The following is a 115343-nucleotide window of genomic DNA, read 5'->3' on the forward strand; positions in this document are numbered from 1 at the left end:
CCAATCCTTGCAGCCATGACTGGGCGCTGATACCCGCGGCTTCCAGTTGTGATCGCCACGAATCCGGCTCAGCAGAAGCCATGTCATTAATAGCGTGATCCCCCGCCACCAGCATCAATGGCATCAAATGCACTTTGCGCACGCCCTGTTGTTGTAATCGAGTAATGATATGGCTGATTTCCGGATAGCTTTCGACCGCCCCGACCAGTGCTGGGAAGTTCAGTGACGTCATTAGATGGTCAAGGCAGGCATAAGCCGAGAAAGCATAATGGCTGGCACCGTGCCCCATAAATACCACGCGCTCATCAGCGGCCAGCGACGGCATTTGTGCTTGCAGCGCCACCAGCAATTGCTGGTAATCAGCAAAACTACTCAGCAGCGGAGTGCCCAACACCAAGTGGTGGAAGCAGTCACTGAAAGCACGAACTTCAGTGGCCACTTTCTCGTATTCATCGCCATTAATCACATGCAGAGATTGAATCGCCACATCCTGGTAGCCCTGCTCAGCCAAGAGTTTTAGCGCCTCTCGCGGATTATTAATCAACAAGCCATCGCGTTTACGCAGCTTGCGGATGATCATTTCCGAGGTAAAAGCGCGGAAAACATCACGGTCGCTGTAGGCGGCTGCCAGTTGCTGCTCACAAGCAGCAATATTCTTTTGCCGAGTCTGTTCGTAACTGGTGCCGAAACTGATCACCAACAGTGCTTTTTTCATTTTATTGTCCTCGTTGTTGCTGCCAGTGCATCAGATGCTGGGTAAATTCATCCAATGAAGTCACTTGCTGCCCAATACTGCCCAATAGTGCTGTGGCCGGGCGGCGCACCACAATGCAGGGAATATTCAGTGCCAAACAGGGGGCTACTTTTTCCTGATAACCCCCTTGCGCGCCAGACTCTTTGGTGATGACGATATCCGGCTGGCAAAACTCATACAGCGCCTGATTAAACTGCGCGCTGAATGGCCCGCGCAGCGCGATAATCTGGTCTACGCCCAGTCCTAGAGCCTCGCATTGGCGCAATACTTCGGCGGTAGGCAGCACTCGCACCAACAGAGTTTTAGCTATCAGCCCCTGTTGATACTCAGCCAACTGTTTGCTGCCGGTGGTGAGTAATACTCGTGGCCCCAAGCCCTGTGCCACCGCGCAAGCCGCCGCGACGCTGTCTACCTTGTGCAACAGTGGGTGATTGAGAACCTCAATTTCACTCGGGCGCAGATAGCGGGTCAGTGGCACATCCGCTTGCCCACAGGCCACGACCACATTGTCACTGAGCAGTTCGGCATAAGGGTGCGAAGCATCAATCACCCACTGCACTTGTCGATTGATAAGAAAATCGACCATTGTCGCCGCATCCATCCGTCCGACAACTACCTCGCCCTGAATATCACCCGCCAGTTGCTGACCTGCATCACTGGCGACCGACAGGCTGTAGCGCTCACCCGCCGCATCCAGCAACTGGCAAATTAGCCGCGCATCGCTGGTGCCACCGAAAATATGAATGGGTGAATAACCGGAAGTCATCATAGATAGCTCTTCATCGTGAATAAGCCGTCATAATGAGTAGCCCCGCGGGGTGATCATCAGCCCATCGCGGCAGTACGTTGCCTGATTGCCGACAATCACCAGACTGGTCATGTCAACCGGTTCATAATCCATCTCACCTAAGGTGGTGAGCCATTTTTCCTGCTTCTTGCGCCCAGCGGCTTTCACCACCCCGACCGGCGTGGTGGCCTTTTTCCATGGCTGCATTAACTCGAACGCGCGCGCCAGATGCCCTTCACGACCACGACTGCGCGGGTTATAGAAGCAGATAACAAAGTCGGCTTGTGCCGCTGCGATAATCCGTTTCTCAATGACTGCCCAAGGCGTCATCAAATCACTTAGACTGATATGACAAAAGTCATGCATCAGTGGCGCGCCAAGCAAAGAGGCGGCGGCAATGCTGGCGGTGATCCCGGCGACCAGCCGCACTTCCAGCTCTAACTTTTGTTGCGTGACTAACTCCAACACCAATCCGGCCATGCCATAAATGCCCGCATCACCACTGCTGATCAGCGCCACGTTATGCCCGGCCAGCGCCAGATCAATCGCGGTTTGGCAGCGCTCAATCTCTTTGCACATGCCGGTTTTGATCACCTGCTTATCCCCAGTCAGGGGCTTTACCAGATGGGTATAGGTCTTATAACCGACGATAATTTCGGCCTCGCGGATTGCCGCAATGGCTTCCTGTGTCATCATCGATTCACTGCCCGGCCCAATGCCAATCACGGTTAACATTAATGCGATACTCCCAGAGTGATGGTGACGCCCTGCTGGCGCAGAGTATTGCCAACCAATTTACCGTCGCTCATCAGCCAGGCGACCGGTTGTGAAACGCTGCCGACACCCACCGTTTGGCGGACAAAATCAGAAGCAGGGAAACGTTGCTCGTGGCGGCTCAATTCGCCGACACTGAACAGTTCGAATGGCACCCGCCAGCATTGAGCCAACTGATGCAGCGCGGGTTCGTCTTTTTTGATGGTGACACTGCCGATAGCCCGTAGCGCCATGAGGTCAAAGTGATTTTCGGCCATTTGCTGTTGCAGCAATTCAACCAGTGTTTGCAGTGAAGTCGCCCGACGGCAACCAATGCCTGCAACCACGCGGCGCGGCACCAATTTATACACGGGCAATGGCAGCGACGGCAGGGTATCGCGCAGTGTGACGCACACCAGCGCATCCAGCTGTGGTAAGGCATCCAATGAATCTACCGGCACAAAACCGCGGGTATCGCAGCGCTCGCGTTCCGCCGCCAATGGCGTATCCCACCACAAGCCGACTTTTTGCTGGCTGACCAACATTTGATTGACCACTTTGACCGCGTGGCGGAAATCCTGCATTTCAGCATCTAATTGGGTGGCTAAGGTGTCCAGCGCAGCCATCTCATTAACATCAGTCGCCGTGGTGATAACCGGGTCCGCGCCCAAGATGCCCGCCAGATAACGGGTCAGCGTGTTGGCTCCCCCCACATGGCCCGACAACAAACTGATGACATGCTGCCCGCGTTCATCAATCACAACCACCGCAGGGTCCGTCATCTTGTCATTGACCAAGGGGGCGATAACCCGCACAGTCAAGCCGATAGCGCCCACCACCACCAACGCCGAATACTGTTTAAAAGCCTCGCGCAGGGTGTCGCCAAAACTGCCATTGAATGGCAAGAATCCCGCTTCCATCAGTTTGTCACTGGTAAAACAGGTCAGTGGCAGATGGGTTTGCAAACGCCGCGCGAGCCGAACCCCTCCGGGGGTCAGGCAAAAAACAGCTATCGACTCAGGCTTGACGATACTCATGGCTAAACCCCGCGTCATAAAGTTTGGAATAGTGGTATTCATCACCGAGGAAAGCCCCCACCAAAATCAGGGCAGTTTTATGAATACTCGCCGCCCGAACCAACTCGGCAATATCCGCCAAAGTGCCGCGTACGGTGCGGCTTTCGGCCCAAGTTGCTTTGTACACGACGGCCACCGGAGTTGTAGCCGGATAGCCCCCTGCGATAAGGCGCTCAGCCACCCGGTCCATCTCTTGGACTGATAAGAAAATGGCCATCGAGGTTTGGTGAGCAGCAAAAGATTCCAACTGTTCCAGTGGCGGCATCGGCGTGCGCCCCTCAATCCGGGTGATAATCAAGCTCTGCGCCACTTCCGGCACGGTGTACTCCACCCCTAACTGGGCCGCCGCGCCAAGAAAAGCACTGACCCCCGGTACCGACACAAAACCAATGCCGTGCTCACCTAAAACCTCCCCCTGTTCACGAATCGAGCCATACAAAGAGAGGTCGCCGGTTTGTAGCCGCACCACCAACTTGCCAGCGCGCACGCCATCAACCATCAGTTGAATAATTTGTTCCAAATTCAAGCTCGCGCTGTCGTGGCACTGCGCCTGTGGCGAGCAATACTCCAGCAACTCGGTGTTAATCAGTGATCCGGCATAGATGACAACTTGCGCCTGTTGCAGCAAGCGGTAGCCTTTGAGCGTAATCAGCTCTTTGTCACCCGGCCCAGCCCCGACAAACCAGACTTTTTGTGTATCCCATACAGATGTACCGGCGGGTGTAACAGTATTAGGATGCCCAGACATTGCGCGCCTCCTTGTGGCAGGAAATAAGATAAGTAGGATTATTCGGTTTAAAATAGTGTCCGCTGCCCAAAGGGGTCAGGGAGGAGAGCTGCAATTGAACGCAGTCCAACTGGCTGATGGCACAGGTCTGCCCGTGAGTCAGTGTTTCTAAATGGCTTAGTGCTTCATTCAGGTTATTGAGCAAAATAAAGGTCAGTACCAAGCGGCCACCGGGGTTTAGCGTCATCAGCGCCCAGTCGATAAGTTCAGTCAAATGCCCCCCGCTGCCGCCGATAAAAATGGCGTCGGCTTTATCCGTCAGTGGCAGTGGCGCGATGCCCGCGATAATCGCCACGTTGTTGCATCCCAACCGCTGGCGGTTTTCAGTAATCAGCTCTAGGGCTGCCGGGTTGCGCTCAATGGCTGTCACCCTAAGATGAGGAAATCGCAATGCGGCCTCTAGCGCCACACTGCCCGTGCCCGCGCCCACATCAATCAGATGACCGGCTCCTGGCAACTCCAGCCGTTCCAATGCCAATACGCGCACGGCTTCTTTGGTCATCGGGACTTTTTGCCCGCGTAAGAACAGATCATCTTTCATTGAGGATCACCACCACATTCATGTCATAGCGGGCCGCTACCTGCTCGGCGGGCAGGCGGTGAATTCGTTCGTTAGGTTGCGAGAGGTTTTCGCCAATAATTAAGGTGCGAGACAGGCCGCGCTGCTGCAGCGCATCGGCAATGGCGCGCGGGCCGATAATACCGTCAGTGACCATGGCCACTTTGTCGTGCTGGAAAATCCAGTCAAAATCGGGCTCGCGCCCATGGCTGCTGGTGAGGAAAAGGTCGTTCATATCCAGCGCTACTTTGGCGCACAGATATTGAATCGCGCTGATGCCGGGGACGATATGCAACTCGTCGGCACTGAAGTTCGCGGCCAGCAATTTACCAATACCAAACAGCAGAGGGTCACCGGAGGCCAGCACCACAATGCCACGGTTTTTGTTGCTATCCAGCCACTCTAATAACCCCAACAGATCCGCATCCAGCAGGCGAGACTCTTTGATTTTGCTACCCAATGTCGCCAGATGGCGTTTACCGCCCACCAGCACATCAGCCTGTTCAATGGCCCGCAATGCATTGGGCGTGAGATATTCGCTATCACCGGGGCCAATGCCTACAACAGTAATCATCGTAGCGCCTCCACAATCTCTGCCAGTGGGCGGCTGCTACCCAGTACTTGATTATCAAAAGAGAATAGAACAGCGTCACATTGTGGGGGATTCACGGAGAAGCGCATCATCTCGGCAACACGTTCGCAGATGCGCTCGGCAATGCGAGAATAGACCCCTTCCCATCCCTGTTCGGCAATCAGTTCCATTGCCGCCTCGGTGGTATCACACTGATTTACCGCCAGTAATAGTGCGTGCGGTGCGCCCATCAGTGCCAGATGAGCCACTAAGGTTTCCATGCGCCCATCGGCAATGTGGCTGTGGGTGTGGAAGATGCCAGCAGCAACTTTGACTAGCTTGCCGGGGTGCCCAACCAACAGTACGTGGCGGAACCCTAGTCGCACGGTTTCTTGCAGCATATAACCGACGAAGTTACTCATGGTCACCACCCGCTGGCTATCGAGGCCCAGATGGTCACGAACAAAGCGCTCGCCATGATTACCCGGCACCAGAATGACGCGGTCTTCACCGGCCGCGCGCTTCATCTCTAGCTCCAGCGCCAGAGAACGTTTCCAGCTCTCTTCCGACATCGGCGTGACAATGCCGGTGGTGCCAATAATGGAGATTCCTCCCAGAATGCCCAGCCGCCCGTTATAGGTTTTTTTCGCCCGCTCTTCCCCTTCCGGCGCAAAAATCTCGACCTCTGCCCCGCGTAGCGGGCCGATGACTTCGCGCACCGCGGCTTCAATGGTCTGGCGAGGCGTACGATTAATGGCGCAACTGCCCACCGGTAAACCAATACCCTTGCGAGTGACAGTTCCCACCCCTTCGCCGCCACGTAAGCTAATGTCGGTCTGCTCAGTGAGGGTTACCCGGGCGAAAATTAACATGCCGTGGGTGGCATCAATATCATCACCGCCATCTTTGCGAATCGCCGCAGTGGCTTGTTGGCCCTCAATCAGCGGTTGTTCGACATTCAGGCACAAGGTGACACCGGAGGGCGTGACAATCGAAATCTGGTCAATCACTTGCTGGCGCAATACCATCAGCGCCGCGACTTTAGCCGCCGCAGTGGCACAGGAGCCGGTGGTATAGCCTTTACGGTATTGCTTACCGTTATGCCAAATGCTGTCTAATTGCTGGTTTTGCAATGCGGCGTCATCACTCACCGGCTCGGCATGGAGTAGACTGTCACTCATAACGTCCCCCTTAATTGATAAAGGATGGCGTTAATAATCGCAGCGGCCACATTGCTGCCGCCTTTGCGGCCCAGTGCTGCAATACAGGGCAAATCACTTTCTACCAGCGCATCCTTGGACTCCGCCGCCCCGACAAAACCGACCGGTACCCCAATGACGGCAACCGGCGCGGCTTGCCGCTCCAGTAAACGGAATAACGCCGTGGGCGCATTGCCGAACACAAACAGTTTCTCCCCCGGCTCCGCCAGCGCGATATCCACTGCCGCCATCGAGCGGGTAATGCCCAGCTTTGGCGCACTGTCCACCACTCGCGGATCACTGATATAGCAGCGGCATTCACAGCCCATCTGCTGTAACAGTGCTTTATTGATACCGGACATGGCCATGGTGGTGTCGGTGTACAAGGTGCAACCCCGGCTGATCGCCTTAGCAATACGGCTCAATACCTCCGGTGAAAAATGCAGAATATCCAGCCAGTCAAAATCGGCGGTGGTGTGAATAACCCGCTTGATCACCGCTTCATGCATCTCACTGACAAACACATAATCGGGCCGTTCATGGGCAATAATGTTGCTAATGATGGCAAAACTGTTCTGCTCGATTTTTTGCGGATTCTTTATATAGTTCATCGGGTTATCCTAGTTAAATGCCAACCAGCAGCAGATGGATCAGGGCAAACAGTAAAAGGGCTAATAATGACGCCATCATCATCAAATGAATGCTGCGCGGAATATCACTGAGCGCCACTTCGCGTCGTTCCTCACCCATCCAAGGCTTTTCCACTCGTTCGCCAAAATAATCATTCGGGCCGCCAAGACGCACACCCAGCGCACCGGCAACCGTGGCTTCTGACCAGGCACAGTTCGGGCTGGAATGTTGGTAACGGTCACGCCAGCCAATGCGCAGCGCCTGTCGATAATCGGCTTGAATCAGCCAAGCGGCGGCACTCAGCAGTAACCAACTCAGACGGGCAGGAAGCCAATTAGCCAGATCGTCCATGCGCGCCGAAACATAGCCGATAGCGCGGTATTTCGGGGTTTTGTAACCCACCATCGAGTCCAGGGTATTAACCGCTTTGTAGGCCATCGCCAGCGGCGCACCGCCAAGCATCAGGAAGAACAGCGGCGCAATCACACCATCGACACTGTTTTCAGCCACCGTTTCCACCACGGCGCGGGTAATTTGCGGTTTTTCCAATTGCGAAGTATCACGCCCAACAATCCATGACAGCTTTTCGCGACTTTGTGCCAATGAACCCTGCTGGAGTGCAGCAAAAACCGCCAGTGCCGCGTCACTCAAGCAGCGCCCGGCCAGCAAGGTGTAAATCATCCACACTTGCGCCAGCCAGCCGAGCCAAGGATTAATCTCGCTCATCAACCATAAGAATCCCCAGCAGGTCAGCCAGGTTATTCCCACCACCACCAACCACAGCACCGCCCCCCCCCATTTCAGCGCACGTTCGCTGCGACAAACGGCACGAATAGCCCGTTGCAGCACGGTGATTAAGTTGCCAATCCAGCGCACCGGGTGCGGCCAGTGCGGCGGGTCGCCGAGCCAGCTATCAAGCAGAAAAGCCACAAACCATGCCGCAAGAGTCATAACAGGCTCCGGGCCGCGCTCAGCCAGCCATTTAATAGACCGGGGCGTTGGGCAAAATGAATATGCAGATAGCTGGCTTGCGTCCGTTGCACTTGGTAGCCACTACTCCAGCGCTGAATAACCTCGCCATCGCGCCACTTACTGCTGTCAAATAGCTGTGTCAACGGGCTGGTAAAATCGGAATAATGAAACTCATGACCGCGCAGAACTTCACCTTGCGCCGCTAATAAAGTGTCACGGCGAGCCTCGGCCTGACAGTAACCAAAGCGGGTCAGGCGTTTTCCCATTCGGCTTTCACCAGCCAAAATCCCTACCATTGGGTGACGTTGCCCATCTTCATCGGTTAAGCCCTCCCCTAGATACATCAAACCGCCGCATTCGCCATACAGTGGGATTTGCTGGCTGTGGGCCTGTTGTAATGCTTGATGCATCGCGGTATTGGCTGCCAACTTTGCTGCGTGAATTTCTGGATAGCCGCCCCCCAGATAAATCATCTGGCAAGCGGGTAACTGGCGGTCATGTAAGGGGCTAAAACGTTGAATGCGCACCCCGGCCTGCTCCAGCAGATCAAGGTTATCGGGGTAATAGAAATTGAAGGCTTCATCTTCAGCCAGCGCCAGTGTCAGGCCATCAGCCAGGGCTTGAGGAGGTAACTCTGGCGCGGTTCCTGGCGGGAGTTCAGTGCACGACGTTAATGTCAGTAATCGGTCCAGATCGATAAACTCTTCAACCTGTTGTGCCAGCCGCTGCCAGCGTGGGGCACTATCCGGCTGTTTGGCAATTGGCCCGCCGCGCTCTTGCGCCGGGATCAGCCCTAAATGACGTGAGGGCAATGCCACATCGTCCATCACCGGTAAACGGCCCAAAACAGGAATGCCACAATAGTGCTCAATGGCATAACGGAGTAGCTGGTAGTGATTATCTGAATTGACGCGGTTAACAATGACTCCCGCAATGCGTAGATGAGGGTCAAATTGGCAAAAACCCATGACTGTCGCGGCCACTGAGGTGGATACCGCCTTGCCGTCCACCAGCAAGATTACCGGGCAACCAAGCTGTTTAGCCATGGCGGCGCTGCTGCAATAATTGGGATCAGTACCGTAACCGTCGTAGAGCCCCATGACGCCTTCGATCACTGCCACATCGGCATGGCGCACATGTTGGTTATACAGCCCATTGAGGGTGGCGGGGGGCAGCATGAAAGCATCGAGGTTACGCGACGTCACACCACTGACTGCGGTATGCCAGCCGGTATCCAAATAATCCGGCCCGATTTTGAACGGTTGCACTGACAATCCACGCGCTATCAGCGCCCGCAATATACCCAACGTTACGGTGGTTTTACCGCACCCGCTGCCAGTTCCTGCGATGATAAATGCTTGTTTGCCTGACCGTTGCATAAAAAATCCCGCCATTTCAAGCGGGATATGCAGTGTCAAAAAGGTGCAATTGTGCAGCGTCACCGCTGCGCGCATCTGATGACAACCCGCTTCCCACCGAAGGAGTTGAAAATCTTTTACTGATTTGGCTGGTCTTCTGGCTTAGCGTCATCCTCTCCCGCACCTTCCCAATCCGGTGGATCAGTGGTTTTAGCGGGTTCGTCAGCATCACAGCAGCGGGGGCTGCGGGGGATTGTCACCCCCTTCCCAGTTATGCTTTAGTGCATAACATGCCTTTGTTCTTGAGGCTGCATGGTGTTAACTGCAACTCCAATGACTTTTGGCATAACCAACTCAGTAACTACTTTATGTTAGATTCTGTTATTTTATTTCTACTTCGCGATAGAATTTATCTCTTTATTTACACAGTTGTAACGTCAACTGACTTATTAAATTTGATTAAGATTAATATACTCTTTTCCACAAATAAAAAATGGTTAATTTCATTTTTTTATTGCTATTTTTTTGGTCGCTTATAACAAAAAATTGCCATCAGCTCAAAAAAAGCATGAAGTAACAGTCTATTAGACTAATTTTTTCATTTAATGCCATAACAAAAAATTGTCATTAATTACTTTAAAAAATAATTACCCGTTTAATTTTTAAATAAGAAAACATGAATTAAAAACATGATAAATTGATATTAAATCAATAACTGTCATTCCATTTCATTACGTTCAGAAGAAAGTGAACGAAATACCTGCGGCGTCACATTATAGGCCTGACGGAATACTTTGCAGAAATAACTGGTTTGTGAAAAGCCCAGATTCTTGGCAATGCTGGCAATGCTCCAATCGCTGTGTTGCAACATTTCTCTCGCATTGACCATCCGCTGTTGATTCACCCAAGCATTAAAACCTATGCCCTGATATTTTTTAAATAATTTGCTGAAGTAGTAAGGGCTGAGATAGACCTTGGCGGCAACCTCTTCAAGCCGCAACTCTTCTGATAGATGCGTATCGATATAGCGCAGTGCTTTCTTCATTTTACTGTCATGGGGATGGACCGGCCGTATTCTGCCAGGCTCTTTACTGCCCATATTGTCATTAATCACCACAAAATTGAGGTGTTTTTTCAAGCAGTTCTCAACGATCAACTTCAGTAAATCCGCCGAAGCGATCACTCGCGAGAAATCCATAATGGGCACATTGTGGAATTCATCTAACAGTGCCGGGTTCTGTTTCCAATTATTATCGATACTAAGAATATCAATAAGATAAACATCTGAATGCAACCGCACCTGACCGCATAAAACAAAACCAACCAAGTGACCGGCAATAACCAGTGGAATAGAAAAATCCGTTAACCCGGCATGGCAGCGATAGATACAAGGTTCATTAGATTTGGAAGCTTCAAGGCCACCGCAACGATCACTCATTCGACAACGAAGGTGGTTAACCGGATCCTGGCGCATCAATTGGCAAAACGGAGTGAAATTAAATAAGTCAGAAATCTCTTCGCCGTGAATATTCACCACCACCACTGCCAGCCCAGTTGCTTGAGCAAAATCCTGCGCGATTTTATTTATGAGCTCTGAGTTTAGAGAACTGGCAGAAATCATGATAAAACCTCTCAGTTAATTTTAATTTATTGTTATTAAGTTTCGTTTGTTGCTATAAATCATCCCTGCAATGATAAATGTGTTACTACATTGTTATATTTCAATTCCCATTAACAAGATGAAAACCTAATATCCCTGTGGCGGTCTATCTCCGGTAAATTGGAGAGAAATAACTATCAACCTTACCAGAGTCATAATCAACAGGGGACTATAATCAGTGCATTAACCAGAACAGATCACGAAATTTCCTCACCTTAATACCTGTTTGCAGTCCCAAGATGAGGAAGTCATCATTAATTTTCAGGACTATTTCACTGTTTCTTCATCATCTAACTTACAGGTATTGCAAGCCAGATTTTTACCAATAAAGACGCGATAAACTGCTGCCCCCAAGCATGCACCAATAATAGGTGCCACGATAGGAATGATGAAATAAGGAATATCACGCCCGCCAGTCATTGATATTTTCCCCCAGCCCGCAAAGAAGGTAAATATTTTAGGACCGAAGTCACGCGCTGGGTTCATGGCAAACCCGGTTAATGGGCCGGTAGAGGCACCGATTACCGCCACCAGAATACCAATCAAGAGTGGGCCTAATGCCCCACGCGGCACACCATTGCCGTCATCGGTCAGCGCCATAATCAGCCCCATTAGAATCGAGGTAATGATAATTTCAACAAAGGCGGCCTGCCAAACACTGATAGCCGGTGATGGGAAGGTACTGAAAATACTCGCCAGTTGTAGGCTTTCTAAACTACCGCGCACCATCTGATGGGCAGTTTCAAAGTCAGTGAATAAGTTGTGATACAGCATATAAGACAGTGCTGCACCGCCAAAAGCACCCGCAACTTGTGCAATGCTGTAAGGAATTACTTTACGGCCAGGGAAACAGGCAAACAGCCATAGAGCAATGGTGATAGCTGGGTTGAGATGGGCACCGGAAATACCGGCAGTGAGGTAGACGGCCAGTGAAATCCCAAGCCCCCATACGATACAGATTTCCCACAGACCAAAACTGGCGCCAGCGACTTTCATTGCAGCCAGACAACTAATACCAAAAAATAAAAACAGCCCGGTACCGAGGAATTCCGCAATACACTGAGCTTTGAGCGAGTCGTTCATAGGGTTACCCTGCTTGTGATTAATTAAGTTATATGACGTTCTGTATCGAATGCACGGCCCATGACCTACTCACTATAAAGAGACGAAAAATGAAAGTGTTGTCGTAATCTGCCATTAATTAAACAAAAACTAGACTACCAATAACAAATTATTGCTATTTTACTGTCAAAAAAACCACTCAACGTCTTGAGAATAAACAATTCAGTGGATAATTAAATAATATGATTTTCTTGCCATTTATTCTTTCTATTATTGTTATCAAGCTCGCAGTTTCTCATTTAATGTGAGCCACACCTCCTTTATATTAATGCGCGCAAATATCAAAGATAATATTCAATGTCACTACTTAAATTGTAATTCTGAAGATGCCATAACCAATTATTACTACAAATAGATTACGAAATAGACTTATAAAATAATACGTTAACATACTCCATGGCAATATTTTGTTATTTCATCACCAACCATTCTCGCCAGTAAATTCATTACAGCCATTCTTTTTCATTGCTTGTTTGTATATTCAATCCCAGCACGAACCTGACAACGTTATTTCTGAACATGACAATTCAAGCCACAACAAGGCTCCTGATATTCCGTCGAGGTATTTATGCAACAAGAAGCACTAGGAATGGTGGAAACCAAAGGGCTGACCGCTGCCATTGAGGCTGCTGACACCATGGTGAAATCGGCCAATGTGACGTTGGTGGGCTACGAAAAAATTGGCTCTGGTCTGGTCACCGTCATCGTACGTGGTGACGTGGGGGCAGTTAAAGCTGCCACTGATGCTGGCGCCATTGCCGCCGCTAACGTGGGCGAAGTGAAATCCACCCATGTTATTCCGCGCCCACATACCGATGTCGAGGCTTTTTTACCTAAAGGAAGTCGCTAATGAGCAGCAATGATCTGGTCGACCAAATCATGGCGCAGGTGATAGCGAAAGTCAGCGAATCGGCTTCGACATCTTCTTCACCCTCATTTGATAAACCATCATTCAATAAACAACCATCCTATAAACAACGAGATACGGCTATGGCTGAGAAAACTTGCAGTTTAACGGAATTTGTTGGTACCGCGATCGGTGACACGGTCGGACTGGTAATCGCCAACGTTGACAGCGCATTGCTCGATGCAATGAAGCTGGAAAAACGCTATCGCTCCATTGGCATTTTAGGCGCACGTACCGGTGCTGGCCCACACATTATGGCGGCGGATGAAGCAGTAAAAGCCACCAATACCGAAGTGGTCAGCATTGAATTACCGCGCGATACCAAAGGCGGCGCGGGTCATGGCTCGCTGATTATTTTCGGTGGTGACGATGTTTCAGACGTAAAACGCGCCGTCGAAGTCGCCCTGAAAGAGCTAGACCGGACGTTCGGTGACGTTTACGGCAATGAAGCTGGCCACATCGAATTGCAGTACAGCGCCCGTGCCAGCCATGCACTGGAAAAAGCATTCGGCGCGCCACTGGGCCGCTCTTGCGGAGTGATTGTCGGCGCACCGGCGTCCATTGGTGTTTTGATGGCCGATACCGCCGTTAAATCCGCCAATGTTGACGTGGTGGCTTACAGCTCCCCGGCCCAAGGCACTAGTTTCAGTAACGAAGTGATCCTGGTTATCTCCGGTGATTCTGGCGCAGTTCGTCAGGCAGTGATTTCTGCCCGTGAGATCGGCAAAACGGTATTAGCGACCTTGGGTTCTGAACCGAAAAACGACCGCCCTTCTTATATCTGACGCCACAGTGAGGCTGTTTCATGAAATCGAAAAGATTTGAAGCGTTGGCGAAACGCCCGGTTAATCAGGACGGCTTTGTCAAAGAGTGGATCGAGGAAGGCTTTATTGCCATGGAAAGCCCGAATGATCCGAAACCTTCCATCAAGATTGTTAATGGTGTGGTGACCGAACTGGACGGCAAACCACAAAGCAGTTTCGACCTGATCGACCACTTTATCGCCCGCTACGGTATCAATCTGGAGCACGCGGAAGAAGTGATGAAGATGGATTCCATCAAGCTGGCCAATATGCTGTGTGACCCAAATGTGTCGCGCCGCACCATTGTGCCACTGACGACCGCCATGACACCGGCCAAGATCGTCGAGGTGGTATCCCACATGAACGTGGTGGAAATGATGATGTCGATGCAGAAAATGCGCGCTCGTCGTACCCCATCGCAACAAGCCCACGTCACCAACGTGAAAGATAATCCGGTGCAGATTGCCGCTGACGCCGCCGAAGGTGCATTCCGTGGCTTCGATGAGCAAGAAACCACTGTGGCTGTGGCCCGTTACGCGCCGTTCAACGCCATCGCGCTGTTGGTAGGTTCGCAAGTGGGTCGCCCGGGTGTACTGACCCAATGTTCTCTGGAAGAAGCTACCGAGCTGAAACTGGGGATGTTAGGCCACACCTGTTACGCTGAAACCATTTCGGTTTATGGCACTGAACCAGTATTCACCGACGGTGATGACACGCCATGGTCAAAAGGTTTCCTTGCCTCTTCCTATGCATCACGCGGCTTGAAAATGCGCTTTACCTCGGGTTCCGGCTCTGAAGTACAAATGGGTTATGCCGAAGGTAAATCCATGCTGTATCTGGAAGCGCGCTGCATTTACATCACCAAAGCCGCCGGGGTTCAGGGGCTGCAAAACGGTTCCGTCAGCTGCGTCGGTGTGCCATCGGCGGTGCCATCTGGCATTCGCGCTATTTTGGCAGAAAACCTGATCTGTTCGGCGCTGGATTTGGAGTGTGCGTCCAGTAACGACCAGACCTTTACCCACTCAGATATGCGCCGTACTGCTCGCCTGCTGATGCAGTTCCTGCCCGGTACTGACTTTATCTCCTCTGGTTACTCTGCGGTGCCGAACTACGACAACATGTTTGCCGGCTCCAACGAAGATGCCGAAGACTTTGACGATTACAACGTGATGCAACGCGACCTGAAAGTCGATGGTGGCCTGCGTCCGGTATTGGAAGCTGACGTGGTGGCCATTCGTAATAAAGCCGCGCGCGCGCTGCAAGCCGTGTTCGCCGGTATGGGCCTGCCACCGATCACTGACGAAGAAGTCATTGCGGCGACTTATGCCCACGGCTCGAAAGATATGCCGGAACGTAACATCGTCGAAGACATCAAGTTCGCTCAGGAAATCATCAGCAAAAATCGCACCGGTTTGGAAGTGGTTAAGGCCTTGGCGCAAGGCGGTTTCGAAGATGTGGCGCAAGACATGCTCAACATCCAGAAAGCCAAGATTGCCGGTGACTATCTGCATACCTCGGCGATCATCAAAGGCGACAACCAAGTGCTGTCGGCAGTGAATGACGTCAATGACTACGCAGGGCCAGCTACCGGTTACCGGCTGGAAGGTGCACGTTGGGAAGAGATCAAAAATATTCCAAACGCGCTTGATCCGAATGAGCTTGGCTAAGGGGTTCACGAGATGGTGGATATTAACGAAAAACTGTTACGCCAAATTATTGAGGGCGTATTACAGGAAATGCAGGGAGACCAGAATACCGTCTCCTTTAAGCAAGAGACTCAACCCGTAGCGGCGGTAAGCACTGGAGCAGCAGGGGATTTTCTCACTGAAGTAGGTGAAGCCCGCCCCGGTAGCCAACAGGACGAAGTGATTATTGCGGTTGGGCCAGCATTTGGTCTGTCACAAACCGCCAATATCGTCGGGATACCGCATAAAAACATTCTGCGCGAACTGATTGCCGGTATTGAAGAGGAAGGGATTAAGGCGCGCGTTATCCGCTGCTTTAAATCCTCCGACGTGGCCTTTGTTGCCGTCGAAGGCAATCGCCTGAGTGGTTCCGGGATTTCTATCGGCATTCAGTCAAAAGGCACCACGGTTATTCATCAGCAAGGTCTGCCGCCACTCTCCAATCTGGAGTTGTTCCCGCAAGCACCGTTGTTGACGTTGGAAACCTACCGGCTGATTGGCAAAAACGCCGCGCGTTACGCCAAGCGGGAGTCACCACAACCGGTTCCAACTCTGAATGACCAAATGGCCCGGCCAAAATATCAGGCTAAATCAGCGATTCTGCACATTAAAGAAACCAAATATGTGGTGACTGGCAAGAATCCTCAGGAACTCCGGGTAGCGCTTTAACAAAGGAAAACACAATGAATTCCGAAGCTATTGAATCCATGGTTCGCGATGTGTTGAGCAAGATGAACAGCTTGCAAGGCCAGTCGCCTGCTGCTTGCCCAGCACCGGCAGCCAGTTCGCGCAGCGATGCCAAAGTCTCTGACTATCCGCTGGCGAATAAGCACCCAGACTGGGTTAAAACCGCCACCAATAAAACTCTGGATGACTTGACGCTGGCTAACGTGTTGAACGGCAGTGTGACCTCACAGGATTTACGTATTACACCGGAAATCCTGCGTATTCAGGCCTCTATCGCCAAAGATGCCGGTCGCCCACTGTTGGCAATGAACTTCGAACGTGCGGCCGAGCTGACTGCGGTGCCAGATGACAAGGTGTTGGATATCTATAACGCCCTGCGCCCATTCCGCTCCAGCAAAGAAGAGTTGAATGCCATCGCCGATGATCTGGAAAAAACATACCAAGCCACTATTTGCGCCGCTTTTGTGCGCGAAGCTGCCGTTTTGTATGTCCAGCGCAAGAAACTGAAAGGCGACGATTAATTCAGCAATAGCAAACGAAGGGAGATATGTCATTGGGGTCGTAGCGGCGTAAGTCGCCGGAGCGCTCCTAGCCATATAGGCCCTTCGCTCACCTCGGCGCAAGCAGAGGGTTATGTGGGCAAATAAGCTGTCAGCAATTTAAGGGAAGGAATATGGGGCGGTATATAGTCGGTGTGGATATCGGTAATTCATCAACAGAAGTGGCATTGGCACAATGCGCAACTGACGGTCAGTTACAGTTTGTTGCCAGCACTCTGACGGAGACCACCGGTGTCAAGGGGACGCAGCGCAATCTATTCGGCATCAATAAGGCGCTGAATATGTTGGTGGAAAAGGCCGGTATCACCCTCAGTGATATCAGTCTGATTCGCATCAATGAGGCAACCCCGGTAATTGGTGATGTGGCGATGGAAACCATCACTGAAACCATAATCACTGAATCCACCATGATCGGCCACAACCCGAAAACCCCCGGAGGGCTGGGGCTGGGTGTCGGGCTGACCATCACTATTGATGAGCTGGTAACTCGTGATCCCGCCCAACCTTACATTCTGGTGGTGCCCTCAACTGTCGATTTTGCTGATGTCGCCGCCGTGGTCAACGCCGCTAACGGTGCCGGATACCGCATTACCGCGATTATCTTGCAACGCGATGATGGCGTACTGGTTAGCAACCGCCTAAACCACCCGCTGCCGATTGTAGATGAGGTGCTGCATATCGACCGCATCCCCATGGGCATGTTGGCGGCGGTTGAAGTTGCCATGCCGGGTCAGGTGATTGAAAACCTCTCTAACCCTTATGGCATTGCCACGGTATTTGAACTCAGTGCCGAAGAAACCAAAAACATTGTTCCAGTCGCGCGCGCCTTGATTGGCACTCGTTCAGCGGTGGTCGTCAAAACACCTGAAGGGGATGTCAAAGCGCGCGCCATACCGGCCGGTCATCTGGAGTTGTTTGCCGAGGGTCGCACTGTCCGTGTGGATGTTGCCAGCGGCAGTGAAGCCATTATGACCGCAGTGAACAGCTTTCGGCATCTGGACAATGTCAGCGGTGAACCCGGCACCAATATCGGCGGCATGCTCGAGCACGTGCGCCATACCATGGCAGAACTGACCAACAAACCAGCCAATGAAATCTTTATTCAAGACTTGCTGGCGGTCGACACCGCCGTGCCAGTCAATGTCATTGGCGGTCTGGCGGGCGAGTTCTCGCTCGAGCAGGCGGTAGGTATCGCCTCCATGGTGAAATCTGATCGTCTGCAAATGGCGCATATTGCCAGTGAAATCGAGAAGACCCTGAATATTGATGTACAGGTCGGGGGGGCGGAAGCCGAAGCGGCGATACTCGGCGCGCTGACCACACCAGGGACGCGACGGCCACTTGCCATCCTCGATTTGGGCGCGGGTTCTACCGACGCCTCCATCATCAATGCCCAAGGTCAAATAGTGGCGACTCATCTGGCAGGAGCCGGAGACATGGTCACGATGATCATTGCCTCTGAACTGGATCTTCAAGACCGCTATCTGGCCGAAGACATCAAGAAATATCCATTGGCAAAAGTGGAAAGTCTGTTCCACCTGCGCCACGAAGATGGCAGCGTACAGTTCTTCCCACAACCGCTGCCGCCCGAGGTCTTTGCCCGGCTGGTGGTCGTCAAACCGGAAGGTCTGGTGCCACTGCCGGGGGATTACGCACTGGAGAAAGTGCGCAATATCCGCCGCTCGGCGAAAGAGCGGGTGTTTGTCACCAATGCGCTACGCGCCCTGCGTCAAGTCAGCCCAACCGGCAATATCCGCGATATTCCCTTCGTGGTGCTGGTCGGCGGCTCGTCGCTGGACTTCGAAATCCCGCAATTGGTGACCGATGCCCTCTCCCACTACAAGCTGGTGGCCGGGCGCGGCAATATTCGCGCCAGTGAAGGCCCGCGCAATGCGGTGGCAACCGGGCTGATTCTGGCCTATCAGCGGGAGAGTTACTGATGAACTTCACCAATGATGCTCCCGCCATCGTAATCAGCCGAACCTCACAAACACCAGAGGCCATCTGGCACCAGGTGTTACTGGGCATAGAGGAAGAAGGCATTCCCTGGCAATGGCAGCAAGACGATGATACCGATGCCATACAGCGCGCCTGGCAGGCGGCCACCCGCTCTCCACTGTTGGTGGGGTTGGCATGTTCGGCCGACGAAGTAGTGGTGCATTACCGTAATTTACCGCCCGCTAGCCCGCTGTTCCGGCAGGCGTGGGCACAAGACGAAGACCAACTACGGCGACTCGGCAACAACGCCGCCCGGTTGGTTAAAGGTTTACCGTTTAAGTTTTCCACACTCAAATAGCAGGGCGTTATCAGTGCAGGCAGTTTGGATTCCGCCAGCGCACAGCCGCCGGAGCGTACAAACAGTACGTGAGGATGGCGAGCACTGCCGGGGTTCAAAATGGCAAACAAGATAGCCCTAACTTTATAACAAGGAACTCAAATCTATGAACAACGCACTCGGACTCGTTGAAACCAAAGGCCTGGTCGCGGCTATCGAAGCAGCTGACGCCATGGTCAAGTCTGCCAACGTACAACTGGTGGGATACGAAAAAATCGGCTCTGGCTTAGTCACTGTCATGGTTCGCGGCGATGTCGGCGCAGTAAAAGCAGCTGTTGATGCCGGTTCTGCGGCAGCCAGCGCGGTGGGTGAAGTTAAATCCTGCCATGTGATCCCGCGCCCGCATAGCGATGTAGAAGCCATTTTACCGACCTCTGCCTAAGGGTAAGAAGAGGAGCACAGCGTGAAAACGTCACTGGGTTTACTTGAAGTTAGCGGTCTAGCGCTGGCGATCGGCGCGGCGGATGCCATGGCAAAAGCGGCATCCGTCAAGCTGATCGGGATAGAAAAAACCAACGGCTCCGGCTGGATGTTAATCCGCCTGACCGGTGATGTGGCCTCGGTTCAGGCGGCAATCAGTACCGGTGCCGCCTTTGCCGAACAGCATCATGGTTTGGTCTCACGCGCAGTGCTGGCCCGTCCGGCAACAGCGCTGATGACCTATTGGCTGGCTCCTACTGTTGCGGTGGCTGCTGTTGAGGTAGCCGCTGCCGAGGTAACGGCTGTCGAACCGGCAGTAGAAACCCGCTCAGTTGCTGAAGAGACAGAAGAAGCCGATACCCAGCAACCTGCTGATATCGCCAGCGATGATGCGCCCGAACAGGCCATTAGTGCTGCCGAACCCGCAGTTAGCGCCGATGAAAGTGAGGCCCAGCCAGCTCCGCGCGTGAGCTGTAATCTCTGCCTCGATCCGGCTTGCCGACGCCATAAAGGTGAGCCTCGCTTTCGCTGTATCCACTTGGGTAAACGAGGAAAAGTCTGATGGAAAAAGCGTTACTGGAACCCGTTGTCAGTAAGATCCTCGACGAAATGCGTCTTCGTCCGATCCCGCTTGGGGTTTCCAATCGACACCTGCATCTCTCGGTGCAGGACTACCAGCAATTGTTCCCAGACCAACCGCTGGTAGAGAAAAAAACGCTGCTGCAACCCGGCCAATTTGCCGCCGAACAGACGGTAACCTTGGTCGGGCCAAAGGGCAGCCTAAAAAATGTTCGGATTCTTGGCCCGTTACGTAGCCGCAGCCAGGTGGAAATTTCCCGTACCGATGCCCGCACCTTGGGGATTAATGCTCCCCTGCGCATGTCTGGCAATCTGGACAGCACCCCGGCAATCCGGCTGGTCAGCCCGTACGCTGAGCTGGAACTGCCCCATGGGGTGATTGTGGCACTGCGCCACATTCATATGTCACCGCTGGATGCCCTTATTTACCGGGTAAAACACGGCGACCGGGTGCAGGTAGCCATTCAGGGCAGTGGTCGTCGCTTAATTATGGACGATGTCGCTATTCGCGTTTCACCCCAAATGAGACTGGAAATGCACATCGATACCGACGAGGCCAATGCCGCAGGTGCCGACGACCCGGCCGCCTTTGCCACTTTGTTGACGCCACCACGGACAACGCAACCATGAATCTGACTCAGGCGCAAACCGAGCAACTGGTCAGCCAGATTGTCACGCGGTTGGCTGAGCGCGAGCGCCGGGTTCACGCCCTGTTGCTGCCTCAACTGCGCGCCGGGCTTGATCCAGCGGTATTCGTGCAACATGCCAATCTGCACCTGATGCTACCGGATTTGGCATTTATCTGCCGCTTGGCGCAATCCGATACCCACTGTCCGGCGGTAGCCGCACTGAACGAAGCCTGGTCATGGGGGATGAAAGTCCATATCAGCCTGCACCACCAGTTACTGCCCGCACTGCCCGCCGCTGCGCTGCGCCCGTTGCCGCTGACATTCAGTGACAGCCGTGGCATAGCCGTGCGGTTCTATGCCGGTAAGGTACTGAGTTATCGCGATATTGCCACACTCGGCCCCGGCTGGTTGCTTATTGACCACCACACACTGGTGACACCGCTGGCGCAAGACCAGTTGTCAGCCGGTCACATTCAACTGTTAAGGCAGGAGTAAATCATGCAACTGGCCAGAGTGGTAGGTTCCGTGGTCTCAACGCAAAAATCACCCACCTTGATTGGGAAAAAACTGCTGTTGGTGCGCCGTGTTGCCGGTGATGGCTCGCTGCCACCGGATAGCAAGACGCCGGATGAAGTGGCGGTCGATTCGGTGGGTGCCGGTCAGGGAGAGTTGGTGCTGTTATCAGGAGGGTCCAGCGCCCGGCGGGTGTTTGCCGAACCGAATGATGCCATCGATCTGGCGATCGTCGCCATTGTCGATGAGTGTTCTTACTGATTGAGCAGGTGACTTTATGAGCATCTATACCAAAACAGGTGACGCGGGGACTACGGCCCTGTTCACCGGCCAACGGGTGAAAAAAAGCCACCCACGGGTAGAAACCTACGGCACCCTGGATGAACTGAATGCCGCACTGAGTTTGTGTGCCCGTGTAGCACAAGGTGAGGAAAACCTTCTGTTACTCGATGCCGTACAGCATCAGCTGTTTTATTTCAGTGCCGAACTGGCCAGTGAAGGTATCGAGACTCCGCCAGTTGGCCGCAAAAGTATTCACGAACAAGACATTCATGCACTAGAACACGCCGTTGACCGCTGCATGGCGCAGTTACCCCCGGTGCACGGTTTTATCCTGCCCGGAAATACCGAAGCCGGTAGCCGTTTGCATTTTGCCCGCACTTTGGCGCGGCGCTGCGAGCGGCGGCTGATTGAACTGGCAGAGCAAGTGCCCGTGCGCCCGGTGCTATTGCAATACCTGAATCGGTTATCCGATTGCCTGTATGCACTGGCTCGCGATGAAGACCAGCGCCAGCAGTTACAACAAACCGCTCAAACCGTGGTAGCCCGTTATCTGGCGGCCACTGAGGCATCAGCCATGCAAACACCCCCTACTGCGGCGGCGCAAACCACACCACCCACTACTGCCGGACTCGGATTTTCTGATGTCCATCAGTTGGTTAAGTTGGCTGTCGATGCCGCCATGAAATTACAGATTGCGGTGGTCGTGGCACTGGCCGACCGCCACGGCAATATGATTATGACCTACCGTATGCCCGACACCCTACTGGTGAGCAGTGAGCTGGCCCCGAAAAAAGCCTGGACCGCGGTGGCGATGAAAACGGCCACACACCAACTCAGCAACGCTATTCAGCCGGGGGCCGACCTGTTCCAACTGGAAGCCAGCACTGGCGGCAAAGTAGTGAGTTTTGGTGGCGGCTACCCGCTGTGGCGCAATGGCCAACTGGTAGGCGGTTTAGGGATTAGCGGCGGTAGCGTCGAACAAGATATGCACATAGCAGAAGCGGCCATATCGGCTTTACATCTGAGGAATGAATAATGAACATTAATAACCTTGAGTCTCTCATTCGCACTATCCTCACCGAGCAACTGACGCCCGCAACTGCGTCTGCCTCCAGCGCTATTTTTGCCAGCGTGGATGAAGCAGTGAATGCCGCCCATAGCGCATTTTTGCGCTATCAGCAGAGCCCGATGAAAACCCGCAGCGCCATTATCAGCGCTATTCGTGAGCAACTCAAACCGCAGCTAGCCTCTTTATCTGAACGCGGTGCCAGCGAAACCGGCATGGGGAATAAAGAAGATAAATTCCTGAAAAATAAAGCGGCATTGGAAAACACCCCCGGCATTGAAGATTTGTCCACCACCGCCCTGACCGGGGATGGCGGCATGGTGTTATTTGAATTCTCGCCATTTGGCGTGATTGGTTCCGTCGCCCCCAGCACCAATCCGACGGAAACCATTATCAACAACAGTATCAGCATGTTGGCTGCCGGTAATGCCGTCTATTTCAGTCCGCACCCCGGTGCCAAAGCAGTATCGCTGGATTTAATTGCCCAAATTGAAGAGATCGCTTTCCACAGTTGTGGCATCCGCAACCTGGTGGTGACGGTGAAAGACCCCAGTTTTGAAGCTACGCAACAGATGATGGCGCACGACAAAATTGCCTTACTCGCCATTACTGGCGGGCCAGCCATTGTGGCCATGGGCATGAAAAGCGGCAAGAAAGTGATTGGGGCTGGAGCCGGTAACCCGCCTTGTCTGGTGGACGAAACAGCCGAATTAGTGAAGGCAGCACAGGATATCGTGGCCGGTGCATCCTTCGACAATAACCTGCCCTGCATTGCAGAGAAAAGCCTAATAGTAGTGGAGAGTGTCGCCGACCGCCTATTGCAACAAATGCAGGCTTTCGATGCTTTGCTTATCAGTGATCCACAAGATGTCGACAGCCTGCGCAAAGCCTGTCTGACCCCGCAGGGCCACGCCAATAAAAATCTGGTCGGCAAAAGCCCGGTTGAGTTGCTGAAAGCCGCCGGACTCAGTTGCCCGGCCAAAGCACCGCGTCTGTTACTGGTTGAAGTGGCCGGTGACGATCCTCTGGTTACCACTGAACAATTGATGCCGCTGTTACCGGTCGTTCGGGTAAAGGACTTTGATGCTGGCCTGACACTGGCACTGCAAGTCGAAGCCGGCCTGCATCACACCGCAACCATGCATTCGCAGAATGTTTCGCGCCTGAATCTGGCTGCCCGTCTATTGCAGACCTCTATTTTTGTCAAAAACGGCCCGTCCTATGCCGGGATTGGCGTCGGTGGCGAAGGCTTTACCACTTTTACCATCGCCACCCCGACCGGAGAAGGCACCACGTCAGCTCGCACCTTTGCGCGCCAACGCCGTTGTGTACTGACCAACGGTTTTTCTATTCGCTGAGCGAGGACGTATGAAGACTTTTTTCCTGCAAACACGCATTTATAGCGGGGAAGGCAGCCTCAAAGTGCTGCAACGCTTCCATCAGCGCAAAATCTGGATAATTTGCGACGGCTTTCTGGCGACGTCCCCGCTGTTGGATCGCCTTAAAACAGCCCTGCCCGCCGACAATCAGATAAGCCTGTTCAGCGATATCACGCCGGACCCGAATATCGCCACCGTGGTCAAGGGCATTGAGCAAATGCATGCGCTAAGCCCGGATATTGTGATCGGTTTTGGTGGCGGCTCGGCGCTGGATGCGGCCAAAGCCATTGTCTGGTTTAGTCGCAAGCAAGGTCTGGAGATCGAAACCTGTATCGCCATCCCGACCACCAGCGGCACGGGTTCGGAGGTCACCAGTGCCTGCGTGATCAGTGACCCGGAAAAAAGTATTAAATATCCTCTATTTGACGATGAGATTTACCCGGATATCGCCATTTTGGATCCGGCGCTGGTGGCAACCGTACCACCGGTTATCACCGCCAATACTGGGTTGGACGTGCTGACACATGCGCTGGAAGCCTATGTGTCGCCGCGCGCCAGTGATTTTACCGATGCACTGGCAGAAAAAGCGGTGCAGTTGGTGTTTCGTCACCTGCCAACCGCTTGCCGTAAAGGTGATTGCCTGATTACCCGCGGCAAAATGCACAATGCCTCCACGCTGGCTGGCATGGCATTCAGTCAGGCTGGGCTGGGTATCAACCATGCCATCGCGCACCAGTTGGGCGGGCAATTTCACATCGCTCATGGTTTGGCGAATGCGCTGCTGTTAGTGCCAGTCATTCGTTTTAATGCCGCCGATGTACGGGCGCGTAAACGTTATGCCCGACTGGCGAAAATATGCCACTTCAGCCCGGTAAAAGGTGATGAACGGGGGGCCGTCAATCAGCTCATTCATCAAATTGAGCTACTGAAACGCCAGTGCGGGATACCTCAACCCTTGGCGGCGATGAAAGTAAACGAGCGCCAGTTACAACAACGGATTCCGGACATGATAACCGCCGCACTGGCGGACGTCACACTGCGCACGAATCCACGCCCAGCTGACGATAATGACATCCGCGCAATTATCGAGGCACTTTATGAGTGATATTCAGATGCCTGATGCCTCCTTACTGCGCGCTCCCCCTGCTTATGGAGAACTGGCGCAATGTGATGCTGCCACCATCCAGCAGCGGGTACGTGATGCCGGTGTGGTCGGGGCGGGTGGGGCTGGGTTCCCGACCGCGGTGAAGCTTCAGGCGCAAGCAGATATTTTCCTGGTCAATGCCGCTGAGTGCGAGCCGATGCTGAAAGTGGACCAGCAGTTGATCCCGCGTCAGGCTGCGCGGCTGGTGCGTGGGGTGCTGTATGGCATGACCGCCACTGGCGCGCGCGAGGGAATTATTGCGCTGAAAGCCAAATATGTAGCGGCGATCGCGGCGCTGACTCCTCTGCTGCCCGCACAGATTCGCCTGCATATCTTACCCGACGTTTACCCCGCCGGTGATGAAGTGATTACTATCTGGCTGGCTACCGGTCGCCGGGTGCCCCCTGCGGCTCTGCCCGTCAGTATTGGCGTGGTGGTCAATAACGTACAAACCTTGCTTAATGTGGCGCGCGCGGTTGAACAACAATGGCCGGTGACTCGTCGTACCTTGACAGTGAATGGCGCGGTGGCGCGGCCATTAACCCTTACGGTGCCATTGGGTACTCCGCTGCGGGAAGTGCTGGCGCTAGCCGGTGGCGTCACCATCAATAACCCGGCCTATATCAATGGCGGCCCGATGATGGGCCATGCGGTGCATGACCTTGACCAACCGGTGACTAAAACCACCGGTGGCCTGTTGGTGCTGCCCGCTGACCATCTACTCATCACTCGCCGCGCCCGCAGTGATCAAGATGTGTTAGCCATTGCCCGCACGGTATGTGAACAGTGCCGCATGTGCACCGAGCTGTGTCCGCGCCACTTGATCGGCCATGAATTGCCACCGCATCTGCTGGTGCGGGCGATTATCTATCAACAAGTTGCTACCCCGGATATCTTGCTCAGCGCCCTCACCTGCTCAGAGTGTGGGGTGTGTGAAAGCTACGCCTGCCCGGTGGATATCTCGCCAATGCGCATTAATCGCCTGCTGAAAACCCAGTTGCGAGCACAAGGTGCTCGTTATCAAGGTGAGCTGCGCGAAGCCGACCCGATGGCTAATTACCGTATGGTGCCGACATCCCGACTGATTGCCCGCCTGGATCTGACTGACTGGTATCAAGCCGCTCCATTTAACCAAGAGGCTTATCTGCCCCAACAGGTCATTTTGCCGCTGCGCCAGCATATTGGTGCGGCCGCCGAAGCCATTGTTACTGTGGGTGAACGAGTAGAGCAAGGCCAGCTGATCGGGCAGATCCCAAACAGTGCCTTGGGTGCACCACTACACGCCAGTATCCGCGGTGTTATCACCGCCATCAGTACCAGCGCCATCACCATTGACCGGGTTTCTTAAAGAGGAATGGGCATGTCACAAGCCATTGGAATTGTTGAATTAAGCAGTATCGCCAAAGGGATGGAAGTCTGCGATCTGATGCTAAAAAGTGCCAACGTCAACCTGCTGGTGAGCAAAACTCTGTGCCCCGGCAAGTATCTGCTGATGGTCGGCGGTGATATCGGCGCGGTCAGCCAGTCAGTACAAAATGGCGAGCGACACAGCGGCCATTTATTGGTTGATAGCATCGTGCTCCCCAACCTTCATCCCTCAGTATTACCGGCTATCAGCGGCTTGAATCCGGTGGAAAACCGTCAGGCGGCAGGGGTCGTCGAAACCTGGAGTGTGGCGGCCTGTATTACCGCGGCCGACCGCGCCGTCAAGGCCGCCAATGTCACGTTGGTGCGTATTCATATGGCGTTTGGCATTGGCGGCAAATGCTACCAAGTGCTCAGTGGTGATATTGCTGATGTGCAAACCGCCGTGGAGGTGGCCAGCCAGTGCGCCGGTGAAAAGGGATTATTGGTTTACAGCGCCGTTATCCCACGTCCCCATGAGGCGCTGTGGCGTCAGTTAATTCAGGAGGCATGATGGAAGCGAACAGCACCCCCGAGCGCGTGATTCAGGAATATGTTCCCGGTAAACAGATAACTCTCGCGCATCTGATAGCCAACCCCAATAAGACACTTTATAAAAAATTGGGGTTAAACGATGTCAGCAGTGCCATTGGTATTTTGACCATCACCCCCAGCGAAGCATCCATTATTGCCAGTGATATCGCCACTAAATCCGGTGCAGTCGAGATTGGTTTTATCGACCGTTTTACCGGCGCAGTGGTGTTTACCGGCGATGTTTCGGCGGTGGAGTATGCGCTCAAACAAGTGATTCACACCTTGGGTGACATGATGAAGTTTACTGCTTGCCCGATGACTCGGACCTGATGCCATGCAGCGCATCATGCTAATTGGCCCCAGTCAGTGCGGCAAAACCTCGCTGATTCAGCGCTTGCAGGGCGAGGCACTCAATTACCAGAAAACCCAGGCCATTATCTGGCAGGACAATGCCATCGACACGCCGGGTGAATATCTGGAAAACCGTTGTTTATACAGTGCCTTACTTGCCAGCGCTTGTGAGGCCGATGTGGTGGGATTGGTGCAAAACGCCGATGCCACACAAAGCTGGTTCGCCCCCATGTTGGCACAGGTTTTCAACAAACCGGTGGTCGGCATTATCAGCAAAGCCGACACCGTCAGCCACCCAGAGCAACTGGCGTGGGCCGCGGATTGCCTGACTCAGGCGGGCGCACCCCATATTTTTGTGACCTCGGCGCTGACTGGCGAGGGGTTAACTGACCTTATGACATTTTTGAATCATTCTGGAGAGTCGCATGCCCGGTAAGATTATGGCGATTAACGCCGGCAGTTCTTCGTTGAAATTTCAGTTATTTTCCATGCTAAATGCGCAAACTGGCCAAGGTGATGAGCAGGTACTGTGTCAGGGATTAATCGAGCGCATCGGCATGGATGATGCGGTGTTTAACCTGCGGGCTGGTGATGTGAAATGGCGGGAAACCCTGCCAATAGCCGATTGCCGCCAAGGTGCCGAACACCTGCTTAAGGCGCTTATCGAACACAATATTATTGATTCACTGGATGAAATCAGTGGCGTCGGCCATCGTGTCGCACACGGGGGCGAAGCTTTTGCCGATTCAGTGCTGATAACCCCGCAAGTGTTGGATAAAATTGAGCAACTTGGCACTCTGGCCCCGTTACATAACCCGGTTAATGCATTGGGTATCCGCGTGTTTCAACAAGCCCTGCCCCATGCCAGCGCAGTGGCGGTATTTGATACCGCATTTCACCAAACACTCAGCCAGACCTCTTATCTCTACCCGCTGCCGTGGCGCTACTATGAAGAGCTGGGCATTCGCCGCTATGGTTTTCACGGTACCAGCCATAAGTATGTCAGTGCGGTCTGTGCCGAACGTATGGGGCGGCCACTGGAGGAGTTGCGAATTGTTTCCTGTCATCTGGGTAACGGCTCCAGCATCTGCGCCATTGGCAATGGGCGCTCGGTGAATACCTCCATGGGCTTTACCCCGCAGGCGGGCATCATGATGGGTACCCGCAGCGGCGATATTGACCCCTCAATTCTGCCTTTTATTCAGCAAACCGAAGGCAAAAGTACGGCTGAAATTAACTATCTGATCAACAACCAATCCGGTTTGTTGGGTATCTCGGGGATCTCACATGATTACCGTGATGTGGAGCAAGCCGCTAGCAATGGTAACCCCCGCGCGGTGGTTGCTCTTGAGCTATTTGCCGAACGAATTCGTGCCGTGATTGGCAGCTATATTGTGCAGTTGGGCGGAATTGATGCGCTGATCTTTACCGGCGGAATTGGGGAAAATGCCCGCACTGCCCGTCAGCAAATATGCCGCGAATTGGCGTTTCTGGGAATTGAACTGGATGAAGAGAAAAACTTAAAAAATCAGTTTTTTATCCAACAGGATAATGCCCCAGTGCAAATTGCTATCGTCAATACCAATGAAGAATTAATGATTGCCCGTGATGTTCTGCGCGTGGCACTGCATCTGCCGGTACAACCGGCTCTCGCCATACAATGAGAAATAATATGAAAAGTGGGAAAGTTTGGCTGGTGGGCGCAGGGCCAGGGGATGCGGCGCTGATTACCGTAAAAGGATTACAGGCGATTCGTCGGGCCCAAGCACTGGTTTATGACCGTTTGGTCTGTGCCGAATTGCTGGCTGAAGCCCCAGATGGCTGCGAAATGATTAATGTCGGCAAAAATCCTAATCACCACTTAGTCCCACAGCCAGAGATTAATCAGATTCTGGTTGATTGCGCGCAGCGCGGATTAAATGTCGTGCGGCTCAAAGGCGGTGATCCTTATGTGTTTGGCCGCGGGGGGGAAGAAGCCGAGGCGTTGGCACTGGCCGATATTCCCTTTGAAGTGATACCGGGGATAAGCTCGGCTATTGGCGGGCTGGCCTATGCCGGGATCCCGGTAACTCATCGAGATTATGCCTCCGGTTTTCATGTGATAACCGGCCACTTGCGCCAAGGTAATGAGCCGCAAGATTGGGCCACACTCGCCAAATTGGAAGGTACGTTGGTTATCCTGATGGGGATGACGCAACTGGCGGCGATTTGCCAGCAATTGATCGCTGGAGGTAAAGCGCCAACCACCCCTGCCGCCGTGGTGATGTACGCCAGCCATCAGCAGCAGCAAGTCGCCAGCGGCACACTGCTCACTCTGGCAGACCAAGTTGCCGCGCAAGGTTTATCGGCCCCGGCTCTGATTGTTATTGGCGAGGTGGTGCGCCTGCGGGAGATACTGGCATTCACACCAGAAGTGTTGTCGCTAAACTCAATTCCCTCGCCTATGGTATTCTAAACGCACAAGCTAACTAAGGGTTTAATGTAGCGATGAGTGAGCATGGTGGGAATGTGCTGGAAATGGCACTAAAAATCGGGACAGATGCAGCGAACATCATTGATTTCAGTGCCAATATCAACCCGTTGGGTATGCCGGATTCTTTAAAGGTTGCCATTGTTGAACAGTTAGCCCGTGCTGAACACTACCCTGATGTTGAGTACCGCCAATTGCACAGCGCACTGGCGCGCGCCCACCACTGCTGGCCGGAAAACATCATGGCGGGCAATGGTGCCACCGAATTGATTTATGCCATAGTAGAGTATCTGCAACCGCGAACAGCAATGCTGCTGACACCTGGCTTTGCGGAATACCGCCGTGCCCTGCATCGTGCGGGTTGTCAGATTCATGATTATGCAATGAGCGAAGCCGACGGCTATCAGCCCGATGAGCGCCTACTGAGCGTCTTGGAAAAACAGCGCCCTGATTGCCTGTTTCTGGCGACCCCCAATAACCCAACCGGCCTAATGCCAGATCCTGCGCTGTTGCAAGCCATTGTGCAGTGCTGCCATCAACGGCAAATCGCCCTGATTGTCGATGAAGCTTTTATCGACTTTCTGCCAGATGCGCCGGGGTTAACACCTCAATTGGCTGATTTCCCTCGCTTATATGTATTGCGCTCACTGACTAAATTTTTTGCCATTCCGGGATTGCGCCTGGGTTACTTGCTCAGCGGTGATCTGGCCGCTATCCGCCAGATGAAACAGCAGCGCGAGCCTTGGACTATCAATGCATTTGCGGCACTGGCGGGCGAGATTATTCTTGATGACCAACCTTATATTCAGGCCACTCATCAATGGCTGGAACAGCAGCAGCACTGGCTATATCAGGAATTGTGTCAGATAACGGCATTGCAGGTGTGGCAAGGTACGGCAAACTATATTTTCTTGCGCTGCCTGAGACCTGAAATTGACTTGCAGCCAGCACTATTACAGCACCATATTCTGATCCGCCATTGCGCCAATTACCCCGGTCTGACGCGCGACCACTACCGTGTCGCTATTAAAAGTGCGGCAGATAACCAACAGCTCATCACCGCCCTGCGGCAGGTTTTCAGCCATGGCTGAAGCCCGCTGCCCGGCCTCCTGTGGTGAGTTGATTCAGGGCTGGATACTGGGGGGTGAGAAGCTGATTTCCTGCCCGGTCAACTGGTTCAGCACCGTGTCCGTCAGCAACGGCGCGCCAAGTCAACATGAGCGGCCGCGCATGCGCCAGATGTTGGGGGCAGTACTGGCGCACTTCGGCCTGCCCGTGGAGATGGCCCGTGGCCTGCACATCAGTTTTGAGTCCACTATTCCAGTGGCAAAAGGGTTGGCTAGCAGTACCGCAGATATTGCTGCTACCGCGCTGGCTACTGCCCGTCATCTGGGAGAAACCCTCGATGAGGCGGCACTTGCTACCCTATGTGTTAATCTCGAACCCACTGACAGCACGTTATTTCAGCGACTAACCTTATTTGACCACCAGAGCGCCGCCACGCAAATTTCGTATGACTGGCAACCCAACCTAGATATTCTGCTACTGGAAAGTCCGCATATTCTCAGCACCGAAGACTACCATCGCCGTGATCGCCATACAGCATTATTGGCAAGTGCCGCCACGTTGGAGCAAGCATGGCAATTATTTGCGCAAGCCGCCGCCCAGCACGATTGCTCCTTGTTAGGTCAAGCCACCACCCTCAGTGCACGAGCCAGCCAGCATTTGTTGGTCAAACCCGACTTTGCAGCCTTGCTGGCATTAGTTGAGGAGCTGGATTTATATGGCCTGAATGTGGCCCACAGCGGCAGTGTGGTCGGCTTGCTATTAAACCGCCAACGTCATGATGTCGAAAAGTTATATTGGCAATTACAGCAACGCGGCATCACACAAAATTACCCACGCCAGCACCTATTAGCTATGGTACCTGGCGGAGTGCGTTAGTCAGATAAGCAGCTATTCAGTCCTACACCCTAGTTAAGCTTCCAAGCACTCACCAGACCATAATGTCCATGTAAATAGCATTGTTATTCCTCTTTTTACTACCATTTTTTTGTAACTCCCTTTGCCTTACCCCTCAGAATCATGACCCCAGTCACAAACAGGGAAAGCAGCTATTTTGTCCATGTAAATAGCATTCAAAGATATGGGGAAAATAGCTATCGGAGTATTAGAGTCCATCTACAGGAAATGTAGTGCAGATGTAAAATCTGATGCCTGTTAAATCTTCATTTTTTTAAAAACATAAATAAAACTCATGTAATAAAAGATAAGAATATTGCACCAGCACCTCAAGAAATAACGATAACCTCAACCTACACCCGCTCTTGGAGCCTTAGATGAAAAAATTGAGTGTAAAAACCTTACTGGCCGCCAGTTTGCTTAGCATGATGGTGTGCTCCGGCAGCGCACTGGCACAAGAAGTCGAAGTCGTTAATATCTCGAAAATCGCCGGGATGCCGTGGTTTAACCGCATGGGTGAAGGTGTGGAACATGCCGGTAAAGATCTGGGCATCAAAGCCTATCAAGTCGGCCCGTCCAGCACCGATGCGCCACAACAAGTTAAAATCATCGAAGATTTAATTGCCAAAAAAGTCAGCGCGATCAGCATCGTACCGAACGACGCCGATGTGCTGGAGCCGGTATTCAAGAAAGCCCGTGACGCCGGTATCGTGGTGTTAACCAACGAATCACCGGGGCAGCCAAGCGCCAACTGGGATATCGAAATTATCGATAACGCCAAATTCGCCGCAGATAACGTGGAAGAGATGGCTAAAGCTATGGGCGGCAAAGGCGGTTATGTTATTTATGTCGGCAGCCTGACCGTGCCACAACATAACCTGTGGGCCGATTTGTTTGTTAAATATCAGAAAGAGCACTATCCAGAAATGTTCGAAGTGACCAGCCGTATGCCTGTCGCCGAGAGTATTGATGACTCACGCCGCACCACACTGGATTTGATGAAAGCCCACAGTGACTTGAAAGGCATTGTCGCTTTCGGTTCACAAGGCCCAATTGGTGCTGGTCGTGCGGTGAAAGAGAAACGGGCGAAAAACAACGTGCATGTGTTTGGCATGATGATCCCATCTCAAGCGGCTTCACTGGTTAAAAGCGGTGATATCGCCATGGGCGTCACCTATGACCCAGGTTCTGCCGGTTACGCGCTGACAGCCGTGGCTGACAAAGTGCTGAAAGGCGAGAAAATCGAGACTGGCATGGAGATTCCAGGGGTGGGCAAAGCGGAAGTTGATCAGGATAAGCATCTGATTCAGTTCCACAATGTGCTGAGAGTGACCAAAGATAACGTCGATTCGCTGTATTGATTCTTTGTGTTATCGCAGAGCCGAGGATGGTCTTCGGCTCTGCTATTAATGCCCAACAGAATCACGAGGATGTAGGTATGCAGCCATTCATTACCCTGGAAAATATCAGTAAAACCTTTTATGGCGTCAAGGCGCTAAATAAGGTGGCTATGACCCTATTACCGGGTGAGGTTCATTGCCTCGCAGGGCAGAACGGTTGTGGCAAATCGACACTGATCAAGATTATCTCCGGTGTCTATCAACCCGATACTGATGCCGCAATGACTATCGATGGCAAAACCTACTCTACCCTGACGCCGATTGAATCCGTCCGTCTGGGGATTCAGGTTATTTATCAGGATTTGTCATTATTTCCGAACCTGACCGTGGCTGAGAATATCGCCATGAACCATTACCACCATCATCTGTGGGTGAACAAACGCCAGATGCGCGCGACTGCCGAGCGCGTCATCAACAGCATTGATGCCCATCTTGATCTGGATGAATTGGTTGAGAATTTACCTATTGCCCAAAAACAGTTGGTCGCCATTTGCCGCGCTCTGGCACAAGATGCCCGCCTGATTATTATGGATGAACCTACCGCCTCCCTAACCCGCCAAGAAGTTAACGGCCTATTGCGTGTAGTGCACGAGCTAAAATCACGCAATATCTGTGTGGTATTTGTTAGCCACCGCTTAAGTGAAGTGCTGGAGATTTCAGACCGTATCACGGTGTTGAAAGATGGTGATTGGGTCGGCACCTATCCGGCGGCTGAGGTGGATAACGCACGGCTGGCTTGGTTGATGACCGGCATGAAATTCGATTTTCAGGTATTGCCTCCCTATACTGCGGCCCGCCCGCCGGTACTGGCCGTAGAAGAACTTTCCCGCAGCAATGAATATCACAATATTTCACTGACTCTACACCCCGGAGAGATTGTTTCGTTGGTCGGTTTACTGGGTTCTGGTCGCACTGAGCTGTGTCTCAGCCTATTCGGTTTAACCACGCCAGAGTCGGGTACCATTCGTATTAATGATGAGCCGATGATTTTTGCCAGTAACCGTGATGCCATTGCGGCCGGGGTCGGTTATGTCTCGGAAGACCGAATGAGCACCGGGCTGATTATGGAGCAATCCATTCGCGACAATATCAGTGCCACGGTTTTGCACCGCCTGAAAAATACTTTCCACCTGATGCGCACTGAGCGCGTCGATACTCTGGTGGAAGATATGGTCAAACATCTGTCGATCAAAATCGGTAACAGTGATTTGCCGGTCAATACGTTATCCGGCGGGAATGCACAGCGCATTGCCATTGCCAAATGGCTGGCAACCGATCCGCAAATATTGATCCTCGACTCTCCGACCGTCGGGGTCGATATCGCTAACAAAGCCGGTATTTATAATATTATCAATGCACTGGCGGCACGGGGGATTGCGGTATTGATGGTATGCGACGAGATTGATGAAGCTTACTTTAACAGCCACCGTATTTTAGTCATGCGGTCCGGGCAGCTGGTGCAGGAGTTTTTGCCGGGCAACAGCAGCGAAGCAGCCATTGCGGAGGTAGTAAATGGCTAACCCCCATGCAGTTAATCAACCTGAGGTGGCTAAATCAGGTCTATTCAATAAAGAACAACTGAAACGCCATGAAGTGATGTTGGCTTTCACTATATTGATTATTTCGACTTATCTTGCTTTCACCAGCCCAGATTTTCTGACGCTCGCCAATATTTATGATTTGATAAATAACTATGCCATGTTAACTATTCTGGCTTGCGGGTTATTTATCGTCTTGATTTCTGGCGGTATTGATATTTCATTCCCGGCCATGACCATTATTTCGCAATATGTCATGGTGACCTTAATTGTGAAGTTTGGTGGCAATTTCCCGCTAGCTTTCGCGCTAGCGGGGGGGATTGGCTTATTACTGGGGCTGATAAATGCGCTGTTGGTTAATCGCCTGCGCGTACCATCCATCATTATTACCATTTCTACGCTGAATATATTCTATGGGTTATTGCTGTATCTCAGCCGGGGAGTCTGGCTGTATACCTACCCGGAATGGTTTGAACATGGGCCAATGTTATTTTCATTCACTGCCGCAGATGGCTATGACTATGGCCTTTCATTGCCTATCCTGACACTGCTGACCACCATTATTGTCACCGCCCTATTGATGACCCGCACCAGTATTGGCCGCCAAATTTATGCATTGGGTGGCAATCAGGAAGCCGCATCGCGCATGGGGTTCAGTATTCTCAAGCTGCAACTGTTTGTCTATGGCTATATGGGCTTTTTGTCCGGTATTGCTGGCGTGGTGCAATCCTATACCGTATTGACGGTGGCCCCCGATTCATTGCTCGGTTATGAGCTAACGGTGCTGGCAGCCGTCGTTCTGGGGGGGACCAGTATTGTTGGCGGGCGTGGCACCCTAACCGGCACCTTGCTGGGGGTGATTTTACTGGCGATATTGCAAAATGGCCTGAATTTACTGGGTATTTCGTCGTACTGGCATACCGTGGTTATCGGTTTGGTCATTGTTATCAGCATCAGTGTGACGGCCTGGGGCCAACGTCATAAGGTAGGGATATAACCATGTCGAAAACAACTCAATGTGATCATACCGAACGCTGGCTGGTCGCACTGTTGGTGCTGGTTGCGGTGGTATTCAGTGTGCTGATCCCGCAGGTTTTTTGGTCTGCAGCGAACTTCCAGTCCATTGCCTCACAAATCCCAGTGGCTGGAGTATTAACGCTGGCAATGGCTATCACTATGCTAACTGGCGGGATTAACTTATCAATTATTGCCACCGCCAATGCCAGTGCACTGGTGATGGCGTGGGTTTGCACCCATCTGGCACCCACGTTCAGTTCAATGATTTTAATGCTGCTGGCGGGGGCATCAGTCGCCTTAGTGGTCGGCCTGATTAATGGGATACTTATCTCGATTGTGCGGGTATCCCCTATTCTGGCAACGCTGGGCATCATGACCTTGCTCAAAGGTGTGAATGTGCTTATCTCCAAAGGCTCGGCTATTTCTAATTTTCCGAACTATGTATTGGCGCTGGATCGCAGCTATTTTCTCGGCATCCCAGTGCCGCTCTACCTGTTTGTTGCTGTGGCGGCGATTATCTGGCTAATACTGGCTAAAACCCCCTTGGGCCGCCAGATCTATCTGTCTGGCTCCAATGAAAAAGCCACCTTTTTCTCAGGGATTAATACTCGCCGCACGCTAATTTGGGTCTATGTAATTTCATCACTGTTGTGTGCGGTTGCTGCGCTGCTGATGATGTCAAAACTGAACTCGGCTAAAGCATCCTATGGCGAGTCACTGTTGCTTATCACTATTTTGGCCACGGTATTAGGTGGGGTAAATCCTGATGGCGGCTTTGGTAAGATTTTCGGGATTGTACTGGCGCTGTTCTTGCTGCAAATGCTGGAGAGTGGGCTGAATATCATGGGGGTCAGCAGTTATATCACCATGGCTTTGTGGGGTTCGTTGCTGCTGGCCTTTATCTTTATTAAAGGGGTTAATATGCCGGTGCTTCGCTTCTTGCGACCAGATAAACCGTCAAATTAAACACTATTCAGGACGGTCATAGACAACAAAAAGGCTGGTATTGATTACCAGCCTTTTTGATTTAACGCGGGTAAAAAATTACTTAACTTCACCCATCGCTTTCAGTTTTTTCGACAACTCACGACGTTCTTTAGACAGATCGGCGTTTTTGATGGTGTATTCATCAACACGATCTTCGTAAGCAGTACGCATATCAGCGATAATGGCCTGAATTTCTTCAATGCTCATACCTGGCTTGATGTAATCACTCAGGTTATCGAGCAACAGAACGCGTTTTTGGTTATCACGGATTTTCTTTTCGTTATCAACGATTTCACGCTGCAACTTGTTTTTGCGACGAAACATACGCACAAACTCCAAAACGTCCTGGAAAGTCGGCTTAATTGCATTATCCATTTTTACACCTTCACTTAAGTTTTACACAAATTCAATTGCTGGTGACCAGGCTACCTGCACCATACCGCTTTGCTGTACCTGGTGACAAGATTCATTGACTTATCTTACCTGCTTTACCCGCCAGACAGAAATTTCATCTACTTTAAACCCTAATTGATCACCGGCGCAGAGTCATATTAATCAGATCATCCAATTCCTCAAGCTGTTTGGTCAACTCCATACTCAACCAAACATAGCCATAAATCGGTGTTTCTATTTGCTGCTCCTGTGTAACAGCCAACATCAGGGATTTAAATTCAGTGGCAATCTCGCCCAACTCAGCGGCAACCTCCCGCTCGCGGGCCGGTGAGCCATCGCGCAAGCTGTCACTTAAGGTATTCAATGAGCGGATCGTCAGCAGTTGCGTACTGCGCAGCCCTTTAGCATTAAGCATAATAAAGTGGCTTTCCCGCGATGACCAGTAAGCATCCACCAGCAATTCCAGTGTGCAGATCAGATTGCGGCTTAATGTCTGAATAGCCTCAAAAACATCCTTATTAATATGGGATTCTTTGCTGGAGGGAGCAATCAGCGCGCGCATCTTCACTGACTGATTAAGCGCCGCTTTTAATTTAGGTTCTAAACGTGGACGTTCGACCACATTAGGTGACAGATAGGCGGCATAAATTTGGCTAATCGCACGCAAGTTATCACTCATTTGCATCCGCCAATGCGTAAAAGCCCGCTGCGGATAAATGCTGGTAAAAACCAACGCCAATAGTGAGCCAAAAATAACATCGCCACTGCGCCACAGTGCGGTATTCATATCCCCCGGTGCAGAACCACAGACCACTGCCAGTGTGATACCAATTAGCAGGGCCATATAAGGACGTTTGCCTAAGGTAAGATAGCCACATAGGAACATCACGACCCCGCACCATGCCAGCATGAGAGTCAAAGAGTAAGATTCAAGATACAGGGCGATCAAACCAGAAAGAGCACCAAAAACCGTGCCACCAATACGCTGCATCGCTCTGGGCAAAACATTGCCCCAATAAGATATCGGCCCCATGACCACCACCAAGGTGATCAGTGGCCAAGTGCCCTCAGGAACGGCCAACAAACGGATAATCATGAAGGTTAGGATAAACGCCAGCGTAATACGCAAAGCGTGAGTAATGCGGTAATGGGTGTAAATCAGGTTATCCAATGGCGATATTTTTTTATTCAGGCGCACAACATTCCTATTTCCAATAAGATGCCAAAGCCTAAGTCTAGCCGAATTATTACCGACTGACATTGAGTTAAAGACGGTGAAAAGTCATGAAGTTCTGCTGAGAGGAATAACTCGAAACAGCACCTCCCCGCCGGGTACAACTCGACGGGGAAATGAGCTTATTTAAAATCAACTGCCATTTGTTGTTGAATAGTCATGCCGGAGCTGGATTCCACACAACAAGCAATATAATCGGTGAAGCGTGGCGAGTGCGGCATGCCCAAGCTAAGCAGCCGTTCATTGCTAAAGCGCACGTTTAACATGGCAAAAGAGCCATATAACCGCATCGCTTTCAACATTAACCGCTCATTGCAGGGGCCAAAAATCCCTTTTAACTGATTTCTCATCTGCACCAAAGCACCATATTCTACCTGGCGATAATCCGTACCCATAGGTTTCTGTCTGGCAGCAGAAGACATGGCCTGATCAATTTCAGCAAAACTGACACTGTCCGTTGCTCCGGCAGAAATATGGTAGATATTTTCGGGTAAATTTGGGTGCAGCAAGATGCACAATAGAGCATCCGCGCAGTAATCAACCGGAATAACGTCAATATAATCATCCAGTGAACACATAAACTTGCGCAGCATTAGTGCCATGCGGAAGACCCAGAAAATACTACTGGAGGGCTGGCAACCTAAGCGCGTATGTCCGACCACAATAGATGGGCGGGCGAAGACCAATGGCAAGGTTGGGCATTGCTCCGCAAGCAGGCGCTCAATCGCCGATTTCGATTTGGTGTATTCCACCAAATGTGCGTCATCTTCTGCGGATAATACTCGCTCACTGACCAGAGTATCGGCATCAGGTGTGCAAGACATCGCGGTACCTACGTGAATAAATCGCTGCAAACCAGCAACTTGTGACATTCTTCTGCCAAAAGCTAGCGTGCCGTCAACATTCACTTTCCAGATGAGTGGGTTGTTGCCAAATGATGCCACTGCTGCACAGTTGATAACATGTGTCACGTCATCAATACGCGGATCATTAATAAAACTGTCCGGTGTCGCCAAGTCACCCAATAAAATATGGCTGGCATTTATTTTATTCAGTAGCGCATTAGGTAAATAAAATTTCGCCAGATTCTCTCGAATGCGAGTGACGCCCTGCTCCGGTGTATTAGCCCGTACAAGTAACAAGTAATTAAAATCTGAGTTCTCTAACAATAATTTTTCTAATACTGCGCCGCCCAAGAAACCTGTGGCACCGGTTAACAGAAGTGTTTTCACCATGAGTCCTACTATGATATTCAGTAGGCGGATTGTATGAATAGCTAAGTAAACGGCAGGTAAATATGAGTTAGATCGGCACATTTAGATAGAAACATAATTTTTTCAAAATATATCTTATGACTTTTTGGGTTAGCACCGCCTGATACACTGATGTTGCTATTCTGCCCAAAAAAGTGCCAGAGTGATGGTTACCACATGATTTTAATTAATATTTTATTTTTTAGTGACTATGGGGCGCGTCCGCCTCTTTCTGAAAGACATCCAACCACTCACGTCATCAAAAACCGGGGAGTGAAATCTTTGAGCTAGAATTTGATGCCAAAATTAGAGGGGCATATTCTCTCTAGAGTGGTGACAAGCATTCGTCAACCAGCAGATACTTAGTTATTAAACTAACGACTATAAGCGAGACTTTTAACATTAATATTCACATAACTGACCAATGTATTTATAAAAGGGAATTTACTATAGGCCGAACTCATTTACGTAATTTTCGCAATACACAGTAAATACTCAATAATGATTTTTATGGACCACAACCCGCACATGCAATATTGCAACATATTTCACAACAATCAATTTCTTCAGAGGACGGGGACTCAACTACTATTGGTGTTGGTAATAAATCACTAGGGTTATTTAACTCTACATCCTGACTAAAAGTAAAAAAAGATGACATCATTAACGCGAGAACTAGCATAACTCTTTTCATAAAACCTCCATAACTCCGCTGTAAGGTGATGCGAAAACATACGAAAGCGATACCAACAATAATAAATAACACGTTGAAATTTAATATAAAAATCCATATTTCGTATCGCCTTGATTTTGCCCTACGATAGGTAAATACCCTTTTATAAACACCTTGATAATAAATGTAACAATAATAAATCCCACGATGAAGCAATAGAGTTACCTTCGCTATCAACAAGGAACCGCATCTCTTCCATTATGTATATCCTGTAGATAATAAGCTCGAGGATGTTACCAATTAAACATTATGATTAAAGACGATGATAATTAATTGTCAAGTTTACTAATCAGACCAACTAATTTAATTTAAATAAATCACTATAACTAATAACTTGCAATTTAATTAAATATTATTTATTGGGGAGAATTGATTATGCTAATAAAATTAGCCTTTTTACCCTAGTCTATCGTCTGATATTAAGGCTATTATCTTTACTTAGTTCGTGGCGATAGAGTGATGCAGTACTTTATGAAATATTCATATTAATCAGAGGTAAAATCAGGGTTATCATTGATATCCGCCAAATTAAAGCGCAATAGCCTCAATAATTGAGATATAGAGCCCGGCATCTATAGAATGGTTAGTTCTTAGACTGGCCGGGCAACGAGTGTTTATCTCAAATTAATGAGACATTATATGCGGTTAGAAATTGAATTTAACCCCTAACATCATTGACGTATCGCTGTAGCCTTTATTGCCAACTTGCTGGCCAACATTACCCCAGACATTCACCTTTTTGCTCAACTGGCCTTCAACACCCAGTTTCAGCTCACCAATATTGGCGGCTCCCGCCTGCTTCACCGTCATGCCATCCATGGTGGTGCCAAAATCTTTGGTGTTATGGATCCAGTTAGCTTCGACAAATGGTTGGAACACGCGATCCTTACCTTTATCTTGATCCGCATAACCGCTCATAAAGGCTCTCACCCCAAGGCGGGTCTGTATATTGCCGTTACCTTCACCGGATACATTAGTCCCATTGGCTTCTTTATGGTCATCAGCTTTCACTCCCATCCATGTGACCTGGGCTTTAGGCTGAATAAAGTAGCTAGCGTTTTTCGCTACATTTTCGCCAACTTTAAAGGTATAGCCGCTTTCCACCGAGGCCGTTACCCCTTTGGATTTGTACTCTTCAACAGCTAAATCCTGACCATTGACGGTGTTATTAAACCAGCTGTATTGCGCCCAACTGTCTACATACAGGCCAGTTTTATCTGCGCTATTGGCATACCAAGTGCCATAGAGACCGGTGCTGTAGCCATCCACTGAGGCGCGGGCGCTATAACCTGATAAACGCGATTCGGTGGTACTTTTGCTGTTACCATAACCGGCCATGATCCCCAAATGGAAACGATCCAACCCGTCATTGCTCCACTGGGCAATATCACCGCCCAGTTGCATCACATAGCGGTTACTCTGGGTCCCTAATTGATCTTGAGTATCGCGGAAACGGTTATGGCCACCTTCGCTACGTAGCCACATACTGGTGACCTTCTGCTCGCCAGTCAGGGCATCAATATATTGGGTTTCACCCAGTCGGTCATGCAGACGAGTGACAAACATGTTATTAGCTGCCGCGAGGTTGGCACTGTAACCACTGGCTTCCGGGCGCTCAATCATCACTGGCGAAGGTTCGCCCGGAGAACCTGGACTACCCGGCCCCTCTGCCGGCATAGTATTATTCAGATACCAATTAGCTTCATTGCTGCCAATTCCGCGCTCTAAATAGTAATCATAGGCACCGGCGACAATGCGCCCATTCTGGATAAACTCACCATCAGAAACACCTGCAACCGTGATCAACTCGATCCCGTTCAGGGTATAAGCGCCGCTACCACCTGCATTAGTTACCGTAACCAGAGTGGTGCCGGAGGTATTCCCCTCAACCACCAGCTTATCGGTCGCCGAGGTGTCATCACTCAACAAAGTATTGAAATTCAGCTGACCATTATTGCCGGTATAATCACCCGCAATAGTTAAAATCGTGCCCGGAACACTGCCAAAATTTAAGTCTCCGGAGTGATTCAAACTACCCATAGTTTGGCTATAGCCGCGCAAGTCCAAAGTACCGCCGCTCTTAGTGATATAATTCGCATTACGGCTGAAAGCTCCTGTGGTACCGGCTGCCAATGTGCCGCCATAGATTGTCGTCGCACCAGAATAATCGCTAAGGCCGCTCATCGCGGTGGTACCGCTATACACATCTATATTGCCCACACCACTGATTGCAGGGGCGAAGGTATATGAACCGGCGGTATCGGTATGATTGAAATTAATTTGACCATTACCATCACCAAAAGTGATGGATGTGGTATCCAGTGTGCCTGCTGTACTGGCCCCCTCTCCTGCCGCCGAACCGATATTTAAAGTTCCAGAACTGCCCGCATATCTTGCAATAACTAAGCTTGAAGCTGAAACCTCACCATTATCAGTGATCGTTAGTGTGCCAGCCCCTGTAAGGCCCAAATAGAGAGCATCAGTATTGTTCCATTGAGAGCCGATACCGGATACGGTCGCCGTACCATGTCCTGCAGCATTAGCGCCGATATAACCGATACCTTCGTTAGCAACGACACCACCAGCCAGAATATCGAATATGCCGGTACCACTTACGCCGACAATAAATCTTTCTGAACTCTTCATGATGGAACCTACCCCTGATAGCGTCGCTATACCTGAGGAGCCTGCATAGCTACCTATATCAATTCGCCGACCACTCGACTCGCCACCATCGGTAATATTGAGTATGCCAGTACCGTATAAACCAACAATGATAGATCCGCTGTTAACATCTAATTTTGAGCCTGCTCCAGAGACCGTGGCAATACCACGAACCCCAACTTCATTACCAATAAAAACGCCATCATTACCATTAATAAAAGCCGCGTCAGGGCCACTGGATAAAACCCCTCCATCGGTAATATTTAAGGCACCATTACCTTCATGGCCAACAAATATCTGACTGCCATCATGGTTCCAGGATGAACCTGGCCCTGATATATTAACCTCGCCAGAGCCATTGGCCCGACCGATATAGGCATAACCACTATTCGTTACGCTGCCACCATTGAAAATATTTAATGTCCCGCTGCCAATATCGCCAATATCAATGTCGCCAATAATATCCCATGGTGAAGGCTGTGTGTCTGGCACGGTGACGATATCACCACCATCAATGATGGTTACGGCACGCGCAGGTATTGCCATCATGAACATGGCATTGATAAAAATGGCGATGATTAATTTGCCATTTTTTAATGCAGCTGATTTTTGTATAGCCGATGAGAGCACCGAGACTTTTCCTGGAAAAGCCTTAGCGGTAAATCCACGTATTTTAGTCATATCAAAATATCCTGGTGTAGTATTTTTACTTAAAAATCAAAATGTTAATAACAAACAAAAGTTAATGTATTTATATTTTTTATACTTGCACTAAATTTGAGGGTATTTGATATGGGTTTTAATGCTGCGTATATAGGATTGGATGTAGCATTGAATGGGAATATTCTTACAAGCAAGCCATCACTCTCGGAGGGCTCAAGTGGGCCAGTTTGTTTTTATTTGGTAAGATGCATTTCAGATGAGAGAATCACGCATAAATACAATTATTAAGGCATTGTTTTAAATAAAATTTATTTTAAATGGACGATGTCATAATTTGAGAGGCTAATTCAGGCAATGCCAGACAACCGCACACAACCGACTTTCTATATTCATGATTATGAAACCTTTGGCCAGCGCCCTGCATTGGACAGACCGGCACAGTTCGCGGGAGTGCGTACTGATTTGGATTTCAATATCATCGAAGAGCCACTGGTGATTTACTGCAAACCCGCAGATGACTATCTGCCGCAGCCTGAAGCGGTGATGATTACCGGAATTACCCCGCAGCATGCTTTAGCCAATGGGGTCAATGAAGCCGAGTTTGCCCGCCAAATTCATCAGGCATTCAATGTGCCCGGCACCTGCATTCTTGGGTACAACAATATTCGTTTCGATGATGAAGTTAGCCGCAATATTTTCTATCGCAATTTTTATGACCCTTATGCCTATAGCTGGCAAGGTGGGAACTCCCGTTGGGATTTGCTGGATGTGATGCGCGCCTGCTATGCCTTGCGTCCAGAAGGTATTGTCTGGCCGGAAAATGAAGATGGCCTGCCGAGCTTCAAATTAGAGCATTTGACCAAAGCCAATGGTGTCGAGCATTTGCATGCCCATGATGCGATGTCTGATGTGCACGCCACGATTGCCATGGCAAAGTTGGTTAAGCAGGCACAACCGAGATTATTTGATTACCTATACCAACACCGCAGCAAACATAAAATAAATGCATTGATTGATATCGCAAATATGACGCCACTGGTTCATGTATCTGGCATGTTTGGCGCCGCACGCGGTAATACCAGTTGGGTGGCGCCGCTGGCATGGCATCCCGACAATAAAAATGCGGTGATTATGTGTGACCTGGCGGGGGATATGTCGCCGTTACTCTCGCTGGATAGCGACACGCTGCGCGAGCGTCTGTATACCCGCCGCGATAAACTCAATGCTGAAGACGCCGCAGTGCCACTGAAGTTAGTGCATATCAATAAATGCCCGGTACTGGCACCGGCTAAAACCCTGCTGGCTGAGAATGCCGAACGATTGGGTATTGATCGCCAGCGCTGTCTGGAAAATCTCCAACTACTGCGGCAAAACCCGCAAATCCGCGAAAAAGTCGTGGCACTGTTTGCGGAAGCCGAGGCTTTTGTGGCTTCTGATGATGTGGATGCTCAACTGTATAATGGCTTTTTCAGTGATGCAGACCGCGCCACCATGAAAATTATTCTGCAAACTGAGCCGCAAAATCTACCGGCGCTGGATCTCACATTCCAAGATCCACGGCTGGAGGCGCTGTTGTTCCGTTTCCGCGCCCGCAATTACCCGAATACCTTGACCGACAGTGAGCAACAGCGCTGGTTAGAGCATCGCCGCGCAGCACTTAGCCCAGAGAGAGTGCAAGACTACGTGCTGCAACTGGAGCAATTCTACAACCAGTATGAAGACGACAAAGAGAAGCTGGCACTGCTGAAAGCGCTATTTGAATATGCCAGAGGTTTGGTGAGCTAATCCCATCGGTAAACATCAGCCAATAAAAAACGGAGCCATTTGGCTCCGTTTTTCGTCAGCAATAACAGACTATTACTGTGCCAGTTCGCCATTAAATTGTGGCAACGCCTGACGGAAAGCGCGGGTTTTCCAGACCATATATAACAGGCCAATCGCGCCCCACACCAAGCCCAGCGTCATTGAACTGCTTTCCAGATTCATCCACAGCACACCGACCGTCCCTGCGCCAATCATCGGCAGAATCAGGTAGCTGAAATGATCCTTAAACGTGCGATTGCGGCGCTCACGGATATAGAACTGTGAAATCACCGACAAGTTAACGAAGGTAAAGGCCACCAACGCACCGAAGTTAATCAATGCAGTTGCCGTTACCAAGTCAAAGGAAATAGCGGACAATGCCACGCCACCCACCAACAATACGTTGATAGCTGGAGTACGCCATTTCGGATGCACGTAACCAAACACTTTCTCCGGGAATACCCCGTCGCGCCCCATCACATACAACAAGCGCGAAACGCCCGCATGTGCCGCCATACCTGATGCCAATACCGTGACACAAGAGAAGCACAGAATCACTGACTGGAAGAATTTACCCGCAACAAACAGCATAATTTCCGGCTGTGACGCATCAGGATCGCTGAAGCGCGAAATGTCCGGGAAATAGAGCTGCAAGAAGTAAGACACCACAATAAAGATGACACCGCCAATTAACGCCGTCAGGAAAATGGCTTTTGGGATCACTTTACCGGCATCCGGTGTTTCTTCAGACAGCGAGCTGATGCCGTCGAAACCAAGGAATGAGAAGCACAGTATCGTGGCCCCGGTTATCATCGGCACCAAATGGGCATTTTCAGAGTAGAACGGACGTGGGCTAACCAATGTACCCGCACCTTCCCCCTGATAAACCCCATGAATCAACAGCCCCATGAAGACCACCATGATAGCCACCTGAACCACCACAATGACGGAGTTCAAGTTTGCTACCACATTGATGCCACGCAGGTTAAACAGCGTCATCAGGCTAACCAGTGCGCCAACAAAGATCCACGATGGCACACCAGGGAAAATCGCTTCGAGATAAATTTTTGCCAACAGAATGTTAATCATCGGCATGAACAAGTAGTCCAGCAATGATGACCAACCCACCATAAAGCCAACATTCGGGCTAATGGATTTCTGGGCGTAGGTATAAGCCGATCCCGCGGATGGGAAGCGCTTCACCAATTTGCCATAGCTGATGGCCGTGAATAGCACCGCAATCAATGCAATGGCGTAAGACGTCGCGACATGACCATCGGTCAGGCCGGATACAATGCCAAACGTATCGAAAATGGTCATCGGCTGTAAATAAGCCAGACCCATCATCACCACTTGGACCAACGTCAGTGTTTTTCTGAGTTGAACGCGGTTATTTACACCAGTTTGATTGGTGCCGACTGCAACAGTAGCATTATGCGTCATGATTCAGCCTCCCCATACCTTTAACCCAATTTGCAAGTGTCGCTCGCAGGTCAGAGGTGACGGGGAAACTTCGTATCTGCCTGGGATACGTAAGTGGGGAAACGAGAGCGGTGTAACGGGTATTTGCCATACCTGTTGCTCCATAATCGCTGCATGTGCAGCGCATACCGGTGGGCACCGGTGCCAGTGTGAATAATTGCCCCATCTTTCTTTCCTCATAACGGCGATTTTCGTATGTGAATAATCGCTCGCGGACCTGTTTATCTATCCGGATCGTTGTCCGGCCTCTTGATTTAGTGAAAACACGAATGCAAAAAAATAACCGACGCGTTTAAACGTCGGTTATTGCATGGGGTGTATTTTGCCCTAACTTGAGAGCAAAAAACAAGATGTTAAATCACCTGAAACGATAATATTATTTTAGCTGCCGCAAAACGGCTACTTCCCCGCTGTATCAGCGCTGAGCGGCAATTTCCACCCGCTCAATTGCTGCCCACATTTTGTCTGAATTCAACTCGACAGGCAGGTAATGAATTGACTCTCCCGGTTTCAGGATTCGGCCAATTACGCGCTCAATAGCATCACGGTCATTAATATCCACATCCAACGCCGCCAGATGTGTCGGCAACCCTAGCTTATTGAATGCAACAATCAGTGACTGTAATGCATCATCTTGCTCCAAAAGTGCGGTCTGAACCAAAATCCCGTAAGCCACCTTGGTGCCGTGTAAGAAGTGCTCAGTTTGTGGCAGCAGCGTCAGACCATTGTGTACTGCATGAGCGGCGGCAACTCGGGTATAACGTTCCCCCAACCCGCCCACCATGCCGCCACCGGCAATAATGGCATCCACCACATCCAGAAAATCTTGCGTCAATTCGCCCTGCTTAACCGCCTGCAATGCAGCTTCACTCTGTTTTAGCAGCACATTGCGAATATCTAGCGCGGCTTGTAATCCCAAACGAACTGTCAGCGATAACGTCTCTGGTTGCGGGCTCAATACCACAGCCTCGTACCATTTAGCCAATGTATCGCCGATACCCGCCAGCAGATACTCCACCGGAGCGTGCAAAATGATGCGCGGTTCAACTAGCACCAAGTGATTAGCATCTTTGAAAATTTCAAAATTCAGTGCTTGCCCGGCATCGTTATACCAAACCGAAAGTGGCGTCCAGGCCGCGCAGGTAGCCGCAATAGTCGGAATCGCCACCAGCGGTAATCCCAATTGTCGCGCCACAACTTTCGCCGTATCCAATACTGCCCCACCGCCGATACCAATCACCACCTGACGGTCACTCCCGGCCTGTTGTACCAAATCAGCGACGGTAGACTCACTGCAATGGGTAGAAAATGAAGCATGCACCGCATATGGGCTATGGAAGGCCGCAGGTAAATAATCACTGGCCGCCGCCAATGCACGCTCGCCGTAGATCCACAGTGCATTATCCAGTGCCGTCTGCGGATAAAACTCGCTCAATTTATCGATAGCGCCCGGAAAAGAAAAATAGTTTGCAGGCCCGACCTGCACTCGGATTGCGTTGGTGCTCATGCCACTGTTCCTTTTAAATCATTATTTCTTGCACGTTGCGATGCCATCACTGTTTTCCCATCTTAAGGGCATACCCATCATTGTTTAATAATTTTTTGATATACCTTAACTATTTTAGTTTGTTGCGAATAATCGAAACTGTGTTAAAAAAGAGGACTACCGCAGCATTATTGACTGCCTGGTTTGTTAAAATACTTTATAGGGCAGTTGCAGAAATTTATGTCCAGCACCTCCTCCTCCCGCCTTGAGATGCGGAATATCTCTATCTCGTTCTCTGGATTTCATGCCCTGCAACAAGTTGATTTCACACTAGAAGGCGGCTCTACCCATGCGCTTGTGGGGGCTAACGGTGCGGGGAAATCGACCTTGATGGCGATTCTTTCCGGTGCCCACAGCCACTATAGTGGCGAGATCTATATTGATGGTCAGCAGATAGATATTCACTCCCCGCGGCACGCAAAGCAGCACGGTATTCATGTGGTTCAGCAAGAGGTTGATGTCGCGCTGATCCCTACTTTGTCTGTCGCAGAAAATATTATGCTGGATACGCTAGCTGAACAGGGGCATCTGCTTAACTGGCCACAGCTTTACCGTCAGGCCGAAGCGTTACTCAAGCAACTCGACCTCAAATTGAATGTACGCCAGCGGCTGGAGTCTTGCACATTAGCCGAAAAACAGCAGGTGCTGCTGGCGCGCGCCCTTTCCCATCAATGCCGCTTTCTGATTTTGGACGAACCCACCGCGCCACTGGACCAAGAAGAGAGTGCTCGGCTGTTTCGCGTGGTGCGCCGCTTGCAATCTGAAGGGATGGCGATTGTTTTTATTTCGCACCGAATCCATGAGTTGCGCGAAATTTGCGATCAACTGACCGTGCTACGTGATGGCAAGCGCGTCAGCCATGATGCCATGGGCAACCTGACTGGCGAGCAAATTGTCGAGAAGATGCTCGGTCACACCTTGGATGATATTTTCCCGCCACGACGAGCAGCCCTCAGCCATAAAACACTGTTGTCCGTCAGTGGGTTGCATGACCAACATAAGTTGCGCGATATCTCCCTGACATTACATGAAGGGGAAATTCTAGGTATTGCCGGGTTGGCTGGCGCGGGCAAAACTGAATTGTGCAAGGCGCTATTTGGTGCCACCCCCAGCCGTGTTGATCACGGTGAGTTGCAGGGCAAAGCCTGGAAACCGCGCTCACCGGAAAGGTCTGTCGCCCAAGGGCTGGCTCTGGTTCCGGAAGAGCGGCGCAAGGAAGGTATTTTTATCCACGAAGGTATCCCGATGAACCTGAGTGTGGCTGCCGATGACAGTTTTTCGCGCTGGAGTATTTTCAGCCGCCGCCAAGAGTTGAGTTGGGCTAAAGAACTGATTCAGCGCCTTGGGGTGCGCACCTCATCGCCCCAACAGAAACTGGCCCGTTTATCGGGGGGTAATCAACAGAAAGTGGCCATCGGCAAGTGGTTACGCGGCAATGCTCAAGTGTTGATTTTTGATGAGCCAACCAAAGGGGTGGATATCAAAGCCAAACAGGATCTGTTCGCTCTGATTGACGGGTTGGCACAGCAGGGAAAAGGCATTATTTATGCGTCCGGTGAATTCTCAGAATTGGTCGGCTTATGTGATCGTATCTGTGTGCTGTGGGATGGCCGCATTGTTGCCGAGCTGAATGCCGCAGATATCGACGAAGAAACATTATTACTATTTTCAACCGGAGGAACCCCTCAGTGAGTAAAGAAATACCCCTGCCGGACGCACAACCGTGGCGTCACCAGTTGTTTGATTTTCTCTACAAATGGGGGATGTTACTCACCGTTGTGGCGCTAATCGCGTTATTTGGCCTGGCCTCAGATAATTTTCTCGACCCGAACAATATCATCAATATTTTGCGCTCCATTGCCATTGTCACGGTGATTGCTATCGGGGTGTCAATCTCACTATCAATTGGGGGATTTGACCTGTCGGTTGGTTCGACAGCTTCGCTGGCTAATGCCATCGTGGTGTCGCTGTTTGTCTGGTACGGCTTTGGCACCACCGGCGCTATCATTCTGACCCTGCTGATTTGTACGCTGGTGGGTCTGTTTAACGCGTTTCTGATTGTGGTCCTGAAGATCCCCGATATGCTGGCAACCCTTGCCAGTCTGTTTGTGATTCAGGGCGTGGCAATGACCTACAGCTACGGCGGCTCTATTACGCAGAATATGTTGCTGCCAAGTGGCGATATGGCGGAAGGCGTCATTCCTGAGATGTTTTCAGCATTGGGGCAAGTGCCGGTTATCGTGCTTATTATGTTAGCCGTGACGATTGTGGTGCAGTTGTATTTGTCGCTCACTAAACATGGCCGGCGGATGTATGCCATTGGCGGCAATCAGGAAGCCGCCCGTTTAGCGGGGATTCGCACAGTACGCTATCGCGTGCTGGCCTACGTGTTGTCGTCACTTTTGGCGGCATTGGGTGGGATTCTACTGGCATCCAGAATTGGCTCATCACAAGTCAATGCCGGTGGCGGTTACCTGATGGATGCAGTGGCAGCCGCTTATATTGGTTTTTCACTGGCTGGCTCGGGTAAACCTAATGCTGTCGGTACCTTGATTGGTGCCGTGATTCTGGGTGTGCTGCAAAATGGGCTGGTTATGCTGTCAGTGCCTTACTATGCAATGGACATCATCAAAGGGCTGGTATTGGCGATGGCCTTGGCACTGACCTATATTCATCAGAAGCGATGATACTTAGCTATGTATTGAGTGAAAGGGCAAGCGGCACTTAGAGCCGCTCGCCTTTTATATCATTAGTTTAAAGGCATTCTTTCAGGATCCGGATAAGCATATTCGAACCCCAACTCACTGCAAATCTTACTGCCGTCAATCTCACGGATTGGCTCTTCAATATCTTCTGGGGCAAATTCGGGCGGCGTCAGTTCCAAGGCCCGTGCACAGGCTGGGTAAAAGTCACGTTTGCGTGGGTGCTTGGGCGCACAAAGATTATAAACATGACCGCCTTTGGGTAAATTAAGCAGTAACTCGATAGCGGATATCACATCTTCCTGATGCACCAGATTCACGCCCTGCGAACCACCTTTCACATTGGTTTTCCCGGCAAGAAAACGCCCCGGATGACGATCCGCACCCACCAACCCCGCCAGACGCAAGATATCCACGGAAGTATTAGGCAACTGATGCAGCCAGAGTTCGAGTTCTTCCAGCGTTTTACCTGCAGTAGTTACTGGTTGCAGCGGTGAACTCTCCTTAATACGACCACGCGTTTCGCCATAAACTGAAGTCGAGCTGGTGAAAATAATGCGTGGCACGCCAAAAGCTAGCGCGCTATCGACCACCATCCGCACCGCTTGGAAATACTGCGCCCCAGCTTCAGTGGTGCGGCTGGCTGGCAAGGTGATGATCAGGACATCGGCCGCCATCAGCTGCGCCAAATCATCCGGTTCACAAATCAGTTCGGGAGTCAGTTGCAATTGATAGCAATCAATCCCACTCATCCTGACCGCCTCAACACCATCTGGCGTAGTTTTACTCCCCACCACCTGAACACCACGGCGGATCAGTGATTGCGCTAAAGGCAGGCCTAACCAACCAAGACCTATAATTGATACCTTTTTCATTGTCATCATCTCCAGAATGGCTTCACCCTAAACTTACGCCAATAATTAAAAGCTAACAATTACCATACCATGGTATTGACTTGTTATTGAGGGATCTGATTGATTTATCTAAAGATATGCGCAAAGGAAAGATCTACCGCAGCCATACGCTGATGGCTGCGGCTGATTTTATAACGATCTAGGAGTTCGTCCACTTACCTGGATTGGCAAGGGACTTAAGCCGTATATTCTTCAAAACTCAAGTTAGATGGGTATCCATCCAATTAACTTCACTTGAGGAATACAGATTACAGCTCCCCTTATTTGACTAGTCGGTTTTTATTGACTGTCTTACCATCTACCGAGAGTTCAGCATAGCCGGTATCCAATATGTCATTGACGGCGAGTCGCCCGCCCACATCAACACGCAGCTGATGCTTATTACTAAAGGTACCCGGACTGGTTAGACGGACACCGGTCCAGGCGAATGTTGAGTAACGCTCACTCAATTTTTTCTCCTGACTTGCCATAAACGCAGGAAGAGACGACATATCGATTTTATCAAGAGGAATCAGGTAGTTATTTAGATTGAATTTTGCTGAATCACCACTCACGCGTATCTCTACCTGGCGCGGGCTTTGAAACTCACCGGTTCGAGTATCCATGCGCATACTTAACAATCTATTCGCGTTTTCCGGGTTCAGGTAAGAGACACTACAAGTTGTCATCGCACCTTGCGGCTCGTTACGGGACTTAATTTCGCCCCCGGAAGAGAAAAATGTACTTAATGTTGAAACCTTTGTCTCACCACCAAGCTTTTCTTTAACTTTCTTAAAGCAAATATCTATTCCATCAGATAATGAGTATTTATAATTTCTCACTGTATCAGCGGCATATAAAGGAGAATGCAAAAATATTGTTATTCCAGCAATGGTCGATAACATGTTAAATTTAGTTGATACTCTCATAAAAATCCCTTTTAGGTTGATAGTACACCCAATATAATGAGTATGATTAAAACAAATAATGTCCGCGCTCAATAAATGTACCGATGATCCTGTTATATATTTCTGTGGATGTTGAGTATCTAACCGCCTTACGATTCAGCCGTTTTATCTTGCTATGAAGATTCATTTTTTCACATTAATTCATGGTGTATAAAGCTTGAATAATGGATAGACACAAGCTTCAGACTCTACAAACAAAGTCGTCATAAGCTAATTAAGTACACTTTGTCGTTTACTTTAAAATATGGAGCACCATATGTTTTTTTCGAATAATACCTTTGAACTGTTTATGAAGAATCCGGCAAGATATTTAGGCACATCAGGCATTATTTGTGGAATTTTATTTTGTATTGGATCTATAAGAAGCTACTTTATGGAAACCGATCTGTTTGGAATGCCAAATTATCAGACTGGAAATGTAAATTCATTGTTATATTTATTTTCAATCGGCGTTATAGTCATGCTAATAGGTATTTATTTATATAAAAAATCCACTCCCCATATCAAATAATTAATATAACTGAACTATGAGACTGTACCTTGCCCACCTGCTGGACAACATTCTCCCAGAGATTGGCGTGCTTATTTATCTGGCCTTCCACGCCCAGCTTTAGTGCCGCAATATTTGCCCCACCGTCCTGTTTAACCGTCACTCCATCCATCGTGGTAGCAAAGCCTTTGGTATTGTGGACTCTGTTGGCTTCCACAAATGGCTGGAATTCTCATAAAACATGGCAATTTTTCATTCATCGGCACAAGAGTCATCCGTAATAATTTTCTGCTTAAATCGTCTCAAATAGAAGTGATAATCACCGAAAGGCAAGGCACATTCAGCAGATAAACGACCGCGCTTGCTTTGAAATAAAACAGCCCAATGAAAAAAAGGTTGCGCCCTACCCGCTTAATGGTTTACGTTGATTGACAGAAATTATGGCACGTCCTGCATATGGCTATTTTGGCTATATCAGCAAGCCTAAACAGAGAAGCTACTATGAATCGCGTTCAATTTAATCACCATCATCACCATCATCCTGACTAGTCTTGCAGGCCGATGTGTGCTGGAAGACGGTTAACGAATCTTCCAGGTGGCGGTAGAACGCAATAGAGAAAGCCCTCGGAAGATAATCTTCCGAGGGCTTTTTTGTTGCCCACGATTTTATAAAATTAAATTAATAGGTTAAGAGGATTACCATGTTAGATAAAACACGTTTGCGCATTGCGATGCAGAAATCAGGCCGCCTGAGTGACGATTGCCACGAACTGCTATCGCGCTGCGGGATTAAAATCAATTTGCAACAACAGCGCCTGATTGCTTTCGCTGAAAATATGCCAATCGATATCCTACGTGTGCGTGATGACGATATCCCTGGGCTGGTGATGGATGGCGTGGTTGATCTGGGCATTATTGGCGAAAACGTGCTGGAAGAAGAGTTACTGAGCCGCCGAGCTCAGGGCGAAGACCCACGTTACTTCACCTTGCGCCGCCTGGATTTCGGTGGCTGCCGTTTATCACTCGCCGCCTCACTGGATACCGAGTATACCGGCCCGCAATGTCTGCAAAATAAACGCATCGCTACCTCTTACCCACACATTTTAAAGCAATATCTTGATAAACAAGGCGTTACTTTCAAATCCTGCTTACTGAATGGTTCGGTTGAGGTTGCACCACGTGCCGGTTTGGCCGATGTCATCTGCGATTTGGTGTCAACCGGTGCCACCTTAGAGGCCAACGGCCTGCGCGAAGTTGAAGTTATCTACCGCTCCAAAGCTTGCCTGATTCAACGTGATGGCGAAATGCCGGCTGACAAACAGCAACTGATTGACCGCCTGATGACCCGTATTCAGGGCGTTATTCAAGCCCGTGAATCCAAGTACATTATGATGCACGCACCAAGCGAGCGTCTGGATGAAATCATTACCCTGCTGCCCGGTGCTGAGCGCCCGACTATTCTGCCATTGGCAGGAGACAAGAGCCGCGTAGCCATGCACATGGTCAGTAGCGAAACGCTGTTCTGGGAAACCATGGAAAAACTGAAGGCGCTGGGTGCCAGCTCCATTCTGGTATTACCGATTGAAAAAATGATGGAGTAACCCATGCAGCCGACGAATTTCAATACCCTAATCGACTGGCAGCAATGCAGCAAAGAGCAGCAAAAAGCGCTGTTGAGCCGCCCAGCTATTAATGCATCAGACAGGATTACCGCGACAGTCAGCGAAATCCTCGACCGGGTGAAAGCCGAGGGCGACAGCGCTTTACGTGATTTCAGCCAACGTTTTGATACTGTGCAAGTTAATGATATCCGCATCAGTAGCGATGAGATAGCCGCTGCCGCCGGACGCCTGAATGACGACATCAAGCAAGCCATGGCACAAGCGGTACGCAATATTGAAATCTTCCACAATGCGCAGAAAATGCCGGTGGTGGATGTTGAAACGCAGCCGGGCGTGCGCTGCCAACAGATTACTCGCCCGATAGCCTCCGTCGGCTTATATATTCCCGGTGGCTCGGCTCCACTGCTCTCTACCGTGCTGATGCTCGGTACCCCGGCGCGCATTGCGGGTTGTCAGCGAGTCATTTTATGTTCTCCACCACCGATTGCCGATGAAATTCTGTATGCCGCGCAATTATGTGGCATTCAAGAAGTGTTCCAGATTGGTGGGGCGCAAGCCATCGCCGCCATGGCCTTCGGCAGTGAGTCAGTACCCAAAGTGAATAAAATCTTTGGGCCGGGCAATGCTTATGTCACTGAAGCAAAACGCCAAGTCAGCCAACGGCTGGATGGCGCAGCGATTGATATGCCAGCAGGTCCGTCAGAAGTGTTGGTTATCGCCGATAGCGGTGCCACACCAGCGTTTATCGCCTCTGACTTGCTGTCTCAGGCCGAGCATGGTCCAGATTCTCAAGTCGTGTTGCTGACCCCAGACGCGGCTATTGCTCAAGCGGTAGCTGTCGCTGTTGAAGAGCAACTCCAGCAGTTATCGCGTGCTGATATCGCCCGCCAGGCGCTGGAAAGCAGCCGTTTGATCATCACCAAAGATTTACAACAATGCATTGATATCAGCAATGAATACGGTCCAGAACACTTGATTCTGCAAATACGTCAACCGCAAGATATTATCGATCAAATCGATAATGCCGGTTCCGTGTTTATGGGTGACTGGTCGCCAGAATCAGCCGGTGACTATGCATCCGGGACTAACCACGTGCTGCCAACCTATGGTTATACCTCGACCTATTCCAGTTTGGGATTGGCCGACTTTGTTAAACGGATGACTGTGCAGCAGCTAACCCCACAGGGGCTGTTAGGTCTGGCATCAACCATTGAAACTCTGGCGCAGGCTGAACAACTGACCGCCCACAAAAACGCCGTCACCCTACGTGTCGCTGCCCTGACAGCCACCAATAAGGAGCAAGCATGAGTAAGTCTGCCAATGTCACTGATTTGGCGCGCGCCAACGTCCGCGCACTGACCCCTTATATGTCTGCCCGCCGCTTGGGGGGAAATGGCGATGTGTGGCTCAATGCGAATGAATATCCGCTGGCGACCGAATACCAACTCACGGCGCAAACATTCAACCGCTACCCCGAATGCCAACCCAAGCTGGTTATTGAGCGCTATGCCGCCTACGCGGGTTTAGAGACGGAGCAAGTTCTGGTCAGCCGTGGAGCCGACGAAGGTATTGAACTGCTGATTCGTGCTTTCTGCGAGCCGGGTAAAGATGCCATTCTGTTCTGCCCGCCGACTTATGGTATGTATGCCGTGAGTGCCGAAACCTTTGGTGTTGAACGGCGTACAGTTCAGGCTAAAGCCGACTGGCAATTGGATTTACCCGCCATTAAAGAGAGTTTGGATGGGGTGAAACTGATTTACGTTTGCAGCCCAAACAACCCGACCGGCAACTTAATCAACCCTGCTGATTTACGTGAAATACTGGAACTGGCACAAGGCCGCGCTATCGTGGCTATCGACGAAGCCTATATTGAGTTCTGTCCACAAGCCTCAGTGAGTGGTTGGTTAAAAGATTATCCGAATTTAGTCATTTTGCGCACCTTATCGAAAGCCTTCGCATTAGCGGGTTTACGTTGTGGCTTTACACTCGCCAACAGCGATATCATCCAACTGCTGCTTAAAGTGATAGCGCCCTACCCATTATCAACACCGGTTGCTGATATTGCCGCACAAGCACTCAGCCCGCAGGGCCTTGAGCAAATGCGCCAGCGGGTAAATGAAGTTCGAGCCAATCGCGAATGGCTTCAGAATGCGCTGCAAGACTGCGCCTGTGTTGAACAGGTATTTACTAGCGAGAGTAACTATTTATTGGCGCGCTTCACTGCTTCCAGCAGTGTGTTCAAAACACTGTGGGATCAAGGCATTATTTTGCGTGACCAAAATAAGCAACCAAGTTTATCCAACTGCTTGCGCATTACTATCGGTACCCGTCAAGAGTGTGAGCGAGTCATTGCGGCTCTGGCTCCCTTGCCAGGTATTGATAGCCTCAATAGTACGAATAAAACTGAGAAGACCCATACCTCCAGCATCCGTAAGGAAACGATATGAGCCAGAAATTTCTTTTTATTGACCGAGACGGCACCTTGATTGCTGAGCCACCGGAAGACTATCAAGTTGATCGGTTGGATAAACTGGCGCTGGAGCCAGAGGTGATCCCGGCATTACTGGCACTGCAAAAAGCAGATTATCGTTTGGTGATGATCACTAATCAGGATGGCTTGGGGACGAGCAGTTTCCCTCAAGAAACCTTTGATCCGCCGCACAACCTGATGATGCAGATTTTCAGCTCTCAGGGGATCAATTTTGAGCAGGTTTTGATTTGCCCACACTTGCCGTCAGATAACTGTACTTGTCGGAAGCCAAAAACCGCATTGGTCGAAAGCTATTTAGCTGAGGGGGTGATGAACAGCGCCAATAGCTATGTGATTGGTGACCGCGAGACTGACCTGCAATTGGCTCAAAATATGGGCATCAGTGGCTTACGTTATCAACGTGATGGTCTAAATTGGTCACAAATCGCCAAGCAACTGACACAACGCGATCGTCATGCTCATGTTAACCGTGTCACCAAAGAAACAGCGATTGACGTTGATGTCTGGCTGGATCGCGAAGGTGGCAGCAAGATCAAAACCGGCGTCGGCTTCTTTGACCACATGCTGGATCAGATTGCCACTCACGGCGGTTTCCGTATGGATATTCAGGTCAGTGGCGATCTCTATATTGATGACCACCACACCGTGGAAGATACCGCGCTGGCACTGGGCGAGGCCATTAACAATGCACTGGGTGACAAACGCGGTATTGGCCGTTTTGGCTTTGTGCTGCCAATGGATGAATGCCTGGCACGTTGTGCGCTGGATATTTCCGGCCGACCGCACCTGGAATATAAAGCTGAGTTTAACTACCAGCGTGTTGGCGACCTCAGCACCGAGATGGTCGAGCATTTCTTCCGCTCCCTCTCTTATGCTATGGCCTGCACCCTGCACCTGAAAACCAAAGGCCGCAACGACCACCACCGGGTAGAAAGTCTGTTTAAAGTATTTGGCCGCACCTTGCGCCAGGCGATCCGTGTTGAGGGTAACACCCTGCCAAGTTCCAAAGGAGTGCTGTGATGGAAGTGGTGATTCTGGATACCGGTTGTGCCAACCTCTCCTCTGTCACCTATGCGGTGCAGCGTTTAGGCTATGCGCCGGTTATCAGCCGTGACCCGGAGATTGTGCTGCGCGCCGATAAGTTATTCCTACCCGGCGTCGGCACAGCGCACGCCGCAATGGATCAATTAAAGCAACGCGAACTTATCGAGTTAATTAAAAGCTGTACCCAGCCAGTGTTAGGTATCTGCCTCGGCATGCAGTTGCTGGCAACCAGCAGTGAAGAAAGTGGCGGTATCGAGACGCTCAGTATTATTGATACCCCGGTAAAACAGATGACGGACTTCGGTTTACCGTTACCGCATATGGGTTGGAACCAGATTACCGCGCAGGCGGGAAATCATCTGTTCCGTGGTATCCCAGACGGAACTTATTTCTACTTTGTGCACGGATATGCAATGCCAATATGCCCAAATACCATCGCCCAAGCCAATTACGGCGAGCCGTTTACCGCCGCAGTCGAAAAAGACAACTTCTTTGGTGTGCAGTTTCATCCGGAACGCTCCGGAGCGGCTGGAGCCCAACTGCTAAAAAACTTTCTGGAGATGTAAGCACCATGATTATTCCCGCTTTGGATTTGATCGAAGGCAAGGTGGTGCGTTTGCATCAAGGCGATTACGGCCAGCAGCGCGACTATGGCAATCACCCATTGCCACGCTTACAGGATTACCAACAGCAAGGCGCTCAGGTATTGCATTTGGTTGATTTGACTGGAGCCAAAGATCCTGCGGCTCGCCAGATCCCATTATTGCGCGAGTTACTGGCTGGTGTTGATGTGCCAGTGCAAGTCGGCGGTGGTATCCGCAACGAGCAAGATGTTATCGCATTACTGGAAGCTGGCGCGACGCGCGTTGTAGTCGGTTCAACCGCCGTTAAGCAACCTGAAATGGTGCAACAGTGGTTTGAGCGCTACGGTTCAGAAGCCATTGTATTAGCTCTGGATGTCCGTATTAATGAGGCCGGTCGCAAGCAAGTGGCTATCAGTGGCTGGCAGGAGAACTCCGATGCCACATTAGAGCAAATTGTTGAACAATTTCTGCCTTTCGGCCTGAAACATGTGCTGTGCACCGATATTTCCCGTGATGGCACCTTGAGTGGCTCAAATGTCGAGCTGTATCAGGAAGTGTGTCAGCGCTATCCACAAGTGGCATTTCAGGCCTCCGGCGGCATTGGCTGTCTGGATGATATCGCCCGCTTACGTGGCAGTGGTGTGCAAGGTGTGATTGTGGGCCGCGCGCTACTGGACGGCAAATTTAACGTGAAGGAGGCGATCGCATGCTGGCAAAACGTATAATTCCTTGTCTGGATGTGAAAGACGGGCAAGTCGTTAAAGGCGTCCAGTTCCGTAACCATGAAATCATTGGGGACATCGTGCCGCTGGCGCAGCGTTATGCGCAAGAAGGTGCCGACGAGCTGGTATTTTACGATATTACAGCCTCCGCAGATGGTCGAGTTGTCGATAAAAGCTGGGTATCACGGGTCGCGGAAGTGATTGATATTCCTTTCTGCGTTGCCGGTGGGATTAAGAGTGTTGAAGATGCCGGTCAGATTCTGACCTTTGGCGCCGATAAAATCTCTATTAATTCACCGGCCCTTGCGGACCCAACGTTAATTACCCGACTGGCCGACCGCTATGGCGTACAATGCATTGTTGTCGGTATTGATACTTGGTATGACGCGGAAAGTAATAGTTATCAGGTATATCAGTTCACCGGTGACGAAAAGCGCACCAAAGCCACCACCTGGCAGACCGAAGATTGGATCAAAGAAGTCCAATTACGTGGGGCCGGTGAAATTGTGCTGAATATGATGAATCAGGATGGCGTGCGTAACGGTTATGATTTGCGCCAATTGAAGCAGATGCGTGCTATCTGTCATGTACCGCTGATCGCCTCTGGCGGAGCCGGAACACCGGAACACTTCCTTGAAGCGTTCCGTGATGCGGATGTTGATGGCGCACTAGCCGCCTCAGTATTCCATAAGCAAATCATTAATATCGGCGAATTGAAAAAGTATTTGTCTGAACAAGGCGTGGAGATAAGAGTGTGTTAAGCGAACAACAAATTAACCAACTAGATTGGGAAAAAGTCGACAATCTGATGCCAGCGATCGTTCAGCATGCCGTATCCGGTGAAGTTCTGATGATGGGGTATATGAATCGGGAAGCACTGGCGGTGACAGAAGAAACCGGCAAAGTGACCTTCTTCTCGCGTACCAAACAGCGGCTATGGACGAAGGGCGAAAGCTCAGGGCACTTCCTCAATGTGGTAAATATCTACCCTGATTGCGACAATGACACCCTGTTGATTCTGGTTAATCCTATCGGCCCGACCTGTCATTTGGGCAATAACAGTTGCTTCGCACCGGCGGCCAGCGACTGGAGTTTCCTGTATCAATTAGAGCAGCTGCTAGCATCACGTAAATCAGCCGATCCGGCCAGCTCTTATACGGCCAAACTCTATGCCAGTGGTACTAAACGCATCGCGCAAAAAGTGGGGGAAGAAGGTGTAGAAACCGCCCTTGCCGCGACAGTGAATGATCGCGAAGAGTTGACCAACGAATCCGCAGATTTGATGTATCACCTGTTGGTGTTATTACAAGATCAAGATTTGGATCTCAGCAAAGTGATTGGCCGCCTACGGGAGCGCCACGAGAAGTAATTTTCTTGTACACTTCTGTAGGATAAAAAAATGCCCCCGACGGTTTAACTGCGGGGGCATTTTTATTGTGGTAAACCACTCATCAACACAATGTACTCAAGGGTATTTACCACTAAAGGCATAATGAGCGGAAGTCGTTTGATTGCGGACAGCGCGCAATCATCCTCACGGACACTCAGTACGTGAGGATGACGAGCACTGCCCAATGTCAAAATACGAACGCGCAGTAGCCGAAAGGTGGATTACTCCATCCATTCAGTGTGGAATACACCTTCTTTATCTACACGCTTATAAGTATGCGCGCCAAAATAGTCGCGCTGCGCCTGAATCAGGTTGGCAGGCAATACTGCTGAGCGGTAGCTATCGTAGTAGTTAATCGCAGCAGAGAATGTTGGTGTCGGGATACCGTTCTGAACAGCATAAGACACAACATCACGCAGTGCTTGCTGGTATTCATCAGCAATCTGCTTGAAGTATGGTGCCAGCAACAAGTTAGCAATATCGGCATTCTCTGCATAAGCATCTGTGATTTTCTGCAAGAACTGTGCACGGATAATGCAACCGGCACGGAAAATCTTAGCGATTTCACCGTAATGCAGATCCCAGTTATTCTCCTCTGAAGCCGCTTTCAGTTGAGAGAAACCTTGTGCATAAGAAACGATTTTACCCAGATACAATGCACGACGGATTTTTTCGATAAACTCAGCTTTATCACCGGCGAAAGGCTGTACTTTAGGGCCAGTCAGTACTTTAGATGCAGCAACACGCTGGTCTTTCAGAGAAGACAAATAGCGGGCAAACACAGATTCAGTAATCAGTGTTAATGGCTCACCCAAATCCAGAGAACTTTGGCTGGTCCACTTACCGGTGCCTTTATTGGCAGCTTCATCCAGAATCACATCAACCAGATATTTACCGGCTTCATCTTTCTTGGTGAAGATATCTTTCGTGATATCAATCAGGTAGCTATTCAGCTCGCCTTTATTCCATTCAGTAAAGGTGCTTGCCAGCTCTTCGTTGCTCAAACCCAAAGACTGTTTTAGCAGAGAATAAGCTTCTGCGATCAACTGCATGTCACCGTATTCGATACCGTTGTGAACCATTTTGACATAATGGCCAGCACCGTCTGCACCGATATAAGCAACACAGGCTTCACCATCATCGGCACGAGCAGCAATTTTCTCAAGAATAGGTGCAACCAGCTCGTAGGCTTCTTTCTGACCACCAGGCATGATTGAAGGACCTTTTAATGCGCCCTCTTCGCCACCGGAAACACCAGTACCGATAAAGTTAAAGCCCTGTGCAGAAAGTTCACGATTACGACGGATGGTGTCTTTGTAGTAAGTATTGCCACCATCAATCAGAATGTCACCTTTATCAAGATGTGGCGTCAGTGAAGCGATAGTTTTATCTGTTGCTTCACCCGCTTTCACCATCAGCAGGATACGGCGTGGTTTTTCCAGTGAATCAACAAACTCTTCAACGGTATAACTTGGCACCAGATTTTTACCTGGATTCTCAGCAACCACTTCGTCGGTTTTGTCTGATGAACGGTTAAAGATAGAGACGGAATAACCACGACTTTCGATGTTGAGCGCCAGGTTACGGCCCATCACCGCCATACCGACAACGCCGATCTGTTGTTTGGACATTAAAAAACTCCTGTCTGAAGGATGACACCTGTTACCGGCCTTGAGGCCAACAGGTTTTTGATGTGGGAAACATGTTAACTCAGGATTATGTCAGCTGGGTAGTGATTGGTGCGATAGATAGCACAACTGACCAGTTGCTGTCCGCACTCGTTTGCTTTATCTGAGCAAACAGTACATATGATTTAATGACTCAAAATAAATAGTACAAAAAAAAAGCAATCACATGGATTGCTTTTCATTTATCGCTGATTTTGCTTACGCCAGAAAATCTTTCAGCCAGGCTTTAAACTCAGCCCCTTGTTTTGGATGGCGTAATCCATAAGCAACATAAGCCTGCATATAACCGAGTTTCTCACCACAGTTATAAGATTGCCCAGCTAAGGCCACAGCATCGACCGGTTTTTCCTCAGCCAAAGCATCAATGGCATCGGTCAATTGAATTCGACCCCATGCCCCTGGTTTGGTTTTTTCTAATAGCGGCCAGATATCGGCAGATAGCACATAACGCCCAACCGCCGACAGATTTGATTGCAAGTCTGCCGGGCTTTGAGGCTTCTCGACCATAGCTTTGATTCGGCTGCTTTCACCGGGAGCCAGTTCTGGCTTCTCACAAGAAATTACCGAGTAATTTGATAATGCCTCGGGTTCGACTGAATGCACCAATACCTGACTCGTCCCCGTCTCTTCGAAACGTTTGACTAATTGGGCAAGGTTATCTCGAGTCAGATCTGATTTCGCATCATCAATCAGAACATCTGGCAGTAACACAGCAAATGGCTCATCCCCTACCAGTGGCTTGGCACACAATACCGCGTGGCCCAAACCTTCAGCATGCCCCTGACGAATATGCATGATAGTCACACCTGGCGGGCAAATAGATTGCACTTCATCCAGTAGTTGGCGCTTAACCCGAGCTTCCAGCATGGCTTCCAGCTCATAAGAGGTATCGAAATGGTTCTCTACCGCATTCTTTGATGAATGGGTTATCAAGATAATTTCTTTAATACCTGCGGCAACACATTCATTAACTACATATTGGATCAATGGCTTATCAACAATAGGTAGCATTTCTTTTGGAATGGCTTTCGTAGCCGGCAGCATTCTCATGCCTAAACCTGCCACAGGAATTACTGCTTTCAATTTGGTCATAATTAACCTACTGATTTCTCATGCGAATTTAAATCATTCTATATTCAGTCGCTAAACCAATCTTAGTCGATTTGCTGCTTCAGCCAGGCTGTAAATTTTTCACCTTCGGTATTGTGGCGGACGCCATAAGTGACAAAGGCTTTCATATAACCTAATTTATCGCCGCAATCGTGAGATTTACCAGTCATATGGAAAGCTTCAACCGGTTCTTGCTCCATTAGCATCGCGATGGCATCGGTAAGCTGAATCTCATCACCTGCACCACGAGGCGTTTTCTTCAGCAATGGCCAGATATCTTTTGACAGCACATAGCGCCCAACTACCGCGAGGTTAGAAGGAGCATCAGCGACGGAAGGCTTCTCAACGACGGCGGTCATTAGCGTGCTTTCACCCGGTGCTAAATCAACATGGCCACAGTCTGCAATACCGTACTTAGAAACATCAGCTTGTGGTACCGGCTCCACCATAATCTGGCTACGCCCCGTTTCCTCAAAACGCTGAATCATCTTGGCAAGGTTTTCTTTAGATAAATCAGCCGTTGAATCATCAAGCAAAACATCCGGCAGCAACACGATAAACGGATTGTCGCCCACCATGGATTGAGCACAAAGTACGGCATGTCCCAGCCCTTTGGCATGGCCCTGACGCACTTGCATGATGGTAACGTCCGGCGGGCAAATATTTTTAATCTCTTTTAATAACTGCCGCTTAACCCGAGATTCCAGTGCCGCTTCCAATTCAAATGATGTATCGAAATGGTTTTCTATCGCATTCTTCGATGAATGGCTGACCAACACGATCTCTTTGACCCCGGCAGCAACACATTCATTCACGATATATTGAATTAGGGGCTTATCGACCACCGGCAGCATTTCTTTCGGAATCGCCTTGGTCGCTGGCAACATGCGGGTGCCAAGTCCGGCGACAGGAATGACTGCCTTCAATTTCTTTTCCATCAACCATACCTTTTCTGGAGTAGCCACTTAGTAGGCCTGCAAATAGATATAAATACTAACTCACAATCTCGGTCGTGCAAGACTGTATGCTAAATCCTAATCATCCTATATTTATATATTATTTCAATGTATTACGAGGAAAGTCCTAATAGTATAAGGGCAGAAAAATTGACGTTCTAATGACTCATTATATTCCACATTAACATTTTGTTAAGCTAACCTTAGATAATTTGCCTACTTGTGAGCATTTCTTCCCTTTTTTAAGATTAAACCTAGCTAAGTATTTAAGTCCAAAACACTCACCTTCCTGAACGGTTTATTTATCAATCAGTTACGATGATAACTTACTATCACCTTTTACTGCTGATTATTTGTCCTATAGCTCATGGGGATAGGTTATTGGATGATTGGATGTTGAATTTTAGCCTATGAGCGCCCATTATTCGCTTTGGCGGCATAAGCCGTAGAAATAAAAGGTGAAGTTAGATATATGGAATGGATCGCAGATCCTACTATTTGGGCAGGGCTGGCGACGCTAGTTGTGCTCGAAATTGTGTTAGGTATTGACAACCTAATATTTATTGCCATTTTGGCGGAAAAACTGCCCCGTCATCTACGGGATAAGGCCCGAGTCACAGGTCTACTGTGCGCCCTGTTGATGCGTCTGGTGCTATTGGCCAGTATCTCGTGGTTAGCGACATTGACGACTCCGTTGGTCACTATTTCAGGGCATCCATTCAGTGCGCGTGACCTGATTATGCTGATCGGGGGGATATTCCTGCTTTTTAAAGCTACGATGGAGCTCAATGAGCGACTTGAAGGGAAGGATCATCAGCAAAACCAACAACGTAAAGGTGCGCGTTTCTGGCCAGTAGTGGCACAGATTGTGGTATTGGATGCCATCTTCTCTCTTGATTCGGTGATTACCGCGGTCGGGATGGTAGACCATCTCGCCGTCATGATGGCCGCCGTCTGTATTGCTATTGGTTTGATGTTGTTAGCCAGTAAGTCACTGACTCGCTTTGTGAATGCGCATCCAACCATTGTTATTCTCTGTTTAAGCTTCTTACTGATGATCGGCTTCAGTTTGGTGGCCGAAGGCTTTGGCTACCATATTCCGAAAGGTTATCTGTACGCTGCCATTGGTTTCTCCGTCATCATTGAGTCACTGAATCAGTTTGCGCAGTTCAACCGCCGTCGCTTTCTGTCGACTGTCCGCCCATTACGCGAAAGGACTGCAGAAGCCGTGTTGCGAATGCTCAGTGGCAAACATGAAGAGGCTGAGTTAGATAACCATAGCGCTAATCTGATTGCAGATAATACCAGCACCGGTCAGGAGGTGTTTAATGAGCAAGAACGCCGAATGATAGAGCGCGTATTAGGATTGGCCCAACGCACAGTCAGCAGCATCATGACATCGCGCCATGATGTTGAATATCTGGACCTTAATGATCCACCTGAAAAACTGACCCAATTGCTGACAAAAAATCTGCACACTCGAATTGTTGTCACCGAGGATAGCTCGACAGATGAACCTTTGGGAGTTATTCACGTAATTGATTTACTGAGGCAGCAGTTAGCGGATGAAAAACTCGACTTGCGGGCGTTGATTCGTCAGCCGTTAATTTTCCCGGAGCAAGTTTCGCTGTTGATGGCATTAGAGCAATTCCGCCAGGCACAAACGCATTTCGCCTTTGTGGTCGATGAGTTTGGCTCCATCGAAGGGGTTGTCACCCTAACCGACGTGATGGAGACCATTGCAGGTAATCTGCCGGTGGCCGGTGAGGAACTCGATGCCCGCCACGATATACAGCAAACGGAAGAAGGTTGCTGGATTGCGAACGGCTATATGCCACTGGAAGATTTAGTGCTCTATATGCCATTGCCAATTGATGATAAACGCGAGTATCACACCTTGGCTGGGTTATTGATGGAATATACCCAGCGGATACCTCAGGTTGGCGAGCAGTTGAAGATTGGTGACTATCTATTTGAGCCTTTAGAAGTGAGCAGTCACCGTATATTAAAGGTCAAAATAACGCAGTTGACAGCGCCAGATCCTGATTATGAAGTGTAGCTGACTCGCTCATACGGCTGAAATTGGCCAAGTAAATCATCAAAAATAAAGCCGGGTTGCAGTTCATATCGCTACCCGGCTTTTTTATCGATTCATGTCGATATTATAAGTGTACTGGCACCAGAATCTCAGTTGCCACAATCACCACAATCAACCCAACCAGAACAGGTACGGAGGTCCGTTTCACCACTTCGAAAGGTGATATTTTTGCCATACCGGCAACCGCAACCACAACACCTGAAACCGGGGATAAAGTGCGCCCTAAATTCGACGCCTGTAGCATAGGGATAACCAGATAAGCTGGATTTATTCCCATTTGTGCGGCAAGTTTCGGAATCAACTCCACAAACGCATAAAATGGTGCATTACCTGAGCCGGTGGTCATTGCTGCCAGCATAGTAATCACCACCAGAACCAGCATCATAATAATGCCGCCGGTACCGAAAGATTGCGCCAATCCAATTAGACCGCTGATAAAACCTACAGTACTTAATCCCTGCGCAAATACACCCGCAGCGACCAATAACATCACCACGGTCGCAAATGCATCGGCCATACCACGATAAGCAACCTCAAGGCCGCTAAATACAGATTTGGCACTAAAGCTACGTAAGAATTCAATCACCGCGGCAATCAGCATGCAGATAACCAATACTGTGATGATGTGTAGCTCTGGCCCCCATTTACCATCAAATATCAACACGCCGATAATAGGGGTAAATGGCAAGATGGCATAAAAGCCGGGCGCATTGGTGGTGATGTCATTTATATCCATCATCTCATGCTTTTCCTGGCTCTTATTGTCTAGGTAGCGCTGCCAGAAAAAGTGAGCAATAGCCATGCAGACGATAGCGGCAATAGAGATAGGTAATGTCGTTTTAAATGCAAAATCAACCAATGGCATTTCAGAGGCTTGCGCCGCTAGCACGACGTCACCAGACGTCGGCGCCAGAATAATCGCCGCAGGTGAGGCACAAATTGCAGCAGCAGCCCCACGGCTGATACCGACATTAACCATCACTGGGAACAATGTGGCCATCAGTAACACACCTAACCCAGTGGCAGATGACACTGCCAAAGACATCAGGCAGGCAATGATGTAAGCCGCAACCATCAATAAATATGGGGAGTTAATCATCTGTAATGGTTTAGATGCTAACTTAACCACCACATCATTTGCGCCGATATGAGTCATATAAGCGGCAAAACCGCATAACATCATGATCATCATGCCGAGATCGCCACCACGGCTCATCAGCAGAATTTTGACATACTCGACAATATCCGTCGCACGCCAACCGGTTGAGGTGGCGCTGGCCGGTAATACGCTTTTGCCCATCAAGGCGCTGATAATTAGCAGCAGCAGGCCACCCACCATCAATACACCAGTGGCAGAATAGCCTTTAATAATATAGCGACCTACACCTACAGCCACTACAATCCCAATCAAAAGATCTAACATATACCCTCTCTCACCGAATATCCCCTTCGTCCATGAAGCCACAGAGGATTAGCTCGTTAGCTATCTGCAACACCATGTTCTTGGGCATTATCATTTGTTGCTGGATGTTGTATTAAGATTTTTCTTGTAAATATGCAGAAATAGCTCTGCACTCTGCCCAAAGTCAGCCGGCGAGTTTATGACATCTATCAATGATTCGCAGAGATTTTAGAAACAAATATTAGTTTGTGAGCAGGAGAGAGGATTTTATGTTTAAAAAGGCGAGATTGATGATCAATGCAACAACAGAAAGATAACAAAGAAAGGTCATTATCCTCCGATAAGCCGCTCGACTTATCGGAGGGGAATATACTCGTTAAAGCTTATCAATAAGCTTTCTAAGATCCTTCTGCGCGCGGTTCCCTTGATTACGCTCAGTCCAGTCGCTCAGTGCTTTCTTAGCGCGCTGCTGCAATTCATTACGCAGAAGCTGCTCAACATTCAGTTGATAACTCAGTTGCGTCCACGGCCCATAAATGCGCAATGGGATATCCGTGTTCTGCAAGAACTTGACCAAGTTATCTTGCCCACTCCAGCCTTGCATCACTCGCACGGATAAGTTCATATCACATTGCTGCTGCGGCAAGTTAAGTTCCCCGTGGCCTTTGATGGCAATCAATGCAGAATCGGCGCTGAGGCTACTTACATCGACTTTCCCTTTATTCAGAGCCAGCTTCGCTTGCAGCTGTTTAACCTCAGTATAGCGCTCATAGCGGTCCTGACCTTTGACATCACTGGAACTGCGGGTCACCGCCTGCTGGATAAGTTGCTGAATATTCAGCCCCTGCAACTGCGCGCCATTCATACTGAACTGTGCATCGCCTTTCCAGCGGTGGTTGAATGCCTCAACATCTAAGCCATCACCAGACAGCTGCGCTTTCATGGAGAATTTACCCGTCATCATCTGCGGTAAACCTGCAGCCAATAACACTGGCCCCAACTCCATATTATTTATTACCGGGCCAACTGTGGCTAACACCTTCTTGCCAGTTACATTCAGCGATCCCGGCAGGGAGAAATCACCACCTAAGGCTTTGCCCGTTAAGTGACTGATTTGTACATCACCGCGTTGGTTTGATGCTTGCAGATTCAATTGGCTGACATTGATGGCGCGATAAACCAAATTATTCGCAGTGAGTTTAATTTGCGCCGTAAAATCACGCAGTGCCTGTAAATCCTGCCCAACATCATCATCAGTCTGAATTGCAATAACGGGGGCAGTCACGGCCGGTTGTTTAACCGTGTCTTTACTACCCGCCGTGCTTTTAGGCTCCCACCCAAAGATAGTATCCAAGTTAAGATTATCGGCAGCCAGATTGATGACATAATCAGGTACGTCACCGAGAGTTGCTTTGGCACTCCCCGTTAACTGGTTGTTATTCGCCGAGAAACTCAGCTGATTCAACAATAATTGCTGAATATCACTTTGATAGCTGGCTTGTAGTGTCCCCTCCCCGCTCACCCCACCGACAGGAATATCTGCCCCTTCTACTTTATAAGTAAATTGGCTGATATTGGCGCTGAATTGCTGTGGGTAACGCCCCATATCGGCATCGGCAACCATCGAGAAAGTGACATCCCGCTGATTTCGATTAACACGACTGGAGAGCGAGATATGAACTTGCCGCTGCGAGTCTTGTTGCAGTTCAAGATTAATATCGCGGACATTCACTTGATCATTGTCTGTCCGTTGCCAAATCAGCAAGCTGTCGGCAACCTGGACTTTATTGATATCGAGCTTCCAGGCTCGATGCTCATCAACCGGCGCATTTCCACTTGGTGCAACCGGTGCCCCTGGCTGCTGTTGAGCTTCACTGTCTGGGGTTAAGCGGATAACCGCCCCTTTCAGCATCACCTGCTTAATATCAAGTTGATGTGACAGCAACGGCCAGAGTTTGACATCAAGGCGCATATTTTCAGCACTGACCATCGGGGCAGTAGCACCGGGAGCAGTTAACGCCGTCCGACCAGCAATAATGCTAAGTTGCGGCCAGACATGCCAACGTAAATCGCCTTCAAGTTGCAGTTGATAACCACTTTTCCTCTCGACTTGTTTGACCATGTACGCACGAAAGTCATTAGGATTTACTAGCAATACCAATGCGCTCATACCTGCAACTAATACAACGAGCAGGATAATTAACGTCGTTAGTAATCGTCTCATGACATCCTCTTGTCTAAACAAGCGATAAAGCCCAAACGGGCTAAAATCTCAGCGAGAAAAATGGCTAGTCTTTATCTATACGACTGGCTACAGCACCTTGTTGACCACGATATTTTGCATCCTGACGGCTATTGTAAGGGCGGGCCGCCGGTCCAGAGAGTGGCTCAAAACTCAGCGCACCAATTAACATCCCTGGGCGCAGAGCCAATGGCAACTTACCTGAATTATAGAACTCCAGCACAATCCTGCCTTGCCAACCGGGATCTATTCGGTGTGCGGTCACATGCACCATCAATCCAAGGCGAGCCAGAGAGGAGCGGCCATCAAGCCAGCCGACCAGATCATCAGGAATAGTGACTGACTCTAACGTGACGGCCAGCGCCAGTTCACCGGGATGCAGGAAGAACGCTTCCCCTTCGGGCAGATTGATTTCATCGCTCATAACCCGTTCCAAGGCTTCACTGACTTCATCTTTCGGGCCGCTTAAATCAATAAATGCCGCAGTGTGGCCGCGGAACACGCGAAATTGGTTGCCTAAGCGAACATCGACTGTGGCACCATTGATACGTTCTACCGGCGGACGAGGGTCGATACCCAATTTGCCGCTGTCCAGCCAAGCTTCTATGTCACGATCGCACAGTCTCATCGCTTAAATCTCCATTAAAATTCGCATGTTACAGCTTATATACTATGAAAGCTGCCATATTAAGAAGCAAAGGTCCAGACGAACATTACTCAAAGAACTGGCTGATTTTCGCTTTTAGAATATCGATCGCAATTCGGTTCTTGCCACCCCGTGGAACAATAATGTCAGCATATTGCTTAGACGGTTCGATAAATTGCAGGAACATTGGGCGCACAGTTTTCTGGTATTGAGCCATCACAGAATCCATTGAGCGACCACGTTCATTAACGTCACGCTTCATACGCCGCATTAAGCAGATATCCAATGGGGTATCAACGAAGATCGAGAAGTTCATCTCCTGACGCAGGCGAATATCGGTCAACAGCAAGATCCCTTCCAGAATAATGACTTTCTTCGGTTCTAAATGGACGGTTTCTTTTTTACGGGTGTGCTCAGTGTAACTGTAAAGTGGCAGTTCAATAGACTTGCCGGCTTTTAGCGATTGCAGGTGTTCCAACAATAAGTTGTGGTCCATGGCGCTAGGGTGGTCATAGTTGGTTTTGACCCGCTCTTCCATCGACAGATGACTTTGGTCTTTGTAATAGCCATCCTCTGGGATGACGCCGATATGTTGGTCACCAACCTGTTCGCGCAATTCACGATACAACGTACTGGCGATAAGACTTTTTCCGGAAGCTGAGGCACCCGCTATCCCGATAATGACGCACTGGTGTGCTTTGTCAGTCATAAAATTAAAGACCTGATTACTAAGTGTGAGGGGAGACGAAGCACGCAAGCTGCTTCGAGCGCGGCAATTATAAGGAGTTAACCGGTCTGATGCCAGTGCTATACCCTGTATACTTGAAGTTGCAGCGGTGTTGGCTGCTCTCGAACACCGTCGTAACTCCAATTACTTGGTGTAATAACTTGCATAGCTGAAGTTGCAACAGTTATTAGCTGCAACTTCAACCCTTTGAGGTATCTACAAAGTGTGGTGGCTAAACCGCGCGGAATGAAATCTCGGTTGGAATAGCTTCGCCCTGCCAGTACATTTCAGCTGCAACATTAGACGCCAACTGGCGGTATATATCCGCAAACTCGCTATCTGGGTGGCTGATAACCGTAGGCTCGCCGCGGTCGAGATCTTCACGTAACGAAATATGCAGTGGGATTTGGCCCAGTAACTTGCAATGATATTTCTGCGCCAGCTTCTCTGCCCCACCGGTGCCAAAAATAGGCTCCAGATGGCCGCAATTGCTGCAAATATGCATACTCATATTTTCAACGATACCCAACACCGGCACATGCACTTTCTCAAACATCACAATGCCCTTCATGGCATCGATCAGGGCAATATCCTGTGGTGTGGTTACCACTAGCGCGCCAGTTACCGGAATGTTCTGCGACAATGTCAGCTGAATATCACCCGTACCCGGTGGCATATCGATCACCAGATAGTCCAAGTCTGGCCATAGGGTATCTTGCAACATCTGCATCAACGCCTTGCTGGCCATTGGGCCACGCCACACCATGGCATTCTCGTCGGTAACCAAATAGCCAATCGAGTTAGTCGCAATTCCGTGGGCCATAATCGGTGCCATGTGCTTGCCATCAGGGGACGTTGGCCGCTGATTCATGGTGCCCAGCATGTTTGGAATGGAAGGACCATAGATATCGGCATCCAGAATACCGACTTTTGCCCCTTCTTCGGCCAGAGCCAGCGCCAGGTTAACGGCAGTGCTGGATTTCCCCACCCCGCCTTTACCGGAACTGACCGCCAGAATATTGCGCACACCTTTCACGCCAGGCTGGTCATTGGCACGTTTTAGCGTCGTAATATTATGAGAAAGCTTCCAGTCAATGGCTTTGGCACCGGTCACTGCCAGCAATTCTGCACTGACTGACTCTTTTAATATGTCAAAACCGAACTGCCAGGCAAAAGGCATCACCAGCTCGATATGCAGCACATTGTCCAGCAAGGCACAGTGATGAATAGCACGCAGGGTGTTGAGATCCTTTTGCAAGGTTGGGTGAGTAAAGGTAGCAAGAACCTTTGAAACTTTTGATTGCAGCAGGTCAGCGGTGGTCTGCTCGGGGGATTTTGGGCTCATCCCGGCTCCTTAAATTTATCGTTATTAACCTCTAATAGTGTACCAGAACTCATCAGTACCTGTGTGCGTCGAATAGTGAGAAAACCGAGGCGACTCGCATAACCTTGTAGTCTGGTGTTAATGACATTCATCGTGTTAATAACCAAATGTGCTGAAAATCAGCCAAAATGGACCGGTTATGACTTAAGGCAGCCTGTGGGTTGCCTTACCCTAGCGACAAACCCGCTTATCGGTTAACATCAAAGACCCTTTAATCGACATAAAGAAAGCAATTTCCCACTATGGCTCAAGTCGCGAAAAAAATATTGGTGACGTGCGCGCTACCATACGCTAACGGTTCTATTCATCTCGGTCATATGCTCGAGCACATCCAGGCAGATATCTGGGTCCGTTTCCAGCGAATGCGCGGCAACCAGGTTCATTTTATCTGTGCAGATGATGCCCACGGCACCCCAATCATGCTGAAAGCTCAGCAACTGGGTATCGAACCGGAGCAGATGATTGCCGAAATGAGCCAGGAGCACCAACAGGATTTCGCCGGTTTCGCTATCAGCTATGATAACTATCACTCAACCCACAGTGATGAAAACCGTGAACTGTCGAGCCTGATATATAGCCGCCTAAAAGCTAACGGCTATATCAAAAATCGCACCATTTCTCAGCTCTATGATCCTGAGAAAGGTATGTTCCTGCCCGACCGTTTTGTGAAAGGCACCTGTCCGAAGTGCAAATCACCCGATCAGTATGGCGATAACTGTGAAGTTTGTGGCGCAACCTATAGCCCAACTGAGCTTATCGATCCAAAATCTGCGGTTTCCGGCGCTACACCGGTAATGCGGGAGTCTGAGCACTTCTTCTTCGACCTGCCTGCTTTCAGCGATATGCTGCAAGCCTGGACACGTTCCGGTGCACTGCAAGAACAAGTTGCCAACAAAATGCAGGAATGGTTTGAATCGGGTCTGCAACAGTGGGATATCACCCGTGATGCTCCTTACTTCGGTTTTGAAGTCCCTGATGCACCGGGTAAATATTTCTATGTGTGGCTGGATGCCCCTATCGGCTATATGGGCGCATTTAAAAACCTGTGTGACAAACGTGGCGATTTGGATTTTGATGAATTCTGGCGTGAAGGCTCAACAACTGACCTTTACCACTTCATTGGTAAAGACATTGTTTACTTCCATAGCCTGTTCTGGCCAGCTATGTTGGAAGGCAGTAATTTCCGTAAGCCAACCAACCTGTTTGTTCATGGCTATGTCACGGTAAACGGCGCGAAAATGTCGAAATCCCGCGGCACATTTATTAAAGCGGGCACTTACCTGAAACATCTGGATGCCGATTGCTTGCGTTATTACTATGCCGCCAAGCTCTCTTCACGCATTGATGATATTGACCTGAATCTGGAAGATTTCGTCCAGCGAGTTAACGCCGATATCGTTAACAAAGTGGTGAATCTGGCCTCCCGTAATGCAGGTTTTATCAATAAGCGCTTTGCTGGCAAGTTAGCTGACCAACTTGCTGACCCAGCCCTGTATAAAACCTTTACCGATGCCGCAATCAGTATTGCTGATGCTTATAACAGCCGTGAATCAAGTAAAGCGATTCGCGAAATCATGGCACTGGCTGATGTTGCCAACCGGTATGTTGATGAGCAGGCCCCTTGGGTGGTGGCAAAAGAAGAAGGCCGCGATGCCGACTTGCAAGCAATCTGCTCTATGGGTATCAACCTGTTCCGTGTTCTGATGACCTATCTCAAGCCGGTATTGCCATCCCTGACAGAACGTACTGAGGCTTTCCTCAATACTGAGTTGACATGGGATAGCATTGAACAGCCGTTGCTGGGCCATCAGATCAATGCCTTTAAAGCACTGTTTAACCGTATTGATTTGGACAAGGTGAACGAAATGGTCGCCTCTTCTAAAGAAGATATGGCTCCGGCAGTTGTGGCTACAGGTCCATTAGCCGATGATCCGATTCAAGAAACCATCAGTTTTGATGACTTTGCCAAAGTGGATATGCGCATCGCGCTGATTCAACAAGCCGATTTTGTCGAAGGTTCAGATAAGTTATTGAAACTGAAGCTGGATCTCGGTGGTGAAACCCGTCAAGTCTTCTCTGGTATCCGTTCAGCTTACCCTGACCCGAAAGTACTGGAAGGGCGTCTAACGGTGATGGTGGCGAATCTGGCCCCACGTAAAATGCGCTTTGGTATTTCAGAAGGCATGGTGATGGCAGCAGGTCCTGGCGGTAGCGATATCTTCCTGCTCAGCCCGGATAATGGTGCTCAACCCGGTATGCAAGTGAAGTAAATTCACTCAGTTAAATGCTGGTCAAGGATAACTTGACCAGCATTTTCATTATATCTAACAGTTTATCTCAGCTATATTCTTACTCTTTGGGAACTTGAGGTTGCCGCTCACGTTGCCAAGCTTCCAACCAAAAAAGCATATTAATAAATAGACTTAGTGAGAAAATCAAAAATAAAATATTATCCAATAAAGAAATTTTAACCAGGGCATTAATAATAATATTCTTATGATGTTTTACTTCCACAAAGCCAGATGAAAAAAACCAAAATACGCCAACCGCCCCCAAAACATTTAATGTCACAACAGGCCAGTGCCATTTAGCCAGCAAAAAGAAAATCCACGACAATACCATCAGTGAAATAATGGCATCGTCCAACTCAATTAGCAGGAAAAAACTTATATATAACAAACTAAAACAAAGCAGAGTTAACCCAAATGGATACTCATCGGGCAAGACCGATGCTAACTGTTTTCTCCGCTCACACACTGGCGGCTTGATGTCATAGATATTAATAAATACCAGGTAAAGTAAAAATACAATAGATAAGAGCCACGGGAGTAGACCGGGCAAAAAGTAATGTCCAAGAGGAAGAAGGTGAAAAACCAGTAAATAAGGGCTTAGTCTTTGGCTGGCTAAACGATACGAGCAAGGCAATAATAAGACCAATGAAAGTACCGGAAAAAAAGAGCGTAGCGACAGTGATATAATGTCATCAATTAAATCGGGAAACAGTATCGTGACGAAGAGAACAATCACCATTAACGTTAATAAATAGCGAATAAATAGAAAAAGAAACTCACTGCGAGACATATAGCGACAAAAAGCGCTATCGCTAACAGCAGTATTGATAATATACCTCGAATTCAGCTGTGCCTGATTGGCAGCGTCCATTCTGAATTTACATAGGTTGCTAATTTTACCCATGGTGATTTTAATCCTTTAAATATTTAAAAACGTAAAAAGTTCACATCGGTTATGGCTATTAGCCTTTATTATTATCCCTCAGTGCTATTTAGAATATCAGCACTCGGTTAGTAACGAAATAAAATAATAATTAGACTATTGTCATAGTCACTATAAGGTTATATTTAGCCTCACATTAACCATGTAAAATAAAAGGTTATTAGTTTCTATTGGCTTCCATTGTAATAACAGACGACTTGCCTCCCTACCTTTTGCTGCTTATTTACTCTATCCAAACTAAAAGATATAACGCGATCCAAAAATTCATAACAAAGTTAATTCCTTATCAAAATAGTTATGGTTATGATGCTGTGCAGAGACAGATAGACGTCTAGACACAAAGACAGCTATAACAATGACAACAACACACCACATTGCATACCTTATCGACACCATGACGGAGTTCCGGATGAAAAAAATCGCTTCCCCTTTACTGGCCCTGAGCCTGCTGACGGCACTGCCGGTATTCGCGGCAAACACCGCCACTGTTGCTCCAATCCCAGACGCTATCGCTAAGCATCAAGGGCAGATTAAAATTGCGGTGATCCGTAATTTGGGTTCCGATGACAACACCACACAGTTCCTGTCGGGTGTATTGAAAGAAGGTAAAAAACTGGGTTTCAAAATCGATACTTTCCTAAGTAACGGTGATGACGCGCGCTTCCAAGACTTCGTCAATCAGGCCATTAGCCAGAAATATGACGGCATTATTCTTTCTCAGGGCCGTGACCCTTACTCGACTGAGTTAGTTAAACGTATTGCCGCCAGTGGCATTGCGGTGTCTGTATTTGACACCGCCATTCAAGGCGACATTCCCGGCCTGACGGTTACCCAGCAGGACGATGCTTCTCTGACCAATGAATCTTTTGGTCAATTAATCAAAGATTTCAATGGCAATGCCAATATTATCAAACTCTGGGTGGCCGGTTTCCCACCGATGGAACGTCGTCAGGCTGCTTATCAGGCACTGCTGAAACAGAATCCTGGCATTCATGAACTTGAATCTATCGGTGCCGTATCTTCAGATGTTCAAGGTGATACCGCCAACAAAGTGGGCGCAGTATTGGCGAAGTATCCGAAAGGGAAAGTCGACGCTATCTGGGGTACTTGGGATGCCTTTACTCAAGGTGCCTATAAAGCCTTACAAGAAAATGGCCGCACTGAAATCAAACTGTACAGCATTGATATTTCAAATCAGGATTTGCAATTGATGCGTGAAGCCAATAGCCCGTGGAAAGTCAGTGTTGCGGTTGATCCTAAGCTGATTGGGGCCGTTAACTTGCGCCTAATTGCCAAGAAAATTGCCGGTGAAGAGACGCCAGCCAGTTATGAGTTCCGTGCAGCATCAATTCCACAAGCCTTGCTCGCCAGTCAACCTGGCCCTGTCAACGTGGCCGGTTTAAGTAAAATCATTCCGGGCTGGGGCCAGTCAGATGATTTCAACTCACCTTGGTTTGCCACTCTGGCGGCCAAAAACGGCCAGTAATAGCCAATAGGGTCAATTGATTTGGAGTGAAATAGATGGCTACGCAAGGATACTTGCCGATACCGGAATACAGCCGCAATATGCGGCTGATTGGTCATAGTGATCAAGGCGGAAAACCCGATGGGGTGCAGGTTATGGTGCACCGCGGCTATGCCTATGTCGGCCATATGGTGTCGCAAGGTGTATCAATTATTGATGTGCGAGATGCAAAAAAACCTCGTCCCGCTGGTTTTATTGCCGCCCCCGCCAATACCTGGAATGTGCATTTGCAGGCCCATGATGACCTGCTTTTGGTGATTAATGCCCGAGATCTGTTCGCTGATGCCAGTTTTGCTGAAGAAAAAGTGTATTACACTCGTTCGGTGGCGCAGACCGTCAGTACCCGTCAGGAAGGTCGCAGTTGGAGTGCCGGGCTGCGTATTTTTGATATTTCGACACCCGATAAACCACGCGAGATAAGTTTCCTGCCGCTTGATGGCATTGGTATTCATCGCATCTGGTATGTCGGTGGACGCTGGGCTTATGTTTCCGCATTGTTAGATGGCTACAGTGATTATATCTTTCTGACCATTGACCTGGCTGACCCGCAAAAGCCGCAGGTGGCTGGCCGCTATGCTTTGCCCGGTATGCATACCGCCGCCGGAGAACACGCAAGCTGGCCTGAAGGTAAACGCTATGCATTGCATCACGCCATTATCAGTGGCGACACCGCTTATGGCAGTTGGCGTGATGGCGGCTTGACCCTGTTGGACGTCAGTGACCGCCATGAGCCAAAACTGATTAGCCATCGCAACTGGAGCCCCCCTTTTGGTGGCGGTACTCACACCGCCCTGCCGCTACCCGACCGCGACTTATTAGTGGTGCTGGATGAGGCGGTATTAGATAATCAGGAAGATGGTGAGAAACACATTTGGCTGTTCGATATTCGCGAGCCAACTAATCCGGTAAGCATCTCGACCTTCCCTGTGCCGGATGAGCAAGATTATGTGAAAAAAGGCGCTCATTTTGGCCCGCATAATCTGCATGAAAATCGGCCCGGCAGCTTTATTAGCTCATCATTAATTTTTGCCACCTATCAAAATGCCGGCGTGCGTGCTTATGATATCAGCAACCCTTATCAACCCAAGGAAACCGGTGCGTTAGTCCCCGCCGCACCCGAAAAAATGATGGATAAACGGCCCGGACGCCCGCAAGTTATTCAGTCATGTGATGTGTTTGTTGATGCACAAGGGATTATCTACAGCACCGATTATAATGGTGGTCTCTCAATCATCGAGTATTTAGGTTAATTATCTATTAAAAGCAGGTCGATTTAGGTCGATCTGCTATTTGCGAAAAATTTTTCCTCCTACCCCCTCTCTTTCTCATCGTAATAGTCTACTGTAATTGGCTGAGCCGCTTTGTCGTCATGCTGTGCTAGTCATTTTTTTGATTGAAAAACAAGCATGTATGCCCAAATAATCAAAATAAGAAAATACCATGAAAGGTTTTCCATCGCGTGTTACCAACCTGCTGATTGCATCGCTAGTCTTGACCATAGGGCGAGCCGTCACCCTGCCCTTTATCACCATCTATCTGGCAGAGCATTTCCAGCTAGCGCCAGATAAGGTTGGACTGGTATTGGGGGCGAGTTTGACTCTGGGTATTTTCACCAGCCTTTATGGCGGCTATCTGGTTGATAAATTTAATAGAAAGCAGCTGATTCTGCTGGCGGTCGCGCTATTTTCAGTCACCTTCTTTACCCTGCCATGGATTGAGCATCCGGCGTGGATCATCCTGATTCTGGCCCTGCTGCACTCGGCATACTCGGTCTACAGTATTGCGATCAAAGCTTGTTTTGCCGACTGGTTGCCAGTCAATGAGCGAATCAGAGCCTTTTCAGCCAACTACACCTTGGTCAATGTCGGTTGGGCGATCGGCCCGGCGTTGGGGGTGTTGGTGGTCGGCATTGGCCCGCAAGCACCGTTTATTATTTCCGGCCTACTGGCACTGTCGGTTGTCATCATTCTGAAATTCAGGATAGACAGCACTGATATGTCAGTCGCAGAACGTTCACCTACGGAATCCGTACCTGATTTCCGCCAAACATTCCGCATTCTGCGTCATGATAAGCGACTGATTTATTTCACTCTCGGCAGCATGCTCAGCGCCATTGTCTTTGGCCAGTTTTCTGGCTATTTATCCCAATATCTGATTACCGTTTCCGATGCTAAATTTGCCTATCAGGTGATTGGCGCAGTGATGACCGTGAATGCGGTTATTGTGATTACTCTGCAATACTTATTAAGCCGCCGTATGAATCAGCAAAACTTAATGCGTTGGCTGGTACTGGGTACCTTATTCTTCATTATTGGCTTGTTCGGGTTTATGGCGGCTCAGGACTCAATTCCATTGTGGATGCTGGCAATGGCAATATTCTCATTGGGCGAAATTATTGTTATCCCGGTCGAATACATGTTTATCGATTTTATTGCTCCGGCGAATCTCAAAGGCAGTTACTATGGGGTACAAAACCTCGGCCAGCTAGGGGGTGCCGCCAACCCGGTGCTCTGTGGTTTCTTACTCGCGTATGCAGCACCACAAATGATGTTCTATATGCTGATTGTCGCCGCTCTGCTGGGGCTGATATTTTTCTATCGCGGTTACCAACTGGCTAAAGAACAAGAAAGTGCCGCCAAATGTCGTCGCTCTGATCTGGCTTAGGGTCACTAGAGCTAGTCGTGATTGGCATATTTCCATTAATATTATTCATAATGTGATTGCTAGCACATAACCATAGTTAATTGTATGATGAATGCATTCCGTCACTCAGGATCTTTTTTATGCGCAACGTGACTTCACTTTGCTGGCAGTACCTGCGGGCTTTCGCCATTATCTATCTGTGCTTATGGGCCGGTAAGGCTGTTGCCCTGCTGCTGCCTATCACTATTCCGGGTAGCATCATTGGCATGCTGATTCTGTTTGCCTTACTCGCCTCGCAGATCTTGCCGTCAACATGGGTAAAACCCGGCTGCCATATGCTAATCCGCTACATGGCACTGCTATTTGTTCCTATCGGTGTCGGTGTAATGCAATATTACGATCAACTGACAAAGCAATTCGGCCCGATTGTCGTCTCCTGCTTTGTCAGTACCTTGATTGTGATGCTGGTGGTGGCCTACAGCTCACATTATGTCCATCGTGAGCGCAAAGTAATTGGTTCTCCCACCCATACCGAGGAGGACAAATGATAAGCAACTTATGGTGGTCGCTACCGCTGACCCTAATCGTGTTTTTCAGTGCACGCCGTCTGGCGCGCTGGCTGAAAATGCCGCTGCTTAACCCATTATTGATATCTATGGTTGTTATCATCCCATTGCTGCTGGTCACGCATATGCCCTATGCCAACTATTTTGCTGGCAGCAAAATACTCAATGACCTGCTGCAACCTGCGGTGGTGGCATTAGCGTTCCCGCTGTATGAGCAGATACACCAAATTCGCGCCCGCTGGAAATCAATCATAAGCATCTGTTTTATTGGCAGTGTTACCGCCATGGTTACCGGTACCGCAGTGGCCTTATGGATGGGGGCAACCCCAGAAATTGCCGCCTCGGTATTACCTAAATCGGTGACCACACCCATAGCTATGGCGGTTGCCGAATCTATTCATGGTTTGCCAGCCATCAGTGCAGTATGTGTTATTTTTGTCGGTATTCTGGGGGCGGTATTTGGTCACAGCTTGTTGAATATATTAAAAATTACCACTAAGGCCTCCAGAGGTTTGGCGATGGGTACTGCTTCACACGCCCTCGGCACGGCCCGCTGTGCCGAACTGGATTTTCAGGAAGGCGCATTCAGCTCATTGGCGCTGGTCATTTGCGGGATTATTACCTCACTGCTGGCCCCCTTCCTGTTCCCAGTACTGCTACATTTATTTGGCTAAGAGCAGCAATATTGCGGCATAAATTTGAGATACATCTCTCATTTGAGATTTTACTTGCATGAATTTCATATACAACGAGATCTACATCACACCAAGAAAGCAGTAAGCTGCCTAGAATAGTATCCCGTTACTATTGGAGAGAACCCTATGCAAGCACGTTTTCAAGCCCCTTGGGCTAAGCTGCCCACCTCACTGCAAACCGCACTTGAACCGATTTTGAGCGCAAACGATTTCGCTGCCATGCTGACAGCAGAGCAGGTGAAAACAGTGAAAAGCATCAGTGGGTTAGATGACGATGCGCTGGCATTTGCGTTGTTGCCATTGGCCGCAGCTTGCGCATTAACACCGGTGTCCCATTTTATGGTTGGGGCCATTGCCCGGGGTATCAGCGGTAATCTCTATTTCGGTGCCAATATGGAATTTGGTGGCGTACCGCTGCAACAGACCATCCATGCCGAACAATGTGCTGTAACGCACGCCTGGCTGCGTGGCGAGGCCAGTTTGGTCTCTATTACCGTCAATTACACGCCATGCGGTCACTGCCGTCAGTTTATGAATGAACTGAACAGCGGAACTGACCTGCACATTCATCTGCCGGGCCGTCCAGCTTCGACACTGGGGCAATATCTGCCGGACTCTTTCGGCCCAAAAGATTTAGCTATCACCACCTTGCTGATGGATCCAGTGGATCACGGCTATAAAGTGGCCCAGACCGATGCCCTGACTCAAGCCGCACTGGATGGCGCAAATCATAGCCATGCCCCTTACAGCCTTTCACACAGCGGTGTGGCGCTAGAAACGGCTGACGGCTCGGTGTATACCGGTCGCTATGCCGAGAATGCGGCATTTAATCCCAGCCTTCCACCGCTGCAAGCGGCATTGATTCTGACCAACCTTTCCGGCAAAGATTGTGGTGCTATCCGCCGTGCAGTGCTGGTTGAAGGCAGTAAAGCTATGCTGACGCAGTGGGATGCAACCCAGTCAACGCTGGTGGCGCTGGGCTGCACAGATGTAAAACGAGTGACATTTTAATTAAATCGTAGCCAAACCGGGGTGACATGATTAGCCCCGGTTATCACCCTGCCTTGCACTGTCGTTGATTTGTCCGCGCAACCAGCTATGACCACTTTTATCCTCATTGCGTCCATGCCATACCTGTACAAAGGAGAAGGAAGGTACAGTAAAAGGCAATATCAGTTGCTGCAATGCCTTGGTATCACATTGTCGTGCGACCACTCGGCTGGCGATAGTCAGCAGTAAATCAGTGCCCACCACCGCCTGTGGTGCTAGTAGAAAATGCGGTATAATCGCCGCGATCCGCCGCTGTAATCCCCGTTCCGCCAGCACCGTCTCTACTTCTCCGCTGCTCTCCCCCTGCACCGATACCAATAGATGAGGCTGAGCCAGATAATCATCCAAAGTGATGTTTTTTTTCCGAACTAGTGGGTGAGTTTTATCTGCGACACACACAAAATTCTCCTCGAATAGCAGTGAAGAGCGCAGCGGCTGTGGCAATGTCGGGAATACACCCAACGCCAGATCCAGCTCTCCGGCCATAACTTGCGCTAGCATCTGTTCACGGCTGGCCTGCACCAGCACAATATCAATCCCCGGCGCACTCTGACGTAGGCGTGCTAACAATCCCGGCAGCAACATAGCGGCGCCATAGTCGGACATAGCAATGCGAAAACGTTGGCGAGCTAGCGCCGGATCGAAGTGAGCTGGCCCGACGATACCGCGCACTCGGCTTAGCACCTCCTGCACCGGTTCAATCAATGCCAGCGCGCGGCTGGTCAGTTGAAAACCACCGTCACCTCGAACCAGTAGCTCATCATCCAGCAAATAACGTAGCCGATTCAGGGCGTGACTCACTGCAGGCTGGCTCATATGCAGTTGCTGCGCGGCACGCGAGACATGCCGTTCTGTCAGTAATACCTCAAGGACGACCAGCAAGTTGAGGTCGATCGCGCGCAGACTATTCATTTGGCGAATACCTATTAGATTAAATATCGATTTCTAATTATCGGGTGAATAGTGAATCATCCCAGCACTGAAGTGAATCTTTGTTCGTCACTTTGCTAAAAATGCCGTTAGCTAACAATGGGAGAAAGCCATGAACTCACCAACCCCCCACACCGCACCAACCGATATTGGCCTGAGCCACATCGCCTTAGTCGTTAAGGATATTGATGCCAGTCTGGACTTTTATCATCGCTATGCCGGAATGACGTTGGTACACCGGCGTGCTGGCGGTAAGCCTGGGATGGAGGTGGCGTGGATAACCGATCACTGCCGCCCTTTTGCCATCGTGCTGGTGAGTTCAGTAGAATTACAGGATACGCCACTCGGCCCATTCGGCCATCTTGGGGTCGCCTGCCGCAGCCGAGAGCACGTTGATGCGCTGGTCGCGCTAGCGACTGCGGAGGGCCGGTTACGCTCGGCTCCGGTAGATTCAGGGGAACCCGTGGGTTATTGGGCCTATTTTGCCGATCCCGATGGCAACACTTTGGAAGTCTCATATGGTCAGCGAATTGAGTTGACCGTCAATCAGTCCGCATCCGGCAATTAAGCAGTCAAATCTGCAAGTTAACTCGCATTTTTACTGGTAACCGACATATTTAACTAACAAAAGCTGTACATATTTTTCTTATCTTTTAGGATCGGGGCAACGACTTGATAACGTTTAAGAGTGAAACTCATGGAACTTGAATACGAAAGTAAGCGCCCTCTATATATCCCCTACGCTGGCCCCATCCTATTAGAATTCCCGCTATTGAACAAAGGCAGCGCCTTCACCAATGATGAGCGCAGCCATTTCAATTTACACGGTTTATTACCGGAAGCGGTTGAAACTATTGAAGAACAGGCTGAGCGTGCTTACCGCCAGTATCAAGATTTCAAAAACGACGATGATAAGCACATTTATCTGCGTAACATTCAAGATACCAACGAGACGCTGTTTTATCGCCTGCTGGATGCCCATCTCAGTGAGATGATGCCCATTATTTACACCCCGACCGTGGGTGAAGCCTGCGAGCACTTCTCTGATATCTATCGCCGGGCGCGCGGGTTATTTATCTCTTATCCAAACCGCGAACACATTGATGACATGCTGCAAAATGCTACCAAGCAGAATGTGAAAGTTATCGTTGTGACTGACGGTGAGCGCATTCTGGGCCTTGGCGATCAGGGCATCGGCGGCATGGGGATCCCTATTGGTAAACTGTCTCTGTATACCGCGTGCGGTGGTATCAGCCCAGCTTATACTTTGCCGGTCGTATTAGATGTTGGTACCAACAACCCGCAGCGACTGAATGACCCGCTGTATATGGGGTGGCGCCATCCGCGCATTTCAGGCGACGAATACTATGCTTTTGTCGATGAATTCATTCAGGCGGTAAAACGCCGTTGGCCGAATGTGTTGTTGCAGTTTGAAGACTTTGCTCAGAATAATGCCACCCCGCTGCTGAACCGCTATCGTGATGAGCTGTGCTGTTTTAATGATGATATTCAGGGAACGGCAGCCGTCACTCTCGGTAGTCTGATTGCGGCCAGCCATGCCGCGGGTAGCCAGTTGCGCGACCAAACAGTGACCTTCCTTGGTGCCGGATCGGCGGGCTGCGGGATTGCCGAGCAAATCATCGCGCAGATGATTTCGGAAGGTTTAACTGAAGAGCAAGCGCGAGCACGCGTCTTTATGGTCGACCGCTTCGGCCTGCTAACTGACAAACTGCCTAATCTATTGGATTTCCAGAGTAAACTGGTGCAAAAAAGTGATGCATTGAAAAGCTGGAATCTGACAAGTGATGCCATCTCTCTGCTGGATGTGGTGCGTAATGCCAAGCCTACCGTCCTCATTGGTGTTTCTGGTCAGCCGGGCCTGTTTACCGAAGAACTGATTCGTGAAATGCATAAACACTGCGCGCGCCCTATTGTCATGCCATTGTCTAACCCGACATCTCGCGTTGAAGCGCGGCCAGAAGATATTATTAATTGGACTGAAGGCGCTGCTCTGGTCGCCACCGGCAGCCCATTCTCACCTGTTAGTTATAAAGATAAGCTCTACCCAATAGCTCAATGCAATAACTCGTATATCTTCCCGGGTATTGGTTTGGGTGTGTTGGCATCAGGAGCCAAACGCGTTACTGACGGCATGTTGATGGCGGCCAGCCGTGCATTAGCAGAATGTTCACCGCTGGCACGGAATGGCGAAGGCGCACTGTTGCCGAATATCGACGATATTCAAGCTGTATCAAAGAGTATCGCGATGCAGGTAGGTAAAGCCGCCCAGTTGCAAGGTGTAGCTATAGTGACGTCTGAAGAGGCCTTAGCCAAAGCCATCGAACATAACTATTGGCAACCACAATACCGCAGCTACAAACGCACTTCGTTCTAAATATTATCCGGCCTATGCATAAGTATGGGCCGGTTAATCTATCAGTAAGTGATTCGGGTAAGTGAGTGCAGCTAACACCGCTGTAGCGTCGAGGGCCAGGAGGGTCACCCACAGTCATTGGCGTTACAGCAAGGCAGCCAGCGAACTTATCCCGACGAACTTACATCAGTAAGTGATTCGGGTAAGTGAGTGCAGCTAACACCGCTGTAGCGTCGAGGGCCAGAAAGGTCACCCAAAATCATTGGCGTTACAGCAAGGCAGCCAGCGAACTTATCCCGATGAGCTTACATCAGTAAGTGATTCGGGTAAGTGAGCGCAGCTAACACCGCTGTAGCGTCAAGGACGAAGGGTAGAATGGCTTGCGCAGCAACGACAGGTACAGTAGCCTTGCAAATATCACAGTGAATTGAATGCATCGAAGGCCAGAGAATGTGGAAACGCCTGATTATTAGCTTAATTATCATCGCAGGGTTGCTGATGGTGACTGCTATTGCGCTCGATCGCTGGATTAGCTGGAAAACTGCTCCTTTTATCTATGATGAGCTACAAGACTTGCCCCATCGGCAAGTTGGTGTGGTTCTGGGTACCGCCAAATATTATCGCACTGGTGGTATTAATCAGTTTTATCAATACCGAATTCAGGGCGCGATAAACGCCTATAACAGTGGCAAAGTCAGTTACTTACTGCTCAGTGGCGATAATGCCCTGCAAAGCTATAATGAGCCGATGACCATGCGGCGTGACTTGATCGCCGCGGGGGTTGCACCTTCTGATATCGTGCTGGATTACGCCGGTTTCCGTACCCTTGACTCCATTGTTCGCACCCGAAAAGTCTTTGATACTAATGATTTTATTATCATTACTCAGCGTTTTCATTGTGAGCGGGCGCTATTTATTGCCTTGCATATGGGGATTCAAGCGCAGTGTTTTGCCGTACCATCACCGAAAGATATGCTTAATGTCCGGGTACGCGAGATTTTTGCCCGCCTCGGCGCCCTCTCTGACCTCTATATTTTGAAACGTGAACCCCGCTTCCTTGGGCCATTAATCCCTATTCCCGCGGTCCACGTCATCCCCGATGATGCACAAGGCTATCCGGCTGTTTCACCAGAACAGCTGGTCGAACTGGAACACCGGCTAGCGGATGAGAAAAAGAAAAGCCCGTAGTTTTGGCCTTGGTGTTAGGTACAATCGGGAATATAACCAATGAAAACTACAGTTTGAGCAACCCGCCCTCCTACTCGGTTGAGCCACAGTATTCGTATTGAGAGCGAGTCAAATATCAAGCGAAACAAGGATCTCAACAACTTTTCCCTATTGCGCCAAAAAACGCCTCACATCACTTTCAACCTCGCCCATCTCCTGCAATAACTGTAATGTTTCCAGTGCCTCATCTTCATCTAACCGACTCATGGCAAATCCCACATGCACCAAAACCCAATGACCGATCAAGGCCAAACGGCTCGGTTCATCTGCCGCCACCAGCATAATATTGACTGAACGCCGCACGCCACAGACATCTACCCACGCGGTGCCCGCCTGAGTTTCATCCAGTGCCACAATTTGCCCGGGAATGCCTATGCACATAGTCTGGCTCCTGCCGCATCTGGGCATAATGTTAATAAACTCATTCCACCTCCAGCCGTTTAATCACCACGCCATCATCATTTGCCCCCATGCGCAAATGGCTCCCGGCACACAGCGGGCAGCGCGTCACTTTACTGCTCAGCAAGTTCACATTCTGCTGGCAGTCATGGCACCACACCTGTGACTGCTGTTGACTGAGATGTAAAACGCAACCTTCTGCTAGCGTGCCGCGGCACACTAATTCAAAACAGAACTCTAATGCTTGCGGCTCGACACAAGAAAATGCCCCGGTTTCTAGCCAAACCCCGGTAATTCTCTGCGCGCCATGTAATCGGGCTTGCTGTTCCATCATGGTAATCGCGTGTTGGCACAAGGTAATCTCATGCATGACTGTGTTTCCTGTGTGGATATCTCGCGTAAAAACAATGCAAAGATGGTGCCAGCAATAGGGCGCTTTTTACTTGTGAGAAAACCAATCTAACCAAATGATAAATAACACTATTAATTCAAAATCATCCTCAGCTAACTTAATCACTGAAAAACTACTGTCGAAGTGTCACCAGAATCCTGGGATTTCGTCACTAATGTCGACACTGAGCCACGGCAATCACACTGTTTTTACTGCCATTTAAATCTCTCCGCCTTATCCACTTGCCCCCTAATGCACAGCCGACGGGCCTTCACCACTCTTTCGCCTTGGTAGCTGCGGTACTGGCACAGAATATGCTTTAGAGCTGGGAAATGATTTCTATCTGCCTGACTGTCACCAGATTTTTGTCCCGGAGGGTATGGCTATGAACCGCTTTGTGATTGCGGAGCCGAGGCTTTGTATTGGATGCAATACCTGCATGGCTGCTTGCAGCCAAGTGCATAAAGCCAAAGGTTTACAAGAGCATCCCAGATTGAGCGTTATGCGTAACAGCAGAGTGACGGCCCCCATTCTTTGCCGCCACTGCGAAGATGCATGGTGTGCACGGGTGTGCCCAGTCAATGCAATCACCCTGACCAATAACGCGGTCGAATTGGATGAAACCACCTGCATCGGTTGCAAACTCTGTGGTCTTGCTTGCCCGTTTGGCGCAATTACCCCTGCGGGTAGCAAGCCATTAGCGGTGCCGGATGCCTTCCCTGAATATATCCCGATGACTGAACTGTCCGATGTTCCCTTCAGTCCGGCCAATATGAATCCGTTCCTTGCCTGGAATGCGGGAGTGCGCAGTGTCGCGGTGAAGTGTGATTTATGCAGTTTCCAGCCACAGGGGCCGGAGTGTGTGCGGGTCTGTCCGACTAATGCCTTGATGCTGGTTGATGAGCACAGCATTGAACAAGCCAATCAAGCTAAACGTCTGGCCGCCGCCAGCGGATTTGCCAACGAGCTGCCCTTTATAGTCGCGGACACTTCGTCCTCCCTCTCTCACGAGGAGCAGAAAAGATGATGAATTCCCTTGAGCTATTGTGGCTCTCCTTACTGCTCTATTTGGCTGGCGCGCTGCTCTCCCTGCTACTGGCACGGCGCGAAACTCTGGCAATCTATGCCGCGGGCCTGTCTTCGCTGCTGGGTGGGGTTGTTGGCCTATTCGCTGCCGCACCGACACTGCTCGGGGGCGACACGATAACTTTTGTCACTGCCGGGCCATTTCCCTTCGCCGCATTCAGTTTACGGCTTGACCCATTAGCGGCATTTATGCTGATGGTTATCTCACTCTTGGTCATCATTACTGCCCTGTATTCACTGGCTTATGTGCAGGAATACAAAGGTCGCGGGGCTTGGGCAATGGGTGTCTTTATGAACCTATTCATCGCCTCAATGGTGGCACTGGTGGTGGTGGATAACGCGTTCTACTTTATTATTTTCTTCGAAATGATGTCGCTGGCCTCTTACTTCCTGGTGATTTCCGATCAGGACGACGATGCCATCAGTGCTGGCCTGCTTTACTTCCTGATTGCCCACGCCGGTTCCGTGCTGATTATGATTGCTTTCTTCCTGCTGTATCGCCAAAGCGGCAGTCTGGAGTTTGCTGCTTTCCGCCAGACTCATCCACAGCCGGTCATGGCCTCGGTTATCTTTTTGCTGGCCTTCTTTGGCTTCGGGGCCAAAGCCGGGATGTTACCGCTTCACGGCTGGCTGCCGCGCGCGCACCCTGCGGCCCCGTCTCATGCTTCAGCCTTGATGTCCGGCGTCATGGTCAAAATTGGTATTTTCGGCATTATCAAAGTGGGCATTGATTTGCTTGGAGCCAGCCAATTGTGGTGGGGCGTGGTGGTGTTGGGCTTTGGCGCGGTGTCGTCGGTGCTGGGCGTGCTATATGCGCTGGCAGAGCACGATATCAAACGGCTATTGGCTTATCACACCGTGGAGAATATCGGTATTATCCTGATGGGCGTCGGTGTCGGCATGATAGGCATTGCCAGCCACCAGCCGGTATTAGCGGCCCTTGGGTTGCTTGGCGCGCTCTACCATCTGCTTAACCATGCGGTATTTAAAGGGCTGCTGTTCTTAGGGGCCGGGGCCGTCATTTACCGTCTGCATACTAAAGACATGGAAAAGATGGGCGGGTTGACCAGAATGATGCCCTATACCGCACTGGCATTTCTGGTGGGGTGCATGGCAATTTCAGCACTGCCGCCGTTCAATGGTTTTGTCAGTGAATGGTTTACCTATCAATCACTGTTTACCATGACCAAAGATGGCGGCTTTATTATTCGTCTGGCCGGGCCCATTGCTATCGTGATACTGGCTATCACCGGTGCGTTGGCGGCTATGTGCTTTGTGAAGGTTTACGGCATCAGTTTCTGCGGCCTGCCGCGCACAGAGAAAGCCGCGCTGGCGCGGGAAGTTCCTTGGCCAATGACCCTTGCCATGCTGTTGCTGGCATTGCTTTGTCTGGTGCTGGGGATAGGTGCGACTCATGTTGCTCCAGTTATTGCCCGTATCGCCTCCAGCCTGATAACCACTCAGCCGGTGCCCGCCTTGCAGGTGGCGCAAGGGGCCGTCTTGTTCCCGCAGCACAGCTCTCAGGCCATGCTGTCCACCCTCTATATCTTCTGCGGCTTACTCATCTTGCCACTGGTGATTTTACTGATCGCCAGCCTCTATCGAGGCAGCCGGCTGGCATTTCGCCATGGTGGTGATCCCTGGGCTTGCGGTTATGCCTATGAGCAGGCCATGACCGTGTCAGCGGGGGGCTTTACACAACCACTGCGGGCGATGTTTGCCCCGCTCTATCGCATCCGTAAAACACTGGATCCCGCCCCGATGATGCAACGCGCACTGGAAAGTTCGGTGAGTGGTGCAGGCCGGGTGGAACCGGTGTGGGACGACAAAGTGGTGGCCCCGCTTATCCGCCTGATCCAATGGCTCAGCCAGCGTATTCAATGGCTGCAACAAGGTGATTTCCGCCTCTACTGTCTGTATGTGGTTGCCGCCTTGGTGATCCTGCTGATTGTCGCGGCTATTTAAGGAGACAAGCAATGCCAACTACTGATATGCCTGCGGTCTCTATGATTGCCTTCGCCATCGGGCAGGCGCTGATCATGCTGGCGCTAGCACCGCTGATGTCGGGGATTTCGCGCATGGTGAAAGCCAGAATGCACTCCCGCCGTGGGCCGGGCATTCTGCAAGAGTATCGTGACTTAGCCAAACTGCTAAAGCGGCAAGATGTGGCCCCCGCCAATGCCGGGATTATCTTCCGCCTGATGCCCTATGTGTTGCTGGGCAGCATGTTGTTGATTGCTATGGCGCTGCCAATTTTCACACTGGCATCGCCCTTTGGCGTGGCGGGTGACTTGATTACCCTACTCTATCTGTTTGCGCTGTTTCGCTTCTTCTTCTCACTGGCGGGTCTGGATAGCGGCAGTATTTTCGCCGGGATTGGCGCCAGCCGCGAGTTGACACTGGGCGTGTTGGTCGAGCCCATATTAATTCTGTCACTGCTGGTGGTTGGACTGATTGCTGGTTCCACCAATATCGGCACCATCAGTACCGCACTGTCCCAAGGACATTGGCAGTCACCGACGGCTACCGCTTTGGCGCTACTGGCTTGTGGTTTCGCGGTCTTTATCGAAATGGGCAAAATCCCATTCGATGTCGCCGAGGCGGAGCAAGAGCTGCAAGAAGGGCCACTGACTGAATATTCCGGTGCTTCATTGGGGCTGGTCAAATGGGGCATCAGCCTCAAGCAAGTGGTGGTGGCGCAACTGTTCCTTGGCGTGTTTATTCCCTTCGGCAAACTGGCGGTGCTTAGTGGGCCGGGCCTGCTCTGGGCGCTATTGGCCGGCGTTATCAAATTGGTGGTGATATATGTCCTCGCCTCCTTGGTGGAAAACAGCATCGCCCGCGGGCGTTTCCTGTTGACCTCTCGTGTTACCTGGCTGGGGTTTGGCGTCGCCGCCCTTGCTCTGGTTTTCTATCTCACTGGTCTTTAAGGAGCTAATAACCCCATCATGGAGAACCTGGCTCTTATGAATACAGTCCTTGTAAACACTGCCTTTGCCACCATTTTGCTCCCGTTTGCGGGTGCCATCCTGACGGCCTGTTTACCGCAGCGTATGGCGAAGTGGTCCTGCACCTTCTTTGCGCTGCTGGCAACTTTCGGGACTGTGCTACTGGCTTATGTCTATCTCACCGGCGGAAAGGTTGACGTCACGGTTGATCTGATTCATTACGGTGATATGGCGCTATTCGGGATCACCATCGACCGGATCAGTACCTTGATTGCTTTCGCCGTGGTCTTCCTCGGCTTGCTGGTTAGCCTTTACTCCACCGGCTATCTGACACTGGAGAACCGCGAGCATCCGCATGAAGGCACTAACCGCTACTATGCATTGTTACTGGTATTCATCGGCGCAATGGCCGGGCTGGTATTGTCATCCACTCTGCTGGGTCAGTTATTCTTCTTCGAAATCACTGGCGGCTGCTCGTGGGGATTGATTGGTTACTACCAGAGCCAAAAGTCACTACGTTCAGCACTCAAAGCCTTGCTGGTCACCCATGTAGCTGCCATCGGTCTGTATTTAGCCGCGGCGGTGCTGCTGGTGAATACCGGCACCTTTGCCCTGACCGCACTGGCGCAGCTGGACCACACCACCAAAATTATCGTGTTTGGCGGCATCCTGTTTGCGGCCTGGGGGAAATCGGCCCAGTTGCCGCTGCATATTTGGTTGCCGGACGCGATGGAGGCACCCACACCGGTCAGTTCATATCTGCACGCCGCGTCGATGGTTAAGGTCGGCGTCTATATCTTTGCCCGCGCCATTTACTCTGCCGGTGACGTGCCACAGATTATTGGTACTGTGGGTATGGTGATGGCAGTTATCACTCTGATTTATGGCTTCTTTATGTATCTGCCGCAAAAAGATATGAAGCGGCTGCTGGCCTACTCCACCATCACCCAGTTGTCCTACATTTTCTTTGCACTCTCTTTAGCTATCTATGGTTCGAAATTGGCCTTTGATGGCGGCATTGCCTACATCTTCAACCATGCCTTCGCCAAGAGCCTGTTCTTCCTGGTCGCAGGTGCCCTGAGTTACAGCTGCGGTACCCGCATGCTGCCAAAACTCAGAGGCATCATGGGGAAAATGCCGCTCTTGGGGGTGGGGTTCTGCGTCGCCGCACTGGCCATTACCGGGGTGCCACCCTTCAACGGCTTCTTTAGCAAATTCCCTATTTTCGCCGCGGGCTTCTCACTTTCTCATGAGCATTGGCTGCTGATACCGCTGCTGGTGCTGGCACTGATTGAGTCGGTGGCCAGTTTCGGTTGGTTCCTGTACTGGTTCGGGAAAACCGTGCCCGGCAAGCCATCAGAAGAGGTTGCCAGTGCCAAACCACTGCCATTGGCAATGCAGGGGGTGCTGGTCATTCTGGTGATTATGTCAGTGTGCTCAAGCTTTATTGCCGTCGCCTGGCTTGGATAAGGGAGTCAAAAATGACCGGGACATTACTCATTAACAATCTGGCAGGGCTGCTAATTATTACCTCGCTTCTGGTAATCATCGTCAAGAAGCCCGCCACCTCGGCGCTGTTTTACGCCTTGCAATCACTGGTGTTGGTGCTGATTTTTCTGGTGTTGGCGGAAACATTGCATGCTCACGAACTGTATCTGTGGTCGCTGACCGCCTTTATCACCAAAGTGGTGCTGGTACCCTGGATTATGTATCGCGCTTTTCGTCAGATGGAAGACCCCAAAGCCAACGGCGGTGTTATTGGCACGGCCACGCTAATCTTTATCGCCGCCATCATTATCTTGCTGAGCTACTTCGTGGTGGAACCGGTGCAGTTACCGATGGTTAGCGCGCTGAAACCCGCGCTCGCTGTCTCGCTGGGGCATTTCCTGATTGGCCTGCTGTGTATCGTCACCCAGCGCAATATTCTAAAAAATATTTTTGGCTACTGCCTGATGGAAAATGGTGCTCACTTGATGTTAGCGCTGCTGGCCTTCCGCGCGCCAGAGTTGGTGGAGATTGGCATTGCTACCGATGCCATTTTCGCCGTGGTGGTGATGACGCTAATGGCGCGCAAGATTTACCGCACATTGCACACGCTGGATGTTAAACAACTGACGGCGCTAAAGGGGTAATGAAATGAGTAATACTGACCTGCTGTTGTTACTGCTGGCGATACCTCTGATAGCCTCGCTGTTGGCATTTGCTTGCCGCTTCTTGGGGGGCGCGGCACGAATGGCGACCACTTGGGTGCATTTTACCGGTATCACTTTGCTGCTGGTGGTGGCGATGACGGTGGTCTGTCGGGTCGCACTGGGCGGGGAGATTCTGGTCGCCCATAACTGGCTGCATATCGACAGCCTCAGCGCCCTGTTCCTCGCCATTCTGGGGGTTATCGGCTTTATCACCGGCCTCTACTCCCTCGGCTATATGCGCCATGAAGTAAATAATGGCGAAATAACCGTTAGCACGCTGTGTAACTATTATGGATTTTTCCATCTATTCCTGTTCACCATGCTGCTGGTCGTCACCAGTAATAACCTGATTTTGATGTGGGTCGGCATCGAGGCCACCACCCTCAGCTCCGCCTTTTTGGTCGGTTTATATGGTCAGCGCTCGTCACTGGAAGCGGCCTGGAAGTACATTATTATTTGTACTGTCGGGGTGGCATTCGGGCTATACGGCACGGTGCTGGTGTATGCCAATGCCGCCAATGTGCTGGCTGATCCGGGTAGCGCCATTTTCTGGACGGTAGTGGCTGAACATGCCAAAGAACTGGACCCTAGCCTGATGCATCTGGCCTTTGTCTTTATTCTGATTGGCTTTGGCACCAAAACCGGTTTGTTCCCGATGCACTCTTGGTTGCCGGATGCCCACAGTGAAGCGCCAAGCCCCACCAGTGCTCTGCTATCCGCGGTATTACTTAATTGTGCACTGCTGGTGATTATCCGCTATTACATCATTATCAGTGCTGCTATCGGGCCGCATTTCCCGCAAATGCTGTTACTGGTATTTGGCATGATGTCAGTTGCCGTCTCCGCATTCTTTATTCTGGCGCAGCGCGATATGAAGCGCTTGCTAGCCTACTCCAGTGTGGAAAACATGGGTTTAATTGCCGTGGCACTCGGTATTGGCGGGCCGCTGGGGGTGTTAGCCGCCCTGTTCCATACCCTGAATCACAGCCTGGCAAAAACCTTACTATTCTGCGGCTCTGGTAACGTGCTGTTGAAATATGGTACCCGGGATATGGGGGCGATTAAAGGCATTATCCGCGTTGCGCCACTCACGGCGGTAATGTTGGCTGGTGGTGCGCTAGCGCTGGCTGGGATGCCGCCTTTTAACGTGTTCATTAGTGAGTTTATGGTGGTTGCCGCCGCGATTAAAGCCGGGCATATCACACTGGTCATTGTGTTGCTGTTACTGCTGACACTGGTGCTGGCAGGTTTGGTGCGCATGATAGCCAGCACTGTGCTGGGTACCCCCCCGGCGGCAGTCAGCAAAGGTGAACTGGGTATTCTCACCACCGCCCCCATGGCTATTTTATTACTGCTGATGCTGCTGCTTGGGGTCCATATTCCCTCACCGGTGACCCGTTTATTGACTGACGCGGCACAGATTGTGCTCAATGACAACAGCAGCGACGCCATTCATCAGCCCTTTATTTTGCCGTGGGAGCATTTGTCATTCATACCAGATATATCCCCGGCTCAACCTATTACTTCCGCCGCAGAAACGCATCCCGCTCTGCCATTCACCCCGACTCGTCAGGAGATGTAACGTGACTCACGAAACGCCTATTTCAGCTATTCCAGTTTCCGGTCAGCCAGTATCAGGGACGCCACACAGCGGTGAAAAATTGGGGGCTGCCTATGTGGCCCGCCTGCGCGAGCAGTTTCCAGCGGCAATCCTTGATGAAGAGTGGCAAACAGATAATCAACTGACCATTACCATCAAGTTAAATAGCCTGCCCGATGTGGTTGAGCACCTTTATTATCAGCAAGGTGGCTGGCTGTCGGTACTGTTCGGCAATGACGAGCGCAGTTTGAATGGCTATTTTGCTATTTACTATGTGCTGTCGATGGAAGGCCGTGAACAATACGGCATTGATACCGGCAAACACTATGGCGACAAATGTTGGGTGATAGTCAAAGCCCTCATCAGCCCGGAACGGCCTGAATTCCCATCGGTCACCCCCAGAGTCCCGGCCGCGGTTTGGGGCGAGCGCGAAGTGCGTGATATGTATGGTCTACAGCCTGTTGGCCTGCCGGATGAGCGCCGTTTAGTCCTACCTGACGATTGGCCGGATGATCTCTATCCACTGCGCAAAGACACGATGGATTATCGTCAACGCCCAACCCCCACCAGCGAGACTGAAACTTATCAGTTTGAAAATGAAGCGGGTAGCAGCAGCCGGGTGGTGCCTATCGGTCCCATGCATATTACTTCCGATGAACCGGGCCACTTCCGCTTGTTTGTCGATGGCGAAGATATTATCGATGCCGATTACCGCCTGTTTTACGTCCATCGCGGCATGGAGAAACTGGCGGAAACCCGCATGGGCTATAACGACGTCACTTTCCTTTCGGATCGTATTTGCGGCATTTGTGGTTTCACCCACAGTGTGGCCTACACCTCATCAATTGAAAATGCGTTAGGTATTATCGTGCCGCCACGGGCGCAGATGATCCGCACCATTTTGCTCGAAGTGGAGCGGCTGCACAGCCACCTGCTCAATATCGGTTTGTCCTGCCACTTTGTCGGTTTTGATACTGGGTTTATGCAGTTCTTCCGAGTGCGCGAAAAAGCCATGACCATTGCCGAGATGCTCACCGGCGCGCGTAAAACCTATGGCCTTAATCTGATTGGCGGAGTACGCCGCGATATCCTGAAAGCTGATCGCCTGAAAACACTGCAATTGGTGGCTGAGATGCGCGCGGATATCAGCGAGCTGGTGGACATGCTGATGAGCACCGCCAATATTGAGCAACGCACTGTCGGTGTTGGCCTGCTGGACCGCAAAGTGGCTCGCGATTTCAGCCCGGTCGGCCCCATGATCCGCGCCAGTGGTTATGCCCGCGATATGCGCCACGACCACCCTTATGCCAACTATGCCAATGTCCCTAAAGAGCTATTTAGTCTTGATGGCTGTGACGTGCACTCGCGCCTGCTGGTGCGAGTACGTGAATTCTTCGACTCATTAGTCATGATTGAATATGGTCTGAACCACATGCCCGGCGGGCCGCTGCTGGAAGAAAAAGTCCACTATCAGCCCTACAAGTTTGCCCTCGGATTCTCTGAAGCGCCGCGCGGCGAAGATGTCCACTGGAGCATGACCGGTGACAATCAAAAACTGTTCCGTTGGCGCTGCCGGGCAGCCACTTACGCCAATTGGCCGGTGCTGCGCTATATGCTGCGCGGCAATACCGTTTCCGACGCGCCATTGATTATCGGTAGCCTCGATCCCTGCTACTCCTGTACTGACCGCGTGACTTTAGTGGATGTGCGCAAGCAAAAATCCGTCACCGTGCCCTACAAAGAGATCGAGCGTTATGGCATTGAGCGCACCCATTCGCCGCTTAAATAGAGGGATGAAAAATGTTCAAACTGTTTAAAACCATCCTGAAAGTCGGCGATACCACGGTGAAATACCCGTTCAAGCCGCTCGAGGTTAGCTCAGGATTTCGCGGCAAACCCCAATATGATGCCGAGCAGTGCATTGCCTGCGGCGCCTGCACGATGGCGTGCCCCGCCAATGCACTGACCATGGAAACCGACCTCGCCAGTGGCACTCGCCAATGGCAGTTATTCCTCGGGCGCTGCATTTTTTGTGGCCGCTGTGAGGAAGTCTGCCCGACACGCGCCATTGTGTTGTCGCAAGAGTTTGAATTGGCGGTATTCAATAAAGCCGATTTATATCAGCGCGCCAGCTTTACCCTCGTCCATTGCCGACAGTGCCAAAAGCCCTTTGCGCCCAAGAAAGAGGTGGATTACGTCATGGCACTGCTGATTCACTCCGGGATGAGTGCTGAGGATATTGAACAGCAGCGGCCCCATTTTGAAACCTGCCCTGAGTGTAAACGTAAGCAGAACATTGTCGGCAATGACAACATTCTGCTTAAAAACAATATTCTGTTTAAAAATAATATCTTGCCTAAGAATAACATGTCTGTGAATAACCAGACACGCCGGGATGGGGAGAGCAACTTATGAGTCAGCCACATTCATTAAAACCGGCCTGGGGCCACCATGTCAGCCAACCGGTCGCCCTTGATCCTGCGGTGGCACAGTTAAAAGGCAAACTGCTGAAGGATATTAAGCGCTCAGCCTATGTTTATCGCGTGGACTGTGGTGGCTGCAACGGCTGTGAAATCGAGATTTTCGCTGCTATTACCCCGCTGTTCGACACCGAACGGTTTGGTATCAAGGTCGTGGCTTCACCGCGTCACGCCGATATTCTGCTGTTCACCGGTGCCGTGACTCGCGCTATGCGCACCCCGGCGCTGCGGGCCTATGAATCGGCACCGGACCCCAAAATTTGTGTCTCTTATGGCGCTTGTGGCTGCGGTGGCGGTATCTTCCACGACCTCTACTGTGTCTGGGGTGGCAGTGACACCATTGTGCCCATTGATGTTTATATTCCCGGCTGCCCGCCCACTCCCGCTGCCACTATTTATGGCTTTGCTGTCGCACTTGGCTTGTTGGAGCAAAAACTAAAAGGTGAGGATCATCAGGAGGCTGACGCTGAACGCGCGGCATTGATTCACCCTGATGCGCCGCTCAGCCTGCGGGTGTTATTAGAGCGCGAGGCTCGGCGGATGGCGGGGTATCGTCAGGGGCGAGAAATCACCGACAGCTTCTTGTCACTGCTGGTCAATCAGCCCTTGGCGGAGCTAGAGCTGCGCTGCAAGATTTACCTTAATAAGCAAGATGACCCACGGCTAAGTGAGATATTTGCCAGCCTGCAACAAATCACACTGACGCAACTGGCGGGAGGGCATATTAATGTCCGCTAAAGTTATTTTTTATGCCCTGAACCAGAAGTTCCTCGACAGTGATGATGATATGCCCGAGCAGGCGCAGCAAGTGATGTATTACTCATTGGCTATCGGTCACCATGTCGGCGTCATCGATTGCCTGAAAGCCATTATGGAGTGCCCGCTGGCAGAGTATCAACAGTGGTTCGGTCAGCTACCTGAAGGGGAAGCACGCCGCAAAATGGCTGGCTTGCTGAAATTTGGTGAAATCACCATCGACAGCACTCATACCCAATTACTGGCTCAGGCTTTTGCACCACTGGCACAAGACCCCGCCTCGTTGCACCAGCCATGGAGCCAACAACTGCTGCAAACCCTGTACGATATTGAGCAGGAACCGGCAATCTATCTCATGGTGAAACGTCGCCCATGACTATACACAACAGAGCGCTCAATTCAGGCGCAACCACTAACCTGGTATTAACGGTCGGTAACAGCATGATGGGCGATGACGGCGCTGGCCCGCTATTGGCCGAGCGCATGACCCAGCAACCATTAGCCGATTGGCAAGTAATTGATGGCGGCTCAGCCCCCGAGAATGTCGTCCATCGTATTCGCGCTTTACAGCCGACACGGCTGATTATTGTCGATGCTGCCGATATGGAGCTGCCCCCAGGGGAAATTCGTATTATTGACCCAGAGCGGATTGCTGAGATGTTCATCATGAGCACCCATAATTTGCCGCTCAATTTTCTGATCGATCAACTAAAGGAAGATATCCACGAGGTGCTATTCGTGGGGATCCAACCCACATTGGTGGCGTTCTATTTTCCCATGACCGATGTCGTCAAGCAGGCGGTGGAAACCTTGTATCAGCAACTGCCTCACTGGCAAGGTGACGGCGGTTTTCATCATCTTTAATTGAGTGACGGTGTGGCGTCGTCAAATTTGCCGACGTCACATCCACCGACAGTTACCCCCTTTATTTCCATTCTAATAAAATTCAAATAACTCATTATAAAACAATGATTTTAGCTCATTTTCATCGACTCCCGTCAACTTGGCATAAACCATGCAATAAACCATGAAATATGTAGGGAATAAGTGAAGCCCGACGAGCTGACTCCAGTCAGTGATTCGGGTGAGCGAATGCAGCCAACACCGCTGCAACTTGAAAGATGAAGGGTAAGGAGATTAAGCAATGAACCGGTTCATAATTGCAGACCCAAAAAAGTGCATTGGTTGCCGCACCTGTGAGGTGGCCTGCGTGCTGGCACATAACGGTGGCAGGCTGGATGCCATGACCAAAGCTAATTTTGCTCCACGGCTAAAAGTGGTCAAAGGGCTCAATGTCAGTACCGCCATTATGTGTCGTCACTGCGAAGATGCACCTTGCGCCAATGTTTGCCCGAACGGCGCGATCATTCGGGCATCTGACAGCATTCAGGTATTGCAGGAAAAATGCATTGGCTGCAAAACCTGCGTTGTTGCCTGCCCATATGGGGCCATGAATGTGGTGACCAAACAGGTCGAAGTAATGTTCAACGGCCTGTCGCAAGGATTTTGTCTGAAAGCTGAAGCCCAGAAATGCGATTTATGTGAGGGCCGCGCCGCTGGCCCGGCCTGCATTTCCGTGTGCCCAACTCAGGCACTCCACATGATTGGTCGCGACACCATGCAGGCCATGCTACGCAAGAAACAGATGCGGGCGGCGCTGGATGAAGCCAATGAGATGAGTTTCTAGTCGACACGGCTGCAACACCCAATAAATCCATAACGTTGCAGCAAGGTAGCAATTGAGCAAATCCCGCAGAACTGACCGCGGTCAGTCATTCGGGTGACGAGAGCAGCTAACCCGCTGCGGCTCCAGGAACGAAGGATAATTAACATGCACAAGGCACTCACTGTCTGTCCCTACTGCGGCTCCGGCTGCAAAATAAATTTGCTGGTTGAAAACGGCAAGGTTGTTGGTGCTGAAGGCGCAAATGGCGTCACTAATCAGGGCGAATTGTGTCTGAAAGGCTACTATGGCTGGGATTTCCTCAATGACACCAAATTGCTGACACCGCGCTTAAAACAGCCGATGATCCGTCGTCAAAAAGGCGGCAAACTGGAGGCGGTTTCATGGGATGAAGCTATCGAATTCGCCAGTAGCAAGCTGAGGGAAATTAAAGAAAAATATGGCCCGGAAGCGATTATGCACACTGGTTCTTCCCGTGGGCCGGGCAATGAAACTAACTATGTCATGCAAAAATTTGCCCGTGCAGTCACCGGCAGCAACAATATTGATTGCTGCGCTCGAGTGTGTCATGGCCCATCAGTGGCGGGCCTGCAAGTGACGCTGGGTAACGGCGCGATGAGTAACTCCATCTGCGAGATTGAAGACACCAAATGTATTTTAGTGTTTGGCTATAATGCCGCCGACTCCCACCCTATCGTGGCACGGCGAATTCTCAAGGCAAAAGAGAAAGGCGCTAAAGTTATTGTTTGCGATCCTCGCCATATCGAAACCGCGCGTATTGCCGATCTCTGGTTGCCGTTGAAAAATGGCTCGAATATGGCGCTGGTTAATGCTTTCGCTAACGTCCTCATCACCGAAGAGTTATACGACAAAGATTATGTTTCGCGCTATACCGAAGGGTTTGATGAATATCGTGCCATAGTCGCCAAATATACGCCGGAATATGTCGAAGGCATTACCGGCCTGCCAGCACAAACCATTCGTGAAGCAATGCGCATCTATGCCGCCGCACCTTCCGCCACTATTTTGTGGGGCATGGGGGTGACTCAATGGGGCCAAGGTGTCGATGTCGTTAAGGGATTATCCGGATTGGCCTTACTGACCGGCAACCTCGGGCGGCCCAATGTCGGTGTCGGCCCGGTTCGTGGGCAAAATAACGTGCAAGGTGCCTGCGATATGGGAGCATTGCCGAATATGTATCCCGGATATCAAGCCGTTACCGACCCAGCAACGCTAGAGAAATTTGCCAAAGCCTGGGGAGTGCCTTCTCTGTCCGGCAAAATTGGCTACTCACTGACCGATGTTCCGCACAAAGTGAAAGAAGGCAAAATCAAAGCCAACTATGTGATGGGCGAAGATCCACTGCAAACTGAACCGGATTTATCGATGATGCGCGAAGCATTCAGCGAGTTGGAACTGCTGATTGTGCAGGACATCTTTATGACCAAAACCGCCGCCGAAGCAGATGTGATCTTCCCTGCGACGTCGTGGGGCGAGCATGAGGGAGTTTACTCGGCCGCCGACCGCGGTTTCCAGCGCTTTGAGAAAGCGGTTGACCCACAAGGTGATGTCAAACCGGATTGGGAAATTATCAGCCTGATGGCGACGGCCCTCGGCTATCCGATGAAATATAATAATACCCAAGAAATTTGGGATGAACTGCGCGAATTATGCCCGCTGTATTATGGCGCAACCTACGAGAAAATGGCCGGTTTAGGCTATATTCCCTGGCCTTGTACCACCGAGGACAGCCCCGGCACGCCGTGGTTATATGCTGGTAATAAATTCGACCGTCCCGGCGGTAAAGGATTGTTATTTGCCAGTGAATGGCGGGCACCTATGGAACAGGTAGATGAGGAATATCCACTGGTGCTCTGTACTGTTCGCGAAGTCGGTCACTACTCTTGCCGCTCGATGACCGGTAACTGTTCGGCATTACAGACCTTGGCCGATGAGCCTGGTTATGTGCAAATCAGCCCACAAGATGCCAATAAAATGCATCTGGAAGATCAGCAATTGGTTTGGGTTGAATCGCGGCGCGGCAAAGTTATCACTCGAGTATCGGTCAGTGAACGCATCAATGTCGGTGCGGTGTATATGACTTACCAGTGGTGGATTGGCGCCTGTAATGAATTGACTCTGGACCATTTAGACCCGATATCCAAAACCCCGGAATACAAATATTGTGCCGTGAAACTGGAACCTATTACGGATCAGATCTGGGCAGAAAATTACGTGCAACAGGAGTATAGCCAGTTGAAGGCGCGGTTACGTAGAGAAGCTGAAGTCAATTGATAGATGAATAGCGACTGTATTTTGCCAGTCTGGGTGTATCCAGACTGGCAAAGCGGTGACAGCGCCCAAGGTGAAATATTTATTTAAGCCGCATTCCATTACTTTTCACATCAAGCTGTCTTCGTCTTCAATACTTTTTACTGATATTCCCAGGCGCTGCATGCGCGATAACAGAGTGGTGCGTTTCAACCCCAGTTTAATTGCCGCCCCTTTCGGGCCTGCAACCACGCCGTTGGTTTCACGTAATACCCGAATAATTCTCATGCGTTCTGATTCTGAAAATTCCGGCTCTTCGCTCTCTGGTAGCAGGGGTTTATGAAGCGGTTTTTCTGGTATCGGTTTGGCAACTTCTAGTGGTGATAAATGATATTCCAGTTCTTGTAACTGTAAATTCAATGTGGTTCCACGGCTGAGTATTACCGCTCGCTCAATCACATTTTCCAGTTCACGAATATTACCCGGCCAGGGTAAACGGCTGAGCAATCGCAGAGTTTCACCCGGAATGGTATCGATAGTGCGATTCATGCGTTTGGCTATTTTCTGAGTGAAGAATTTTACCAATAAGGGGATATCTTCAGGGCGCTCACGCAATGGCGGAATAACAATCGGAAACACATTGAGCCGATAATAGAGGTCACTGCGATATTCCCGATTCACCATCATCAATTTTAAATCACGGTTAGTGGCGGCAATGAGCCGAACATCAACCGGAATAATTTTACTGCCGCCCAAGCGCTCTATTTCTCGCTCTTGTAATACCCGCAGGAGTTTGGGTTGCAATTCAAGAGGAATATCCCCTACCTCATCAAGAAATAACGTGCCGCCATCGGCCATTTCAAACCGACCAATACGCTGTGAGGAAGCCCCGGTATAAGCGCCCTTTTCATGACCAAACAAGTCACTTTCCATTAAACCCGAGGGGATGGCCGCACAGTTCATTTTCACCATGCGTTTATTCTTACGGGTACTTAGATTATGAATGGCACGGGCAATTAACTCTTTACCGGTGCCAGTTTCACCAAGAATCAGCACAGTACAATCACTGGAAGCCACCATCTCAACCTGCTCCAGTACCGCTTTAATCCCCGCACTTTGCCCGATGATTTCACCAAACTCTTCATTATGAATAATTTGATCGGTCAGATAGAGATTTTCATTTACTAATGAATCTTTCAGGCGAGTTATTTCGTTGTAAGCCAGAGCATTATCGACCGCGATGGCAATGCGGGCAGCGATTTGCCGTAACAATTTGAGATTGCTGTCAGTGAAAATATCACTCTGGCACTGCGCCAGTTTTAATATTCCCAACATCTTATGACCGAAAAACAGCGGTAACAGGCAAACCACCTGTAAGCCGTCATCCAACATATTGGCCAGTTGTTTGTCATCCGGCGCCAAGAGTGAAATATCGTCCAAATTAGCCAGTAATAATTCCCGACTCTGTAATACCTGACCAGCTAATGTCCCGGTCATGTCTACCCATGCCTGCCGATGCTGCACCGCTTTACCGGTCTGATAACGGGTAGAAAAAACATTCAGCTTATTTTTGTCACTATGGGTGCCGCATATTGCCAGACTGATGTAATCAATATTGAAAAAGCGGTGTATTTCCTTAGAGACCTCCACCGCTAAGACATCCAGTTCCAGTTTTGAAATAACGGTGTTGGTGACATCCACTAATATTCGAAAATGATCACGTTCAAAACGTAGCTGTTCACGTTCAGAGAATGCGCGGTTTATTTCAATAATGTTATCAACTGCAATGGCCACGACCTCGGCCAGTAACCCCAAAAATGTCACGGCCTGTTCATCAAACTCACTGTCATCGGTTTTAATAAACTCAACACAACCCGACCAATGATTGTCATGACCTAAGGGAAAATGGCAACCTGAATGCAATTGCTGATAAGGCGCTAAATCACAAACAGCTAAAAACTCCCTTTGCATACGGTTAGGATCAGTTTGCAAAGGCGTCTGTTGCTGCCAAGCTACCCCGCCGGGGCCTTCGGCAAACAAGATATTTTGTGAACCCACCACCCTGTCTGTCACCTCATCATGAGTATAAAGTGACATTTGGTTATACAACGGGTTTAGCAGTAATAAATTAACACGCTGAAAACGGACCACAGAAAAAGAGAGTTTTCTGAGTTCATTGACTAAATCGGTTATATCCCGCAGCAATAATAATTTTTTAGATACTTGGAACAATGTATCTTGCCAAACTTGAGCCAATGTGGGGCGGGGTAGTTTTTTTGCGCTATCCATATATACCCAAAGTAATTAAGCCCAAAAAATGGATGATAGTTACTTTAAAGTATTGAAATGAACAAATATATATTAACCAGCAATAAGCTTGATCTGGATTAACAAACTATTTTACCAAAATTTACGTCTTCTTGCTGGCAGGTGAAATCACGTCTCATTCATACCAAAATCAAATAAAACATTAAGTTACACACAGTTACAGCTATTCGGTTTCAGCTTATCAAACACTCATCGGTGTATAACTAATTACATAGCGATATTCCTCCTCAATGAATGACATAAATACCTCATCACCCAAGGAATAGAGAAATAAACCATAAAGAATGTTGCCGAATGGGTGGTATGAAAAATGCATGAAATTATCGCTAGTAAAGTCATTATTTTAATTTTTGTCTTACCACATCCTTCAACATTAAAATAAGCAATAAGGAGTTATCAATGAGTATTGAAAATCCCTTTGATCTACGACTTCCGGTTGATATGGCAAAACTTGCAGAGCAAGTTGGTATATATAAAGCCACCAAAAACCCGGCAACCACCTTTTATTTAGCCATGACTGCCGGTGTTTTTATCTCAATTGCTTTTGTCTTCTACATTACAGCGACTACCGGTACTGCTGGCGTGGCATTTGGGCTAGCAAAGCTGGTCGGTGGGCTCTGTTTCTCCCTCGGCCTTATTTTGGTTATTATTTGTGGTGCTGATTTATTCACCTCTACGGTACTTATTGTGGTGGCAAAAGCCAGTGGCAAGATCAGTTGGCGGCAATTAATCTACAATTGGATTAACGTCTATTTCGGTAACTTGATTGGTGCGCTATTTTTTGTCGCCCTGATTTGGTTTGCCGGTCAGCACACGGCAGCCAATGGTTTATGGGGCCTCAATGTGTTGCAAACTGCCGACCACAAATTACACCATACTTTTATTGAAGCCGTATGTTTAGGTATTCTGGCTAATCTGATGGTCTGCCTGGCTGTGTGGATGAGCTACTCTGGACATACTCTGACTGACAAAATCGTGGTGATGTTATTGCCTATCGGTATGTTTGTTGCCAGCGGTTTTGAGCACAGTATCGCTAATATGTTTTTGATCCCATTGGCTATTGTGATTCGTGATTTTGCTTCACCTGAATTCTGGCAGGCAATTAATGCCACTCCCGACCAATTCGCCTCCCTCACGATGTCCAATTTCATCATCGATAATCTGATTCCGGTGACTATCGGTAATATCATTGGTGGCGGGCTATTGGTAGGGCTGACCTACTGGATTATCTATCTACGTAATCCGGCCCATTAAATCAAAACTGCTGTTTATATCGACAATTTTGACGAAATGACTTTAATCATAATGACAGTAATAATAGAAAAACCAGTCGGGTTAATCCCTGACTGGCTTTTCTTGTTATCGATACTTTGACAGCCAATTAACCGCTATCAGATTATCTGCTATCAACCGCCGATTATTTTTTCTTCGCGTATTTCAGTGAATCCAGTGCTACTGCAAAGATAATGATCGCGCCCTTGATAATATATTGCCAGTACGGGTTAACACCGATATAAGTCAGCCCGTAGTTAATAACGGTAAAGATGATTACCCCGGTAACAACACCGATAACCGTACCCACACCACCGCTGAATGACACCCCGCCCACCACGCAGGCAGCGATCGCATCTAACTCATACATAAAGCCGAGGTTATTCGTCGCACTACCGATACGGCCCGCTTCTAACATCCCACCGAATGCATAGAACACACCGGACAGGGCATAAATCATGATGAGGTTTAGTGGTACATTGACGCCAGAAACTTTTGCTGCTTCTGGGTTACCACCAATGGCGAAGATATTCTTACCAAAGCGAGTTTTGTTCCACAGTACCCATACAAAGCCGATAGCAATCAATGCATAGAAGGTAATGTAAGACAGTTTGAAATCACCAAATCGCAAGAAACCTTGAGCGAAAGTCGAGAAGGCGGGGTCAAAACCGGCAATCGGTGATGCGCCAACAAAGTCGTAGTACAGGGAGTTGATCCCGTAAACGATAATCATCGTACCCAATGTGGTAATAAATGGCGTCACATTCAGGTAAGCAATGATAATGCCGTTAACCAGACCAATAACCGCACCAATCAAGCAGACGGTTAAGATAACAATCGGGATCGGCACGGTATGTAAATCAGGGAAAACTTTATTAACGTTATCCATGGCTTGCAACATAGTGGCGGCCACTACTGCCGCTAACCCCACCTGACGACCGGCGGACAGGTCAGTCCCTTGGGTAACAATCAGGCCCGCAACACCAAGTGCGATAATAATGCGCACCGAAGATTGGGTTAGAATATTACTTAAGTTCATCAGACTTAAAAATGTCGGGTCCTTGACAATAATTATTGCCAACAATACGAATAACACTACATAAATCCCGCTCTCTTTAAGGTAAGTGAGCATGCTTTTCTTATTTAACGCATTCATAATAAGAACCTTCGACTAGATTAGAGATGCAAGGATGCAAGACGTAATATTTCATTCTGCGAGGTGTGTTTGGTTTCAACAATTCCCGCAACCTGACCATTACTCATTACCAAAATTCTGTCAGTGATCCCTAATAGCTCAGGCATTTCAGAGGAAATAATAATAATTCCTTTGTCTTTCTTCGCTAGTTCAGTCATTAACTGATAGATTTCAAACTTAGCACCGACATCAATGCCTCGAGTCGGCTCATCCAACATTAATATTTCTGGCTGAGTCAGTAGCCAACGGCCAATAATAACTTTCTGCTGATTACCACCAGATAATGAACCAATACTGGTTCGGTGACCGGGAGTTTTTACCCGCATTGCATCGATAACCCATTGGGTATCACTTTTCATGCGTGTATTATCTAGCAGCCCAAATTTGTTTTTATAGTTGCGGATATTAGATATCAGGGAATTAAAACCAACATCAAGATAAGCATAAATCCCGGTCGAACGGCGCTCTTCAGTCACCAGGGCAAAACCATGATTGATAGCTTCATTGGCGCTGTGGTTATTAATACTCTTACCATGCAATTTAATAGTGCCGGTAACTTTCTCACGAATACCAAATAAAGTTTCAACAATGTCGGTACGTTTGGCTCCCACCAATCCGGCAATGCCTAAAATCTCGCCTTTATGTAAATCAAAGGACACATCACGGATCGAAGGTTGACGCAGTGAGGTCAGATTTTTTACTTCCAGAATGACTTCACCGGGCTTGTTGAGGCGATCAGGGAAGCGCTGACTCAGCGAGCGGCCGACCATCATTGAGATGATTTGATCCATCGTCAGCCCTGCCAGCGGCTGAGTGATAATCCACTGACCATCACGCAAAATAGTAATTTCGTCGCACAACTGAAATATCTCTTCCATCTTGTGGGAGATATAGACAATTCCGCAGCCACGTTCTTTCAATTTGCGGATAATCGTAAATAGATGATTAACTTCTTTCTCGGTTAATGAAGAAGTTGGCTCATCCATAATGACGATTTTGGCATTGTAGGAGAATGCTTTGGCAATCTCGATCATTTGCATTTGAGACACGGATAACGTGGCAACTTTATCGCGGGGGTCAATCTCAATGTCTAATTCATCGAAGATAGCTTTGGTGTCTTTGTACATCTTATCTTGATCGACAAAGAGACCTTTAGTTGGATAACGTCCTAACCACATGTTGTCCATTACAGTACGTTGCAATACCAGGTTTAACTCCTGATGCACCATAGAGACACCATGTTCTAATGCTTCTTTAGAACTTTTAAATTCTATTTCTTGCCCCTGAAAGATAATACTCCCGGAGTCTTTTTTATAGATACCAAACAGACATTTTAATAGCGTTGACTTACCTGCACCATTTTCTCCCATTAATGCATGGATAGAATTTGGCCGCACTTTAAGATTTACGTTATCTAACGCCTTTACGCCTGGAAATGATTTATTAATATTGCTCATTTCCAGCAACCACTCGCGGGGTTCTGCTGTATTAATATCGGCCATAGTTGTACCTGGCTAAGAACCGCGACTTAATCTGCTGAATACATATTCTACTCGCCGATCAGCGCACGCTCTAAAATAAGGATTAATGCAAAAAACCTTCGGCCCCGCCACTGGTAACCCAATATTGGGGCCAGAAGGTTAATAGTTAATTCTCTGCCCTTCGTGTTCGACGACGGGTATATCTCACAGATACTTGCTGTTACTTGGTAAATTCAGCCAGGTTATCTTTATCAACACCTACATACGGAATACGTACGATTTTGTTGTCGATTTTCCAGGTAGTGCCTTCAGCAGCAGGTTTGCCTGCAGCCAGGTTTTTAGCCAGATCGAAGGTCGCTTTTGCCTGGTTGTTCGCATCGTTCAGAACAGTACCGGCCATTTGACCTGATTTCACCATAGCTAAAGCTTCTGGTAAGGCATCAACACCAAAGACAGGGATACTGGTTTTGTTATGTGCTTTCAATGCTTCAACTGCGCCCATTGCCATCGCGTCGTTGTTAGCAATAACCACTTCAATCTTGTTTGCATTAGGGCCAGATAACCAAGCATCCATCTTATCTTTAGCCTGTGCGGTATCCCACATTGCGGTATCTAACTGCAATTGTTGTGTCGGGATGCCCTTTTCATTCAGAGTTTTAATAACATAGGTGGTACGTGCTTCAGCATCTGGATGGCCCGGTTCGCCTTTCAACAATACAAATTGGATTTTGCCGTCTTTATTCAGATCCCATGCTGGGTTGGCTTTCCAGTGTTTGGCAATCAACTCACCCTGAATCACACCGGATTCTTTAGAATCAGTCCCTACATAGTAAGCTTTGTCATAGCTATCCAGCGCTTTACGTGAAGGTTCTTTGTTATAGAAAACAATCGGAACATCGTTTGCGCGCGCTTTATCAATAACAACCGGCGCTGCTGCTGGGTCAACCAAGTTGATTGCCAGTGCTTTTACGCCTTTAGCCAGCAACACGTCGATTTGATCGTTTTGCTTGGATTGGTCATTCTGCGAGTCATTCATCAGTAAGGTAACATCAGGAGATGCTTTAGCATCTTTCTCGATAGCTTTACGGACCACGGACATAAAGTTGTCATCGTATTTATAAATAGTGACACCAATACGGGTATCAGCTTGAGCCGCCGCGCCGAACATCATGCTGGCAACCAGAGTCGCTAATGTGAAAACCTTCTTATTCATTTATATCTCCGGGTTTATGTAGGGTAGTACAGGGTGATAACACCATCGCCTTAACGTGAGAAAACCCCATCGTTCAAAGCAGCTGACACTGAATATTTATCGTCCTTGAGCGCACTCCACTCCGAAAAGCTGCCTGAGTCGTCAAAAACCATGTCACTTACAAACTCGTCGTTTGCGGAACTCGTGTTTGTAAATCGCTATTCTAAAACCCGTTACCTGGTATTTTTTTATCCGGTAACCGATGACATATTGATACATTCAGGTAGAAAACAACTAGAGCATAGACGGCCCGTTGTTAAGAATCTGTGAATTTTCTCACAGATTGAAAACGGTTACACAAGAATAAATACCTAACTAGTGAGCGACACCACAAATTGCGACAGAATGCCGAGGCACCAAGGTCGGTTTAAAACAGTAAGCGGCATGGGGGTCTGGTGCATGGCTGGCCCCCTCAAGCGCTAGCTCTGTGGCTAAAGTTGCCATAGAAACAATAGGATAACGCACTGTAGTGAGTTTGGGGCTGGTATAGCGTGCAATGGGGATATCATCGAAGCCCACCAGCGAAAACTGCTCAGGGACGCTGATACCGTTTTCTTTCAAGACGGCCAGTGCGCCTGCCGCCATTGAATCGTTGTAAGCAAACACCGCACTGAGCTGCAAATTGCGCCCCAGTAAGTCAATCATTGCCCGCTCCCCTCCCGCTAAATCAGGAGTGCCATAGGCGCGCCAACTATCAGGCCCAGTGATACCGGCCCCCTCAAGCGCCTTCAGGTAACCGGTCTGGCGCTGAAGAACATCGTCAATGGGGTGATTGGAGCCGAGAAAACCAATGCGCTGATGGCCTTGCTTGAGCAACAAGCGACACGCCATGTGCGCACCGCTAACATTGTCTAATCCTACACAGCGATGTTCAAATCCAGGAATAATCCTATTAATCAGAACCATACCGGGAACCTGCTGCAAAAAAGCGATTAACTCACCATCACTCAATGCCTTAGCATGAACCACCAGTGCGTTACAGCGCTGACGCAGTAGCACCTCAATAGCATGACGTTCTTTATCAGCCTGATGGTAGCTATTACCAATCAACACATACTTTTGATGCCGTTGAGCCACGGTGTCTACCGCTTTCACCAGTGCACCAAAAAAGGGATCGGAGACATCCATGACAACCACACCAACAGTGTCACTGCTCTGAGTGGCGAGCGCTTGCGCATTTGCATTCGGGCGGTAACCCAGTTCAGATACCGCTTTCAGTACCGCAGCACGGGTTTCTGGCCGGATAGAGGCACTATTATTGAGGACTCTGGATACCGTGGCCAGCGAAACACCGGCCCGTGAGGCCACATCGCGAATGGTAATATTGTTTGCAGCTGAATGCAGAGTGACCATGACCTTATCCCGTGAATCTTATTTTATAAATAAGTCACCATGCATAGGTTGCAATAACCCAGCATGGCAGGTGGCCTATCCTACCCAGTTTGTTGAAATTACCACGTGAAATACGTCACAAGAAAGAAAACGTTTACATACAAATTTGCAACCGCCTCATCATTTTGACTTTGTGGACGTATTTAAAGCTTAGTGTTGCGAGGTTGTAACGATTGGCCACAGGCATAAGCGGTCAATTTTCGCCAGAGCCATTCAACTGGCCCTTGAGCAAAATAGTGCAACCATAACAAGGAGAAAAGGATGTTACATAGCCAAACCAGTGGAACGACGGCCAATAATTGCAAGCGATCGAGTTGTTGGTATAAACCGAAGTGATAGAACAGCAGTGTGCATAACAGTGTCTGCAATAAGTAGTTGCTCAGAGCCATCCGGCCAACCTGGGCTAACCAGTGGCTGACTCGCCAAGCCGATAATGTCGGCCAGAAGCCATATAACAGAGCCAGATACCCTACAGCCTGCAATGGGGCTCCTAGCTCACGAGGGACTTGTAGTAAAAAGCCGGTCCAGCGGTAGTCCCAACCCACTGCCCATTGCATCGCCACACCGGGTATTTGGATAATTAATGAAAGCGGTATCAAACATGCAGCAAGAAGCCGGTAATGACGCAAGCTGAATTGGCCGCGTAACCAGCCGCAACGCATTAATCCAGCGCCAAATAGCATGGAGCCTGCCAGTTCCCAACCATATTGCGCGCCAATAGCAATCAAATTGGATGACAACAGATCCAGACGATTTTTCCAGGCTTCCATCCCACCTTGTAACTTCCAGAATTGCTCATATTGCAGGTCCGCCGGCCCCGGCTGCCAGAAACGCCCCGCTTCCCCACCGGTAATAAACCCCAACAGTAGCAATACTGCGACCCCCAGCAAATACATCACCGCACCCGTGCGCAATAGACTGGTGGCATCTTTAGCATCACGAATCATTCGCCAGCACACTAAGCCAATCAAACCATAGGCCAAGAGAATATCGCCATCCCAGAAGAAGATACCGTGAATTAATCCCAACAATAACAGTAGAGAAAGCCGCGCCCGTATCCAGCCCTTGCCGCGCTTAAGCAGAAGCTCAAGGCCCGCACCAAATAAAATGGCGAAAATAGACAGAAACTTGGCTTGTGCCACGATATCAAGAATGGCCCATGTCCAGGCATCAGATACCGAGGGAAGGCCGAGATAAGCAGGATTAAGGTAAGCGGCCTTTGGTAGACCGAAGGCACTAATATTAAGCAGAAGAATGCCAAGAATGGCCAGACCTCGCGCACTGTCTAGCGTTGCGATGCGTTGACGCATACCCGACATCCTGTATTGGGGCACCCATTGATGCCCGCTCTGGCAAAAGGCTAATTAGCCGTTGTGGCGTACCGCACGCAGGAATTCCTGGCGGGTATTCTGGCTGGATTTGAATAATCCGCCTAATGATGTGGTGGTGGTGGCACTGGTGGCATCACGAATTCCACGCGCTTTCACGCAATAATGTACTGCATCAATGGAAACTGCGACATTATTAGTCCCCAATAAGGTCTGCAACGCCAGCAAAATTTGCTGAGTCAGTCGCTCTTGGACTTGTGGGCGCTGGGCAAAAAATTGCACGATACGGTTGATTTTGGATAAACCAATCACGCTATCTTTCGGAATATAAGCCACGGTCGCTTTACCATCGATGGTCACAAAATGATGCTCGCAGGTGCTGGTCAGGGTGATATCCCGCACCGTTACCATTTCATCGACCTTCATTTTATTTTCGATCAGGGTAATTTTGGGGAAATTTTCGTAATCCAGTCCGGAGAAAATCTCATCAACATACATCTTGGCAATACGTCTCGGCGTATCAGCCAGACTATCGTCAGATAAATCAAGATTCAATAATTGCATGACTTGCGTCATATGTTCCTGAATCCGAGTTTTGCGCGTTTCGGCATCTAATTCTTGTTTGCGCAGTGGGGTTTCAAGCCCACGGGCCAGCAGTGCTTCATGAACCAGCTCAGCTTCTTTACTCAGCGATGACATTCTTTTCTCCAACAGGCGTACGTATCTGAGCGGGATAAACATGATGCAGATCACGTTCAGATTTTGCTCCCCACTTTAGTTGAGAGCAAAATGATTATCCAGTGATTGTTATTCATTTGCGGTTGTTCTTTATATCATGATGAAAGAGCCGCATCTCTGCCAGCTCCTTATCAACATTTACCCCGTGACGGCTTCTCGAGCGCGAGCTGGGGTTTTAATCACCAAGCCGCCCGCGATAATCAGCGCGACCACCGCCACATATAGCGCAGGCTCCAACCGGTGAGTCAATGCCGTTGATAACGCAGATAATATTGGGCCAACCAACTGCCCAACAGCATAGCCGGTAGTCAGTAAACCGGCCATATAGCGCGTGTGCTCCGGGGCCAATTCGCGACCATGTTGTAAGGAAAGTTGAACAACACAGAGGAACCCGCCACCGGTCAGTAATGCACCCAACGCCAAACCACCTACCCCCGGCACCAGTTCGGCGCACAAGACACCCAATGCCTGAATCCATAACGTCAATGCCAGCCGT

Annotated in this window: 107 protein-coding genes, 2 pseudogenes, 1 riboswitch and 1 other annotated feature (2 of these 111 only partly in view); of the genes and pseudogenes, 64 read left to right on the top strand and 45 right to left on the bottom strand. The window is 49.8% G+C overall.

What is annotated here, in order from left to right; translation table 11 throughout:
* The 13 genes from cbiK to pduF all read right to left on the bottom strand — a co-directional run.
* On the bottom strand, nt 1–715 hold the 5' portion of the coding sequence (cbiK, locus tag FTA96_RS08085; RefSeq protein ID WP_145507300.1) for a sirohydrochlorin cobaltochelatase. Its footprint begins 80 nt before the window's first position; the window shows 715 of its 795 coding nt (coding positions 1–715); its start codon is at nt 713–715; the stop codon falls past the left edge of the window.
* A gap of 1 nt (nt 716) precedes the next feature.
* Nucleotides 717–1520 (bottom strand): cobalt-precorrin-6A reductase, encoded by an 804-nt coding sequence (locus tag FTA96_RS08090; RefSeq protein ID WP_050106881.1) that lies wholly within the window; start codon nt 1518–1520, stop codon nt 717–719.
* A gap of 30 nt (nt 1521–1550) precedes the next feature.
* Complete coding sequence (locus FTA96_RS08095) at nt 1551–2276, bottom strand: precorrin-3B C(17)-methyltransferase (protein WP_050106786.1); 726 nt, start codon at nt 2274–2276, stop codon at nt 1551–1553.
* Nucleotides 2276–3331, bottom strand: a complete 1056-nt coding sequence (cbiG, locus tag FTA96_RS08100; protein ID WP_050122249.1) for a cobalt-precorrin 5A hydrolase — start codon at nt 3329–3331, stop codon at nt 2276–2278. Before cbiG ends, FTA96_RS08095 begins: the two co-directional genes overlap by 1 nt.
* On the bottom strand, nt 3312–4118 hold the full coding sequence (locus tag FTA96_RS08105; RefSeq protein WP_145573563.1) for a cobalt-precorrin-4 methyltransferase: 807 nt from the start codon (nt 4116–4118) through the stop codon (nt 3312–3314). The genes cbiG and FTA96_RS08105 overlap by 20 nt, the downstream gene beginning before the upstream one ends.
* Nucleotides 4102–4698 carry a decarboxylating cobalt-precorrin-6B (C(15))-methyltransferase gene (locus FTA96_RS08110; RefSeq protein ID WP_145507926.1) on the bottom strand — a complete coding sequence of 199 codons (597 nt, stop codon included), beginning with the start codon at nt 4696–4698 and terminating at the stop codon, nt 4102–4104. The genes FTA96_RS08105 and FTA96_RS08110 overlap by 17 nt, the downstream gene beginning before the upstream one ends.
* Nucleotides 4688–5290 (bottom strand): cobalt-precorrin-7 (C(5))-methyltransferase, encoded by a 603-nt coding sequence (locus tag FTA96_RS08115; protein ID WP_145573565.1) that lies wholly within the window; start codon nt 5288–5290, stop codon nt 4688–4690. The genes FTA96_RS08110 and FTA96_RS08115 overlap by 11 nt, the downstream gene beginning before the upstream one ends.
* Nucleotides 5287–6468, bottom strand: a complete 1182-nt coding sequence (gene cbiD, locus FTA96_RS08120) for a cobalt-precorrin-5B (C(1))-methyltransferase CbiD (RefSeq protein ID WP_050145177.1) — start codon at nt 6466–6468, stop codon at nt 5287–5289. Before cbiD ends, FTA96_RS08115 begins: the two co-directional genes overlap by 4 nt.
* The gene (locus tag FTA96_RS08125; RefSeq protein WP_145529611.1) at nt 6465–7097 is read right to left on the bottom strand and encodes a cobalt-precorrin-8 methylmutase; all 633 of its coding nucleotides are present in this window, start codon (nt 7095–7097) and stop codon (nt 6465–6467) included. The genes cbiD and FTA96_RS08125 overlap by 4 nt, the downstream gene beginning before the upstream one ends.
* Nucleotides 7098–7110: 13 nt before the next feature.
* Nucleotides 7111–8067: an adenosylcobinamide-phosphate synthase CbiB gene (cbiB, locus tag FTA96_RS08130; RefSeq protein WP_050134620.1), complete on the bottom strand. Its 957-nt coding sequence runs from the start codon at nt 8065–8067 to the stop codon at nt 7111–7113.
* Nucleotides 8064–9467, bottom strand: a complete 1404-nt coding sequence (locus tag FTA96_RS08135) for a cobyrinate a,c-diamide synthase (RefSeq protein ID WP_145573567.1) — start codon at nt 9465–9467, stop codon at nt 8064–8066. Before FTA96_RS08135 ends, cbiB begins: the two co-directional genes overlap by 4 nt.
* Before the next feature lie 109 nt (nt 9468–9576).
* Nucleotides 9577–9756, bottom strand: a riboswitch (cobalamin riboswitch).
* A gap of 408 nt (nt 9757–10164) precedes the next feature.
* Entirely contained in the window at nt 10165–11067 is a 903-nt protein-coding gene (pocR, locus tag FTA96_RS08140; RefSeq protein ID WP_050106794.1) for a transcriptional regulator PocR, read from the bottom strand.
* A 306-nt stretch (nt 11068–11373) separates the two neighbouring features.
* Nucleotides 11374–12189 carry a propanediol diffusion facilitator PduF gene (gene pduF, locus FTA96_RS08145; RefSeq protein ID WP_050106795.1) on the bottom strand — a complete coding sequence of 272 codons (816 nt, stop codon included), beginning with the start codon at nt 12187–12189 and terminating at the stop codon, nt 11374–11376.
* Between the two features lie 607 nt (nt 12190–12796).
* On the opposite strand from pduF, the gene pduA reads away from it, so the two are divergent.
* The 27 genes from pduA (at nt 12797) to FTA96_RS08285 (ending at nt 36859) form a co-directional block, all read left to right on the top strand.
* Nucleotides 12797–13078 (top strand): propanediol utilization microcompartment protein PduA, encoded by a 282-nt coding sequence (gene pduA / locus FTA96_RS08150; protein WP_050106796.1) that lies wholly within the window; start codon nt 12797–12799, stop codon nt 13076–13078.
* Nucleotides 13078–13920, top strand: a complete 843-nt coding sequence (pduB, locus tag FTA96_RS08155; RefSeq protein WP_050106797.1) for a propanediol utilization microcompartment protein PduB — start codon at nt 13078–13080, stop codon at nt 13918–13920. Before pduA ends, pduB begins: the two co-directional genes overlap by 1 nt.
* A 20-nt stretch (nt 13921–13940) precedes the next feature.
* The gene (gene pduC / locus FTA96_RS08160) at nt 13941–15605 is read left to right on the top strand and encodes a propanediol dehydratase large subunit PduC (protein ID WP_050106798.1); all 1665 of its coding nucleotides are present in this window, start codon (nt 13941–13943) and stop codon (nt 15603–15605) included.
* 15 nt (nt 15606–15620) lie between these two features.
* Nucleotides 15621–16292: a propanediol/glycerol family dehydratase medium subunit gene (locus FTA96_RS08165; protein ID WP_172665435.1), complete on the top strand. Its 672-nt coding sequence runs from the start codon at nt 15621–15623 to the stop codon at nt 16290–16292.
* A 14-nt stretch (nt 16293–16306) separates the two neighbouring features.
* Nucleotides 16307–16831 carry a propanediol dehydratase small subunit PduE gene (gene pduE, locus FTA96_RS08170; protein ID WP_050106800.1) on the top strand — a complete coding sequence of 175 codons (525 nt, stop codon included), beginning with the start codon at nt 16307–16309 and terminating at the stop codon, nt 16829–16831.
* A gap of 152 nt (nt 16832–16983) precedes the next feature.
* A complete protein-coding gene (locus tag FTA96_RS08175) occupies nt 16984–18810 on the top strand; it encodes a diol dehydratase reactivase subunit alpha (RefSeq protein ID WP_050106801.1) in 1827 nt (608 codons plus the stop codon).
* The gene (locus tag FTA96_RS08180; RefSeq protein WP_050106802.1) at nt 18810–19166 is read left to right on the top strand and encodes a glycerol dehydratase reactivase beta/small subunit family protein; all 357 of its coding nucleotides are present in this window, start codon (nt 18810–18812) and stop codon (nt 19164–19166) included. The genes FTA96_RS08175 and FTA96_RS08180 overlap by 1 nt, the downstream gene beginning before the upstream one ends.
* 145 nt (nt 19167–19311) lie before the next feature.
* Entirely contained in the window at nt 19312–19587 is a 276-nt protein-coding gene (pduJ, locus tag FTA96_RS08185) for a propanediol utilization microcompartment protein PduJ (protein ID WP_004090424.1), read from the top strand.
* A gap of 21 nt (nt 19588–19608) precedes the next feature.
* On the top strand, nt 19609–20187 hold the full coding sequence (locus FTA96_RS08190) for a BMC domain-containing protein (protein WP_050134616.1): 579 nt from the start codon (nt 19609–19611) through the stop codon (nt 20185–20187).
* A complete protein-coding gene (locus FTA96_RS08195; RefSeq protein ID WP_134956919.1) occupies nt 20187–20834 on the top strand; it encodes a phosphate propanoyltransferase in 648 nt (215 codons plus the stop codon). Before FTA96_RS08190 ends, FTA96_RS08195 begins: the two co-directional genes overlap by 1 nt.
* Nucleotides 20831–21328: a microcompartment protein PduM gene (gene pduM / locus FTA96_RS08200; RefSeq protein WP_050151358.1), complete on the top strand. Its 498-nt coding sequence runs from the start codon at nt 20831–20833 to the stop codon at nt 21326–21328. The genes FTA96_RS08195 and pduM overlap by 4 nt, the downstream gene beginning before the upstream one ends.
* Nucleotides 21329–21331: 3 nt before the next feature.
* Complete coding sequence (locus FTA96_RS08205) at nt 21332–21607, top strand: EutN/CcmL family microcompartment protein (protein WP_004710233.1); 276 nt, start codon at nt 21332–21334, stop codon at nt 21605–21607.
* Nucleotides 21608–21623: 16 nt separating this feature from the next.
* A complete protein-coding gene (locus tag FTA96_RS08210) occupies nt 21624–22664 on the top strand; it encodes a cob(I)yrinic acid a,c-diamide adenosyltransferase (RefSeq protein WP_050122256.1) in 1041 nt (346 codons plus the stop codon).
* Nucleotides 22664–24052 carry an aldehyde dehydrogenase family protein gene (locus tag FTA96_RS08215; RefSeq protein ID WP_050145163.1) on the top strand — a complete coding sequence of 463 codons (1389 nt, stop codon included), beginning with the start codon at nt 22664–22666 and terminating at the stop codon, nt 24050–24052. Before FTA96_RS08210 ends, FTA96_RS08215 begins: the two co-directional genes overlap by 1 nt.
* A gap of 10 nt (nt 24053–24062) precedes the next feature.
* Nucleotides 24063–25178 (top strand): 1-propanol dehydrogenase PduQ, encoded by a 1116-nt coding sequence (locus FTA96_RS08220; protein ID WP_050151360.1) that lies wholly within the window; start codon nt 24063–24065, stop codon nt 25176–25178.
* On the top strand, nt 25171–26565 hold the full coding sequence (locus FTA96_RS08225; RefSeq protein ID WP_050134610.1) for a 4Fe-4S dicluster domain-containing protein: 1395 nt from the start codon (nt 25171–25173) through the stop codon (nt 26563–26565). The genes FTA96_RS08220 and FTA96_RS08225 overlap by 8 nt, the downstream gene beginning before the upstream one ends.
* Nucleotides 26566–26577: 12 nt before the next feature.
* Nucleotides 26578–27135, top strand: coding sequence for a BMC domain-containing protein (locus FTA96_RS08230; protein WP_050134608.1), 558 nt, complete (start codon nt 26578–26580; stop codon nt 27133–27135).
* Nucleotides 27135–27485, top strand: a complete 351-nt coding sequence (gene pduU / locus FTA96_RS08235) for a propanediol utilization microcompartment protein PduU (protein WP_145573658.1) — start codon at nt 27135–27137, stop codon at nt 27483–27485. Before FTA96_RS08230 ends, pduU begins: the two co-directional genes overlap by 1 nt.
* Before the next feature lie 4 nt (nt 27486–27489).
* Complete coding sequence (locus FTA96_RS08240; RefSeq protein WP_050106811.1) at nt 27490–27942, top strand: EutP/PduV family microcompartment system protein; 453 nt, start codon at nt 27490–27492, stop codon at nt 27940–27942.
* A complete protein-coding gene (locus tag FTA96_RS08245) occupies nt 27932–29170 on the top strand; it encodes an acetate/propionate family kinase (protein ID WP_145573569.1) in 1239 nt (412 codons plus the stop codon). Before FTA96_RS08240 ends, FTA96_RS08245 begins: the two co-directional genes overlap by 11 nt.
* Nucleotides 29171–29178: 8 nt before the next feature.
* The gene (cobA, locus tag FTA96_RS08250) at nt 29179–29961 is read left to right on the top strand and encodes a uroporphyrinogen-III C-methyltransferase (RefSeq protein WP_050106813.1); all 783 of its coding nucleotides are present in this window, start codon (nt 29179–29181) and stop codon (nt 29959–29961) included.
* A gap of 32 nt (nt 29962–29993) precedes the next feature.
* Nucleotides 29994–31067 (top strand): threonine-phosphate decarboxylase CobD, encoded by a 1074-nt coding sequence (gene cobD / locus FTA96_RS08255; RefSeq protein WP_145573571.1) that lies wholly within the window; start codon nt 29994–29996, stop codon nt 31065–31067.
* Nucleotides 31060–31920, top strand: coding sequence for a GHMP family kinase ATP-binding protein (locus FTA96_RS08260; protein ID WP_145573572.1), 861 nt, complete (start codon nt 31060–31062; stop codon nt 31918–31920). The genes cobD and FTA96_RS08260 overlap by 8 nt, the downstream gene beginning before the upstream one ends.
* A 443-nt stretch (nt 31921–32363) precedes the next feature.
* Nucleotides 32364–33299: an autoinducer 2 ABC transporter substrate-binding protein gene (locus FTA96_RS08270; RefSeq protein ID WP_235895492.1), complete on the top strand. Its 936-nt coding sequence runs from the start codon at nt 32364–32366 to the stop codon at nt 33297–33299.
* A gap of 77 nt (nt 33300–33376) precedes the next feature.
* Nucleotides 33377–34858, top strand: a complete 1482-nt coding sequence (locus tag FTA96_RS08275; RefSeq protein WP_050151391.1) for a sugar ABC transporter ATP-binding protein — start codon at nt 33377–33379, stop codon at nt 34856–34858.
* Nucleotides 34851–35873 carry an ABC transporter permease gene (locus tag FTA96_RS08280; RefSeq protein WP_072077535.1) on the top strand — a complete coding sequence of 341 codons (1023 nt, stop codon included), beginning with the start codon at nt 34851–34853 and terminating at the stop codon, nt 35871–35873. The genes FTA96_RS08275 and FTA96_RS08280 overlap by 8 nt, the downstream gene beginning before the upstream one ends.
* Nucleotides 35874–35875: 2 nt before the next feature.
* Nucleotides 35876–36859 carry an ABC transporter permease gene (locus FTA96_RS08285; RefSeq protein ID WP_145573574.1) on the top strand — a complete coding sequence of 328 codons (984 nt, stop codon included), beginning with the start codon at nt 35876–35878 and terminating at the stop codon, nt 36857–36859.
* Nucleotides 36860–36937: 78 nt separating this feature from the next.
* On the opposite strand, the gene tmaR is transcribed toward FTA96_RS08285, so the two are convergent.
* From tmaR to FTA96_RS08310, 5 genes are all read right to left on the bottom strand, one after another.
* The gene (gene tmaR / locus FTA96_RS08290) at nt 36938–37255 is read right to left on the bottom strand and encodes a PTS system regulator TmaR (protein WP_004711143.1); all 318 of its coding nucleotides are present in this window, start codon (nt 37253–37255) and stop codon (nt 36938–36940) included.
* A 157-nt stretch (nt 37256–37412) separates the two neighbouring features.
* The gene (locus tag FTA96_RS08295) at nt 37413–38471 is read right to left on the bottom strand and encodes an FUSC family protein (protein WP_145573576.1); all 1059 of its coding nucleotides are present in this window, start codon (nt 38469–38471) and stop codon (nt 37413–37415) included.
* 158 nt (nt 38472–38629) lie between these two features.
* A complete protein-coding gene (locus FTA96_RS08300; protein WP_050106885.1) occupies nt 38630–39739 on the bottom strand; it encodes an SDR family oxidoreductase in 1110 nt (369 codons plus the stop codon).
* 529 nt (nt 39740–40268) lie between these two features.
* Entirely contained in the window at nt 40269–40454 is a 186-nt protein-coding gene (locus FTA96_RS08305) for a Heat-stable enterotoxin (protein ID WP_145507244.1), read from the bottom strand.
* A 684-nt stretch (nt 40455–41138) separates the two neighbouring features.
* Entirely contained in the window at nt 41139–43838 is a 2700-nt protein-coding gene (locus FTA96_RS08310) for an autotransporter outer membrane beta-barrel domain-containing protein (protein ID WP_235897450.1), read from the bottom strand.
* A gap of 336 nt (nt 43839–44174) precedes the next feature.
* On the opposite strand from FTA96_RS08310, the gene sbcB reads away from it, so the two are divergent.
* A complete protein-coding gene (sbcB, locus tag FTA96_RS08315; protein ID WP_134957484.1) occupies nt 44175–45605 on the top strand; it encodes an exodeoxyribonuclease I in 1431 nt (476 codons plus the stop codon).
* A gap of 72 nt (nt 45606–45677) precedes the next feature.
* Here sbcB and FTA96_RS08320 read toward each other — a convergent pair whose 3' ends face one another.
* The 3 genes from FTA96_RS08320 to FTA96_RS08330 all read right to left on the bottom strand — a co-directional run bounded on the left by FTA96_RS08320 (nt 45678) and on the right by FTA96_RS08330 (nt 48612).
* The gene (locus FTA96_RS08320; protein WP_050106820.1) at nt 45678–47066 is read right to left on the bottom strand and encodes an APC family permease; all 1389 of its coding nucleotides are present in this window, start codon (nt 47064–47066) and stop codon (nt 45678–45680) included.
* Complete coding sequence (locus tag FTA96_RS23725) at nt 47056–47271, bottom strand: hypothetical protein (RefSeq protein WP_050106821.1); 216 nt, start codon at nt 47269–47271, stop codon at nt 47056–47058. The genes FTA96_RS08320 and FTA96_RS23725 overlap by 11 nt, the downstream gene beginning before the upstream one ends.
* Before the next feature lie 249 nt (nt 47272–47520).
* Complete coding sequence (locus FTA96_RS08330) at nt 47521–48612, bottom strand: oxidoreductase (RefSeq protein ID WP_145530461.1); 1092 nt, start codon at nt 48610–48612, stop codon at nt 47521–47523.
* A 219-nt stretch (nt 48613–48831) separates the two neighbouring features.
* On the opposite strand from FTA96_RS08330, the gene FTA96_RS08335 reads away from it, so the two are divergent.
* Together FTA96_RS08335 and FTA96_RS08340 are read left to right on the top strand one after the other, a co-directional pair.
* Nucleotides 48832–50343 (top strand): sugar ABC transporter ATP-binding protein, encoded by a 1512-nt coding sequence (locus FTA96_RS08335; RefSeq protein ID WP_145573578.1) that lies wholly within the window; start codon nt 48832–48834, stop codon nt 50341–50343.
* Nucleotides 50340–51338, top strand: a complete 999-nt coding sequence (locus tag FTA96_RS08340; protein ID WP_050122267.1) for an ABC transporter permease — start codon at nt 50340–50342, stop codon at nt 51336–51338. The genes FTA96_RS08335 and FTA96_RS08340 overlap by 4 nt, the downstream gene beginning before the upstream one ends.
* Before the next feature lie 62 nt (nt 51339–51400).
* Here the strand turns inward: FTA96_RS08340 and FTA96_RS08345 are convergent, their stop codons facing one another.
* From FTA96_RS08345 to FTA96_RS08360, 4 genes and pseudogenes are all read right to left on the bottom strand, one after another.
* The gene (locus tag FTA96_RS08345; protein ID WP_050106825.1) at nt 51401–52228 is read right to left on the bottom strand and encodes an SDR family oxidoreductase; all 828 of its coding nucleotides are present in this window, start codon (nt 52226–52228) and stop codon (nt 51401–51403) included.
* Between the two features lie 299 nt (nt 52229–52527).
* On the bottom strand, nt 52528–53175 hold the full coding sequence (locus FTA96_RS08350; RefSeq protein WP_050134595.1) for a hypothetical protein: 648 nt from the start codon (nt 53173–53175) through the stop codon (nt 52528–52530).
* A gap of 46 nt (nt 53176–53221) precedes the next feature.
* Nucleotides 53222–53347, bottom strand: a pseudogene (locus tag FTA96_RS08355) (IS1 family transposase); the annotation flags it as partial.
* A gap of 370 nt (nt 53348–53717) precedes the next feature.
* Nucleotides 53718–53933, bottom strand: a pseudogene (locus FTA96_RS08360) (autotransporter outer membrane beta-barrel domain-containing protein); the annotation flags it as partial.
* A gap of 272 nt (nt 53934–54205) precedes the next feature.
* Here FTA96_RS08360 and hisL point away from each other — a divergent pair.
* The 9 genes from hisL (at nt 54206) to hisIE (ending at nt 61536) form a co-directional block, all read left to right on the top strand.
* Entirely contained in the window at nt 54206–54253 is a 48-nt protein-coding gene (gene hisL / locus FTA96_RS08365) for a his operon leader peptide (RefSeq protein WP_002231208.1), read from the top strand.
* Nucleotides 54229–54359: a sequence feature (His leader region), on the top strand. Its footprint overlaps the gene before it by 25 nt.
* 46 nt (nt 54360–54405) lie before the next feature.
* Nucleotides 54406–55305 (top strand): ATP phosphoribosyltransferase, encoded by a 900-nt coding sequence (hisG, locus tag FTA96_RS08370; RefSeq protein WP_004388789.1) that lies wholly within the window; start codon nt 54406–54408, stop codon nt 55303–55305.
* Nucleotides 55306–55308: 3 nt separating this feature from the next.
* The gene (gene hisD, locus FTA96_RS08375) at nt 55309–56634 is read left to right on the top strand and encodes a histidinol dehydrogenase (protein ID WP_050106827.1); all 1326 of its coding nucleotides are present in this window, start codon (nt 55309–55311) and stop codon (nt 56632–56634) included.
* Nucleotides 56631–57773 carry a histidinol-phosphate transaminase gene (hisC, locus tag FTA96_RS08380; RefSeq protein ID WP_145506778.1) on the top strand — a complete coding sequence of 381 codons (1143 nt, stop codon included), beginning with the start codon at nt 56631–56633 and terminating at the stop codon, nt 57771–57773. The genes hisD and hisC overlap by 4 nt, the downstream gene beginning before the upstream one ends.
* A complete protein-coding gene (gene hisB / locus FTA96_RS08385; protein WP_050122278.1) occupies nt 57770–58837 on the top strand; it encodes a bifunctional histidinol-phosphatase/imidazoleglycerol-phosphate dehydratase HisB in 1068 nt (355 codons plus the stop codon). The genes hisC and hisB overlap by 4 nt, the downstream gene beginning before the upstream one ends.
* Nucleotides 58837–59427: an imidazole glycerol phosphate synthase subunit HisH gene (hisH, locus tag FTA96_RS08390; protein WP_050106830.1), complete on the top strand. Its 591-nt coding sequence runs from the start codon at nt 58837–58839 to the stop codon at nt 59425–59427. The genes hisB and hisH overlap by 1 nt, the downstream gene beginning before the upstream one ends.
* Nucleotides 59428–59432: 5 nt before the next feature.
* Nucleotides 59433–60170 carry a 1-(5-phosphoribosyl)-5-[(5-phosphoribosylamino)methylideneamino]imidazole-4-carboxamide isomerase gene (hisA, locus tag FTA96_RS08395; protein WP_050106831.1) on the top strand — a complete coding sequence of 246 codons (738 nt, stop codon included), beginning with the start codon at nt 59433–59435 and terminating at the stop codon, nt 60168–60170.
* Nucleotides 60152–60928: an imidazole glycerol phosphate synthase subunit HisF gene (gene hisF, locus FTA96_RS08400; RefSeq protein ID WP_050106832.1), complete on the top strand. Its 777-nt coding sequence runs from the start codon at nt 60152–60154 to the stop codon at nt 60926–60928. Before hisA ends, hisF begins: the two co-directional genes overlap by 19 nt.
* Complete coding sequence (gene hisIE, locus FTA96_RS08405) at nt 60922–61536, top strand: bifunctional phosphoribosyl-AMP cyclohydrolase/phosphoribosyl-ATP diphosphatase HisIE (protein ID WP_050106833.1); 615 nt, start codon at nt 60922–60924, stop codon at nt 61534–61536. Before hisF ends, hisIE begins: the two co-directional genes overlap by 7 nt.
* 242 nt (nt 61537–61778) lie before the next feature.
* Here hisIE and gndA read toward each other — a convergent pair whose 3' ends face one another.
* From gndA to galU (FTA96_RS08420), 3 genes are all read right to left on the bottom strand, one after another.
* Nucleotides 61779–63188, bottom strand: coding sequence for an NADP-dependent phosphogluconate dehydrogenase (gene gndA / locus FTA96_RS08410; RefSeq protein ID WP_050106834.1), 1410 nt, complete (start codon nt 63186–63188; stop codon nt 61779–61781).
* A gap of 255 nt (nt 63189–63443) precedes the next feature.
* Nucleotides 63444–64337 carry a UTP--glucose-1-phosphate uridylyltransferase GalU gene (gene galU, locus FTA96_RS08415; RefSeq protein ID WP_050122281.1) on the bottom strand — a complete coding sequence of 298 codons (894 nt, stop codon included), beginning with the start codon at nt 64335–64337 and terminating at the stop codon, nt 63444–63446.
* 62 nt (nt 64338–64399) lie between these two features.
* Complete coding sequence (gene galU, locus FTA96_RS08420; RefSeq protein ID WP_186372862.1) at nt 64400–65293, bottom strand: UTP--glucose-1-phosphate uridylyltransferase GalU; 894 nt, start codon at nt 65291–65293, stop codon at nt 64400–64402.
* Nucleotides 65294–65783: 490 nt separating this feature from the next.
* On the opposite strand from galU (FTA96_RS08420), the gene FTA96_RS08425 reads away from it, so the two are divergent.
* Nucleotides 65784–67370, top strand: a complete 1587-nt coding sequence (locus FTA96_RS08425; protein ID WP_050319451.1) for a TerC family protein — start codon at nt 65784–65786, stop codon at nt 67368–67370.
* A gap of 103 nt (nt 67371–67473) precedes the next feature.
* On the opposite strand, the gene dcuC is transcribed toward FTA96_RS08425, so the two are convergent.
* The 5 genes from dcuC to apbC all read right to left on the bottom strand — a co-directional run bounded on the left by dcuC (nt 67474) and on the right by apbC (nt 73771).
* Nucleotides 67474–68832 carry an anaerobic C4-dicarboxylate transporter DcuC gene (dcuC, locus tag FTA96_RS08430; protein ID WP_050106852.1) on the bottom strand — a complete coding sequence of 453 codons (1359 nt, stop codon included), beginning with the start codon at nt 68830–68832 and terminating at the stop codon, nt 67474–67476.
* Between the two features lie 355 nt (nt 68833–69187).
* Nucleotides 69188–71035, bottom strand: a complete 1848-nt coding sequence (asmA, locus tag FTA96_RS08435; RefSeq protein ID WP_145573582.1) for an outer membrane assembly protein AsmA — start codon at nt 71033–71035, stop codon at nt 69188–69190.
* A gap of 64 nt (nt 71036–71099) precedes the next feature.
* The gene (dcd, locus tag FTA96_RS08440; protein ID WP_050106854.1) at nt 71100–71681 is read right to left on the bottom strand and encodes a dCTP deaminase; all 582 of its coding nucleotides are present in this window, start codon (nt 71679–71681) and stop codon (nt 71100–71102) included.
* Between the two features lie 85 nt (nt 71682–71766).
* Nucleotides 71767–72408, bottom strand: coding sequence for a uridine kinase (udk, locus tag FTA96_RS08445; RefSeq protein WP_004388770.1), 642 nt, complete (start codon nt 72406–72408; stop codon nt 71767–71769).
* Between the two features lie 250 nt (nt 72409–72658).
* A complete protein-coding gene (gene apbC, locus FTA96_RS08450) occupies nt 72659–73771 on the bottom strand; it encodes an iron-sulfur cluster carrier protein ApbC (protein ID WP_050106855.1) in 1113 nt (370 codons plus the stop codon).
* 281 nt (nt 73772–74052) lie between these two features.
* On the opposite strand from apbC, the gene metG reads away from it, so the two are divergent.
* On the top strand, nt 74053–76080 hold the full coding sequence (gene metG / locus FTA96_RS08455; protein WP_050106856.1) for a methionine--tRNA ligase: 2028 nt from the start codon (nt 74053–74055) through the stop codon (nt 76078–76080).
* 79 nt (nt 76081–76159) lie between these two features.
* On the opposite strand, the gene FTA96_RS08460 is transcribed toward metG, so the two are convergent.
* Nucleotides 76160–77005, bottom strand: coding sequence for a hypothetical protein (locus FTA96_RS08460; RefSeq protein WP_145530633.1), 846 nt, complete (start codon nt 77003–77005; stop codon nt 76160–76162).
* Nucleotides 77006–77453: 448 nt separating this feature from the next.
* Between FTA96_RS08460 and FTA96_RS08465 the strand changes: the two genes are divergently transcribed.
* The 6 genes from FTA96_RS08465 to cdd all read left to right on the top strand — a co-directional run bounded on the left by FTA96_RS08465 (nt 77454) and on the right by cdd (nt 83484).
* On the top strand, nt 77454–78530 hold the full coding sequence (locus FTA96_RS08465; RefSeq protein WP_050106857.1) for a sugar ABC transporter substrate-binding protein: 1077 nt from the start codon (nt 77454–77456) through the stop codon (nt 78528–78530).
* Between the two features lie 35 nt (nt 78531–78565).
* Nucleotides 78566–79819: an LVIVD repeat-containing protein gene (locus tag FTA96_RS08470; RefSeq protein ID WP_145507404.1), complete on the top strand. Its 1254-nt coding sequence runs from the start codon at nt 78566–78568 to the stop codon at nt 79817–79819.
* Nucleotides 79820–80009: 190 nt separating this feature from the next.
* Entirely contained in the window at nt 80010–81233 is a 1224-nt protein-coding gene (locus tag FTA96_RS08475; protein ID WP_050106859.1) for an MFS transporter, read from the top strand.
* A gap of 119 nt (nt 81234–81352) precedes the next feature.
* Nucleotides 81353–81760, top strand: coding sequence for a CidA/LrgA family protein (locus FTA96_RS08480; protein WP_050106860.1), 408 nt, complete (start codon nt 81353–81355; stop codon nt 81758–81760).
* The gene (locus FTA96_RS08485; protein ID WP_050106861.1) at nt 81757–82452 is read left to right on the top strand and encodes a CidB/LrgB family autolysis modulator; all 696 of its coding nucleotides are present in this window, start codon (nt 81757–81759) and stop codon (nt 82450–82452) included. Before FTA96_RS08480 ends, FTA96_RS08485 begins: the two co-directional genes overlap by 4 nt.
* Before the next feature lie 147 nt (nt 82453–82599).
* Entirely contained in the window at nt 82600–83484 is an 885-nt protein-coding gene (gene cdd / locus FTA96_RS08490) for a cytidine deaminase (RefSeq protein WP_050145121.1), read from the top strand.
* 30 nt (nt 83485–83514) lie between these two features.
* Here the strand turns inward: cdd and FTA96_RS08495 are convergent, their stop codons facing one another.
* The gene (locus tag FTA96_RS08495; protein WP_050145119.1) at nt 83515–84435 is read right to left on the bottom strand and encodes a LysR family transcriptional regulator; all 921 of its coding nucleotides are present in this window, start codon (nt 84433–84435) and stop codon (nt 83515–83517) included.
* Nucleotides 84436–84565: 130 nt separating this feature from the next.
* On the opposite strand from FTA96_RS08495, the gene FTA96_RS08500 reads away from it, so the two are divergent.
* The 3 genes from FTA96_RS08500 to sanA all read left to right on the top strand — a co-directional run bounded on the left by FTA96_RS08500 (nt 84566) and on the right by sanA (nt 88015).
* The gene (locus FTA96_RS08500) at nt 84566–85021 is read left to right on the top strand and encodes a VOC family protein (protein WP_050145117.1); all 456 of its coding nucleotides are present in this window, start codon (nt 84566–84568) and stop codon (nt 85019–85021) included.
* A gap of 129 nt (nt 85022–85150) precedes the next feature.
* Nucleotides 85151–86848: an NAD-dependent malic enzyme gene (locus tag FTA96_RS08505; protein WP_050106865.1), complete on the top strand. Its 1698-nt coding sequence runs from the start codon at nt 85151–85153 to the stop codon at nt 86846–86848.
* A gap of 429 nt (nt 86849–87277) precedes the next feature.
* On the top strand, nt 87278–88015 hold the full coding sequence (gene sanA / locus FTA96_RS08510; RefSeq protein ID WP_050122308.1) for an outer membrane permeability protein SanA: 738 nt from the start codon (nt 87278–87280) through the stop codon (nt 88013–88015).
* A 147-nt stretch (nt 88016–88162) separates the two neighbouring features.
* Here the strand turns inward: sanA and FTA96_RS08515 are convergent, their stop codons facing one another.
* Nucleotides 88163–88435 carry a HypC/HybG/HupF family hydrogenase formation chaperone gene (locus tag FTA96_RS08515; RefSeq protein WP_050107521.1) on the bottom strand — a complete coding sequence of 91 codons (273 nt, stop codon included), beginning with the start codon at nt 88433–88435 and terminating at the stop codon, nt 88163–88165.
* 40 nt (nt 88436–88475) lie between these two features.
* Nucleotides 88476–88823, bottom strand: a complete 348-nt coding sequence (hypA, locus tag FTA96_RS08520) for a hydrogenase maturation nickel metallochaperone HypA (protein ID WP_050151650.1) — start codon at nt 88821–88823, stop codon at nt 88476–88478.
* Between the two features lie 406 nt (nt 88824–89229).
* Here hypA and FTA96_RS08525 point away from each other — a divergent pair, with 406 nt between their 5' ends.
* The 13 genes from FTA96_RS08525 to fdhF all read left to right on the top strand — a co-directional run bounded on the left by FTA96_RS08525 (nt 89230) and on the right by fdhF (nt 103885).
* Nucleotides 89230–89871, top strand: coding sequence for a 4Fe-4S dicluster domain-containing protein (locus FTA96_RS08525; protein ID WP_050107526.1), 642 nt, complete (start codon nt 89230–89232; stop codon nt 89869–89871).
* Nucleotides 89868–91895, top strand: coding sequence for a hydrogenase 4 subunit B (gene hyfB, locus FTA96_RS08530; protein WP_145573584.1), 2028 nt, complete (start codon nt 89868–89870; stop codon nt 91893–91895). The genes FTA96_RS08525 and hyfB overlap by 4 nt, the downstream gene beginning before the upstream one ends.
* A gap of 11 nt (nt 91896–91906) precedes the next feature.
* On the top strand, nt 91907–92860 hold the full coding sequence (locus FTA96_RS08535; RefSeq protein ID WP_050151649.1) for a respiratory chain complex I subunit 1 family protein: 954 nt from the start codon (nt 91907–91909) through the stop codon (nt 92858–92860).
* Nucleotides 92861–92878: 18 nt separating this feature from the next.
* Complete coding sequence (locus FTA96_RS08540) at nt 92879–94348, top strand: hydrogenase 4 subunit D (protein ID WP_145573586.1); 1470 nt, start codon at nt 92879–92881, stop codon at nt 94346–94348.
* Nucleotides 94349–94359: 11 nt separating this feature from the next.
* Nucleotides 94360–95010, top strand: a complete 651-nt coding sequence (gene hyfE, locus FTA96_RS08545) for a hydrogenase 4 membrane subunit (protein ID WP_050107532.1) — start codon at nt 94360–94362, stop codon at nt 95008–95010.
* A gap of 4 nt (nt 95011–95014) precedes the next feature.
* Entirely contained in the window at nt 95015–96652 is a 1638-nt protein-coding gene (locus FTA96_RS08550; RefSeq protein ID WP_145573588.1) for a hydrogenase 4 subunit F, read from the top strand.
* Nucleotide 96653: 1 nt separating this feature from the next.
* Complete coding sequence (locus FTA96_RS08555) at nt 96654–98459, top strand: hydrogenase large subunit (RefSeq protein ID WP_072077582.1); 1806 nt, start codon at nt 96654–96656, stop codon at nt 98457–98459.
* A gap of 11 nt (nt 98460–98470) precedes the next feature.
* Nucleotides 98471–99085, top strand: a complete 615-nt coding sequence (gene hyfH, locus FTA96_RS08560; protein WP_050151647.1) for a hydrogenase 4 subunit H — start codon at nt 98471–98473, stop codon at nt 99083–99085.
* Nucleotides 99082–99888, top strand: a complete 807-nt coding sequence (locus FTA96_RS08565) for an NADH-quinone oxidoreductase subunit B family protein (RefSeq protein WP_050107538.1) — start codon at nt 99082–99084, stop codon at nt 99886–99888. Before hyfH ends, FTA96_RS08565 begins: the two co-directional genes overlap by 4 nt.
* Nucleotides 99878–100282 carry a formate hydrogenlyase maturation HycH family protein gene (locus tag FTA96_RS08570; RefSeq protein WP_050107539.1) on the top strand — a complete coding sequence of 135 codons (405 nt, stop codon included), beginning with the start codon at nt 99878–99880 and terminating at the stop codon, nt 100280–100282. Before FTA96_RS08565 ends, FTA96_RS08570 begins: the two co-directional genes overlap by 11 nt.
* Nucleotides 100283–100347: 65 nt before the next feature.
* Complete coding sequence (gene hycI, locus FTA96_RS08575) at nt 100348–100770, top strand: hydrogenase maturation peptidase HycI (RefSeq protein WP_172665447.1); 423 nt, start codon at nt 100348–100350, stop codon at nt 100768–100770.
* Between the two features lie 280 nt (nt 100771–101050).
* On the top strand, nt 101051–101593 hold the full coding sequence (locus tag FTA96_RS08580; RefSeq protein ID WP_050136050.1) for a 4Fe-4S binding protein: 543 nt from the start codon (nt 101051–101053) through the stop codon (nt 101591–101593).
* Between the two features lie 144 nt (nt 101594–101737).
* Nucleotides 101738–103885: a formate dehydrogenase subunit alpha gene (gene fdhF, locus FTA96_RS08585; protein WP_050107545.1), complete on the top strand. Its 2148-nt coding sequence runs from the start codon at nt 101738–101740 to the stop codon at nt 103883–103885.
* Nucleotides 103886–103990: 105 nt separating this feature from the next.
* Here fdhF and flhA read toward each other — a convergent pair whose 3' ends face one another.
* Nucleotides 103991–106150, bottom strand: a complete 2160-nt coding sequence (flhA, locus tag FTA96_RS08590; protein WP_050145103.1) for a formate hydrogenlyase transcriptional activator FlhA — start codon at nt 106148–106150, stop codon at nt 103991–103993.
* Nucleotides 106151–106588: 438 nt separating this feature from the next.
* Between flhA and focA the strand changes: the two genes are divergently transcribed.
* Nucleotides 106589–107443 (top strand): formate transporter FocA, encoded by an 855-nt coding sequence (gene focA / locus FTA96_RS08595; protein WP_050107549.1) that lies wholly within the window; start codon nt 106589–106591, stop codon nt 107441–107443.
* 163 nt (nt 107444–107606) lie between these two features.
* On the opposite strand, the gene mglC is transcribed toward focA, so the two are convergent.
* From mglC to FTA96_RS08630, 7 genes are all read right to left on the bottom strand, one after another.
* Nucleotides 107607–108617 carry a galactose/methyl galactoside ABC transporter permease MglC gene (gene mglC, locus FTA96_RS08600; protein WP_050107551.1) on the bottom strand — a complete coding sequence of 337 codons (1011 nt, stop codon included), beginning with the start codon at nt 108615–108617 and terminating at the stop codon, nt 107607–107609.
* Between the two features lie 20 nt (nt 108618–108637).
* Nucleotides 108638–110158 (bottom strand): galactose/methyl galactoside ABC transporter ATP-binding protein MglA, encoded by a 1521-nt coding sequence (mglA, locus tag FTA96_RS08605; protein ID WP_050107553.1) that lies wholly within the window; start codon nt 110156–110158, stop codon nt 108638–108640.
* A gap of 199 nt (nt 110159–110357) precedes the next feature.
* Nucleotides 110358–111350 (bottom strand): galactose/glucose ABC transporter substrate-binding protein MglB, encoded by a 993-nt coding sequence (gene mglB, locus FTA96_RS08610; protein WP_050107555.1) that lies wholly within the window; start codon nt 111348–111350, stop codon nt 110358–110360.
* A gap of 354 nt (nt 111351–111704) precedes the next feature.
* Nucleotides 111705–112742 carry an HTH-type transcriptional regulator GalS gene (galS, locus tag FTA96_RS08615; RefSeq protein WP_134957672.1) on the bottom strand — a complete coding sequence of 346 codons (1038 nt, stop codon included), beginning with the start codon at nt 112740–112742 and terminating at the stop codon, nt 111705–111707.
* 182 nt (nt 112743–112924) lie between these two features.
* Nucleotides 112925–114091, bottom strand: coding sequence for a DUF418 domain-containing protein YeiB (gene yeiB, locus FTA96_RS08620; protein WP_145573590.1), 1167 nt, complete (start codon nt 114089–114091; stop codon nt 112925–112927).
* A gap of 54 nt (nt 114092–114145) precedes the next feature.
* Nucleotides 114146–114808 carry a GTP cyclohydrolase I FolE gene (folE, locus tag FTA96_RS08625; protein ID WP_004709152.1) on the bottom strand — a complete coding sequence of 221 codons (663 nt, stop codon included), beginning with the start codon at nt 114806–114808 and terminating at the stop codon, nt 114146–114148.
* A 177-nt stretch (nt 114809–114985) separates the two neighbouring features.
* Nucleotides 114986–115343: the 3' end of a YbfB/YjiJ family MFS transporter gene (locus tag FTA96_RS08630; RefSeq protein ID WP_050107562.1), read on the bottom strand. Its footprint extends 794 nt past the window's final position; 358 of the gene's 1152 nt are visible here — the last part of the coding sequence; its start codon lies off the right edge, out of view; the stop codon is at nt 114986–114988.

Source organism: Yersinia alsatica (assembly GCF_902170305.1).
Taxonomy (GTDB): Bacteria; Pseudomonadota; Gammaproteobacteria; order Enterobacterales; family Enterobacteriaceae; genus Yersinia; species Yersinia alsatica.

Excerpts from the sequence above, each read along its gene's own strand:
- FTA96_RS08090 (WP_050106881.1), bottom strand. The coding sequence starts at position 1,520 with ATGACTTCCGGTTATTCACCCATTCATATTTTCGGTGGCACCAGCGAT.
- FTA96_RS08095 (WP_050106786.1), bottom strand. The coding sequence starts at position 2,276 with ATGTTAACCGTGATTGGCATTGGGCCGGGCAGTGAATCGATGATGACA.
- cbiG (WP_050122249.1), bottom strand. The coding sequence starts at position 3,331 with ATGAGTATCGTCAAGCCTGAGTCGATAGCTGTTTTTTGCCTGACCCCC.
- FTA96_RS08105 (WP_145573563.1), bottom strand. The coding sequence starts at position 4,118 with ATGTCTGGGCATCCTAATACTGTTACACCCGCCGGTACATCTGTATGG.
- FTA96_RS08110 (WP_145507926.1), bottom strand. The coding sequence starts at position 4,698 with ATGAAAGATGATCTGTTCTTACGCGGGCAAAAAGTCCCGATGACCAAA.
- FTA96_RS08115 (WP_145573565.1), bottom strand. The coding sequence starts at position 5,290 with ATGATTACTGTTGTAGGCATTGGCCCCGGTGATAGCGAATATCTCACG.
- cbiD (WP_050145177.1), bottom strand. The coding sequence starts at position 6,468 with ATGAGTGACAGTCTACTCCATGCCGAGCCGGTGAGTGATGACGCCGCA.
- FTA96_RS08125 (WP_145529611.1), bottom strand. The coding sequence starts at position 7,097 with ATGAACTATATAAAGAATCCGCAAAAAATCGAGCAGAACAGTTTTGCC.
- cbiB (WP_050134620.1), bottom strand. The coding sequence starts at position 8,067 with ATGACTCTTGCGGCATGGTTTGTGGCTTTTCTGCTTGATAGCTGGCTC.
- FTA96_RS08135 (WP_145573567.1), bottom strand. The coding sequence starts at position 9,467 with ATGCAACGGTCAGGCAAACAAGCATTTATCATCGCAGGAACTGGCAGC.
- pocR (WP_050106794.1), bottom strand. The coding sequence starts at position 11,067 with ATGATTTCTGCCAGTTCTCTAAACTCAGAGCTCATAAATAAAATCGCG.
- pduF (WP_050106795.1), bottom strand. The coding sequence starts at position 12,189 with ATGAACGACTCGCTCAAAGCTCAGTGTATTGCGGAATTCCTCGGTACC.
- pduA (WP_050106796.1), top strand. The coding sequence starts at position 12,797 with ATGCAACAAGAAGCACTAGGAATGGTGGAAACCAAAGGGCTGACCGCT.
- pduB (WP_050106797.1), top strand. The coding sequence starts at position 13,078 with ATGAGCAGCAATGATCTGGTCGACCAAATCATGGCGCAGGTGATAGCG.
- pduC (WP_050106798.1), top strand. The coding sequence starts at position 13,941 with ATGAAATCGAAAAGATTTGAAGCGTTGGCGAAACGCCCGGTTAATCAG.
- pduE (WP_050106800.1), top strand. The coding sequence starts at position 16,307 with ATGAATTCCGAAGCTATTGAATCCATGGTTCGCGATGTGTTGAGCAAG.
- FTA96_RS08175 (WP_050106801.1), top strand. The coding sequence starts at position 16,984 with ATGGGGCGGTATATAGTCGGTGTGGATATCGGTAATTCATCAACAGAA.
- FTA96_RS08180 (WP_050106802.1), top strand. The coding sequence starts at position 18,810 with ATGAACTTCACCAATGATGCTCCCGCCATCGTAATCAGCCGAACCTCA.
- pduJ (WP_004090424.1), top strand. The coding sequence starts at position 19,312 with ATGAACAACGCACTCGGACTCGTTGAAACCAAAGGCCTGGTCGCGGCT.
- FTA96_RS08195 (WP_134956919.1), top strand. The coding sequence starts at position 20,187 with ATGGAAAAAGCGTTACTGGAACCCGTTGTCAGTAAGATCCTCGACGAA.
- pduM (WP_050151358.1), top strand. The coding sequence starts at position 20,831 with ATGAATCTGACTCAGGCGCAAACCGAGCAACTGGTCAGCCAGATTGTC.
- FTA96_RS08205 (WP_004710233.1), top strand. The coding sequence starts at position 21,332 with ATGCAACTGGCCAGAGTGGTAGGTTCCGTGGTCTCAACGCAAAAATCA.
- FTA96_RS08210 (WP_050122256.1), top strand. The coding sequence starts at position 21,624 with ATGAGCATCTATACCAAAACAGGTGACGCGGGGACTACGGCCCTGTTC.
- FTA96_RS08215 (WP_050145163.1), top strand. The coding sequence starts at position 22,664 with ATGAACATTAATAACCTTGAGTCTCTCATTCGCACTATCCTCACCGAG.
- FTA96_RS08220 (WP_050151360.1), top strand. The coding sequence starts at position 24,063 with ATGAAGACTTTTTTCCTGCAAACACGCATTTATAGCGGGGAAGGCAGC.
- FTA96_RS08225 (WP_050134610.1), top strand. The coding sequence starts at position 25,171 with ATGAGTGATATTCAGATGCCTGATGCCTCCTTACTGCGCGCTCCCCCT.
- FTA96_RS08230 (WP_050134608.1), top strand. The coding sequence starts at position 26,578 with ATGTCACAAGCCATTGGAATTGTTGAATTAAGCAGTATCGCCAAAGGG.
- pduU (WP_145573658.1), top strand. The coding sequence starts at position 27,135 with ATGGAAGCGAACAGCACCCCCGAGCGCGTGATTCAGGAATATGTTCCC.
- FTA96_RS08240 (WP_050106811.1), top strand. The coding sequence starts at position 27,490 with ATGCAGCGCATCATGCTAATTGGCCCCAGTCAGTGCGGCAAAACCTCG.
- FTA96_RS08245 (WP_145573569.1), top strand. The coding sequence starts at position 27,932 with ATGCCCGGTAAGATTATGGCGATTAACGCCGGCAGTTCTTCGTTGAAA.
- cobA (WP_050106813.1), top strand. The coding sequence starts at position 29,179 with ATGAAAAGTGGGAAAGTTTGGCTGGTGGGCGCAGGGCCAGGGGATGCG.
- cobD (WP_145573571.1), top strand. The coding sequence starts at position 29,994 with ATGAGTGAGCATGGTGGGAATGTGCTGGAAATGGCACTAAAAATCGGG.
- FTA96_RS08260 (WP_145573572.1), top strand. The coding sequence starts at position 31,060 with ATGGCTGAAGCCCGCTGCCCGGCCTCCTGTGGTGAGTTGATTCAGGGC.
- FTA96_RS08270 (WP_235895492.1), top strand. The coding sequence starts at position 32,364 with ATGATGGTGTGCTCCGGCAGCGCACTGGCACAAGAAGTCGAAGTCGTT.
- FTA96_RS08275 (WP_050151391.1), top strand. The coding sequence starts at position 33,377 with ATGCAGCCATTCATTACCCTGGAAAATATCAGTAAAACCTTTTATGGC.
- FTA96_RS08280 (WP_072077535.1), top strand. The coding sequence starts at position 34,851 with ATGGCTAACCCCCATGCAGTTAATCAACCTGAGGTGGCTAAATCAGGT.
- FTA96_RS08285 (WP_145573574.1), top strand. The coding sequence starts at position 35,876 with ATGTCGAAAACAACTCAATGTGATCATACCGAACGCTGGCTGGTCGCA.
- tmaR (WP_004711143.1), bottom strand. The coding sequence starts at position 37,255 with ATGGATAATGCAATTAAGCCGACTTTCCAGGACGTTTTGGAGTTTGTG.
- FTA96_RS08305 (WP_145507244.1), bottom strand. The coding sequence starts at position 40,454 with ATGAAAAGAGTTATGCTAGTTCTCGCGTTAATGATGTCATCTTTTTTT.
- FTA96_RS08310 (WP_235897450.1), bottom strand. The coding sequence starts at position 43,838 with ATGACTAAAATACGTGGATTTACCGCTAAGGCTTTTCCAGGAAAAGTC.
- sbcB (WP_134957484.1), top strand. The coding sequence starts at position 44,175 with ATGCCAGACAACCGCACACAACCGACTTTCTATATTCATGATTATGAA.
- FTA96_RS08320 (WP_050106820.1), bottom strand. The coding sequence starts at position 47,066 with ATGACGCATAATGCTACTGTTGCAGTCGGCACCAATCAAACTGGTGTA.
- FTA96_RS23725 (WP_050106821.1), bottom strand. The coding sequence starts at position 47,271 with ATGGGGCAATTATTCACACTGGCACCGGTGCCCACCGGTATGCGCTGC.
- FTA96_RS08330 (WP_145530461.1), bottom strand. The coding sequence starts at position 48,612 with ATGAGCACCAACGCAATCCGAGTGCAGGTCGGGCCTGCAAACTATTTT.
- FTA96_RS08335 (WP_145573578.1), top strand. The coding sequence starts at position 48,832 with ATGTCCAGCACCTCCTCCTCCCGCCTTGAGATGCGGAATATCTCTATC.
- FTA96_RS08345 (WP_050106825.1), bottom strand. The coding sequence starts at position 52,228 with ATGAAAAAGGTATCAATTATAGGTCTTGGTTGGTTAGGCCTGCCTTTA.
- FTA96_RS08350 (WP_050134595.1), bottom strand. The coding sequence starts at position 53,175 with ATGAGAGTATCAACTAAATTTAACATGTTATCGACCATTGCTGGAATA.
- hisG (WP_004388789.1), top strand. The coding sequence starts at position 54,406 with ATGTTAGATAAAACACGTTTGCGCATTGCGATGCAGAAATCAGGCCGC.
- hisD (WP_050106827.1), top strand. The coding sequence starts at position 55,309 with ATGCAGCCGACGAATTTCAATACCCTAATCGACTGGCAGCAATGCAGC.
- hisC (WP_145506778.1), top strand. The coding sequence starts at position 56,631 with ATGAGTAAGTCTGCCAATGTCACTGATTTGGCGCGCGCCAACGTCCGC.
- hisB (WP_050122278.1), top strand. The coding sequence starts at position 57,770 with ATGAGCCAGAAATTTCTTTTTATTGACCGAGACGGCACCTTGATTGCT.
- hisH (WP_050106830.1), top strand. The coding sequence starts at position 58,837 with ATGGAAGTGGTGATTCTGGATACCGGTTGTGCCAACCTCTCCTCTGTC.
- hisA (WP_050106831.1), top strand. The coding sequence starts at position 59,433 with ATGATTATTCCCGCTTTGGATTTGATCGAAGGCAAGGTGGTGCGTTTG.
- hisF (WP_050106832.1), top strand. The coding sequence starts at position 60,152 with ATGCTGGCAAAACGTATAATTCCTTGTCTGGATGTGAAAGACGGGCAA.
- gndA (WP_050106834.1), bottom strand. The coding sequence starts at position 63,188 with ATGTCCAAACAACAGATCGGCGTTGTCGGTATGGCGGTGATGGGCCGT.
- galU (WP_050122281.1), bottom strand. The coding sequence starts at position 64,337 with ATGACCAAATTGAAAGCAGTAATTCCTGTGGCAGGTTTAGGCATGAGA.
- galU (WP_186372862.1), bottom strand. The coding sequence starts at position 65,293 with ATGGAAAAGAAATTGAAGGCAGTCATTCCTGTCGCCGGACTTGGCACC.
- FTA96_RS08425 (WP_050319451.1), top strand. The coding sequence starts at position 65,784 with ATGGAATGGATCGCAGATCCTACTATTTGGGCAGGGCTGGCGACGCTA.
- dcuC (WP_050106852.1), bottom strand. The coding sequence starts at position 68,832 with ATGTTAGATCTTTTGATTGGGATTGTAGTGGCTGTAGGTGTAGGTCGC.
- asmA (WP_145573582.1), bottom strand. The coding sequence starts at position 71,035 with ATGAGACGATTACTAACGACGTTAATTATCCTGCTCGTTGTATTAGTT.
- dcd (WP_050106854.1), bottom strand. The coding sequence starts at position 71,681 with ATGAGACTGTGCGATCGTGACATAGAAGCTTGGCTGGACAGCGGCAAA.
- udk (WP_004388770.1), bottom strand. The coding sequence starts at position 72,408 with ATGACTGACAAAGCACACCAGTGCGTCATTATCGGGATAGCGGGTGCC.
- apbC (WP_050106855.1), bottom strand. The coding sequence starts at position 73,771 with ATGAGCCCAAAATCCCCCGAGCAGACCACCGCTGACCTGCTGCAATCA.
- metG (WP_050106856.1), top strand. The coding sequence starts at position 74,053 with ATGGCTCAAGTCGCGAAAAAAATATTGGTGACGTGCGCGCTACCATAC.
- FTA96_RS08460 (WP_145530633.1), bottom strand. The coding sequence starts at position 77,005 with ATGGGTAAAATTAGCAACCTATGTAAATTCAGAATGGACGCTGCCAAT.
- FTA96_RS08465 (WP_050106857.1), top strand. The coding sequence starts at position 77,454 with ATGAAAAAAATCGCTTCCCCTTTACTGGCCCTGAGCCTGCTGACGGCA.
- FTA96_RS08470 (WP_145507404.1), top strand. The coding sequence starts at position 78,566 with ATGGCTACGCAAGGATACTTGCCGATACCGGAATACAGCCGCAATATG.
- FTA96_RS08475 (WP_050106859.1), top strand. The coding sequence starts at position 80,010 with ATGAAAGGTTTTCCATCGCGTGTTACCAACCTGCTGATTGCATCGCTA.
- FTA96_RS08480 (WP_050106860.1), top strand. The coding sequence starts at position 81,353 with ATGCGCAACGTGACTTCACTTTGCTGGCAGTACCTGCGGGCTTTCGCC.
- FTA96_RS08485 (WP_050106861.1), top strand. The coding sequence starts at position 81,757 with ATGATAAGCAACTTATGGTGGTCGCTACCGCTGACCCTAATCGTGTTT.
- cdd (WP_050145121.1), top strand. The coding sequence starts at position 82,600 with ATGCAAGCACGTTTTCAAGCCCCTTGGGCTAAGCTGCCCACCTCACTG.
- FTA96_RS08495 (WP_050145119.1), bottom strand. The coding sequence starts at position 84,435 with ATGAATAGTCTGCGCGCGATCGACCTCAACTTGCTGGTCGTCCTTGAG.
- FTA96_RS08500 (WP_050145117.1), top strand. The coding sequence starts at position 84,566 with ATGAACTCACCAACCCCCCACACCGCACCAACCGATATTGGCCTGAGC.
- FTA96_RS08505 (WP_050106865.1), top strand. The coding sequence starts at position 85,151 with ATGGAACTTGAATACGAAAGTAAGCGCCCTCTATATATCCCCTACGCT.
- sanA (WP_050122308.1), top strand. The coding sequence starts at position 87,278 with ATGTGGAAACGCCTGATTATTAGCTTAATTATCATCGCAGGGTTGCTG.
- FTA96_RS08515 (WP_050107521.1), bottom strand. The coding sequence starts at position 88,435 with ATGTGCATAGGCATTCCCGGGCAAATTGTGGCACTGGATGAAACTCAG.
- hypA (WP_050151650.1), bottom strand. The coding sequence starts at position 88,823 with ATGCATGAGATTACCTTGTGCCAACACGCGATTACCATGATGGAACAG.
- FTA96_RS08525 (WP_050107526.1), top strand. The coding sequence starts at position 89,230 with ATGAACCGCTTTGTGATTGCGGAGCCGAGGCTTTGTATTGGATGCAAT.
- hyfB (WP_145573584.1), top strand. The coding sequence starts at position 89,868 with ATGATGAATTCCCTTGAGCTATTGTGGCTCTCCTTACTGCTCTATTTG.
- FTA96_RS08535 (WP_050151649.1), top strand. The coding sequence starts at position 91,907 with ATGCCAACTACTGATATGCCTGCGGTCTCTATGATTGCCTTCGCCATC.
- FTA96_RS08540 (WP_145573586.1), top strand. The coding sequence starts at position 92,879 with ATGGAGAACCTGGCTCTTATGAATACAGTCCTTGTAAACACTGCCTTT.
- hyfE (WP_050107532.1), top strand. The coding sequence starts at position 94,360 with ATGACCGGGACATTACTCATTAACAATCTGGCAGGGCTGCTAATTATT.
- FTA96_RS08550 (WP_145573588.1), top strand. The coding sequence starts at position 95,015 with ATGAGTAATACTGACCTGCTGTTGTTACTGCTGGCGATACCTCTGATA.
- hyfH (WP_050151647.1), top strand. The coding sequence starts at position 98,471 with ATGTTCAAACTGTTTAAAACCATCCTGAAAGTCGGCGATACCACGGTG.
- FTA96_RS08565 (WP_050107538.1), top strand. The coding sequence starts at position 99,082 with ATGAGTCAGCCACATTCATTAAAACCGGCCTGGGGCCACCATGTCAGC.
- FTA96_RS08570 (WP_050107539.1), top strand. The coding sequence starts at position 99,878 with ATGTCCGCTAAAGTTATTTTTTATGCCCTGAACCAGAAGTTCCTCGAC.
- hycI (WP_172665447.1), top strand. The coding sequence starts at position 100,348 with ATGATGGGCGATGACGGCGCTGGCCCGCTATTGGCCGAGCGCATGACC.
- FTA96_RS08580 (WP_050136050.1), top strand. The coding sequence starts at position 101,051 with ATGAACCGGTTCATAATTGCAGACCCAAAAAAGTGCATTGGTTGCCGC.
- fdhF (WP_050107545.1), top strand. The coding sequence starts at position 101,738 with ATGCACAAGGCACTCACTGTCTGTCCCTACTGCGGCTCCGGCTGCAAA.
- flhA (WP_050145103.1), bottom strand. The coding sequence starts at position 106,150 with ATGGATAGCGCAAAAAAACTACCCCGCCCCACATTGGCTCAAGTTTGG.
- focA (WP_050107549.1), top strand. The coding sequence starts at position 106,589 with ATGAGTATTGAAAATCCCTTTGATCTACGACTTCCGGTTGATATGGCA.
- mglC (WP_050107551.1), bottom strand. The coding sequence starts at position 108,617 with ATGAATGCGTTAAATAAGAAAAGCATGCTCACTTACCTTAAAGAGAGC.
- mglA (WP_050107553.1), bottom strand. The coding sequence starts at position 110,158 with ATGGCCGATATTAATACAGCAGAACCCCGCGAGTGGTTGCTGGAAATG.
- mglB (WP_050107555.1), bottom strand. The coding sequence starts at position 111,350 with ATGAATAAGAAGGTTTTCACATTAGCGACTCTGGTTGCCAGCATGATG.
- galS (WP_134957672.1), bottom strand. The coding sequence starts at position 112,742 with ATGGTCACTCTGCATTCAGCTGCAAACAATATTACCATTCGCGATGTG.
- yeiB (WP_145573590.1), bottom strand. The coding sequence starts at position 114,091 with ATGCGTCAACGCATCGCAACGCTAGACAGTGCGCGAGGTCTGGCCATT.
- folE (WP_004709152.1), bottom strand. The coding sequence starts at position 114,808 with ATGTCATCGCTGAGTAAAGAAGCTGAGCTGGTTCATGAAGCACTGCTG.